Origin of the sequence: Caulobacter sp. LjRoot300 (assembly GCF_964253875.1) — a bacterium.
Classification (GTDB): Bacteria; Pseudomonadota; Alphaproteobacteria; order Caulobacterales; family Caulobacteraceae; genus Caulobacter.
Genome location: NZ_CAXUSA020000002.1, coordinates 613946 through 723779, shown reverse-complemented (window position 1 = coordinate 723779; position 109834 = coordinate 613946). Strand labels below are relative to the sequence as shown.

The following is a 109834-nucleotide window of genomic DNA, read 5'->3' as shown; positions in this document are numbered from 1 at the left end:
CGCACAAAGGTTGTCATCCCGGAAAGCGCGCGGCGCTTGTCCGGGACCCAGGACGGCCGCACCGCATCAGCCCAGTCCCCTGGGTCCCGGACAGCCCCTGCGGGGCTTCCGGGATGACAACGAATTGGTGATGCGGCGAGCCAAGGTCCCTACGCCTTGCCCCGCCTGAGCACGCCCTTCAGCTCCGACGGGGTCACCCCGCCGAACAGGAAGACCAGCGGCGGGTACAGCGCCGCGCCGACCAGCACGGTCAGCAGCAGGGCGAACTCCTTGGCCCCCAGGGTGTGGCCGCGCAGGCCCAGCTCGCGCAGCGGGGCCTCGATCAGCGGCCGCCAGTGCGAGGCCGCCGCCAGCACCCCGCCCATCACGACGCTCGCCGCCAGGATCCGGCTGACCCGCGACCAGGTCTGGAGCGAGGGGTTGTAGTGGCCCTGGCGCGACAGGCCGAAGGCCATCTGGCCGACATTGATCCACGAGGCCACCGCCGTGGCGGCGGCGATGCCCTTCACCCCGACCAGCTTGAACAGCAGGATGCCCAGGCCGATGTTCATGGCCACCGAGACCAGCGCGAAGCGCATCGGGCTCTTGGTGTCGCCCCGGGCGAAGAAGGCCCGTGAATACAGCTGCTGCAGCACGAAGGCCGGGGTGCCCAGGCCGTAGAACAGCAGGGCCGAGGCCGTCTGGCTGGCGTCGAAGCTGGTGAACTGGCCGCGGGTGTAGAGGGCGTCCGACAGGAAGCCGGGCATGGCCACCAGAGCCGCGGCGGCCGGAATGGTCAGGGCCATGGCCAGGGTGATGGCCTGGTCCATGGCGGTCTGGGCGTCGTGCCCGTCGCCGGTGTTGACGGCCCGCGACAGCCGCGGCAGCAGGGCCACGCCGATGGCCACGCCCACCAGGCCCAGGGGCAGCTGGTACAGCCGGTCGGCGGTGGCCAGCCACGAGCGGCCGCCGGGCACATGGCTGGCCAGGTTGCCGGAGATGAAGATGTTAACCTGGGTGGCGCTGGCCGCCAGGGCCCCGGGAATGGCCTTGCCGATCAGCGCGCGCACCTCCGGCGTCAGGCGCGGCAGCCGCCAGTGGACCTTGGCCCCCGACTTGTTGACGCCCCAGGTCAGCAGGGCCGCCTGGGCCACGCCGGCCACGATCACCCCGACCGAGCCCCAGGTCGCGGCGCCGACGGCGGTGGTCTGGGGCAGGATGAAGACCAGGGTGGCGATGTTCAGCAGGATCGGCGCGCCGGCCGACAGCACGAAGCGGTCGCGGGCGTTCAGCACCCCCGAAAGGTGGGCGACGATGGCCATGCACGGCAGATAGGGCATGGTGATCTGGGTCAGCAGCACCGCCAGCTTGTACTTCTCGGTGCCCCAGCCGAAGCCGGGGCTGATCAGCATCATCAGCCAGGGCATGGCCAGCTGGCAGACGAGGGTGATGACGATGGTCGAGGCCGCCAGGGTGGCCATGGCGTCGGCGGCCAGGATGTCGGCCGTCTCCTCGCCGTCGCGCTGCAGCGACTTGGCGTAGGCCGGCACGAAGGCGGCGGCGAAAGCCCCCTCGGCAAAGAACCGGCGGAACAGGTTGGGGAAGGCCAGGGCGGCGTTGTAGGCGTCGGCGGCCGGGGTGGCGCTGGCCCCCATGCGGTACGAGACCGCCAGGTCGCGGGCGAAGCCCATGAACCGGCTGACCAGGGTCAGGCCGGAATAGATCGCCGACGACTTCAGCAGGCCGCCGGCCTTCTTGGGCTGGTCGGGCGTCTGGGCGGGCTTTTCGGGGGGCGCGATGTCGGTCACGCATGGCTTCTGGGGGCTGGACGGGAGACCGTCAAGCGAGCGGCGCGGCAGGAGCCGAGGATTTTCGGTGCAGGGCCGTCCGATCAGACCCTCCCCCTGTGGGGGAGGCGATCGCGCAGCGATCGGTGGGGGGAGTTTTGGGGTCGTCGATCCAGAATCTGGCCATCGGCCGATCACTCCCCCCTCCGTCGCCCTTTGGGCGACACCTCCCCCACAGGGGGAGGATCTTAGGTGCACGATCTCTCGTCCTCACGCGGAACCCCGCTGAGCTGATGGGAAGGGTGCGAAGCGCCCGGGCCTCGCCCGGAGTAGCTTTGATGTTTGTTACCGTTTCGACGAAGTGCAGGCGCTTCGCGTGGAACCGTTATCCGGAAGCCTTCGGGTCGCGGATTTTTAACCCGCTCCGATGGAGGCCCCCGACGGGCAGGACGTTGGCTCCGTCCTGGACCGCACGGGCGATTTCAGCCCGTGCCTGCCGATCCTCCGCCGCCTGGGTTTCGTCCCGACTAAGGGGAACCTGCCCAGGACCGCCGCGAAAGGTTGTCACCGAAGACCACCGACAAACGCTTCCCGCTCGACCACCCCCGAAAGCCGCATCGGTCGCCGTACGTGCGCCCTTCCCGTGCTTTCAGGTGAGATCAGGATACGGGCGGTCGGAAGGGGTGGGGATCAAAAAGGGTCGAAAAAGTTCAGGGCGTTGAAATCGCTGGACTTTGCTTCCTGAGCGCCGAGCACAGAACCCTTCCCTCCCCCTTGCGGGGAGGGAAGATCGTTGGCCGGAAACGCCACTGGCGTCATCCGCCTCGGATGGGGGCTTGAGCAAGGCGGACATTCCGAGAGTCCGAAGAGTGAGAGGCCTCGCTGAAGCCGGGCTTCGCGTAGACCTTGAACGCCACGGCCATATGAGGTCCGCTACGGCCGATCCCCAGTCACGCCACGAAAGGGCCGGCGCATGATCACCGTTTGGGGCGGACAGACCTCGCGATCGATCCGGGTCGTCTGGGTGCTGGAGGAGATGGGCCTTCCCTACCGCGTGCGGCAGGTGGACATGCTGGCCGCCGAGCAGGATCCCGCGTTCCTGGCGGTCAATCCCGCCGACTACATCCCGGCGATCCAGGACGGCGAGGTCGTCATGGTCGAGTCGATCGCGATCATGGAATACCTGATGGCCCGCTACGGGCCGACGCCGCTGGCGCCCGCGCCGCGGGATCCGACCTTCCCCGCCTACCAGCAGTTTCTGCACCTAGGCGAAGCCGGCCTCGCGACCCTGATGATGCCCGTCGTCGTCAGCCGCTTCATCGCGCCCGACGCCGAGCGGGAGAACTGGGGCGCGACCTGGTGTCTGCGGTCGTTCCAGAAGCGGCTGAAGCTGGTCAGCCAACGACTTGCCGGCACGCCCTACCTCGCGGGCGAGGCTTTCACGGCCGCCGACATCTCGGTGACCTACGCCCTGAACCTGGGCCAACGAAACTGCGGGATCACTCTCGGCGACGCCGAACAGGCCTACCTCGCCCGCACCACTGGTCGCGACGCCTACAAGCGCGCCATGGAGCGTTCGCACGAAGGGGTGAACACCTGATCCCCGTCTCCCCCGGGGGATCTCGAAGCAGGCCTCCGCCCCTACCGCGCCACGCTCGCCCGCGCCCGCTTCAGACCCGGGCGCGTATTCGGGGCCCCGGCCTCGTTCTGCTCCAGGGCCGCCAGCAGGTCCGCCTTCAGCGCCGTGATCTTCCGCGCCTCCTCGACCTTCCCGCCTGCCGACGTCTGGACATAGAACGCGTCGACCGCCCGCTCGCCGTAGCCGTCGATGTGGGCCGACTGGATGGACAGGCCGTTGTCGGCCAGGGTGCGGGCCAGGGCCTGCAGCAGGCCGGGGCGGTCGCGGCCCGAGGCCTCGACCACCGTGGCCTCGTTGGAGGCCTCGTTGTCGACCACCACCGTGGGGGCGATGGAGAAGGCGGCGGTGCGCGACAGCTCCGTGCCGCGCCGGGGTTCGACGGCCAGGGGCTCGCCCCGGCCGGCCGCCTCCAGGGCGTCGGCCAGGCGGCGCAGGGCGCGGGGGTTTTCGCAGCCCAGGGCCGCGCCGGTCACGTCCTGCACATGGAACACGTCCAGGGCCTGGCCCTGGCGCGAGGTGAAGACCCGGGCCCCCACGACGTTGCCGCCCAAGGACGAGATGGCCAGGGCCAGGTCGGCGAACAGACCGCGGCGGTCCTTGGCGGCGACCACGATCTCGGCGGCGTTGGCGCCGGCCGGGACCCGGCCCTCGGCGGCGGCCCCGCCCTGGATCGCCGCGCGGCGGGCCAGCTCGGCGTGGGCCTTCAGGTCGTCCAGCGAGAACGCCCCGAAATAGGCCGCCTCCATGGCCTGGGCCCAGCCCTTGGCGGCCGGGTCGGCCTGGACCAGGGCCTCGCGCGCCGCCTCGGCGGCGGCCTCCTGGTGGCGCTGGACGTTGGCGGCGGCGTCGCTGCCGCGCCCGCCGCGGAACACCGCCTCGGTGGCGTTGTAGAGCTCGCGCAGCAGCTGGCCCTTCCAGCCGTTCCAGACGCCCGGACCGACGGCGCGGATGTCGGCGACGGTGATCACCAGCAGCAGGCGCAGGCGCTCGGGGTTTTCGACGATGCGGGCGAAGGCCGCGACCGTGCTGGGGTCGGCCACGTCGCGCTTCTGGGCGAAGTCGCTCATCACCAGATGGTTCTCGACCAGCCAGGCGACAAGCTCGACCTTGGTGCGCTCCACGCCCAGCCGCTCGCAGGCGCTGCGGGCGCTGCGGGCCCCGGCCTTCTCCTGGCCGCCGACCCCGCCCTTGCCGGTGTCGTGCAGCAGCATGGCCAGGAACAGGGCCTCGCGGTCCTCGATCAACGGCATGATCGAGACGGCCAGCGGGTGGTCCTCGGACAGCCGTCCGGCGGCCATGTCGCCGATCAGGCCCACGGCCCGCAGGGTGTGCTCGTCCACCGTGTAGGAGTGGTACATGTTGAACTGCATCTGGGCGACGATGCGGCCGAATTCCGGGATGAACCGCCCCAGCACGCCCGCGTCGTTCATCAAGGTCAAGGTGCGGTAGGACCGCTTGCCCCGGGCCAGCAGGTCCAGGAACGCCCGGGTCGCCTGCGGGTCGCGGCGGACCTTCGAGGTGATCAGGTTGAGGTTGCGGGTCACGGCCGTGAAGGCGTCGGGGTGCAGGTCCAGGTCGCGGTCGTCGGCGGTCTTGAACAGGCGGATCAGGTTGACCGGGTCGGCCTCGAACACCTGCGGGCCATCGATGTTCAGCCGCCCGCCGTCCTCGTAGAAGCCGGCCACGTCCAGGGCCTTGCGCTTGGGCCGGCCGCCGCCGGGCAGGAAGCGTGAGATGCCCTTGGGCTCGTGCTTGAAGTGCTCGGCTTCCAGCTTGGCCGAGAAGGCGCGGGTCAGGGCCCCGACCTCCTTGGCCACCAGGAAGTAGCGGCGCATGAAGCGCTCGACCGCCGGGGCGTCGCCGCGGTCGCCATAGCCCATGCGGCGGGCGATCTCGGGCTGCAGGTCGAAGGTCAGGCGCTCTTCGGGCCGGCCGGTGGCGAAGTGCAGGTGGGCGCGCACGGCGTGCAGGAAGTCGAAGGCGCGGATGAAGCCCTTGGCCTCACGACGGTCGAACACCTCCAGCAGGAAGACGTCCTCGGGCCGGTCGACCGGGTGCAGGTACTCGGCGATCCACATCAGGGTGTGCAGGTCGCGCAGGCCGCCCTTGCCCTCCTTGACGTTGGGCTCGACCATGTAGCGGCTGGCGCCGGCCCGGGCCTGGCGGTCGTCGCGCTCTTTCAGCTTGGCCGAGACGAAGGCCGCGCCGGTGCCCTTCATGACGTCGTCGCGGAAGCGCTTCTTCAGCTCCTCGCCCAGGCGTTCGTCGCCGGTCAGGCGGCGGGCCTCCAGGATCGAGGTGCGGATCGTGTAGTCTTCCTTGGAGAGCCGCACGCACTCCTCGATGGTCCGCGAGGCGTGGCCGACCTTGAAGCCCAGGTCCCACAGCGCATACAGCATGTACTCGATCACGCTCTCGGCGTGCGGCGTCTGCTTGTAGGGGCGCAGGAACAGCAGGTCGATGTCGCTGAAGGGCGCCAGGGTGCGCCGGCCGTAGCCGCCGACGGCCAGCAGGCACAGCCGCTCGCCCTCGGTCGGGTTGCGGGCCCGGAACACGTGGACGGTCGTGAAGTCATAGAGGGCGGTGATCACCTCGTCGGTGACGCCGCTGAGCAGGCGGGCCGTCTCCAGGCCGCCGGCCCCGTTCTCCAGCCGCTCCTTGGCGATCATCCGGCCGCGGAACAGCGCCTGTTTCAGGATCTCGATGGCCCGGGACCGCTGGCCGGCCTCGTCGCCGATCAGGTCCAGGGCGGCGGCCGACAGCCGGGCGCGCAGGGCGTGGCCGTCGACGACATGTTCCAGCGGGGTAGGGCGAAGGCGACGGGGCATGGCGGCTATATGGGGTTCCCGGGCGTGCGCGTCGAACCCGTCAAGCCGGTCCGCCGCGCCGCCGCCTTCACTATACGATGTCAGGTCTTGAGCAGAGCCTTAAGACGATAGAGGGCGTCCAGCGCCTCGCGCGGGCTCATGCCGTCGACGTCGAGGTCGGCCAGGGCCGCGTCGGTGCGGCTGGGCGCCGCCTGGACGGGCACGGCGACGGGGGCGCTGGCGGCGAACAGCGGCAGCTCGTCCAGCCTGGCCGGCGATTCGGTCTTGGACTCCAGCCGGTCCAGCACCTCCTTGGCGCGGGCCACGACCTGGGGCGGCACGCCGGCCAGCTTGGCCACCTGGACGCCGTACGAGCGGTCGGCGGGGCCGGCGGCGGCCTCGTGCAGGAAAACCAGGTCGCCGTTCCACTCCTTGGCCCGCAGGGACAGGTTGGAGACATGGGCCATCCGCGTCTCCAGCGTGGCCAGCTCGTGATAGTGGGTGGCGAACAGCGCCCGGCAGCGGTTGACGTCGTGCAGGGCCTCGGCGCAGGCCCAGGCGATGGCCAGGCCGTCATAGGTGGCCGTGCCCCGGCCGATCTCGTCCAGGATCACCAGGCTGCGCGGGCTGGCCTGGGTGAGGATGGCGGCGGTCTCGACCATCTCCATCATGAAGGTCGAGCGGCCGCGGGCCAGGTCGTCGCCGGCCCCGACGCGGCTGAACAGCCGGTCGACGACGCCCAGGCGCAGGGACTTGGCCGGCACGTAGCAGCCCGACTGGGCCAGGATGGCCAGCAGGGCGTTCTGGCGCAGGAAGGTCGACTTGCCGGCCATGTTGGGGCCGGTGACGATCGACAGCCGCGCCCCGGCCTCGCCGGCCGCGTCCAGGCGGCAGTCGTTGGGGGTGTAGGGATCGCCCGCCCGCTTGACCGCGGCCTCGACCACCGGGTGGCGGGCGGCGCGGGCCTCGAAGGCCAGGGACCTGTCGACGGTCGGGCGCACGGCGCCGGCGTCTTCCGCCCATTCGGCCAGGGCGGCGGCGACGTCCAGCCGGGCCAGGGCCTCGGCGGCCAGCTGGATCGGTTCGGCCTGGGCCACGGCCTCGGCGCGCCAGTCCTCGAAGGCCGCGACCTCCATGGCCAGGGCCCGCTCGGCCGCCTGGGCGATGCGGGCGTCGAGATCCGCCAGCTCGACGGTGGTGAACCGCACCTGGTTGGCCAGGGTCTGGCGGTGGATGAACGTGGCGTTCAGCGGCGGCTGGAACAGCGGGTCGGCCTTGCCGGCCGTGGCCTCGACGAAATAGCCGAGCACGCCGTTGTGGCGGATCTTCAGCGGCACGCCGCTTTCCTGGCACAGGCGGGTCTCGAGCGCGGCCACCACCCGGCGGCTGTCGTCGCGCAGGGCGCGGGCCTGGTCCAGTTCGGGCCGCACCCCGGGGGCCACGAAGCCGCCGTCGCGTGCCAGGGCCGGCAGGTCGGGGCCCAGGCCCACTTCCAGGGCGTCCAGCAGGCGCGACAGGCCGACCTGCAGCGACGGGGTCAGAGCCTTCAGCGCCGCTTCCAGCTCGGCGGGCGGCGGCGACAGCGGGTCGCTGGTCCCGCCGACCATGCCGGCCAGCTTCTCGCCGGTCTTCAGGCCGTCCTTCAGGCAGCCCAGATCGCGCGGGCCGCCGCGTCCCAAGGCCAGGCGCGACAGGGCGCGGGCCATGTCGCCGGCCCCCTTCAGCACCTCGCGCAGGCGCTCGCGCAGCGTCTGGTGGTCGACGAACCACTCCACCGCGTCCAGCCGGGCGTCGATCGCCGCCGGGTCGAGCAGCGGCCGGGCCAGGCGCGAGGCCAGCAGGCGGGCCCCGCCGGCGGTCACCGTGCGGTCGATGCAGGCCAGCAGCGAGCCGTTGCGGTCGCCGCCCTGGGTGCGGTCGATCTCCAGGCTGGAGCGGGTGGCCGGGTCGATGGCCATCACGTCGGCCTCGGCCGCGCGGCGCGGGGCGCGCAGGGCCGGCAGCTTGCCGGCCTGGGTCATCTCCAGGTGGGCGGCGATCAGGCCCAGGGCCCCGATCTCGGCCGACGACAGGCCGCCGAAGCCGTCCAGGGTGTCGACGCCATACAGCCGCTTGACCCGGGTCTCGGACGCCTGGGGTTCGGACAGGGCCGAGGGCATGGGCTGGATCAGCCCGCCGCAGATCTTCAGGGTCTGGGACAGGTGCTCGTCGGACAGCAGGCGGTCGGCGACCAGGGTCTCGGACGGGGCCAGGGCAGCCAGGATCGCCGCCACGGCGTCCTTGGCGACCAGGAAGCACTCGACCTCGCCGGTCGACAGCTCGACCGCCGCCACCGCCGCCTGGCCGGCCCGCACGGCGACGGCGGCCAGGCGGTTGGCGCCGCGGGCGTCCAGCAGGCCGTCCTCGGTCAGGGTGCCGGGGGTGACCACCCGGACGATGTCGCGGCGGACCACCGATTTGGAGCCGCGCTTCTTGGCCTCGGCCGGGTCTTCCATCTGCTCGCAGACCGCGACCTTGAAGCCCATGCGGATCAGCTTGGACAGATAGGCCTCGGCCGCGTGCTGCGGCACGCCGGCCATCGGGATCGGCTGGCCGTTGTGCGTGCCCCGGAAGGTCTGGCTGATGCCCAGGGCGGCGGCGGCCTTGTAGGCGTCGTCGAAGAACAGCTCGTAGAAGTCGCCCATCCGGAAGAAGATCAGGGCGTCGGGCTGCCGCGCCTTCATCTCGAAGAACTGCTGCATCACCGGCGTCGCGCCGGTGGCGTCATAGGTCTGGACGGCGGGGGAGGCGGGGGCGTTCATCCCGCCGGAAGGTACAGAGCGTCGGCCCATCCGTTAAGGGTTCGGCACGGGATATCCACAAGCCCTGGGGACTAATCCCGCGAAAACCCACCCGATATGCGCTCGACCGTGGCGCTCAGGCCGCGCGGGAGCCGTTCCGCGCGGCCGTCCGGGATCAGGCGATCTTGTGCTTCTCGAGCATCTTCACGATCGAGGCCTTGCTGGCCTTGGGAGCCTTCGGCGTCCTGATGCTGCACCAGGGAGAATAGATGCCGCAGGGGTCGGGGTCGCTGATCACGCAGTTGGCGATGTAGTCCTCGACGCAGGCTTGCCACTCGGGCGTGGTCCGGGCCCAGTACGGATCGCAGAAGACCCAGGCCTCGGCCCGGCAGCGGTCGGGTTGCGCCTGCACCGGCGTGACGGTCGCCGCGCTGAGCAATGCGCCGGCCGCGAAGGCGGCGCCCACCAATTTCAGTCCGAGAGAGCGATTCTTCATCGAGATACCTCCTGCGAAACGCGCAACACGCGCAGGCACACGTCCACGTAGAATCACGCGAACGTCAATCTCAAATTGCAGAGCTTGCGGGGCTTACCTTCTGGCGACCCGTAAACAGGCGGCCAAGGCCTAGCTCCCCGTCACTTCTTCCCAGAACCGTTTTGCCTTGCCGACGAAGTTGGCGGACTTGGGGTTCTGTTTCTCGCTGCACAGGCCAGCCAGCTCCTGCAGGAGCTCCTTCTGCCGGGCCGACAGGTGGGTCGGAGTCTCGACGAACAGCTCGACCACCAGGTCGCCGCGCTGGCGGCTGCGCAGGGACGGCATGCCCTTGCCCTTGAGGCGGACGGTCTTGCCGGTCTGGGCGCCTTCCGGAACCTTGACGGTCATGCGGCTGGAGCCGTCGCAGTTCTCGCCGCCCAGCAGGCAGGGGGCGTCGATGTCGCCGCCCAGGGCGGCCACGGTCATCGGCACCGGCACGGTGCACAGCAGGTCCAGGCCGTCGCGCTCGAACAGCTCGTGCGGGATCACCGACAGGAACAGGTAGAGGTCGCCGCGCGGGCCGCCGCGCACGCCCGCGTCGCCTTCGCCGGCCAGGCGGATCCGGGCGCCGTCGTCGACGCCGGCCGGGATGCGCACCGACAGCACGCGCTCGCGGCGCACCTGGCCATGGCCATGGCAGTTCTGGCAGGGGTCCAGCACCAGCCGGCCCGAACCGCCGCAGCGGGGGCAGGCGCGCTCGACCGCGAAGAACCCCTGGGTGGCCCGCACGCGACCGGCGCCGCCGCACGAGCCGCAGACGGTCGGGCTGGTGCCGGGCTTGGCGCCCGAGCCATCGCAGACCTCGCAGGTGATGGCGGCGGGAACCTTGATCTCGACCTCGGCGCCCGCATAGGCCTGCTCGAGGGAGATCTCCAGGTCGTAGCGCAGGTCCTGGCCGCGCTGGGGGCCATTGTTCGGCTGGCGACGGCCGCCGCCGAACATCTCGCCGAACACGTCGCCGAACACGTCGTTGAAGATGTCGCCGGCGTCGGCCCCGCCAAAGCCGCCGGGCCCGCCCTGCGAGCCGTTCACCCCGGCGTGGCCGAAGCGATCGTAGGCGGCGCGCTTCTGGGCGTCCGACAGCACCGAATAGGCTTCGTTGATTTCCTTGAACCGCGAGGACGCGTTCTCGCAACCGCCATTGCGGTCGGGATGGTGCTCCATCGCCATCTTGCGGAAGGCGGCCTTGAGGGCGGCGTCATCGCAGCCACGGGCCACGCCCAAGACTTCGTAATAGTCGCGCATCGTCAGGGTCGATCACTAGCCATGTTGGAATAGGAGGTGGGAGCGCCCCCGCCCGGCCGCAAGCGGCGGACAGGAGCCTTGTTCCCGAAACATAGGGCGGGCGAAACAGCGGTTAGGAGTTTCGCCCCGCGACCCATGGTCACGCCGACGGCTTGGAGTCGTCGACTTCTTCGAATTCGGCGTCGACGACGCCGTCATCGGCGGCGGCTTCCTCGCCGCCTTCAGCGCCCTGCTGGGCGCTGTACATCGCTTCGCCCAGCTTCATCGACGCCTGGATCAGGGCCTGGGTCTTGGCCTGGATGGCCTCGACGTCCTCGCCCTCCAGGGCCGACTTCAGCTCGGTCAGGCCGGTTTCGATCGCGGTCTTCTCGGGCGCGCCGACCTTGTCGCCGTGCTCGGCCAGGGCCTTCTCGGTCGAGTGCACGATGGCCTCGCCCTGGTTCTTGGCCTCGACCAGCGCCTTCTTCTTCTCGTCCGAAGCCTTGTTGGCCTCGGCTTCCTTGACCATGCGCTCGATGTCCGCGTCGGAGAGGCCGCCATTGGCCTGGATGCGGATCGAGTGCTCCTTGTTGGTCGCCTTGTCCTTGGCGTGGACGTTGACGATGCCGTTGGCGTCGATGTCGAAGGTGACCTCGATCTGCGGCACGCCGCGCGGGGCCGGCGGGATGCCCTGCAGGTCGAACTGACCCAGGAACTTGTTGTCGACCGCCATCGGCCGCTCGCCCTGGAAGGCGCGGATCGTCACGGCCGACTGGTTGTCGTCGGCGGTCGAGAAGGTCTGCGAGCGTTTGGTCGGGATGGTGGTGTTGCGCTCGATCAGCGGGGTGAACACCCCGCCCAGGGTCTCGATGCCCAGGGTCAGCGGCGTGACGTCCAGCAGCAGCACGTCCTTGACGTCGCCTTGCAGCACGCCGGCTTGCACCGCCGCGCCCAAGGCCACGACTTCATCGGGGTTCACGCCCTTGTGGGGCTCGCGGCCGAAGAAGTCCTGCACCGCCTGCTGGACCTTGGGCATGCGGCTCATGCCGCCCACCAGGATCACTTCGTCGATGTCGCTCTTCTTCAGGCCGGCGTCCTTCAGGGCCTGCTCGCACGGACCGATGGTGCGGGCGATCAGGTCTTCGACCAGGGCTTCGAGCTTGGAGCGCGACAGCTTGATGTTCAGGTGCAGCGGGCCCGACGCGTTCATCGAGATGAAGGGCAGGTTGACTTCGTACTGAGCGGTCGAGGACAGCTCCTTCTTGGCCTTTTCGGCCTCTTCGCGCAGGCGCTGCAGGGCCAGCTTGTCCTTGCGCAGGTCGACGCCCTGCTCCTTCTTGAACTCGTCGGCCAGGTAGTCGACGATCCGCAGGTCGAAGTCCTCGCCGCCCAGGAAGGTGTCGCCGTTGGTCGACTTCACCTCGAACACGCCGTCGCCGATCTCCAGGATCGAGACGTCGAAGGTGCCGCCGCCCAGGTCGTAGACGGCGATCTTCTTGCCGTCGTTCTTCTCAAGGCCATAGGCCAGGGCGGCCGCGGTCGGCTCGTTGATGATACGCAGGACTTCCAGGCCGGCGATCTTGCCGGCGTCCTTGGTGGCCTGACGCTGGGCGTCGTTGAAATAGGCCGGAACAGTGATGACCGCCTTGGTCACCGGTTCGCCCAGATGGGTCTCGGCGGCTTCCTTCATCTTCTGCAGGATGAAGGCCGAGACTTCCTGCGGCGAATAGTCCTTGCCGTGCGCCTTGACCCAGGCGTCACCGGTCGGGCCCTTGACGATCTCGTAGGGCACCATGGCCTTGTCCTTCTCGACCACCGGGTCGGAGGCGTTGCGGCCGATCAGGCGCTTGATCGCGAAAAGGGTGTTGGTCGGGTTGGTGACGGCCTGGCGCTTGGCGGGCTGGCCGACGAGGCGCTCGCCGTCCTCGAGGAAGGCGACGACCGAAGGGGTGGTGCGAGCGCCCTCGGCGTTCTCGATCACCTTCGGGGTCTTGCCGTCCATGATGGCTACGCACGAGTTCGTGGTGCCAAGGTCGATACCGATAATCTTGCTCATGTTGAGACCTGCAGCTCCTGATTGGCGGACGGCGGTGACAAGGGCCTTAAGGCAAGCGCCCCGGTTTTTCTCGAGCCGTCCCCGTCTGGTCGCGTTCTAACGGTTGATCCAAATCCTCGCCGCCCAAAAACGCGTTCTGGACGGCAAGCGTTCGTTCAATCGAAGTTGACGAGCCCGTCAACCCCGCTTCGCAGCCGGATATGGGGGATAGGTACCAGCCTGCAAGCCCAATCCCGCATGGAAAGAAGGGGAATCGCGACTCCGGGCGAAAATGGCCGCGCTCGAAAAAGCGCGGCCCTTCCGTCAGATAGGTCGCGAGCGCGGCCCGAAAGCCTCACCTCGCGTTCGCTGAATCCGCTCGCCAGGCGGGGCGAGCGAGCCCGCCTCAGCCTTTTTTCGCCGTCCAGGCGGTGATCTGCGGCAGGGCGGCCTTGCGGGTCTTGATGCGGTCGGTGATCGAGGCCACCGACTTGCCGGCCTCGCCGCGCGAGCCGGCCGGCAGGTTGGCGGCGGCGTAGGCGGTGACCTTGCCGACCATCGCCGGGTCGGCCGAGGCCTTGGCCAGGCCCGGGATGAACTTGGTGCGCGACGCCGCGTCGACCTTGCCGTTCACCGCGTCCTTGTGGGCGACGGCGAAGTCGAAGGCCATGTCCGGGTGCAGCTTGGCCACGGTCGAGATCATGTTGGCCGACAGGGTCTCGCTGGGCTCGTCGGTCAGGGCCAGGGCCAGGGCCTTGGCGGCCAGGGCCGGATCCGCCGCCGAGGCCAGCTGGGTGTAGAGCTGGTCGCGGATCAGCGGGGTCTTCTCGGCCTGGGCCTGGGCGCGCAGGGCGTCCCAGGCGGCCGCGTCGGCGTTGCGGCCGACCACGGCCAGGATGGGCTTGCGCAGCGGGCCGGGGACGGCGGCCGGGTCGGTCTTGTCGGCGGCGTAGCGGCGCTTGGCCTCGGCGATCACGTCGGCGTCGCCCAGCGTGCCGAGCGAGGTGATCAGGGTGGCGCGCAGCGTGGCGACCGGACCCGCCTCGCCGGCCTTGGCGGTCCAGCCGACCTGCTGGAACACCGGCGACAGGCGGCCGACGGCCAGTTTGCGGAAGGCCGCCCGTTCGGCCGGCGCGCCGTCGTACATGCCGTCGATGTCGGTCAGGATCGAGGCCACCTTGCCCCACACCTGGGGATCGGCGTCGGCCGGCGTAGCCATGACCAGGTCCATGGCGTCGGTGACGGCCTGCTGGCCGTTCAGGCCCAGGGCCCAGGCGTCGGAGATCACGCCCAGCTGGTCGATGGCCGGCAGCTTGGCGAAGCTGGCCGAGACGCCGGCGAAGGCCCTGGGCGTGTAGAGGGTGCGGAAATAGCCGGCCTGGCCGGCGTTGACGACGACCGGACCGCAACCCTCGACGCTGAGCGCGCCCTTGCCGCCCTCGACCAGGGTCTTGGACACGGTGCTGGAGCCGGCCACCTGGGCCGAGACCGGCACGCGCCAGGCCAGAGGGGTCTTGGCCGGCTTGTCGCGGCTGAACTCGCCCTGGGTCAGGGTGACCGGAGTCTTGCCGCCCCCGTCCTTATCTGGCGCGCAGGCGCCGGCGTCGACCGTGATCAGCGGCACGCCCGGCTGCAGGGTGAAGTCGTGGGCGATGGCGGTGATCGGCTTGCCGGCCGCCCTTTCGACCTCGACCCACAGGTCGTCGGTCGTGCTGCTGCCGTGGGCATGGGCCTTGATGTAAGCGCGCACGCCGTCGCGCCAGGCGTCGGGGCCGACATAGGCCTCGAGCATGCGGATGACCGCCTCGCCCTTCTGGTAGGTGATGCCGTCGAAGGCCTGGCTGGCCTGGTCGACGGTCTCCACGTGCTGGACGACGGGGTGGGTGGTCGCCAGGGAGTCCAGGCCCATGGCGTATTCCCGCCCGCCGATCGCGCCCAGCTGGCTGTTCCACTCGGGATGGAAGTGCTCGGTGGCCCGGCCCTCCATCCAGGACGCGAAGCCCTCGTTCAGCCACAGGTCGTCCCACCACGACATGGTCACCAGGTCGCCGAACCACTGGTGGGCCATTTCGTGGGCCACGGTGGTGTAGATGTTCTGGCGGTCGGTCTGGGTCGAGATGGCCGGGTCTTCCAGCAGGGCGTATTCGAAGTAGAAGATCGCACCCCAGTTCTCCATGGCGCTGAAGAACTGGCTCTGGCCGGGGGCGGCGATGTGGTCCAGTTTCGGCAGCGGGTAGGGGGCGCCGAAATAGTCGTTGTACCACTGCAGGATCGGGCCCGAGGACTTCAGGGCGAAGTCGGCCTTGGCCAGGTCGCCCTTCTTGGTGATCACCCCCATCTCGACGTCGCCGACCTTGGTCGTGGCGCGGTCGAACTCGCCCAGGCCGAAGAACAGCAGGTAGGTCGACATCCTAGGCGAGGTGGCGAAGGTGACCTCGGTCTTGCCGCCGCCGAGATCGCGGCTCTTGGCGATCGGCATGTTGCCGACGGCCATCTGGCCGGTCGGCACGGTGACCTGGACGTCGTAGGTGGCCTTGAAGAACGGCTCGTCCCACGAGGGGATGAAGCGGCGGGCGTCGGAGTTCTCGAACTGGGTGTAGAGCGCGCGCTTCTTGCCCTGGTCGGTGTCGTAGTCCAGGGCGAACAGGCCGGCGGCCTGCTTGTAGATCTTGCCGCTGTAGTCGATGGCCAGGACATGGGCGCCCTTGGCGACAGGCTTGTCGAAGGTGAAGGTGGCGGTCTGGGCCTGGGCGTCGACGCTGACCTTGGCCGCGCCCCCCTTGGCGCCACCTGGGCCGGCGATCTCGACCTTGGCGAAGGTCAGGTCGGCGGCCTGCAGGGTGATGGTCCGGGTCGGGGCGGCGACGTCGATGTCGATCTTCACCGAGGCGGTGAAGCTCAGCTTGTCGGCGTCGGGGGTAAAGGCCAGATCATAGTGGGTCGGGACCACGCCGCGCGGCAGCTGGGTCGTGACGGTGGCGGCGGCGGCGGCCGACCGGGCCGGTGCGACGGTTGCGGCCAGGGTCGATCCGGCGGCAAAAACGAGCACGGCGGCAGCCGCGGAGGAGAGAAGTCGACGCATGAACGGCCTTGGATTGCAAAATTTGTTCGGCCGGCCTGCCCGGCGGCGCAAACCAACACGGACGCGGCGCGTCTGGCCCATTAAATCTGCGTAATGTTCAGATCGATCAATGTTCTGCCTGGTTTCGACCTCTGGCCTGGGGAGCTGGACCCCAAGGCCCAGGCCGATCTCGTGCGCCTGGCGACGGCGGCGCTCGAGACCGCGCCGCCCACGCACTACGAGACCCCCTACGGCAAGGCCATGAGCGTGGCCATGAGCAGCTTCGGCCCGCTGGGCTGGACCAGCGACAAGGCCGGCTATCGCTACGCCGACCGCCATCCGGGGACGGGCCAGCCCTGGCCGGCCATGCCCCAGGCCCTGCTCGACCTCTGGACGGCGCTGGGCGATCCGGAGGTCCCGCCGGACTCCGCCCTGATCAACCTCTATCGCGGCGAGGCCCGCATGGGCTTGCACCAGGACCGCGACGAGGCCGATCCGCGCTTTCCGGTGCTGTCGATCTCTCTCGGCGACACGGCGGTGTTCCGGATAGGCGGCCCGGCGCGCAAGGACCCGACCCGGTCGCTGAAACTGTCGTCTGGCGACGTCTGCCGGCTGTCCGGCCCGGCGCGCCTGGCCTTCCACGGCGTGGACCGCATCCTGCCGGGCTCGTCGGGGCTGGTTCCGGGGGGAGGGCGGGTGAACATCACACTGAGACGGGCGGCGCCCGCCTAAGGTCCTCCCCCTGTGGGGGAGGCGATCGCGAAGCGATCGGTGGGGGGAGTCTTGGGGGTATCGATCCGGGTTGCGGCCACGTTCCGATCAATCCCCCCTCCGTCGGCTTCGCCGACGACTCCCCCACAGGGGGAGGATCAAGAAAAAGGGCCGCCCAACCGGACGGCCCCTTGTTCATCCCGAAAGACTGAAACCCTCAGCCTCGCAGCTTGCGGGTGATGGTCTCCAGGTCCTGGCTCAGGACCGGGTCCTCGGCGCGCAGGGCCTCGATGCGGCGCACGGCGTGCAGGACGGTCGTGTGGTCGCGGCCGCCGAACCGCCGGCCGATGTCGGGCAGCGAACGGGTGGTCAGCTGCTTGGCCAGCCACATGGCCGCCTGGCGCGGGCGAGCGATGGCGCGGTTGCGGCGTTCGCTGAGCAGGTCGGCCTGCTTCATGCCGTAGTGCTCGGAGGTGGCCTTCTGGATGTCGTCGATGGTGATGCGCTTCTCGCCGGCCCGCAGGTGCGGCCGCAGGATCGCCTGGACCTCGTCCAGGGTCAGGCGCGAGACGCCTTCGCCGGCCCGGGCCGACAGGGTGTTGAGCGCGCCTTCCAGCTCGCGGACGCTGTCGGTGAAACGGTCGGCCAGGAAGTTCAGCACCTCGGTCCGCATCGTCGGCTCGAAGCCGTGCTGGCGCGACAGGGCCTGCAGCTTGCGGTCCAGGATGCCCAGGCGCAGGGCGCGGTCGGCCGGCTCCAGGCCGCAGACCAGGCCTGCCGACAGGTGCGAGCGCAGGCGGGCGTCCATCTCGGTCATGGCCGCGGGGGCCCGGTCCGAGGAGAACACCACCCGGCGGCCGTCCTCGACCAGGGCGGTCAGGGTGTGGAACAGCTCTTCCTGGCTCGACTGCTTGCCGGCGATGAAGTGCACGTCGTCGATGATCAGCAGGTCGGCGCCGCGCAGCTCTTCCTTGAAGGCCGTGGTCTGTCGATCCATCACCGCCCGCACGAAGGTCGACAGGAAGCGTTCGGCGGTCAGATAGACCACCCGCTTGGTCGGAGCCTGGCGCATGGCCTCCCAGGCCAGGGCGTTGAGCAGGTGGGTCTTGCCGAAGCCGTAGGGGCCGTGGAACAGCACCGGGTTGAAGTGGCCGTCGGCCCAGCTGGCCACCCGCCGCGCCACGGCGTGGGCGAATTCGTTGGCCGGACCCGGCACGAAGGTGTCGAAGGTGAAGCGTTCCTGCAGGCCCTGGACGGGCGAGGCCTTGGCGCCATGGCCCGAAGCCATGGCGGGCGCCAGGCCCGGCACGTCGCTGGACACCGGCAGCACGATCTCGATCGGCTCGGCCTTGGCTTCATAGCCGGAGGAGTCGACGCCGCCCGAAGCGCCGTTGGCGGCTTCGAATTCCAGGCGCGACTTGAGGTCCAGCCGGCGCGCGGTGGGGTCGTTGGCGGCCCACAGCTCGCTGACGCGACGCCAGGCGCTGCGGCGAATCCAGTCGCGGGCGATGCCCGTCGGCGTCACCACCACCACGTCGCCGGCCGCGCTCTCGCGCAGGACGGCGGGCGCGATCCACGAGCCGAAGGCCGCATCGCCCAGCTCGCGCTTCAGCACCAAGCAGACCTTGTTCCAGACGACGCCCGCGGGCTCGCAGGCAACCGTCGAGAACGCCGCCGAGAACTCTTGGGTCACTACCCCGCCTTTGGTCGTCATCGTCACCGCCTCGGTATTTGTCGTGTCATCCCCGATCGCCGCCCCCCAATGGCGCACGACCGCGTCCCCCAAAACCTTCGCTGTCCAGAAGACACAGGGGCTTGATCGGCGAACGCAAGGGTTCGGCCGCCGCCAGTGATCTCCATGGACTGGAAGAGCGTTGAGACGCTTAAACTAGCCAGCGGCCCCCGCCGGTCAAACGGAAAACTTGCGTCCGTCGGCGGATATTTCTGTTGACTCGACAGACGTCCGCGCCCGCCAAGGGAATGCTATTTCGGAGCCCGATGCTCAACCGTCGGAATGTCTCGTGGACAATCTCAAGTTTGAAAAAACGCAATAGAAAAAGCCGACCGAGTTTCCTCGATCGGCTTTTCTAAGTCTTTGATTTCGCTAGCCGAACAGCGTTCGGCAAGAAACTGGATTAGGCAGCGGCCTGATCAAGCTTCTTCAGGCGAGCCGCCAGGCGCGAAACCTTGCGCGAGCCGGTGTTGGGGTGGACGACGCCCTTGGAGACGGCGCGCATCAGTTCCGACTGCGCTTCGATGAACGCGGCCTTGGCGACGACCTTGTCGCCGGCGGCCAGGGCGTCTTCGAACTTGCGCAGGAAGGTGCGCACGCGCGAACGGCGAGCGGTGTTCACTTCGGTGCGACGGGCGATCTTGCGGATCGCTTTCTTGGCGCCGGGATTATTGGCCATTAGTTCGGACCTTCAAACGGACAGCCGCGCGGGCGGCCGCGAAGCAGGAGAAATCAAGAGCGCGCGGATATACGGGAACGGCCGCCTTGGGTCAATCGCCGAGCGCCCAGAATCTCGCGCGCCGGCCCGGCGGCGGTTCACGACCCCTTGAACGCCGGTTTGCGCTTCTCGACGAAGGCGGCCATGCCTTCCTTCTGGTCATCGAAGGCGAACAGCGAGTGGAACAGCCGCCGCTCCAGCGCAACGCCCGTACTGAGCGTCGTCTCGTAGGCGGCGTTGACCAGCTCCTTGTTCATCGCCGTGGCCAGCGGCGACTGGGCGGCGATCCTGGCGGCCACGGCCAGGGCCTCGTCGACCAGGGTGTCGGCCGGGAAGATCCGCGACGCCAGGCCGGCCCGCTCGGCCTCCTCGGCGCCCATCATCCGGCCGGTCAGGATCATGTCCATGGCCTTGGACTTGCCGACCAGGCGCGTCAGGCGCTGGGTGCCGCCGATGCCGGGGGCGACGCCGAGATTGATCTCGGGCTGGCCGAACTTGGCCGTGTCGGCGGCCAGGATGAAGTCGCACATCATCGCCAGCTCGCAGCCGCCGCCCAGGGCGTAGCCGGCCACCGCGGCGATGATCGGCTTGCGGGTCCCCTCGATCGCCCGGGCCCCGGCGGCGAAGAAGTCGTCCTTGAACATCTGGGCGTAGGACTTGTCGGACATCTCCTTGATGTCGGCCCCGGCCGCGAAGGCCTTGGCCGAGCCGGTGATGACGACGCAGCCGATCGCGTCGTCGGCCTGGGCCGCCGCCAGGGCCTGGCCCAGCTCAGCCAGCAAGGCGGTGTTGAGGGCGTTCAGCGCCTCGGGCCGGTTCAGGCGGATCAGGGTCACGCCGGGCGCGGCCTCGGGGGTCTCGACGATCAGGGTCTGGTACGCGGCCATCGGCGGGTCTCCTGTTGCGCGCCGCCGTTATAGAGCGCCGGACGGCGTTGGGGAGCCCCTGGGGAAGCGGGGGCCGCCGACCGCCCCTTACACCGCGATGAACGCGGCCAGTTCGTGCGGCTCGCCGGTGGGGAAGGCGGCCTTGAGGTGGTCGAGAAACGCCGAGACCCGCGCGCTGAGCAGGCGGCGCGACGGATAGAGCGTCCACAGGTGGATTTCCGGCCCGTCGACGTCGCCCCAATGGGCCAGGCGGCCGGCCGCCAGGTCGTGGCTGACCAGCGACACCGGAAGCCGCGCGACGCCGACGCCGGTCCGGACCGCGTCGCGGACCATGATCATCGACGACAGGCCCAGGACGGGATCGACCATCAGGGTCGAGCGTCCGGTCGCGCTCGCCACCCTCCAGGCCTCGGTTCCGGACCCTGTCCCGCGCACGACGGCGGGCACGGCCGAGCCGTCCGCCGGCCGGACAAGGTCGGGGCTGGCCACCACCACCAGGCGATCGCGCATGAAGGCGCGCCCGACCAGGGTCTCGTCCGGATTCGGATTCACACGGATCACCAGGTCGTAGCCTTCCTCGACCATGTCGACGGCCCGGTCCTCCGTCGTCACCTCCAGGCGGACCTCCGGATGTTTCAGGGTGAACTCGGCGGCCAGCCTGCCCATGGCGATCTGCGAGAACAGCAAGGGCGCGCTGACCCGGAGCAAGCCGCGCGGGGTGCTGCCGCCGGACGCGATCCCGGCGGCGGTCTCGTCGAGTTCCGTGAGCAGGGCGGCCGTCCGCTCGTGGAGCGCCCGTCCCTCCTGGGTGAGCTTCAGCGTCCGCCCGCCGCGCTCGAACAGGCGCAGGCCGAGGCTGGCCTCGAGCTCCGCGACCCGGCGCGACAGGGTCGCCTTGGGCCGTCCGGCGGCGCGGGCGGCGCGGCCGACCCCGCCATGCCGGGCCACCAGGTTGAAATCGGCGAGGGCCAGCCAGTCCATATGTTCCACCAGTGAGACGGAGTGTCCAAATCTAGCGGCTATTGGGCAAGCTGTGGATCACTAATTTGCCGGGTGTCACTTGAACCCCCGGAGATTTTCCCATGACCATCCTCGTTACCGGCGCCACCGGCCGTGTCGGCGGCCAAGTCGTCCAGCAACTCGTCCAGCGCGGCGCCGACGTGCGCGTGCTCGTCCGCGATCCCGCCAAGGCCGACTTCCCGGCCGGCGTGGAGGTCGCGCAGGGCGACCTGCTCGACATCGACGCCGTGCGCGCCGCCTTCAGCGGCGTGCGCACGCTGTTCCTGCTGAACGCCGTCGCCGCCGACGAATTCACCCAGGCGCTGATCACCCTGAACATCGCCCGCGAGTCCGGCGTCGAGCGGGTCGTCTACCTGTCGGTGATCCACGCCGACCGCTTCGTGAACGTGCCGCACTTCGCGGTGAAGGCCGGCGCCGAGCAGATGATCCAGCAGATGGGCTTTTCGGCCACGATCCTGCGCCCGGCCTACTTCATCGACAACGAGCTGACGATCAAGGACGTGGTCCTGAACCACGGCCTCTATCCGATGCCGATCGGCGGCAAGGGCCTGGCCATGGTCGACGCCCGCGACATCGCCGAGGTCGCCGCGATCGAGCTGATCCGCCGCGACCAGGCGCCCGGCAAGCTGCCGACCGAGACCCTCAACCTGGTCGGCCCCGACACCCTGACCGGCTCGGACGTGGCGGCGATCTGGTCGGACGTCCTGGGCCGTCCGGTCGCCTATGGTGGCGACGATCCGACCAGGTTCGAGCAGAATCTGAGCGCCTTCATGCCCAAATGGATGGCCTATGAGATGCGCCTGATGGCCGAGCGCTTCGTCGGCGACGGCATGCTCCCCGAGACCGGCGACGTCGAGCGCCTGACCGCCATCCTGGGTCGCCCGCTGCATTCGTATCGCGAGTTCGCGGCCCAGATCGCCGCGACCGCCGGCAAGGATTAGGGCCATGATCTATTCGACCGCCACCATCCCGGTGAACCCGGAAGGCGAGCCCAGGCTGACCCGCGCGCAAGCCTGGGCTGGCCTGGAGCTCAAGGCTCGCGACGCCCGTCTGTTCCTGCCGCCGGGCCTCTGCACCCGCTGCGACGTCGTGGAGGAAAGCGCGTCCCACTTCGTCCGCGACGCCACGATCGGCGGCGTCGACCTGCGCGAGATCGTCGCCCTGGAACCCCAAAGCAAGGTCACCTTCTTCCAGGCCGCGGGACCACGCGAAGGCGCCATCGTCAACGAACTCTTCGAGGACGAGGCCGGCGCGCTGCAGCTGCGCTTCTACTGCTATCTCGGCCTGCGCGGCAAAAAGCCGAACGGTCCGGAGGAGCAGGCCGAGCAGGCGCAGTTCGACGGCGACACAGGCTACCGGGCCGCCCTGTTGTCGACGCTGAAGCGCACCCGCGAACTGGTCGCCGAGGGCCAGCTGCAAGCCTGACAGCCCAGGTGAGGGACCACCTTCCCGAAGGCGGTCCCGCCTAGAGCATCGCGCGGAAAAGTGGATGCCGGTTTTCCGCAAAAGCGATGGGAAAACAAAAAGCTAGAGCAAGCCGTGCGATCCTTATCGCGCGGCTTGCTCTAGACCTGGCAGACCGGGCAGAAGAAGGTCGAGCGGCCGGCCTGAACCTCGCGGGCGATCACGCCCTTGCAGCCCGGCGTGGGGCAGGGCTGGCCCTCGCGGTCATAGACCCGGAAGCGGTGCTGGAAATAGCCCAGGGCCCCGTCGGCCGCCGCGAAGTCCTTCAGGGACGAGCCGCCGACCTCGACGGCCTCGGCCAGCACGGCCTTGATCGCCGCGGCCAGCGGGCCCAGCCGCTTGCCGGCGATCATCCCGGCCGGCTTGAACGGCGAGATGTGGGCCCGGTGCAGGGCCTCGCAGACATAGATGTTGCCCAGGCCGGCGACAGTCTTCTGGTCCAGCAGCAGGGTCTTGGGGCCCTGCTTGCGGCCGTTGAAGGCGGCGACCAGGGTCCTGGCGTCGAAGGCCTCGCCCAGGGGCTCGGGACCCATGGTCGCGAACCAGGGGTGGCGGTCGAGCCGGTCGGTGGCGATCAGGTCCATGAAGCCGAACCGGCGGGGGTCGTAATAGGTGACCACCGCCCCCTGCTCTCCGTTAGTGGCCTCGGTCTCGAACACCACATGGGCGTGCTTGTCGTCGGGCGTGACGGCGCGGGCGAAGTCGCCAGGGCGGGTCGAGCCCTCTGGAACCGCGATCTCGAAACGCCCCGTCATGCCCAGGTGCATCACCAGGGTGTCGCCCCGGTCGAGCGGGGCCAGCAGATACTTGGCCCGGCGGTCCAGGCGCAGGATCTTCGCGCCCGTCAGCCGCTGGACGAAGCCCTCGGGCAGGGGAAAGCGCAGGTCGGGACGGTTGGCGCGCACGCGGGCCAGACGCGCGCCGGCCAGGGCGGGCTCCAGGCCGCGGCGCACGGTCTCGACTTCGGGCAGTTCGGGCAAGGCGGACCTCGGGCGGGAAAGGGCCGCCAGATATCGGTCATTCGCGGCGCGGTTCCTAGGCCTCCCGGCGGCGTCCCGCGCAAAACCGGTGACGGACGGACACGGGCGGCTATAAGAACCTGACGACGGGGCCGTGCGCCACGAACCGTCCCCACGACTATTTCGAGCGATCGCATGACCAAGCCCGCCGCCACCTTCGGATTCAAGGACGTCGATCCCTCGGCCAAGGCCGGCCTGGTGCGCGGGGTGTTCGACCGGGTCGCCAAGAACTACGACCTGATGAACGACGTGATGAGCGGCGGGGTGCACCGGCTGTGGAAGGACGCGGTCGCCGCGCGCCTGAACCCCCAGCCGGGCGAGATCATCATCGACTGCGCCGGCGGCACCGGCGACATGGCCCGCCGCTTCGCCAAGATGGCCCGCCAGGCCCAGGAGCGCCGGGGCGGCCCGGACGCCGCCGTCCACATCATCGACTACAACGCCGAGATGATCGCCGCCGGGATCGAGAAGGGCGGCGCGCCCGAGATCACCTGGACGGTGGGCGACGCCCAGCGCCTGCCGCTGCCCGACGCCTATGCCGACGCCTATGTGATCTCGTTCGGCATCCGCAACGTCACCGACATCGACGCGGCCCTGCGGGAGGCCCGCCGCGTGCTCAAGCCCGGCGGCCGCTTCCTGTGCCTGGAGTTCTCCAAGCCGGTGACCGAGGCGCTGGCGAAGGCCTATGACGCCTATTCCTTCAAGTTGATCCCCCAGTTCGGCGAATGGCTGGCCAAGGACCGCGACGCCTATCAGTACCTGGTCGAGAGCATCCGCCGCTTCCCCGACCAGAAGACCTTCGCCGGCATGATGGAGAACGCCGGCTTCAAGCGGGTGACCATCACCAACTTCACCGGCGGCGTCGCGGCGATGCACCAGGGCTGGGCGATGTAGGGTCCGGGCCGGCGGGGGGTTTGGGGGCTCGCGCGCTCCGCTTCCGCCTAGCTCGGGGCGTTCACGACGCGGTTCGACGCCACGATGTCGGCGTGGGTGGGACTGGGCCCAAGCTTCGCAAGGGTCTCCATCATCGCGTCGCGCTTCGCCGCGGCCTCGCCGGGCCGCGCCAGGGCCAGGGCGTCGCGGGTCTCCTCCGCGTTCCAGTCGCAGCAGTAGACCGGCGTCGAGGGCTGCTGGCGCCAGGACTCGGCCAGGGCCCCGGCGTCGACGGGATCGAAGCCGACGTCGTTCACCAGGCCGGCGACGAGGGCCTTGGCGTCCGGATCGTCACCGGCGATCGCGACGGCCAGGCGATCGCTCGCGCCCGGGGGACGGCCCAGCTCGGCGAGGGAATAGGCCAGGATGTTGTTGAACGCCTTGACGACCGGGCGGCCGATCTGGCGCGATACCCAGACGCTCTCCACCATCCCGCCGTCGATCTCGGCGATCTGGGGGTCGCGCAGGCCGGGATAGTAGTTGCCGGTGTCGATCACCGGCGCCGCCGGCCGCAAGCCGTCGAACAGGTCCTTCGGCAGGTCGGCCACGGCGGGAAACGGGATGGAGAGGACGACCGCGTCCACGCCTTCGACCGCGCGCCGTATGTCGACCGGCGTCGCGCCGACCTTTTCGGCGAAAGCGCGAACGCCTTCGACACCGCGCGAGTTGGCGACGCGAACCTCGTGACCCGCCGCGCTCAGCTTGCCGGCCAGGGCGCCGCCGATGTTGCCCGTCCCGATGACGCCGATTTTCATGTTGTCTCTTTCCGCTAGGTGGAGGGTGTCAGCCGGCGCATCAGGCGCCTGGTCGTGTCGAGCCTCGAGGCACGATCGCCAGGGCGTCGAGGGTGCGTCTAAGGTCATCGAGACCCGCGTCGGTCAGCTGGCACGCCGTCTTGATCTGTCCGGTGACGCCGCGGACCGCCGCCTCCAGGGAACGACCGGCCGGCGTCAGGTCGACCATGACCCGGCGCTCGTCCTGGGAGTCCCGGGTGCGACTCACCCGCCCCGCCGCCTCCAGGCGCTTGACCAGCGGCGTGATGGTCCCGGTGTCCATGTCCAAGGCGGAGCCGAGCGCGCCCACGGTGCGCGGCCCGCCGTCCAGCAGCTCGAGGACGACCAGGTACTGGGGGAAGGTCAGCCCCAAGGGCTCCAGGATCGGCTTGTGCAGGCGCACCATGCGGTTCGCAGCGCTGTGGAGCGAGAAGGAGAGCTGGGTCGCCATGTTACGCCGTGTCACGTCTGTTTTCCTAGCGTACAATTATCTAGTGCTCTAGATAATGACTCTGGCGCGCACTTCAACCCGCCCGCCGGCATTCACCTCGCGACCAGCGCCGCAACCGGCTGCTGGCGCGACGCTCAGACGATGTGGAAGCGGAGCGGCAGGCAGGCGCTACCCGCCGCCCCGGCGCTTCAGATCATGCTCGACATGCCCATGGCGTTGAGGAGGCCGTTCTGGATCGGAGCCACGGCCGCGTTCAGCCGTTCGACGCCGAAATCCAGGCCCTCGGGCATGACGACCGTCCGCAACGGCCGACGGTCCGTGGTCTCGACCAGCCGGGCGACGGCGTCGGCGACCAGCTGGGGTCGGGGCGGATTGGCCGGATCGTCGCCGTCGCCGGCGTGGGCCTTGATCTGGCCTGGGATCGTCGCGACCTCGCCATAGGCCGCCAGCACGCCCTGGTCGGAGGGTTCCGGGCTGGATGGGAGAAGGTTGCTGGGGAACGGCCCCGGCTCGACGATGACCGAGTCGACGCCAAAGCTCGACAGTTCGTAGCGATAGGCTTCGGCCAGCGCCTCGAGCGCGAACTTGCTCGCCGAGTAGACGCCGAAGAAGGGGCCGATCACGCGTCCCATCAGGGACGTGACGTGGACGAGAAGCCCGCCGCCCGCGGCGCGCATGTGCGGCAGGACGGCGCGGTCGGCGCGCACGGCGCCGAAGAAATTGACCGCGAACTGCCGCTCGATGTCAGCCACCGTGTAGGCTTCGGTGATCCCGACCGCCATGACGCCGGCGTTGTTGACCAGCACGTCGATCTTTCCGTGCCGCGCGATGACCTGGTCGATCGTCGAATTGACCGACGCCTCGTCGGCGACGTCCATTTCGAGGACCTGCAGCGTATGGCCCCCCGCCTTCGCCGCTTCGACGAGTTCGCGCCGGACCGGGTCGTTTCGCCCGCCGACGTCGCGCATGGTCGCCACCACGACGTGCCCTCGCCTGGCGAGTTCCAGGGCCGTCAGCTTCCCGAACCCGCTGCTGGCGCCGGTCACAACGACAATTTTTCCGCTCATCGATCCTGTCTTTCCATCCGAGGGGGTGTCACGGATCAGGTAGACAGATCTGTCTGTCTTTGCCAAGGGAAAATAGACAGACTAGTCTGTTTGCGAAACCGACGGTTCGGGGCGCGAGGGGTGGACATGGCCGAGGTGACGGGGTTCGCAGACCTGGAGACGCAACCGCTGGCCGCCCTCGCCCCGCGAGAGCGGATCCTGAAAACGGCGTCGGACCTGTTCTACCGGTTCAGCGTCCACTCCGTGGGGATCGACCGCATCATCGCCGAAAGCGGCGTGGCCAAGATGACGTTCTACAAGCACTTTCCGTCGAAGGCCGATCTCGTCGCGACCTATCTGCGCCACAAGAGCGCCCTCTGGTTCCAGATGCTCGAAACGGCGACGGAACAACCCGGGCTCTCTCCGTCCGAGCGCATCCTCGCCATTTTCGACGCGCTGGACGGGCCTTTCCGCTCGCCGGCCTTCCGCGGCTGTCCCTTCGTCAAGGGAATGGCCGAGTTCGGACCGGACGCCGACGTCCCGGACGTCCAGGCGACCATCACCGCCTATTTCAAGGGCCTGCACGACCTTGTCGCCGCGCTCGTCGAGCCCTTGGGCCTGAGCAGGCCTGAAAGGACCGTGATGCAGATCCTGTCGCTGATCCAGGGCGCGATCGTGATGGCGCAATCGACCCGCGATCCGCTGGTGGCGGAGGCGAACCGCGACGCGGCCAGGCTGTTGATCGAGGACGCGGCGGCTAGCGCTGAAGCCTGAAGCTTCGCACGCCGGCTGGTGTCAGGCCGCCGTGTAGTGGGCGGCTCCGAAGCCATTCCAGGATTTCCGGCGTGGAAAGCGTTGGGGCGCGGGATCGGTAGAGATGGATCACTGCGCCTACGCTATCGCCCTCCTAGGCTCTGTGGGCAGTTGGCGGTCTTGGGCCGAATTCCTCATCCTTCGACAAGCTCAGAATGAGGAATTCTACTGAACCGCCCTACCAGCAGCCCTCATCCTGAGCCTGTCGAAGGACGAGGGCGGCGACCACCACGCTAGACGCCTAACTGGCCATGGCTCCTAGAGCATCGCGCGGAAAAGCGGACGCCGGTTTTCCGCAAAAGCGACGCGAAAACAAAAGTCTAGAGCAAGGGGCGCGATTCCTATATCGCGCCCCTTGCTCTAGAGCGCGCCTTCCCGAGAGTCCGTCCTGGAGCAGACGTTTTGACCGGCTGCCGAGGGCCGAACACCGACTTGATCATGTCGTGGCAAGGGTCTCGCGCGCCGCTTTTCGCGAGGCCCAGCCGGTCGGGGACGAAAGCGGCCTTGACCGGAGCGCGCGGAGCGGGCTTTCAGGCCGGGACATGAGCCTTTTCCCGCCTGCCCGTCGCCCGCCGATCGAGACCTTCGCCGCATGAGCCGGGTCGCCGCTAGCCTGCGCCTGATCGCCACCGGCTGGGCCCTGGTCCGGGCCGACGCCCTGGTCCCGCGCGAGGTCGAACCGATCCTGCCGCCGTCGGCGCGGCTGGCGGGACGGGTCCTGCGCCTGTTCGCCGGCTCGGCCGCCCGCAAGGGCCGACCGGGCGAGCGGCTGGCCCGGGTGCTGGAGCGCGAGGGTCCGGCCGCCATCAAGATGGGCCAGTTCCTGTCGACCCGCGCCGACATCTTCGGCGCAGCGTTCGCCGAGGACCTGTCGCACCTGAAGGACCGCCTGCCGGCCTTCCCGCTGGAGGTGGCCAAGGCCGAGGTCGCGCGCGGCCTGGGCGCGCCGCTGGACACCCTCTACGCCCGCTTCGACGCCTCGATCGCCGCCGCCTCCCTGGCCCAGGCCCACCCGGCCACTCTGCTGGACGGCACGAAGGTGGCGGTGAAGGTGCTGCGCCCCGGGATCGAGCAGCGCGTCGCCCAGGACAGCGCCGCCCTGCGCCTGGCCGCGGGCCTGGCCGACCGCCTGGTCCCGGCCGCCCGCCGCCTGCGGCCGCGCGAGTTCGTCGAGGTGGTGATCCGGGCCCTGGACCTGGAGCTGGATCTGCGGTTCGAGGCGGCCGGCTGCGCCGAACTGGGCGAGGCGATGAAGCGCGACCCCTACATGCGCGCCCCCGACGTGGTGTGGGACGGGGTCGGCAAGCGATTCCTAACCCTGACCTGGGCCCCGGGTCTGGCCCTGTCGGACCCCGCCGCCCTGGAGCAGCCGGGCCTGGACCGCAAGGCCTTGGCCGAGGCGGTGACGCGCGGCTTCCTGACCCAGGCCCTGGATCATGGCCTGTTCCACGCCGACCTGCACGAGGGCAACCTGTTCGTCAGCGCCCCAGTTCAGGGAGGGGGCGCCGCGATCGTCGCGGTCGATTACGGCATCCTGGGCCGCCTGGGTCCGGCCGAGCGCAAGTACCTGGCCGAGATCCTGTACGGTTTCCTCAATCGCGACTATCCGCGCGTGGCGGCGATCCATTTCGACGCCGGCTACGTACCCGCCCACCAGGACCGCGACGCCTTCGCCCAGGCCCTGCGGGCGGTGGGCGAGCCGGTGTTCGGCCGCGACGCCAGCGACGTGTCGATGGGCAAACTGCTGGCCCAGCTGTTCGAGATCACCGCCCTGTTCGACATGGCCCTGCGGCCCGAACTGGTGCTGCTGCAGAAGACCATGGTCACGGTCGAGGGCGTGGCCCGGCGCATCGACCCGACCCACGACCTGTGGGCCGCCGCCGATCCGGTGGTGCGCCGCTGGATCGCCCGCGAGCTGTCGCCGGCCGCCAAGGTCCGAGCCTTCGCCGACGAGGCCGCCCAGGCGATCCGCGCCCTGGCCCGCCTGGCCGAGGCGCCGACGCCGCCCGCCGTCGCCGTGGTCGAGCCCCGCCCCGCCCGGCCGCTGCTGTGGTTCCTGGCCGGCGCAGCGGTGGCGGGCCTGGCCTTCGCGGCGGGGGCTTGGTTGGTCTAGGGGCCTGGAGCGTTCATTGATCGCGCGCTGACGGCGCACCCTCGCCGTCCCGCCGACAAAGATCGTCGTCGTCGTTCATCCCGCCATTCTCGGGGGGCCATCGCCTAGGTCTCGCGCAGAAAATTGTCATCCCGGACAAGCTTGGCCAAGTCGAGCGCCGATCCGGGACCGCCGCGAGCGCCGAGTTCACGCCCTGGTCCCGGATCTTCGCGCTGCGCGCTACGTCCGGGATGACAGCCGTGTTTGGCATAGGCGATGAATCCTCCCTCTTCCGTCTGTTCGCTTCTGTTCAGATCCAGGACATCCGTGGCCAGCATCTCCGACCTTCCTTGGGAGAGCGGAAAATGCGTCACGTATGTCCCCGAACACCTATGGCGGATGTCCCCGGTCTGAACACCTTCCGGGCGAGGGCTCGGCCAAGCCGATGCTCCTGACACCGACAAGCTCGCCCAGGGGCGTTGCGCACCGCCCCTGGGTCCCAGTCGCCGACAGGGCCGACCGGGGTGACGAGGCGGGGTCGGCGCGGCCGCCCTCGCCTCGGCGCCTTCCCCCAGGCGCGCTTGTAGGAACCTCTTAGCTGTCGGCGCTTGCCGCCCGATCCCGCGTCGAGGCCGTCCGTCGGGACTGGCCGGTCTTCTGCATCGCCCAATAGGCCCCGCCGTCGTCGGGCTTGAACATGGTGCGCGGCGCCCCGGCCTTGGTGACCACCGCGAAGACGTTGGCCGCGGGGTCGTAGATCAGGGTGTCGCCATTGGCCCGAGTCAGGGTCTGGGCCCCGGCCGGGGGATGGGCGACGAAGGCGTGGGTCTTGCGCACATAGTCGTCGACGTCGACGGCGGCGAAGGCCGCGCCATAGCGCTCGAACCCGCGCTGGGCGTTCTCCTCGGCCGTGCGCGTGCGGTTGGCCGCCCACATCGGCTTGCCCGCCACTTTGCGGACCGGCGCGTCGCGCGGGTCGGGCCGGGTGGGCGCGCTATCATAGGCCCCGCCGCCATAGGAAGGCGCGTCGCGGTCGGACGCCGGCTCGGCGGCGGTGGCTACGTCGCCGGCCTTGGGCGCCTTCACCGCCGACGCGCCGCCGTCACAGGCGGCCAGACCCAGGGCCAGGCCGGCGGCCGCCGCGGCCGGAAACCAGGATGCACGCCGTATCGTCATGATCGATCTCCGAATGTTTCCTCTACTTTGGAGAGTAAGAACGAAGACGGAACGGATGTCGAGTCCCCGTTAAGGTTTTTTGCGCGTGGGGGCTTACGCTCGACGCCGCGTCGCTCTATGCGCCTGGGGGAGACGCGCCGGAGGCCGACCCCATGACCGACTCCATGACCGACTCCACGACGACCAGGCGAGTTCTTCTGATCGTCGGCGGCGGCATCGCCGCCTACAAGGCGCTGGAGCTGACGCGCCTGCTGCGCAAGGCCGGAGTGGCCGTGCGCCCGATCGTGACCAAGGCCGGCGCCGAATTCGTCACCCCCCTCACCCTGTCGGCCCTGGCCGAGGACAAGGTCTATGGCGAGCTGTTCTCGCTGACCGACGAGGCCGAGATGGGCCATATCGAGCTGTCGCGCTCGGCCGACCTGGTGGTGGTGGTCCCGGCCACCGCCGACCTGATCGCCAAGGCCGCCCACGGCCTGGCGGGTGACCTGGCGTCCACCACCCTGCTGGCGACCGACAAACCCGTGCTGATGGCCCCGGCCATGAACGTGCGGATGTGGCTGCACCCGGCGACCCGACGCAACATCGAGACCCTGAAGGCCGACGGCGTGCTGTTCGTCGGGCCGGACGACGGGGCCATGGCCTGCGGCGAGTTCGGCCCCGGCCGCCTGGCCGAGCCGCCGGTGATCTTCGAGGCGATCATGGCGGCCCTTGAAGGGCCCGCTGCGCGACCTCTAGCCGGCAAGCACGCCCTGGTCACCGCCGGTCCGACCTTCGAGCCGATCGACCCGGTGCGCGGGATCACCAACCGCTCCAGCGGCCGCCAGGGCTACGCCATCGCCGCCGCCCTGGCCAGGCTGGGCGCGCGGGTCACCCTGGTCAGCGGCCCCGTGGCCCTGCCCACCCCGCTCGGCGTCGACCGGGTCGATGTCGAGACCGCCCGCGACATGCTGGCCGCTTGCCAGGCCGCCCTGCCCGCCGACGTCGGGGTGTTCGTGGCCGCCGTCGCCGACTGGCGCATCGACGAGGTGTTCGGCGTCAAGCTGAAGAAAGACAAAGGCGGGCCGCCGGCCCTGACCTTCGTCGAGAACCCGGACATCCTGGCCACCCTGTCGGCCTCCGGGCCGAGGCGTCCGAAACTGGTGATCGGCTTCGCGGCCGAGACCAACGACGTCGAGGCCCACGCCCGCGCCAAGCTGGCGCGCAAGGGCTGCGACTGGATCATCGCCAACGACGTCACCGAGCCCGGCGTGATGGGCGGCGACGAAAACGCCGTCCTGCTGATCTCCAAGCACAAGACCGAACGCTGGACCCGGGCCGCCAAGGACTCGGTGGCCCGCGACCTCGCCCAACGCATCGCCCAATACCTGACAACGAGCCTTTCATGACCACGCCGCACATCCCCGTCGTCCAGCTGCCCCACGCCCAGGGCCTGCCCCTGCCCGCCTACGAGACCAACGGCGCGGCCGGCATGGACCTGCGGGCGGCGGTGGCCGAGGACGCGCCGCTGGTGCTGAAGCCCGGCGCCCGGTTCATGGTCCCCACCGGCCTGGCCTTCGCCGTGCCGCTGGGCTTCGAGGCCCAGGTGCGGCCGCGCTCGGGCTTGGCGGCCAAGGCCGGCGTCACCTGCCTGAACACCCCCGGCACCATCGACAGCGACTATCGCGGCGAGGTGAAGGTGATCCTGATCAACCTGGGCGAGGAAGACTTCACCATCCGCCGCGGCGACCGCATCGCCCAGCTGGTGATCGCCCCGGTCGTCCAGGCCTCGTGGGGGCTGACGACCAGCCTGGACGAGACGGCGCGCGGCGCGGGCGGCTTCGGCTCGACCGGCGGGCGCTAGGCGCATGGCGGGGACCACGCGTCGGATCCAGAGCGCAAGGAAAATCTACCCAGGGCTGTGAAGAGCCACAGTTTCGCCCCAACGCCGCTTTCAAGTGACGCTTGGGGGGCGGAGCTAGGGACACACCCATGAACCGCCGGGAGATACTGACCGCCCTGCCGATCGCGCTGGTCGCGTCGCAGGCCGCCGCCGCGACCGAGGCGCCCCACGCGCTGTCGACGCGCGGCGAGGCCAACCTGACCGCCTTCGCGCGCCTGCTCGCCTATGTCCGCTTCTTCCACCCGACCGACGAGGCCGCCGCGACTGATTGGAACGCGCTGGCGGTCTCGAACGTCGAAGCCGTCGAGGCGGCGCGCTCGCCGGCCGGACTGGTCGGACGCCTCGACGCCGTGTTCCGGCCGATCGCCCCGACCTTGAAGCTATATGCGACCTCGACGCCGCCCGCCGCCCGGCCGAACGCACCGCCAGCGGCCGGAACGCTGGTCATGTGGAAGCATTGGGGCGTGGCCCTGACCTCGCCTTCCACCTACAATGCCGCCCGGGTGGCGGTCGCGGACGGCCAGTCCAAGGTGCTGCCGCTGGTCCTTGGCGGCGGCGTCAGCGCCCTGATGCCGACGACGGCCCACGCCGAGCCCGCCGCGTTCGAGGCTCCGACGATGGCGGCCGCCGCGACCGCGGCCCGCGCCTATTCGGCGGACGAGCGCCGGGTGCACCTCTCGGCCGTGATGCTGACCTGGGGCGTTCTGCACCACTTCTATCCGTACTTCGACACCGCGGGCGACTGGGATGCGGCGCTGTCCGAGGGCTTGCGGAGCGCCGCCAGGGATCCGGACGGACAGGCTTTCCGCCTGACGCTGGCGCGCATGGTCGCCACGCTCCGCGACGGCCACGGCAACGTCTATTATCGATCGGCCGAAAAGGGGCTGCCCATTGGCTGGTCGTGGATCGAGGACCAGCTGGTGATCACCGCCCTCCCCGACGACGCCAAGGACTTGTTGGTGGGCGCCGTGGTCACGCGGGTCGACGGCGTCGACGTGCGCCAGCGGCTCGCGGCGCTGGACCCGGAAATCTGCGCGGCCACACCGCAGTGGCTGCGGTTCAAGTCGCTGCGGCGCCTGCAGGAGCGTCCCGACGGGACGCCCGCCGTTCTCCAGGGCGAGACGCCGGACGGACGACCGTTCACGGCGAGCCTCGCGGCGGCGCCGTGGAAGACGGTATATGCCCTGGCGTCGAAGTCGGCCCGCGTCAACTTCTCGGAGCCGAGGCCGGGCGTCGTCTATGTGGACCTGGCCCGGGTCACCGACGACGATCTTCGGACGCGGATGCCTCAACTGACGGCCGCGCGAGGGATCGTCCTCGACGACCGGGGCTACCCGTCCGGGCCGGCGAGGATGCTGCTCTACCATCTCAGCGACCGGACCTTGCATTCGGCGCGGTTCGAGAAGCCGATCGTCACCGAACCGGACGGCCGGAACGTGGTCTTCGACGGCGAGGGCAGTTGGGTGATGGCGCCGCTCAAGCCACGTTTTCCGGGAGGCCTGGTGCTACTGACCTCAGGCGGCTCGATCAGCTACGCCGAAAGCTGGGCGGGCACGTTCGAGGGCGAAAGGCTGGGTCCGATCGTCGGCGGGCCGACGGCAGGTACAAACGGCAACATCAACCAGCTTTGGCTGCCGGGCGGCTATCTGGTGGTGTTCACCGGTATGCGGGTCCGCAAGCAGGACGGCTCGCGCCACCACGGCGTCGGGATCATTCCGACCGTTCCCGTCGCGCAGACGCTGGCGGGCCTTCGGGCCGGCCGCGACGACGTGCTCGAGCGCGGCGCCGCCCTGGCGGCCGGAGACGTCTAGTCATTCACGACGAGGATCGTCGCTTCCAAAAACGACGATCCTCGCAGCCGCCGCACAAGGCCGCTCGCGCGACCTGATGACGCGACCTTGAGTTTTCCTTCCGCACCCGGTTGATTTCTGGACGGATGCGTCCATTTATCCCTTGCCCGGGACGAAGGTCCGATATATCGCCCGGTCCATCGGGTTGAACTCGGGATCCCTCGTCCATGGCCGCCGCCCCCAACAAGAAGCTCGTTCCCCTGATCGTCGGCGGCGTCGCCGTCGTGGCGCTGGTCGTCGGCGGCGGGCTGTGGTTCGTCGACAAGCAGCGCTACGAGAGCACCGACAACGCCTTCGTCCAGGCCGACACCGTGCAGGTCAGCCCGCAGGTCTCCGGCTATGTCGCCGAGGTTCTGGTGGCCGACAACCAGCGCGTCGAGGCCGGCCAGGTCGTCGCCCGCATCGACCCCGCCCCGCTGCAGGCCAAGCTGGACCAGGCGATCGCCAACGCCCAGGCGCTGGAAGCCGCCGTCACGGGCGTCGACGACAAGGCCGTCCTGGAACAGGCGATGATCGCCCAGCGCGCCGCCGGGGTGGCCAGCGCCCAGGCCGACCAGGGCCGCGCCAAGGCCGACCTGGTCCGCTACGACGCCTTGGCCCAGCAGGGTTGGGTCTCGACCCAGAAGGTCCAGACCACCCAGGCTGCCGCCGCTCAGTCGGCCGCCGCCGTCCAGAGCGCCCAGGCGGCCTTGGAGGCCGAACGCCGCGCCGCCCAATCCCTGGGCTCGGCCCGCGCCCAGACCGTGGCCCAGGCCGCCGCCGCCAGGGCCGCCGTCGAGCAGGCCCGCATCGACCTGGACCGCACCGTGATCCGCGCCCCCGCCGCCGGCGTGGTCGGCGCTCGCGCCGTGCGGCCCGGCCAGCTGGTCCAGCCCGGCGTGGCCCTGATGTCGATCGTCCCGGTCGGCCAGGGCTATATCGTCGCCAACTTCAAGGAGACCCAAGTCGGCCGCCTGCGCGTCGGCCAGCCGGTCGAGATCCACGCCGACGCCTTCGGCAAGAGCGTGATCCACGGCAAGCTGGACAGCTTCGCCCCGGCCACCGGCCAGGAGTTCGCCCTGATCCCGGTCGAGAACGCCGTCGGCAACTTCACCAAGATCACCCAGCGCCTGCCGGTGAAGATCGTGGTCGACCGGTCGCCGCTGGGCTCGGCCCTGCGCCCCGGCCTGTCGGTCGACGTCAAGGTCGACGTCCGCGACCGCTCGGGTCCGACCTTCGCCGAGGCCGGCCTGCCCGGCGCGGCCCAGTATGCCCAGAAGAGCCCGGCGGGAGCCCAGGCGCGCTGACGCGCGCCGCTCGGATCGCCGCCATGACCGACGCCGCCCTCCCCGCCCGGTCCGCGCCCCCCGCCGCCAAGCCGGCGGCCGACATCGACTGGGGCAAGCTGCTCCTCGGCTTCGGGGCCATGGTCATCGGCCAGTTCATGGCCATCCTCGACATCCAGATCGTGGCGGCCTCGCTGCCGCAGATCCAGGCCGGGGTGGGCGCCAGCGCCGACCAGGTCAGCTGGATCCAGACCGCCTACCTGATCCCCGAGGTGGTGATGATCCCGCTGTCGGGATACCTGTCGCGGCTGTGGGGGACGCAGCGCGTCTACCTGATGTCGTGCACCGGCTTCATCGTCATGAGCGTGCTGACAGGCCTGTCCTCGTCGATCGACATGATGATCCTGACCCGGGCCCTGCAGGGCTTCATCGGCGGGGCGATGATCCCGACGGTGTTCGCCGTGGCCTTCACCGCCTTCCCGCCCGAGCGGCGGGTCACGGCCAGCGTGATCATGGGCCTGATCGTCACCCTGGCCCCGACGGTCGGCCCGACCCTGGGCGGCCACCTGACCGAGTGGCTCAGCTGGCGCTGGCTGTTCTTCATCAACGTGCCGACTGGTCTGGTCGTGCTGTTCGGCGTGGCCCGCTGGGGCCAGTTCGACAAGGGCGACCCCAGCCTGGCCAAGGGCTTCGACTGGTTCGGCCTGGCGGTCATGGCCACCTTCCTGATGAGCATGCAGTTCGTGCTGGAGGAGGGCTCCAAGGACGGCTGGTTCGAGGACAGCGGCATCCTGGGCCTGGCGGTGCTGGCCTGCGTCGCCGGCGTGGTCTTCGTCTGGCGGTCGCTGAGCTATCGCAACCCGATCGTCGAGCTGCGGGCCTTCGCCAACCGCAATTTCAGCGTCGGCGTGGCCATGACCGCGGTGTCGGGGGCCAGTCTGTTCGGCGGCACCTTCCTGCTGCCGCAGTTCCTGGGCCGGGTGCGGCACTATTCGGCCTCGGAGGTCGGCACCACCATGGTGGTCTCGGGCCTGTCGATGTTCGCCACCGGGCCGATCGCCGGCCGGCTGGTGCGCCAGATGGACCCGCGCATCCCGATGTGCATCGGCTTCATGCTGGCGGGTTTCGGCATGTACATGGCCCATGGCGTGACCAAGGACTGGGGCTTTTGGGAGTTCGCCGGGGTCCAGGCCTGCCGCGGCGTGGGGGTGATGATCGCGATGATCGCCACCCAGCAGGTGACGATGAGCACCCTGCCGCCGCACATGGTCAAGAACGCCTCGGGCCTGGTGAACCTGGCGCGCAACACCGGCGGCGCGGTCGGCCTGGCCCTGCTGGCCACGACGATCACCAACCAGACGGCGCTGTACTACATGGGCCTGTCGGACGAGCTGGGCCAGAGCGACGCCCGGATCGCCGGCATGATGACGGGCCTGGCCGCGCGCATGCAGCAGCTGGGCGTCGCCGATCCGGACGGCGCCACGCGCAAGGCCATCGGCGGCATGCTCAGCCAGCAGGCCACGGTGCTGGCCTTCGGCGACAGCTTCACCCTGCTGGCCTATGGCTGCTTCGTCGCCGCCGTCGTCTCGCTACTGGCCAAGCCGGCCAGGAACGCCCCTCCCCCACCTTCGGACGCCCACTGATGCCTAGAGTCGCCGGACAGATCGACGTCGCCAAGACCGAGGCCATTCTCGACGCCGCCGTCGAGGTGATCGGCCAGCGCGGCCTGGGCGCGCCGATGGAGGCCATCGCCAAGCGGGCGGGCGTCTCCAAGCAGACCGTCTACAACCACTACGGCTCCAAGGCCGAGCTGGTCCGCGCCCTGATGGGCCGCCGCGTGGCGGCGATCACCGCCCCGCTGCGCGAGCCCGGCGCCATCGACAATCCCGGCGAGGCCCTGGAGGCCTACGCCCGCTCGATGCTGGAGACGGTGATCACCTCCAAGAGCTATTCGGTGCTGCGGGTGATCATCCAGGGCGCGGGCGAGATGCCCGACGTCGCCCAGGAGGTGTTCGAGGCCGGGCCCCGCCAGGCCCGCCGCCAGCTGGCCGCGTTCCTGGAGATGGAAACCCAGCTCGGCCGCCTGAAGGTCGAGAACTTCGATCAGGCGGCCGAGTTCTTCTCGGGCATGGTCATGGGCCAAAGCCAGCTGCGGGCCCTGCTGCGCCTGCCGTCCGACAAGACGGCGGCGGAGTTCAACGACGTCGCGCGCGAGGCCGCCAGGCGCTTCATGCGCGCCTACGCCCCGTAGACGGCGGCTAGGCTAGCCCTCCGCCTCGTCGGGCATGCCCATCATGTGGAAGCCCGCATCGACGTGGACCACCTCGCCGGTGGTCGAGCGGCCCAGGTCCGAGACCAGCCACAGGGCCGCGCCAGCGACGCCTTCCATTGAGGTGTCTTCCTTCATGGCGCTGAACGCCCGGCCCTGGGCGATCATGCCGCGGCCGCCGGCGATGCCGGCCAGGGCCAGGGTGCGCATGGCGCCGGCCGAGATGGCGTTGCAGCGGATGCCCTTGGGACCCAGGTCGCGGGCGATGTAGCGGGTCGCCGCCTCCAGCGCGGCCTTGGCCACGCCCATGGTGTTGTAGTTCGGGATGGTCCGCTCCGACCCCAGATAGGTCATGGTGATCAGCGAGCCGCCGTTCGGCATCAGCTTGGCGGCGCGCTTGGCGACGTCCACGAAGCTGAAGGCCGAGATGTTCATGGCCAGCAGGAAGCCGTCGCGGGTGGTGTTGTCGACGAACGAGCCCTTCAGCTCGTCCTTGTTGGCGAAGGCCACCGAGTGGACGACGAAGTCGATCGTGCCGAACTTCTCTTCGATGGCGGCGAAGGCCGCGTCCATCGAGGCGTCGTCGGTGACGTCGGCCGGGACCAGGGTGGTGACGCCGATGCTCTCGGCCAGCGGCCGCACCCGGCGCTCCAGGGCCTCGCCCTGGTAGGTGAAGATCATCTCCGCGCCCTGGGCGGCGAGCTGGGAGGCGATGCCCCAGGCGATGGAGTTGTGATTGGCCACGCCCATGACGAGGCCCTTCTTGCCCCGCATCAGCTCGCCCTTGGGGAATGCGTATTCGTCGGCCATCGGTTGGCTCTCCTGGAATCCTTGAGCGCTAGCTAGCAGGAGGAGTCTTCCTGCGGAACCCTTCAGACCGCATCGATGTCGAGGCTGGCCGGCGGCAGGCCGGCCTGGGCCCGGGCGCGGAAGGCTCGAAAGCCGCCTCGGCGTTCCGTCCGGCCCGATGCAGGTCGAGCGCTCGTCGGGCGTTCAAAACGCCCGGGTCCGCCGCAGCAGCCGGTTGATCACCGCCGCGCCGAACGCCTTGATCGGCACGGGCGCACGACGGCCGTCCCGGCGCGGCCACACCCAGCCGCCACCGACCCGAGCCGGCAGCCGCGTGGCGGGTCTGTCGGTCTTGGAGTGCATCGGCGTGTAGTAGAGGCAGTCCTCGAAATAGAAGTGGATCACCAGGGAGCGTCGGGTGGAGTCCGGATCGACGATCGCCGATCCGCCGTGCGCGAGGTCCGCCGCCCACACCGCGATCTGGCCCTTGCGCAGCATCGCCGGCCGGGCCGCCAGCCCGTGTGTCTCCAGGTCGGCGGCCAGCGCCTCGCCGTGATGGTGGTGATAGGTGTCGATCGTTGCATCACCCGCGCTCCGCGCCCTCGGGGACAAGCGGTGGCTGCCCGGATAATAGATCAGGGGCCCGGCGCCGGGCTGGACATCCTCCAGGGCGACCCAGACGCCGCACATGAAGCCGGCCGGGCGGCTCTGGAAGTGCATGGAGTCGGCGTGCGGGTCCTGTTGGCTGCCACGCCTGAAATTGATCGTCTGGAAGGCGAAGGGCGCTCGGCCGTAGGCGAGGGCCAGCAAGGCCTTCAGGTCCGGCCTGCCGGCGATGGCGCGCACGGCGGGGGAGCGCCTCCAGGCCTCGTGCACCCGCCCGACCTTGTCGTCGCGGAACATCGACTCGGTCTCCGCGACCGCCTGGTCGCAGAGCGCGGCCATGTCTTCGCCCAGGTCGAGGATCGCCAGCCCGTCACGGGCCAGGTCGCGGGCGAACGCAGCCACGCCCGGCGAGGCCCGGCTTCGCGACAGATAGGTCTCGAGATCCGGACTGTGGACCCAGGGGACCGCCGGAGCGGCTGCGGAGGTCATGCTGCTGGCTCTACTCGTCCGGAAGGCGCACGGGGCCACTCTCATCCACGATACGCCACAGACTTTCAAGCACGGGCGCCTGGGTGGCGGCGAAATCCAGATGGTGATCGGCGCCGCGAGCCGCGCCCAGGAAGGCTGGGCGGACGGCGCCGTCGCCGCCGACGAAGGCCTGGAAAAGACCGGGGCTGGAAAAGCCTTCCGCGCTCGCCGCCCGGGTCAGCTGGGCGTTGAAGCGGTCGTGCAGGCCGGTGCGCTGGACCAGGTCCGGAATCTCCAGGCCCGCCAGGCCAGCCGCCATCGCCTCGCGCCCGCCCTCCCCGTGCAGCGCCACGAGATGGGCGTTGAGATAGCCGCGCCGCCACGCCGCGTCGGACAGGGCCGGCGGGAACACCGGGCAGACCCGCACACGCCCGCGAAGCGCGGGCTCCACGGCCTCGGCCAGGAACGCGACATAGGCGGCCACGGTCTCGTCGGCGAACGCGCCGAAGTGCTCGGGGGAGAAGTCTCTCTCGCCATTCGCCAGGCGCTTGAAGGTGTGGACGAACTCGATGTCGACCTGGCCGAACATGGTCAGCACCGGCAGCCCATCCACCGCCAGCAGGCGCCGCAGGAGGTCGCGCGTGCGGGCGCCCGCCCCGGACCTGGCCTCGGCCTTGGCCAGACCCCGCGCGGACGCGCCGGTCTCCAGGCTCCAGATCGGCAGCAGCCAGTCCGCGCCCCGTCGCCCGCGGCGCACCAGCATGCGGCTGTGGCTGTCGCCCACCACGCCGTAGGGCCGCGCCCCGCGCGTGGTCAGGAGTTGGAGGCGTTGCGTCAAGTCTTCCCCGGACGCCATCGATCCGGCCGCCCGCGCGTGCTCGGCCCAGGCGACGTCGCCAAGGCGGCCAAGCCATCGACCTCGCCTTCCAAGCGCCAGGCTGACCATTGGGGCAGGGGCAGGGGCCGTCCAAGGCCCGCGCGCGATCCGCCCGACCAGGTCGCGGGCGAGGGCGAGCGGTCCGGACAGCCTAGTCGGCCTTGCTGAAGATCAGCGTGCCGTTGGTGCCGCCGAACCCGAAGCTGTTGGACATCACCGTGGTCAGCGGCTTGTCCGAGCGTTCCAGCAGGATCGGCAGGTCGGCGAACTCGGGGTCGAGGTTCTCGATGTGGGCGCTCTGGGCGGCGAAGCCGTTGTCGAGCATCAGGATCGAATAGATCGCCTCCTGCGCCCCGGCCGCGCCCAGGCTGTGGCCGGTCAGCGACTTGGTCGAGGAGATCAGCGGGGCCTTGTCGCCGAACACGTCGCGGACCGCGCCCATCTCCTTGCTGTCGCCGACCGGCGTCGAGGTGCCGTGCGGGTTCAGATAGTCGATGGTCCGGCCGCCGGCTTCCGCCATGGCGATCTTCATGCAGCGCGCCGCGCCCTCGCCCGACGGGGCGACCATGTCGAAACCGTCGGAATTGGCGGCGTAGCCGACGACTTCGCCGTAGATCCTGGCCCCGCGCGCCTTGGCGTGCTCGTACTCTTCCAGCACGACCATTCCGGCGCCGCCGGCGATCACGAAGCCGTCGCGGTCCTTGTCATAGGCGCGGCTCGCCACGGCCGGGCGGTCGTTGAAGTTGCTGCTCATCGCGCCCATGGCGTCGAACAGGTTGGACAGGGTCCAGTCCAGCTCCTCGCAGCCGCCGGCGAAGACGATGTCCTGCTTGCCCATCTGGATCTGCTCGGCGCCCGCGCCGATGCAGTGGGCGCTGGTCGCGCAGGCCGAGCTGATCGAATAGTTGATCCCGCGGATCTTGAACCAGGTCGACAGCACCGCCGAGGGGCCCGAGCACATCGCCTTGGGCACCGCGAAAGGGCCGATGCGCTTGGGGCCCTTTTCCTTGGTGGTGGCGGCGGCCTGGACGATGATGCTGGTCGAGGGACCGCCCGAACCGACGATCAGGCCGGTGCGCTCGTTCGAGACCTCGGTCTCGCCGAGACCGGAGTCGGCGATCGCCTGTTCCATGGCGATGTGGGCGTAAGCCAGGCCGGGCGACAGGAAACGCGCCGCGCGGCGATCGACCAGCGGCTCCCACTCGATCTGGGGCGCGGCGTAGACCTGGCACCGAAAGCCCAGTTCCGCATAGTCCGGCGCGGAGACCACGCCGGACCTGGCTTCACGCAGTGAGGCGAGCACCTCATTGGCGTTGTTGCCGATGGACGAGACGATCCCCAGTCCGGTGACGACGACGCGACGCATGAACAATCCTCTTTTCTTCCCCATGACCCAGAAGGGGCGGCTCTAGGCGGCCACCCTACAGGTGGATCACGACGCCATTTGTTCCGCGGTGAACAGACCGACCTTCAGGTCCTTGGCCTCGTAGATGGGTTTGCCGTCGGCCTCCACCACGCCGTCGGCGATGCCCATGACCAGCTTGCGCATGATCACGCGCTTGAGATCGATCTTGTAGCTCACCCTTGTGATAGCCGGCGTGACCTGGCCGGTGAACTTCACTTCGCCCACGCCCAGGGCGCGGCCGCGGCCGGGACCGCCCGACCAGCCCAGGAAGAAGCCGACCAGCTGCCACATGGCGTCCAGGCCCAGGCAGCCCGGCATGACCGGGTCGCCGATGAAATGGCAGGCGAAGAACCAGAGGTCGGGATCGATGTCGAATTCGGCCTCGACATAGCCCTTGCCGTACTTGCCGCCCTCGGACTCGATGCGGACGATGCGATCGAACATCAGCATCGGCGGCGCCGGCAGCTGGGCGTTGCCGGGGCCAAACAGCTCGCCGCGGCCACAGGCCAGGAGCTCGTCGAAGGTGTAGGAACTTTGTTGCATGGCCTCGCCCTAGCACGGCGGCGGGCCGCGCCTCAATGTTACTTTCGGTAACGCCTGTGAACGGCGAGGGCTGCAAAGCGGCGAAAGCCGCCTATTCCTTGCACTGGACCTCAGGCGCCGCGCCCCAGATCTCGGCCTGCGGCGCCCAACCTGACTCGCCGCCCGCCTTCAGCTTGCACCAGCCCTTTTCGCAGCGGTCGAGATTGGCCGTCGAGCGGCCGGCCAGATAGGCCTCGACCCGGGCGCCGGCCTTGGGCTGGGCGCGCAGGGGCAGGGCCGTGGCCTGGACCCGCATGGCCGTGCGGCGGCCGTCGGTGGTGCGCTTGTGCACCCAGGCCAGGTTGCCCTCGGGATCGCAGATCCGGCGCCATTCGCGGGTTTCGGCCACCACCTGCACCGGCAGGCCCTTGACCTTGTAGATCCACAGCAGCCGATGGGCCTCGTCCGGACCGACGCGCGCGTTCACCTCGCCATATTTCAGCGACACGTAGCGCGGCACCTCCATGCCGGACGGCGTGGTCTTCGGGGCCTGGGCCCGAGCGCCGCCGCCCGCGACGACGGCCAGCCCCAAGGCGAGCCCGAACACGACGAAGGCCGAGGCGCCGAGCGAACGATGTTTGCAATTCGTCGGCATGTTGCTTGGCCGCATGGGGCCCCTTTGCTACAGATTTCGAACACCCGTCCGAGGCAGGCGCCCATCAGGGCCGAACACCCGTCAGGGAAGGCTTTTCGAACCGCTCATGTCAGCTCGCAAGCTCAAAGTCATCGTCACCCGCAAACTCCCCGATCCGGTGGAGACGCGGATGTGCGAGCTGTTCGACACCCAGCTGAACGTCACCGACAAACCCTTGACGGCCGATGAACTGGTCGAGGCCATGAACCAGGCCGACGTGCTGGTGCCGACCATCACCGACCGCATCGACGGCCGGCTGCTGTCGCGCTCGGGCGACCGGCTCAAGCTGATCGCCAATTTCGGGGCCGGGGTCGACAATATCGACGTCGCCACGGCCAACGCCCGGGGCATCATCGTCACCAACACGCCCGGCGTGCTGACCGAGGACACCGCCGACCTGACCATGACCCTGATCATGGCCGCCTCGCGCCGGGTGGTCGAAGGCGCCGAGGTGGTCAAGGCCGGCGGCTTCCACGGCTGGTCGCCAACCTGGATGCTGGGCCGCCGCCTGTGGGGCAAGCGCCTGGGGATCATCGGCATGGGCCGCATCGGCCAGGCCGTGGCCCGGCGCGCCAAGGCCTTCGGCATGCAGGTGCACTACCATAACCGCAAGCCCGTCAGCCCACGCATCGCCGAGGAGGTCGGGGCCACCTACTGGGAGAGCCTGGACCAGATGCTGGCCCGGATGGACATCATCTCGGTCAACTGCCCGCACACCCCGGCCACCTACCACCTGCTGTCGGCCCGCCGGCTCAAGCTGCTGCGGCCGCAGAGCATTATCGTCAACACCGCCCGCGGCGAGGTCATCGACGAAGGGGCCCTGGCCAACATGCTGGCCCGCGGCGAGATCGCCGGGGCCGGCCTGGACGTCTACGAGCACGAGCCGGCCATCAACCCCAAGCTCCTGAAGCTGCCCAACGTCGTGCTCCTGCCCCACATGGGCTCGGCCACCGTCGAGGGTCGCATCGACATGGGCGAGAAGGTCATCGTCAACGTGAAGACCTTCATGGACGGGCACCGGCCGCCGGACCGGGTGATCCCGTCGATGCTGTGACCTAAAGCTTGACCTTATAGGCTGATCGCGCTCCTGTCGTCGAAGTTGTGTTCGGGGGCTTGGATGATTTCGCGGCGTGGAATGTTGGCCGGCGGCGCCGTCGCGCCGACGTTGCTAGGCGTGGCCGGTGCGGCCTCGACCCCTCAGACCCCGCCAACCCTCGACGAGCTTCTGGCTCCATCCACGCTGCTGGGCGCGGCGCTTTCGCCGAACGGATCCCAGTTGGCCGTGCTGCGCGTCGAACACGAGCGCGAGCAGCTCAAGGCCTACGTCCTGCTACAGCATGCCGACCAGACCAAGGCGGCGCCGACGGTGGTGTTGATCGGCGACTACGACGTCCAGCGGATCGAATGGGCCAACGACGAGCGGCTGCTGATCTGGGTCGACGTGCACAAGGAGCTGGACGGCAAACCCACGCGCGTTCGTTACGGCGATCTCTATTTCGACGTGCCCAAGAAACGCATCCTGTCGATGAACCTGGACGGCTCGGAATCCGCCCTGTTGTTCGGCCAGGAAGAGCGGCTTCTGCGCGAGTTCGACCTCGCCACGGTCGTCGACACCCTGTCTGACGATCCGAACCAGGTCCTGATGCAGGCGTGGGACAGCCAAAAGCTATGCTACGGGCTCTACAAGGTCGATGTCCGGACCGGGGCGGCCACCTTCTTCGAGCGAGGGTCGCAGGCGACCTATGGTTGGTTCACGCAGGACGGCGTGCCCGTCGTGCGCTTCGATTCCAACCGCCGGGGCACGGTGGTGTCGATGTTCACCCGCGCACCGGGCGCACCGGAATGGACCCTGTACCGAAAGCTGCGCCGAGACGAGATGCGCCGGTTTTCCGATCTGGATATTGTTGGTTCGACCCCCGAGGCGGGCGTGCTGCTGGTCTCCTCGCAACGCGACGGTGACGACGGCAAGGCGCTGCGACGGTTCGACCTCAACAAACTCGAACTCAGCGACGCCGTCGTGGCCAAGCCCGGCCGCGACATCACCGGCGTGTTCATGGACGAACGCAGCCGCCTAATCGCCGCCTCGTTCACTGAGGACCGGGGCGACTACCTGTTCTTCGAGCCCAGCCTGAAGAGCCAGTTCGACCAATTGTCGACCGTGTTCCGCAACGACGCCAATCTCGGCTTCGTCGACGTCAGCCTCGATCACAAGCGCTTCGTCCTGAGCACCACCAACCCGACCGACCCAGGCTCGCTATGGTTCTACGACACGGCGGGGTCCCTGAACCTGTTGGGCCAAACCAAGCCCTGGCTGAACGGGCGGTTGGCCCCGATGAGCGTGCTGAAGTTGAAGAGCCGTGACGGTCTGGACCTGACCGCCTATCTGACCTTGCCCGTCGGCGAGGTGACCGGGCCGCGCCCTCTAGTCGTCGTGCCGCACGGCGGGCCGGAGCTGCGGGACGACTACAGCTTCGACATCTTCGTACAGGCCTTCGCGGCCCAGGGCTGGGCCGTCTTGCAGGTCAACTTCCGAGGTTCCGGCGGGTATGGCCGCGCCTTCGCCGACGCCGGCCGCAAGCGCTGGGGCGTCGAGATGCAGAACGACGTCGAGGACGCGCTGGCGGCGGCGCTGGCCACGGGCAAGGTCGACGCCCGGCGCGTGGCCATCTGCGGCGCCAGTTACGGCGGCTACTCGGCCCTAATGGGCGCGGTGAAGACGCCAGCCGCCTATCGCGCCGTGGTCTCGATCGCCGGCGTCAGCCATCTCGACGACTTCCTGGCCAATGCGCGAGAGGAGGACGGCGCGGACTCTCCGACCTACCAGTATTGGGTCAAGACGATCGGCGATCCCGTGGCCGACAAGGCTCTTCTGGCCGCCAGCTCGCCCGCCCTGCGCGCCCGCGAGATCAAGGCGCCGGTGCTGCTGATCCACGGAAACCTGGACTCCATCGTGCCTATCGAACAGTCCAAGACCATGAACCGGGCGCTGAAGGCCGCGGGAGCCTCGGTCAAGTACAACCAGATCGCCTGGGTCGGCCACCGGGGCTGGGATCGCTTCACGACCCGCAACATTCTCAACCAGGCGATCGAGCATATCGCCAAAGCGTTCGATCAGGCCTGACCGCCGCAGCTCGGACACGCCGGGTCGGCGCCGATCCGCACCGTGCGGGTCTCCGCCGCCAGGGCGTCGTAGATCAGCAGGCGGCCGGCGAGGCTCTGACCCGCACCGGTGATCACCTTCACGGCTTCCAGGGCCATCATCGAGCCGATCACCCCGGCCAGGGCCCCGACCACGCCGATCAAGGCGCAGGTCTCGGCGTCGGGCGGGATCTCGGGGACCAGGCAGCGGTAGCAGGGTTGGCCCTGGAACACCCCGACCTGACCAGTCCAGCGGCCCAGGGCCCCGCTGACCAGGGCCTTGCCCTCGGCCAGGCAGGCGTCACTGACCGCGAAGCGGGTGGCGAAGTCGTCGGTGCCGTCCAGCACCAGGTCATACCCGGATATGACCGCCCGCGCGTTGGCCTCACCCAGCCATACCGGGTGGGTTTCGATGGTGAGGTGCGGGTTGAGGGCGGTCAGATGCTCTGCCGCGGCCTCGACCTTGGGCCGGCCGGTGTCGGCGGTGGCGAACAGCACCTGGCGCTGCAGGTTGGACAGCGACACGGTGTCCGCGTCGACCAGGCCCAGGGTCCCGACCCCGGCGGCTGCGAGGTACAGGGCGGCCGGGGCGCCCAGCCCCCCGGCCCCAACCACCAGGACCCGCGCCGCCTTCAGCTTCTGCTGGCCCGGCCCGCCGATCTCGCGCAGCACCAGATGGCGGGCGTAGCGCTCGACCTCGGCCTCTGAAAAGCTCATCCCGCTTGACCCTCAGGCGCCGCCTCGCCACATGCGAAGCCATGCAAAGCTCCAATTCCTTCCCCGACTGGCACGGCACGACCATTCTGGCGGTGCGCAAGAACGGACAGACCGTGATCGCCGGCGACGGACAGGTCTCCATGGGCCCAACCGTCGTCAAGGGCAACGCCCGCAAGGTGCGCCGGCTGGCCGGCGGCAAGGTGGTGGCGGGTTTCGCCGGGGCCACGGCCGACGCCTTCACCCTGATCGAGCGGCTGGAAGCCAAGCTCGAGCAGTATCCCGACCAGCTGGCCCGGGCCTGTGTCGACCTGGCCAAGGACTGGCGCACCGACCGCTACCTGCGCCGGCTGGAGGCCATGCTGCTGGTGGCGGACGCGGGCTCGATCTACACGGTCACCGGGGTGGGCGACGTGCTGGAGCCCGGCGAGAGCCAGGGCGGCGGCTCGGTGGCGGCCATCGGCTCGGGCGGCAACTACGCCCTGGCGGCGGCCAAGGCCCTGATCGACCAGGACCTGACGGCCGAGGAGATCGCCCGGCGTGCGATGGCCATCGCCGCCGAGATCTGCGTCTATACCAACGGTAACCTGACCGTCGAAAGCCTGTAGCGCCGGTGCGCGAAATCCCCGCCCTTCGACAGGCTCAGGGTGAGGATTTCGGAGACTTCCAGAGCCTTTCGTCTTTCAGTAGCCCTCATCCTGAGCTTGTCGAAGGACGAGGGCGGATCAGCAGATCATGACCGAATTCTCCCCCCGCGAAATCGTCTCCGAACTCGACCGCTACATCGTCGGCCATACCGAGGCGAAGAAGGCCGTCGCCGTGGCCTTGCGCAACCGCTGGCGCCGCCGCCGGGTGCCGGCCGACCTGCGCGACGAGGTCACGCCCAAGAACATCCTGCTGATCGGTCCCACGGGGGTGGGCAAGACCGAGATCGCCCGCCGCCTGGCCAAGCTGGCCCAGGCGCCGTTCCTGAAGGTCGAGGCCACCAAGTTCACCGAGGTCGGCTATGTCGGCCGCGACGTCGACCAGATCGTCCGCGACCTGGTGGAAAGCGCCCTGGCCATGGTTCGCGACAAGCGCCGGGCCGGGGTCAAGGCCAAGGCCGAGGCGGCGGCCGAGGAGCGGATCCTCGACGCCCTGACCGGTCCGGGCGCCACCGCCGCCCGCGACAGCTTCCGCAAGAAGCTGCGGGCCGGCGAGCTGGACGACAAGGAGGTCGAGCTGCAGCTGGCCGACACCGGCGGCGGCGGCATGTTCGAGATCCCCGGCCAGCCGGGCGCCTCGGTGCTGAACCTGTCGGAGATGATGAAGTCGTTCGGCGGCGGCCGCACCAAGACCCACAAGACCACCGTCGCCGGGGCCTGGGCGCCGCTGATCGCCGAGGAGAGCGACAAGCTGCTCGACCAGGAGGCGCTGACCCAGGAAGCCCTGGAGCTGGCCGAGAACCATGGCATCGTCTTCCTGGACGAGATCGACAAGGTCGCCAGCTCAAGCCAGCGCGGCGGCGCCGACGTCAGCCGCGAAGGTGTGCAGCGCGACCTGCTGCCGCTGATCGAGGGCACGACAGTCTCGACCAAGTACGGGCCGGTGAAGACCGACCACATCCTGTTCATCGCCTCGGGCGCCTTCCACGTGGCCAAGCCCAGCGACCTGCTGCCCGAGCTGCAGGGTCGCCTGCCGATCCGCGTCGAGCTGAAGGGCCTGACCCGTGACGACCTGCGCCGCATCCTCACCGAGCCGGAAGCCAACCTGGTCCGCCAGCACCAGGCTCTGTTGCTGACCGAGGGCGTGACCCTGGTGTTCACCGAGGAAGCGATCGACGCCGTGGCCGACGCGGCGGTGGCGGTCAACGCCTCGGTCGAGAACATCGGGGCCCGGCGCCTGCAGACCATCCTGGAGAAAGTGGTCGAGGAGATCAGCTTCACCGCCGCCGACCGCTCCGGCGAGACGGTGACGGTGGACGCGGCCTATGTGCAGGAGCGGATCGGGGCTTTGGCGGCCAATGCGGATCTGAGCCGGTTCATTCTGTAGATCCCAGATCCTCCCCCTGTGGGGAGGCGATCGCGAAGCGCTCGGTGGGGGGAGGCTTAGGATCCCCGATCCGGGCCACGGCTATCTACCTATCACTCCCCCCACCGTCGGCTTCGCCGACACCTCCCCCACAGGGGGAGGATCTAATTCGACGTGCTTGCCGCCACCGCCTCCATGCCCAGCATCGCCGCCTTGCGGCCCAGGCCCCAGTGATAGCCGGTCAACCGGCCGTCCTTGGCGATCGCCCGGTGGCAGGGGATCAGCAGCGAGATCGGATTGGCCCCGATCGCCCCGCCGGTGGCCTGATAGGCGCGCGGGCTGCCGGCCCAGGCGGCGATCTCGCCATAACTAGAGGTCCGGCCCGGCGGAATGCGCAGCAGGGCCTTCCAGACCTGGACGTTGAACGGCGAACCGATCAGCACCACCGGCAGGGGCTGGTCGCCCCCGGCGAAGGCGTGGATGGCCGTGCGGGCCGCCGCCTCGTCGTCGCGACGCCAGTCGGCCGCGGGAAAGCGCCGGTGCATGTCCTCGAAGGTCGCCGCGTCGTCGCCGTCGGAAAAGGCCAGGCCGGCCAGGCCGCGCGGGGCCATCACGAACAGGCCCTTGCCGTACGGGGTCGGCGCCCAGCCCCAGCTGAGATTGATCCCCTCGCCGCGCCGGCGCACGTCGCCCGGGGTGACCGCCTCCTGGGCGATGAACAGGTCGTGCAGGCGCGAGGGCCCCGACAGGCCGGCGTCATAGGCCGCGTCGAGCACGCTGGCCCCCTCCTCCAGCGACTTGCGGGCCTCGGCGTGGGCGATGGCGGCGACGAAGGTCTTGGGGCTGACGCCGGCCCAACGGCTGAACACCCGCTGGAAGTGGAACGGCGACAGGCCGACGGCCTGGGCGGCCTCGTCCAGCGACGGCCGCTCCTGCCAGCGGTCGGCCAGCCAGGCCAGGGCCTTGGCCATGCGGTCGTAGTCGGCCGACCGCTCGGTCAGGTGGGCGAAGGCTTGCGAGGGGGAGATATCGAGGGCCATGGAAGGAAGATAATGCGGCGACCGGCGTTCGTCCGCCCGGTTCTTGCGGCTCTAGCCGTACCGCTCGGCCCGTGCGTCGAGGATCGCCCGCTCCAGCGCCCGGGCGAAATCCACCCGTTCGGGCGGGCTGAGCGCTCGGCCCAGGGTCAGGCGCTTGCGCGACATCATCAGCCGCACCCGCGTCTCGTGCTCGCCCGGCTGGTCGACGCCGACCCGGGTGAAGGCGGTCGGCGAGGTCCAGATCACCCGAGCGCCCTTCTCGTCCTCGCGGCTGACCGTCACCGCCTCGGCCGTGACCCGGATCCGTTCGGCCCGCTCGGCGGCCCGAAAACTGGCGCGTAGGGCCAGCCATACCGCCAGCACATCCAGTCCCAGGAACGGCAGGACCGGCGGCGCGCCCAGCACCAGCAGGAACACCGCGACCATCAGGTTGAAGGCGATCATCACGCCCAGCACGACGTGCAGGCCGCGCCGGCTCATCGAGCGGTTCGGCTTGATCACGGCGTCCATGTACAGCGGCGCGGCCATGGCGGTGATTTAGGCCTGGCGGAGCGGCTTGGCGAGGCCCGGCTTGGCGAACCGGGCGCATCACGGCATGGTCGCCGCCCATGGTCCTCCCCGCGCGCAAGCCCCCCAAGTCCCTCGCCAAGAAGCGTCCCGCCGCCGAGCGAGTCTCGCCGGCCGAGCGCGAGCGGGTCGAGGTGCTGTTCTCTCGGTTCGAGAGCCTGGAGCACCACCCCAAGACCGAGCTGCATTATTCCAACCCCTACACCCTGGTGACGGCGGTGGCCCTGTCGGCCCAGGCGACCGACGTCCAGGTCAACAAAGCCACCGGCCCCCTGTTCCAGGTCGCCGACAGCGCCGCCAAGATGCTGGAGCTGGGGGAGGAGGAATTGACGCGATATATCGCCTCGATCGGCCTCTACCGGACCAAGGCCAAGAACGTCATCGCCGCGGCCAGGATCCTGGTCGAGCGCCATGGCGGCGAGGTCCCGCTGAATCGCGCGGCGCTGGAAAGCCTGCCCGGCGTGGGCCGCAAGACCGCCAGCGTGGTGCTGAACGAGCTGGACATCGAGCCGGCCATCGCCGTCGACACCCACGTGTTCCGCGTCTCGCACCGCCTGAAGCTCTCGGCCGGCAAGACGCCCGACGCGGTCGAGGACGACCTGATGCGGATCGTGCCCGACCGCTACAAGACCCGGGCGCACCACTGGCTGATCCTGCACGGGCGATATGTCTGCGTGGCCCGCAAGCCCAAGTGTGAGATCTGCCGGATCGCGGATTTGTGTCCGTCGCGGGAGCTGTTCGTCGGAGGCTAGACCCTCCCCCCGTGGGGGAGGCGATCGCGAAGCGATCGGTGGGGGGAGTTTTGGGGTCGTCGATCCAGGATCTGGCGACCAGCCGATCACCTCCCCCCACCGTCGGCTTCGCCGACACCTCCCCCACGGGGGGAGGGTCTTAACTCAGAGCGCCCGCTCCACCGCCGCCGCGAACGCCGCGCCGTCGTCGTGGGCGTGCTCCAGGAACAGGTCCGGCTCGATGACCTCCAGCTCCATCAGCTGCGGCGTCCCGTCCAGGCCGCGGATCAGGTCGACGCGGGCGTAGGTCAGGGGCGGACCGGCCGCCTTCAGCACCATTTCGGCCGCGCGCAGAGCCTCGGGCTCGGGCGCGACGCCGCTGACCTGGCCGCCGAACTGCGGCTGGACCCGGAAGTCGCCGGCCACGGCCACCTTGGCCACCGCGTGGCTGAACTGGCCGTCGAAATAGAACAGCGACAGTTCGCCCTCCTCGCCGACGGCGGGCAGGAAGGGCTGGATCAGGGCCGGTCCCGTCGTGCAGCCGGCCAGGCCGTCGGCGTGGCGCAGCTTGACCGTGTCCTGCGAACCGCCGGAGATCTGCGGCTTGGTCACCAGCACGTCGACGCCGAACACGTCGCGGGCGTGGTCCAGCGCCGCCATCGTCAACCGGTCGACCGCGTGGGTCGGCACCACCGGCGCGCCCTTGGCGGCCAGTTCCGTCAGATAGGTCTTGGTGGTGTTCCAGCGCAGCACCGCGGCGGGATTGACCAGGCGGACACCAGCCGCCTCCAGGGCGTCGAGCCGCGCGAACCACGCCTGGGTCCGCAGATGGTAGCCCCAGGCGAGCAACGGCAGCACCACGCGGGCGCCAGGCGTTTCGGCGTCGACCCAGCTGGCGGGCTCGACGGTCAGCCCGCGAGCCCGCAGCGGCGCCGCGAGGCGTTCGAAAATTGGCGACCAGGTGCTGGCGAAGCGGGGCTCGTCCGGCGCGGGGGTCAGGATCAGGACGTCAGTCGAGGCTGGGGTCATGCCCTGGCGGTAGAACGCCGCGCGCCCGCGAGCAAGGCTCGCGTTGCCTTGCGGCCCTCGATCCGGTACTCCGCGCGCGTCGCGCTTTTCGGAATAAGGCCTTTCATGACCGCTCTCTACGACGTCGCCGCCATCGGCAACGCCATCGTCGACGTCATCGCCCAGTGCGACGACGCGTTCCTGGAGCGGGAGGGCCTGGTCAAGGGCTCAATGGCGTTGATCGACCCGGCGCGCGCCGCCAGCCTGTACGAAGTGATGGCCGCGGGCATCGAGGCCTCGGGCGGCTCGGCCGCCAACACCGCCGCCGGCGTCGCCAGCTTCGGTGGCAAGGTCGCCTTCATCGGCAAGGTCGCCGACGACCAGCTGGGCAACGTGTTCCGCCACGACATGAAGGCCATCGGCTGCGACTTCTCCACCCCGCCGCTGGCGGAAGGCCCGGCCACGGCCCAGAGCCTGATCAACGTCACAGCCGACGCTCAGCGCACCATGTCGACCTATCTGGGCGCGTGCGTCGAGCTGAACCCGGCCGACGTCGATCCGGCGATCATCGAGGCCGCGCAATTCTCCTATCTGGAGGGCTATCTGTTCGACCCGCCCGAAGCTCGCCGCGCCTTCGCCAAGGCCGCGGCCCTGAGCCACGGCGCGGGCCGCAAGATCTCCATGACCCTGAGCGACAGCTTCATGGTCGACCGCCACCGCGGCGCCCTGCTGGGCTTCATCGAGACCCAGTGCGACGTGGTGTTCGCCAACGAGAGCGAAATCTGCTCGCTGTTCGAGACGACCGACTTCGACGCCGCCGTCAAAGCCCTGGCCGGCCTGGTCGAGATCGCCGCGGTCACCCGTGGCGCCAAGGGCTCGATCGTCGCCTCGCACGCGGCCTTACACGAAATCTCGGCCTATCCGGTGGAAAAAGTCGTGGACACGACCGGCGCGGGCGACCAATACGCCGCAGGTTTCCTCTACGGCCTGGCCCAGGGCCGTCCGCTGCCGGTCTGCGGCCAGCTGGGCTCCCTAGCCGCCGCCGAGGTGATCGACCACTATGGTCCGCGTCCGCAGGTCTCCCTGCGCGCGCTGGCCGCCCGAAACGGCCTCTAGGACAAGAACGGACTGTAGACCAAGCCATGGCCCGCACCGCTGAAGTGGTCCGCGAGACGAAGGAGACCCAGATCCGGGTCTGGATCGATCTCGACGGGACCGGCGCCTCGACGATCTCCACCGGCATCGGGTTCTACGACCACATGCTGGAGAGCTTCTCGCGCCACGGCGGCTTCGACCTGAAGGTCGAGACCAAGGGCGACCTGCACATCGACATGCACCACACGGTGGAAGACACCGGCATCGTGCTGGGCCAGGCGATCCACAAGGCGCTGGACGGCTTCAAGGGCATTCGCCGGTTCGGCCACGCCTATATCCCGATGGACGAGACCCTGACGCGTTGCGCCATCGACCTGTCCAACCGGCCCTACCTGATCTGGAAGGTCGACTTCAAGCGGCCCAAGGTCGGCGAGATGGACACCGAGCTGTTCAAGGAGTTCCACCACGCGTTCGCCATGAACTGCGGGGCGTGCGTCCACCTGGAGACCCTGTACGGCGACAACACCCACCATGTCGCCGAGAGCGGGTTCAAGGCCCTGGCCCGGGCGCTGCGTCAGGCGGTCGAGATCGACCCCAAGACCGGCGGCCATGCCCCCTCCACCAAGGGCGTGCTGTAGGGAATTTGATTTCATGCAGACCGTCGCCCTGATCGATTACGGGTCGGGCAACCTGCGCTCGGCCGAGAAAGCCCTGCGCGAGGCGGCCCGCCGCCACGGCATCGACGCTGACATCGTTGTCACCGCCGAGCCCTCGATCGTGGCCGCCGCCGACCGCGTGGTGCTGCCCGGCGTGGGGGCCTTCGCCTCGTGCCGCGCGGGCCTGGACGCGTCCGGGGTCTACGAGGCGATGAACCAGGCCGTGCATGGCAAGGGCGCGCCGTTCCTGGGCATCTGCGTCGGCCACCAACTATTGGCGAGCGAAGGTCTGGAATTCGGCGTCACGCCGGGCCTCGACTGGATCGGCGGCCAGGTGAAGAAGCTGGAGCCGAACGATCCGGCCCTGACCATTCCGCACATGGGCTGGAACGCGATCGCCTTCACGCGCGCTCACCCCCTGTTCAAGGGCGTCGAAGACGGCGCCCACATGTACTTCGCCAACTCCTTCGCCCTGACCCCGGCCGACCCGGCCGACGTGCTGGCCACCACCGACCATGGCGGTCCGTTCACGGCCGCTGTGGCCAAGGGCAACGTGGCGGGCGTACAGTTCCACCCCGAAAAATCCCAAGCCGCGGGGCTCGCCCTGCTCGCCAACTTCCTGGAATGGCGCCCATGATCCTCTATCCCGCCATCGACCTGAAGGACGGCCAGTGCGTGCGCCTGCTGCACGGCGACATGGAGAAGGCCACGGTCTTCAACACCAGCCCGGCCGACCAGGCCGAACGTTTCGTGCGCGACGGCTTCTCCTGGCTGCACGTGGTCGACCTGAACGGCGCCATCCAGGGCAAGTCGGTCAACACCGCCGCGGTGCAGTCGATCCTGGAGTCGATCTCGATCCCGGTGCAGCTGGGTGGCGGCATCCGCACCCTGGAAGGCGTCGAGGCCTGGATCGAGGCCGGCGTCAGCCGCGTGATCCTGGGCACCGTGGCCGTGCATGACCCCGACCTGGTCCGCAAGGCCGCCCGCCTGTGGCCCGAACAGATCGCCGTCGCCGTCGACGTGCGCGACGGCAAGGTGGCGGTCGACGGCTGGACCGGCCTGTCGGACCTGGACGCCATCACCCTGGGCAAGCGCTTCGAGGACGTGGGCGTGGCCGCCCTGATCGTCACCGACATCAGCCGCGACGGCGCCCTGACCGGCGTCAATGTCGAGGGCGTGGGCGAACTGGCCGACGCGGTGTCGATCCCGGTGATCGCCTCGGGCGGCGTGGCCTCGGTGGCCGACATCGAGCGGCTGAAGGCCCGCCCGGGGGTCGAGATCGCCGGCGCCATCCTGGGCCGCTCGCTTTACGCCGGCACGATCAAGCCGGCCGAAGCCCTGACCATAGCGGCCGCCTGATGCTGAAGACCCGGATCATTCCTTGCCTGGACGTCAAGGACGGCCGGGTGGTCAAGGGGGTCAACTTCGTGGCCCTGCGCGACGCCGGCGACCCGGTGGAGCAGGCCCGCGCCTATGATGCGGCCGGGGCCGACGAGCTGATGTTCCTGGACATCACCGCCTCCAGCGAGGGCCGCGGCCTGATCCTGGACGTGATTTCCCGCACCGCCGAGGTCTGTTTCATGCCGGTCTCGGTCGGCGGCGGCGTGCGCCAGGTCGGCGACATGCGCCGCCTGCTGCTGGCCGGGGCCGACAAGGTCTCGGTCAACACCGCCGCGGTCGAGAACCCCGACCTGGTGGCGGCCGGGGCCGACGCCTTCGGCGCCCAGTGCGTGGTCGTCGCCATCGACGCCAAGGCCCGCGCGGACGGCTCGGGCTGGAACGTCTGGACCTATGGCGGCCGCAAGGACACCGGGATCGACGTGGTCGACTGGGCCGCCAAGGTCGTCGAGCGCGGGGCGGGCGAGATCCTGCTGACCTCGATGGACCGCGACGGGGCCAGGATCGGCTACGACATCCCCCTGCTGAAGGCCGTGACCGGCGCGGTGACCGTGCCGGTGATCGCCTCGGGCGGGGCCGGCAAGACCGACCACCTCGTCGAAGCCGCCCGCGATGGCCACGCCGCCGCCGTGCTGGCCGCCTCGATCTTCCACTTCGGCGAGATCAGCGTCGGCGAGGCCAAGCGGGCCATGGCGCAGGCCGGCATCCCCGTGCGCCTGGACGACCTGAAGGGGGCCGCGTGAGCACGCTGTTCGAAGTCCTGGAGCGCCTGGCCGCGACGATCGAAGCCCGCAAGGGCGGCGATCCGGCGACCTCCTACACCGCCAGGCTGCTGAACGACCCGGCCCTGGCCGCCAAGAAGCTGGGCGAGGAAGCCGTCGAGACGGTGATCGCCGCCGTCGCCCAAGGACCTGACGCCCTGGCCAGCGAGAGCGCCGACCTGCTGTACCACTGGCTGGCCCTGATGGCCGCCTCGGGCGTCTCGCTCGACGCGGTGGCCGAGAAACTGGCGGCGCGCGAGGGCACGTCGGGCGTGGCTGAGAAGGCGTCGCGGGGCGGTTCCTGAGCCGGGGACAGGCGCATGCGCCTGTCCCCACGGAGCTAACTCAGCAGCTTGCTGAGGAACGCCGAGTGCAGGCTCCAGCCCAGGAAGCCCGCCAGGCCCATGACGATCCCCAGGGCGCCGAACGCCCAGGACGCCCACAGCGCCGCCGGAATCTCGACCAGCGCCGCCACGGCCGCGATCGATACGGCGATGGAGTTCAGGGCGTCGGCGGCGTCGAACTGGTCGTCGTGGACGTTGAGCGCGTCATACTGGGCCTGGAAGCCATCGGCCCGGGATTTCAGCGCCGGGACCTCGGCCTTGTACTTGGCGATCTCGGCGCCGAGACGGGCGATCTCGGCCGCCTCGGGCGCCGCCGCCCGCGCATCGCCCGACAAGGCCAGGAAACGGGTCTGGGCCAGCGCCGTCTCGTCGATGTGCAGCTTGGTCTTGTTGGCCTGGTACTGGTCCCAGGCGTCGACGCCGCTCGACTGGGCCTGCTGCATGGCCTGGACGATGTTGCCGTCCTTGACCCCGCACAGGCCCATGAAGATCGACAGGGCGACGACGGTGATCGCCACCCGCCGGTTGAAGCTTTTGTCCTTGGCCTCGGCCCCGATCTCGATGTCCATCTCGCCTCTCCGAACGCGGCGAAGCTTGACGCCGAGATCATGGCGAGGGCGCGGCGAAGCTACAAAACTCCGCTCATCCCGGCGAATGCCGGGACCCAGATGGAATGGCTTTGAGGCTGACGCCAGGAGCGTTGAGCTTTTCCACCACACCGCTCTGGGATCTGGGTCCCGGCATTCGCCGGGATGAGCGGGCGCTAAACCTTCGGCGGACGCCGCTTCAGGGCCACGTACAGGGCCCCGTCGCCGCCGTGCCGCTTGTCGGCCGGCGACACGCCCGCCACGATGTCACGCAGGGCCGGGTCGGCCAGCCATTCGGGCGTGCGGGCCCGCAGGACGCCCACCCCCAGCTTGCCCTTGCCGGTGACCACCAGGGCCGCGCGGTGGCCGTCCGCCCAGGCGCGGCGCAGGAAGGCCTCCAGCACCGGTCGGGCGCGATCCTGGTCCAGGCCGTGAAGGTCTAGGCGAGCGTCGAGCGGCGCGTGCTCGCGGGCGATCTTGCGCTTGCGATTGGGTTCGATGCCCTCCAGGGGCCCGGGAGGGCGTTTGGCGCCGGCTGGCTTGATCGTCTTGGGATCGACCAGCAGCGGGGCCATCGGCTGCAGGCTGGTCGGCTGGACCAGGGACTTCTGGGCCTTCGGCGTCCAGCCGGCGGCCTTCTGGACCGTCTTGGCCTTCACCGTGGCCGTGACCATGCCCCACAGGCGCAGTTCGTCCTGGCGAGGGGGGCGCTTCATGATCAGCCCCGGGGGACGAGGCGGTAGAGGCGCAGGTCGTGGCGCACGCGCCCGGCCTCGGCTCCGGCCGCCGCCCCCGTGCCGGTGTAGAGGTCGGCCCGCACCTCGCCCTTGATCGCCCCGCCGACGTCCAGGGCCACCGCCAGGCGGCGATAGGTCGGAAAGCCGCCCGCCAGCTTGGGCGCGCTGGCGTCCAGCCAGAAGAGCTCGCCCATCGCGTGCCTGCCGGGATCGACGGCGATCGCCCGGCCGGGGGGCAGCGGCACCCCCGCCGCGCCCACCGCCTGCCTGCCGTCGTCCGGCAGGGTCTGGAAGAACACGTAGCGCGGGTTCAGCCGCATGATGGCGTCGGCTTCCGGACCGCGATGATTGGCCAGCCAGGCGCGGATGGCGTCGCCGGAGGTGTTGTTGTCGGCCAGCAGGCCGCGGTCGCGCATCGGGGTGGCGATGCCGACGAACGGCCGGCCGTTATGGGCCGCGAAGGCCGCGCGGACCCGGCGGCCGTCCGGCAGGACCAGCACGCCCGAGCCCTGGATCTGCAGGAAGAACAGGTCCTCCGGCCGCAGCCAGGCCAGCGGACGGGTCTCCGGCGTCGCCTCGATGGCGGCGCGGTCGGGATAGGGCAGCACCTGGCCGCCCTCGATCTCGCCGGCGACCTTCTTGCCCGTCAGGCCCGGATCGAACTGGGCGAGGTCCAGGGTGACCAGATCGGCCGGCTTGCCGCGCATGGGGGCGCTGAACTCGGCCGAGCGCGACATCCGCGCCTCGTATTCCGGGGCGAAATAGGCGGTCAGCAGGCCCTGGCCCGGAAGGGCCTCGGGGCGGAAATTGGCCTCGAGGAAGCGTCGGGCGTCGTCGTCATTTCCAACCCGCTCGGCCCGCGCCTTGCGGCAGACCTCGACCAGGGCCGGATCCTTGGCCGCGCCGCAGCCCTGGCGGAAGGCGTCCAGGGCGCCCAGGTGGTCTTCCTGCGACCAGCCGGCCAGGTCGTTGAACGACACGGGCGTCGAAGGGGCGGTGTGGGCGACCGGCGGCGGGGTTGTCCCCGGCGTGACGGGGCCCGCCGGCCGGACCGGCGCGGTCGTACAGGCCGCCAGCGCCAGCAGGGCGAAGGCGGCGACAAAACCCTGACGGAGCATCAGGCCTCCGCGACGTCGACGCGGACCAGGGTCCAGTTCGGGTTCCTGCTCTTCAGGTCGCGCTGGAAGGTCCACAGGTCGGCGGTGCGACGGTCGTCGACGGCCTCGCCCTCGGCGCTGGTCGAGCGGGTGCGGATCTCGGCCAGGATGCGGACCACCGCCTTGGCGACGTCGCCCTCGACGGAGACGGAGTCAAGGTCGGTGCGCGGCGGGACCAGGAATTCGGCCTTCTCGGTGCGGTTCTGGGCCTCGCGGGCCGCGATGGCGGTTTCGAAATTGGCCATCACGTCCGGCGACAGCAACGGCCGCAGCGTCTCGCGGTCACTGGCGGCGAAGGCCTTGACGATCATCTCGTAAGCTTGGCGGGCGCCGCTCAGGAAATGGCCGATGTCGAAGTCGGCCTGGCGGGCGCGCAGGGCGGCGATGCCCGACAGGGCTTCGGGCGGGGCCTCGACGGTCTTCAGGTCGCGCGCCGGGGCGTTGGCGGGAACGGGCTGCGGCGCGTCCTCGGGCTGACGCCCGACCCGGCGACCCAGGGTGGCGTAGAGCTGGTAGAGGACGACCGCGGCCAGGGCCGCGAGGATAATCCATTCAAACACGATATTTTCCGCTCGTTCGGCCGACGCGCCTTATCGGACCTATATAGGCCATAACGGGCTCGCGCGTCAGGCGCCTGGCGTTGCGCGCCAGCCGCCCCCGTGTTAGCAGCCCGGCTCTCTCCTAGCGGCCAATTTCGACGCCGAATACGGATTTATCGCACATGACCGACACCACCGCCGCTCCGCCCGCCGCTTCCGAAGACGGCGCGCCCGGCGAAACCGGCATCCGCATCATCGCCCAGTTCGTGCGCGACTTCTCGTTCGAGAGCCCGCACGCCCCCGACTCCCTACGCACCGGCGGCGCCCCGCCGGCCATCGACATGGGCGTCGAGATGAACGCCCGCGGCCGTCCCGACGGCCTGTTCGAGGTGGACCTGAAGCTGTCGGCCCGCGCCACCCGCGACGAGCAGCCGGTGTTCCACGTCGAGGTGATGTACGGCGGCCTGTTCCACATCTCCGGCGTGCCGGAAGACCAGCTGGAGCCGGTGCTGCTGATCGAGTGCCCGCGCTTCCTGTTCCCCTACGCCCGTCGCCTGGTCTCGGACGTCACCACCGAAGGCGGCTTTCCGCCCTTCCTGATCGACCCGATCGACTTCGCCGGCGTCTACGCCGCCCGCAAGGCCCAGGCCGAAGGCGTCGTGGTCGGCAACGCCTGATCACGAGCTGAGCGCTGAATGACAAAAGCCCCGGTCGCTCCAAGCGGCCGGGGCTTTTTGCTGGAATGGGGACAGGCGCATGCGCCTGTCCCCAACCGTGATCAAGGCTGCAGCCGATACCCGCCCATCTCGGTGATCAGGATCCGCGCCACGGCCGGGTCGGGCTCGATCTTCTGGCGCAGGCGGTAGACGTGGGTCTCCAGCGTGTGGGTGGTGACGCCGGCGTTGTAGCCCCAGACCTCGGTCAGCAGCTCCTCGCGCGACACCGGCTTGGACCCGGCTCGGTAGAGGTACTTGAGGATGTTGGTTTCCTTCTCGGTCAGCCGGACCTTCTTCTGCTTCTCGTCGATCAGCAGCTTGGCCGACGGCCGGAACTCGTAAGGGCCGATCCGGAACAGGGCGTCCTCGGAGGCCTCGTAGCTGCGCAGCTGGGCGCGGATGCGGGCCAACAGCACGCCGAAGCGGAAGGGCTTGGTCACATAGTCGTTGGCGCCGGATTCCAGGCCCAGGATGGTGTCGCTGTCGCTTGCCGCCGCCGTCAGCATGATCACCGGCGCGGTGACGCCGTTCTTGCGCATCAGGCGGCAGGCCTCGCGGCCGTCCATGTCGGGCAGGTCGACATCCAGCAGGACGAGGTCGGGCTTGAGCTCCCGGGCCATCCGCACGCCCTCGCCGGCCGTGGGCGCCTCGGCGACCGCGAACTCCTCGTGGAGGGCGAGCTGCTCGGCCAGGGCCCCGCGCAGATCATCGTCGTCGTCGACCAGAAGAAGGGTTTTGCGTTGCGCCATGGGCGGGAACATGCACCGCTGCGGCCCCCGGCGCCAAGGGCGGTTCTCGTTCCCGGCGCCGCAACGCCCTTGGAGACCGTGTCTTGACGATCTTTCGCGCCCGCCCCGACGGATCCAGCCCCTGGAACGGCCGGATCGAGTGGGATGGAGGGTCGGCGCGCGCGGCGCTCGGCAAGGTCGGCGTCATCGCCGCCGCCGACAAGCGCGAGGGCGACAACCGTAGCCCGGCCGGCGCCTGGCCGATCCGCTACGTCCTCTACAGGCCCGACGTCTATCCGCACGGCCCGGCGACGGCCCTGGCGACCCGGCCGATGGCGCCGGATGACGGCTGGTGCGACGCGCCCGGCGACCCGGCCTATAACCGGCCCGTCAAGCTGCCCTACCCCGCCAGCGCCGAGCGGCTGTGGCGCGACGATCCCGTCTATGACCTGGTGGTGGTGCTGGGCCACAACGACGACCCGCCCGTCCCCGGCCTGGGCTCGGCGATCTTCCTGCACCTGGCCCGCGACGGCTATCCGGGCACCGAAGGCTGCGTGGCCCTGGCGCGCGAGGACGTCGAGGCGCTCCTGGCGGCGGCCAAGCCAGGGGATGCGGTGGAAATTCTGGCCTGATCCTTCTCCCCCTGCGGGCAGGGTTGTCGCCTATGACCAAAGGCCGTTGTCATCCCGGACGAGCGCGCAGCGCGAAGATCCGGGACCGGGGCGTGGACGCGGCGCTTGTGGCGGTCCCGGATCGGCGCTTGGCTTCGCCAGGCTTGTCCGGGATGACAATTTTCTGCGCGAAGCGATAGGCGATAGCCCTCTCTCGACGGAAGCGAGGGTCAGGCGCGGCTTCCGAACAGGGCCGACCCCACCCGCACCGACGTCGCCCCGCAGGCGATGGCGGTCTCGAAGTCGTCGCTCATGCCCATGGACAGCTTGGTCAGCCCGTTCCGGGCCGCGATCTGGCCCAGCAACCGGAAATGCGGGGTGGGATCACCTTCGGCCGGCGGGATGCACATCAGGCCGTCCACCGGTAGGTCCAGGCCCCGGCACAGGGCGATGAAGCCGTCGGCCTCGTCGGGCGCGATCCCGGCCTTCTGCGGCTCCTCGCCGGTGTTGACCTGGACGAACAGGCGAGGGGCCCGGCCCTGGGCCTGGATCTCGGCGGCCAGCACATGGGCCAGTTTTTCGCGGTCGAGGCTTTCGATCACGTCGAAGAAGGCCACCGCGTCGCGGGCCTTGTTGCTCTGCAGGGGCCCGATCAGGCGCAGTTCGACCTGGTCCCGTCGTTCGCTCCAGCGGCCCATGGCCTCCTGGACACGATTTTCCCCGAACACCCGCTGGCCCGCGTCGAGAATGGGCGCGATATGGTCCCACGGCTGCAGCTTGGACACCGCCACCAGGGTGACCGCGTCGGCCGGCCGGCCGGCGGCCACGGCGGCGGCCCGGATGCGGTTTTGGATCGAGGCGTAGACTTCAGACATGGCTTCAAGCACGTGAGCGACCAGATGGAAGCCCTGTCTAGAACGGCGGCGCGCCTTCGCCCATGGCTGGTGCGCGGAAAGCCGCTGCCGAACCTGCTGTTCTTCACCGATCCCGAGCGGACGCCCGATCCCGAAAGTGTCGCCGAGCGCCTGCCGGCCGGGGCGGCGGTGGTGTTCCGGGCGTTCGGCGCGCCGGACGCGGCGGCGCGGGGAGCGCGGCTGCGCGAGATCACGCGGCGGCGGGGCCTGCTGCTGCTGGTCGGGGCCGACGCGGCGCTGGCGCGGGCGGTCGAGGCCGACGGCCTTCACCTGCCCGAACGCCTGGCCTCCACCCTGCCCCACCTGCGCGAGGCCCATCCGGACTGGCTGGTCACGGTCGCCGCCCACGGCCTGGAGGCGGCCCACGCTGGCGTCATGGCGGGCGCGGACGCCCTGGTGGTGTCGCCGGTCTTCCCCAGCCGCAGCCTCTCGGCGGGCGCGCCGCTGGGCGTGGAAGGCCTGAAACGGATCGTCGAGGCGGTGGAGACGCCGGTCTACGCCCTGGGCGGCGTGCGCGCCGACACGGTCGCGCGGCTGCTGGGCACGGGGATTGTCGGGATCGCGGCGGTGGAGGCGCTGAGCGCCCCTCTGGGCGCCTGATCGCGTTCTAGAACTTGAACGCGGTTTCCAGCTTCACCCGCGGCGCGGGCTCCTGGATCTCGTTGCGGCGAGCGGCCAGGGCCGGGTTCTGGTCGCCCAGGGCCACGGCGCCGCCGACACGGATCGACGGGGTGACGCTGTAATAGGCGCCGGCCTGGACGTCCTTGGCTTCCATCTCGCGGCCCACGGGCTGGTCGAGATCGAGCTTGAGACCCCACTTGCCCTTCTTGTCGTCCCATTTCAGGGACTTCTTCGGGCCTTGCTGCGGGTTGAACGGCGCGATCGGGGTCGGATTGCTGAAGTCGTTCTTGACGGCGAAATCAGGCGTGGTCGTGCGCGGCTTGCTCTGGGCATAGGCGCCCGAAGCCGATCCCAGAAGGATCAGCGTGGCGGCCCCTGCCATGAAATACCGTGCGGCGAACATGTTACTCGAACCCAATCCCCAACCCGCGCCTCAATAACCCTATATAGGAGCGGGCTCCCTGATTATCGATTAAAGGCCTGAGTACAACGCGGTCAACCACGGTTGGATTAGGCAAGAGGTCGCAGGAGTCGATTCAAGCGGCGCCTGTGGCGGTCCTGCCACGCGATTCCTGTTTTGACGCAGCGCGACCATGCTATAGACCGGCTTCCGGCTGCGGGGGCGCGCCCGAGATGCGCGCCAGCGATGCGCGAACGCGTCGGCGAGACATTGGAGCGAGGTACTATGGCGTTTGAGCGTGGGTCGGTGTTGCGCGGCGTCGCCGCTGGCGTTCTGGCGTTGACCGTCCTGACCGGGGTTTCGGCCTGCGGCGGGAACAAGGGCGGGGGTACTTTCACGACCCAGAACGACGAGCCGGGCTTCAAGCTGTTCGGGGGTCGCGGCGGCGGCAAGTCCACGTCCCAGGCCGGCGTGATCGGCGTCAACGGCTTCCTGTGGCGCGCCAGCCTCGACACCCTGGCCTTCATGCCCCTGGCCTCGGCCGATCCCTACGGCGGCGTGATCGTCACCGACTGGTACACCAATCCGGAAAAGCCGGACGAGCGCTTCAAGGCGACCGTCTACATCCTGGACACCCGCCTGCGCGCCGACGGCCTGAACGTCACGATCTTCAAGCAGGTCAAGGACGCCAGCGGCGCCTGGACGGACACCGCCGCCACCGAGCAGACGGCGACCGACATCGAGAACGCCATCCTGACCCGCGCCCGTCAGCTTCGACTTTCCAACATCAAGAACTAGGGCTTTCCCGAAGTTCTTCGCGGGAGCCGTCTGTCGGCGCGACAAACGGCTCCCGTCCGCACTTTATAGAAGCGCGCCCAGGCCGAAACCGCTTATGACTTCCGCGGAGCGCGTCCTGGACGCCCCGTACCAACGATCTGGTTTCATGGCCCGCTACAACCCCAAAGACACCGAGCCCAAGTGGCGCGCCGCCTGGGCGAACGCCGACACCTTCCTGACGCCGATCCAGCCGGACGGTCGCCCGAAGTACTATGTGCTCGAGATGTTCCCCTATCCGTCGGGCCGCATCCACATGGGCCATGTGCGCAACTACGCCATGGGCGACGTCGTCGCCCGCTACAAGCGCGCCCAGGGCTTCAACGTGCTGCACCCGATGGGCTGGGACGCCTTCGGCATGCCGGCCGAGAACGCCGCCATGGAGCGCGGCGTCCACCCCAAGGGCTGGACCTACGACAACATCGCCGCCATGCGCGAGCAGCTGAAGGCCCTGGGCCTGTCGGTCGACTGGTCGCGCGAGTTCGCCACCTGCGACCCGGCCTATTACGGCCAACAGCAGGCCTGGTTCCTGCGTCTGCTGAAGCGCGGCCTGGTCTATCGCAAGGAGGCTTCGGTCAACTGGGACCCGGTCGACATGACCGTGCTGGCCAACGAGCAGGTGATCGATGGCAAGGGCTGGCGCTCGGGCGCGACCGTGGAGAAGCGAAAGCTGACCCAGTGGTTCCTGCGCATCACCGACTATGCTGACGCCCTGATCGATGGCCTGAAGACCCTGGACCGCTGGCCCGAGAAGGTCCGGATCATGCAGGAGAACTGGATCGGCCGGTCCAAGGGCCTGCGCTTCACGTTCAAGTTCGACGGTGACGCCCCCGCCGGCCATGAGGACGGCCTGGAAGTCTACACCACCCGCCCCGACACCCTGTTCGGCGCCAGTTTCGTCGGCATCGCCCCCGAGCACCCCCTGGCCGAGCAACTGGCGGCGGCCGACCCCGCCGTGGCCGCCTTCGTCGCCGAATGCCGCAAGGGCGGCACCTCCGAGGCCGACATCGAGGGCGCCGAGAAGCTGGGCCGCGACACGGGCCTGCGCGTCGTCCACCCGTTGGACCCGACCCAGACCCTGCCGGTGTGGATCGCCAACTTCATCCTGATGGACTACGGCACGGGCGCGATCTTCGCCTGCCCGGCCCACGACCAGCGCGACCTGGACTTCGCCCGCAAGTACGACCTGCCCGTCCTGCCGGTGGTGCTGCCGCCGGGCGAGGACCCGGCGACCTTCCAGGTCGGCAAGGAGGCCTATGTCGGCCCCGGGTCGATCTTCAACTCGCAATTCCTGGACGGCCTGGACATCGAGGCGGCCAAGACCGAGGCGGTGAACCGCATCGAGGCCATGAACCAGGGCCAGGGCGCCACCGTCTATCGCCTGCGCGACTGGGGCGTCAGCCGCCAGCGCTACTGGGGCTGCCCGATCCCGGTGATCCACTGCGAGGCCTGCGGCCCGATCGGCGTGCCCGAAGACCAGCTGCCCGTGGTGCTGCCCGACGACGTCAGCTTCGACAAGCCGGGCAACCCGCTGCTGCGCCATCCGACCTGGCGCCACACCACCTGCCCCAGCTGCGGCGGCAAGGCCGAGCGTGAGACCGACACGCTGGACACCTTCGTCGACAGCTCCTGGTACTTCGCCCGCTTCACCGACCCGACCGCCGCCGAGCCGATCAGCAAGGCCGCCGCCGACCACTGGATGCCGGTCGACCAGTATATCGGCGGCGTCGAGCACGCGGTGCTGCACCTGCTGTACGCCCGCTTCATCACCCGCGCCCTGAAGGACGAGGGCCTGGTCTCGGTGGAGGAGCCGTTCGCCGGCCTGTTCACCCAGGGCATGGTCACCCACGAGGCCTACAAGAACGTCGCCGGCGAGTGGGTCGAACCGTCGGACATCCGCATCACGGTCGAGGGCAATACCCGCAGCGCCAGCCATGCGGCGACCGGCGAGCCGATCGTCATCGGCGACATCGAGAAGATGTCGAAGTCCAAGAAGAACGTCGTCGCTCCCGAGGACATCTTCGAGGCCTATGGCGTCGACGCCGCCCGCCTGTTCGTGATGAGCGACAGCCCGCCCGAGCGCGACGTGCAGTGGACCAACAGCGGCGTCGAAGGCTCCTGGCGCTTCACCCACCGGGTCTGGAACGAGTTCGACAGCCAGCCCGCCGGCGACTTCGCCCATGACGACGCCGACGCCGCGGCGCTGGCCCTGCGCAAGGGCGCCCATCGCCTGATCGGCTTCGTCACCGACTCGATCGAGGGCTTCCGCTTCAACAGCGGCGTGGCGCGCCTGTACGAATTCCTGAACATGCTGAAGGCCGCGCCGGCCGAGAACGCCTCCCAGGGCGTCCTGGCCGCCCGCGCCGAGGCGCTGGAGATCCTGGCCCGCCTGATCTCGCCCTTCACCCCCCACCTGGCCGAGGAGGCCTGGGCGCGGCTGGGCAAGACCGGCATGGTCGTCGACGCTCCCTGGCCCAAGGCCGACCCGCTGCTGGCGGCCGACGAGGAGCGGGTGCTGCCGATCCAGATCAACGGCAAGCGGCGCGGCGAGATCAAGGTCAAGGCCGGCACTGCCGAGGTCGATGTCGAGAAAATCGCACTGGCGGACGCCGCCGTCCTGGCCCACCTTGAGGGCTTGACCGTTCGCAAGGTGATCGTGGTGAAAGACCGTATCGTCAACATCGTGGCCGGCTGATCCATGAAGCGCTTTCCGCTCTCCAAGACCCTTCCCGCCGTCCTCCTGGCCGTGGCGGCCCTGGCCCTGTCGTCCTGCGGCTTCACGCCCCTGTACGGCGACCAGTCGGTCACCAAGGGGCTCAGCACCATCGAGGTGGTGGCGGCCGACGGTCGCGCCGGCTACCTGCTGCGCGAGAAGCTCGACGACGCCTTCGCGCGCGACGTCAACCGGCTGCCGTCCCACCGGCTGGTCTACACGATCGAGGAGCGCCGCTATGCGCGCGGCGTTCGCGTCGACAACGTCGCCAACCGCTACGAGCTGAACCTGACGGCCAAATGGCGACTCCTGGACATCAAGAGCGGCCAGCAGGTGCGGGCAGGATCCACCAGCGCTGCGGTGACCTATGACTCGGCCGACCAGCCCTACGCCTCGATCGCCGCCCAGCAGGACAGCCAGGAACGCGCCGCCACCGAGCTGGCCCGCCGCATCCAGCTCGAGTTGGCCGCCTGGCTGGCCGGTAAGGCCAAGGCGTAGGGGCCCGGCCTTGTTCTCGCGCGTCCTTCTCACGCGCATTGGCGTCCACGTCGCTCGAATAGGCTGGCCATGATCCTGTCGAAACGACCGGATATCGAACGTTTCCTGCGGGACCCGGCCGCCGACATCCGCGCCGTGGTCATCTATGGCCGCGACCGCGGCGTGGTGCGCGACCGGGCCGACCAGCTGGCCAACAAGCTGTTCGCGCGCCCCGACGATCCGTTCGACACCGCCCAGCTGACCGAAAGCGACCTGGACAGCCAGGCCGGCAAGCTCGAGGACGAGCTCTCGGCCCTGTCGATGATGGGCGGCCGACGCCTGGTGCGCCTGCGCCTGACCGGTGAGAAGGGCGGCCCCGACAAGCAGGCCGCCGAGGCCCTGGTCCGGCACGTCGAGGGCCAACTGAACCCCGACGCCTTCTTCCTGATCGAGGCCGGCGCCCTGGGCCGCGACTCCGCCCTGCGCAAGGCGGCCGAGAAGGCCGCCGGCGCGGCGGTCATCCCCTGCTACGAGGACGAGGCCGGCGACCTGGCCCGCCTGGCCCGCGAAACCCTGGCCAAGGACAAGGTCAGCCTGAACGGCGAGGCCCTGGACCTGTTCGTCTCGCGCCTGCCCAAGGAGCGCGGCGTGGCCCGGGCGGAGGTCGAGCGCCTGGCCCTCTTTCTGGGCCCCGGCAGCGGCGTGGTGGCGACGCCGGCCGACCTGACGGACTTCCTGGGGGTCGAACCGGAGGCTTCCCTGGGCGACGCCGCGATCGACGCGTTCGGAGGCCGTGTGGGCCCCGCCCAGGCCGGCCTGCGCCGCGCCGCCGCCGAGGGCGAAGGCGGCCCGGCGGCCGTGCGGGCCATGGGCTATCACCTGGGCCGCCTGCGCCGCACCCTGACCCTGCACAAGAACGGCGTCGACCTGGCGGCGGCGGCCAAGGCCTCGGGCGTGTTCTGGAAGAGCGAGCGCGAGTTCCTGCGCCAGGCCCGGGCCTGGACCCTCGACCAGCTGCTCCTGGTCCAGGCCGAGGTGCTGGCGGCTGACAAGGCCTGCAAGACCTCCGGCTCGCCGGACCAACTGATCTCCGAGCGCCTGGCGCTGCAGATCGCCGGCAAGGCGCGGCGGCTGGGACTCTAACGCAAGGCCAAGCTTTGGAATTGACGCGCTTCGTCTATCTTAGGCGTTGAAGAGCCAGTACGAGGCGTCATGGACCTTAACGTGCCCTACGCGGAGAGGGACCAAGCCGAGGCGCTGGGCGCGCTCTGGGAGCCCTCGCGGCGCTGCTGGTATGTTCCGGACGGCCTTGATCTCCAGCCTTTTCGGCGCTGGCTTCCCGAGCAGACCTCCAGCCTTCCTGGATCGAACCTGCGGTCGGCGGAAACCTATGTGGTCACCGCGCCTCGGCGGTGCTGGAGCTGCGAGCAGACCACCACCGTCGCCGGCTTCCTGATGGCCCCCGGCTTCGAGGACTTCAGCGTCTGGGAAGACGACCTCGACGGCCAGGGCCGATGGGGCGGCGGCGAGAGCTGGTGCTTCGCCTTCCACATCGACGCCCTGCCCTCCCCGATCGCCGCTCAGGCGATCATGCGGGCGCCGCGCTATCGGCGAGCGTTCAACCAGGCGACTCGCGACTCCTACTGGGCGAACCATTGCTCGGAGTGCGGCGCGCTGCAGGGCGACGTCCATCTGTTCGAGGACCTGGGCGCCCCCTTTCTGCCGCGTGACGCTCACGACCTCGCCGACCTGAAGGCCTTCCGGGTGAAGGGCGTGTTCGAGGCGGCGGGATCGTTCGGTCACGCCCTCGACATCGCCCCGGAGATCCCGGGCGTCAGGGCCGGAACGACGGTCCGGCCGCCGGCGGTGGCGGCAAGCCGACCCGCTCCCCCGAAGACCATCGGCGCTGTGATCCTGGGAACGGTTCGACGATGGCTGGGTTCGAGCGATTAGATCGGCTAAGGGTTCGCGATCGTGAGTCGCGAACCCTGTCAAAGCGCGTAGCGGCCGGCTCCGATATTTCCTGTGGAAATCGCGATCTTCGAAGTCATTCGAATCCGAGCTCGGAAACGCGATTTCTACCTAGATATCAAGAACTTGAGGTAAAATCGTCGATCCGCGGCGGCGCTCTGTCGAACATCGGACGGACAGCGCCACGGCCAGGCCGGATTCTATGCGCCACAGAGGACCCCGTTTCGGCGCCTCAGCCGCCCCGCGTCAGGCGGTTGCACAGGTCGTCGAGTTGCTCGAGCGTGGCGTAGCGGATGGTCAGGGCGCCGGCCCCGCCGCGATCGTCGATCTCGACGTCCAGGCCGAGCAGCGACGACAGGTCGGCTTCCAGCGACTGGGTGTCGGTGTCCTTGGACTTCGGCGGCCGACCGCCGCTCGACCGGGCTCGCACCTCGCCGGCCGCGTTCGGCGTCCGGCGAGCCAGGGCTTCGGTGTCGCGCACCGACAGGCCCTTGGCGATGACTTCGCGCGCCAGGACCGCCGGATCAGGCGCCGTGGCGATCGCCCGGGCGTGGCCGGCCGTCATCTCGCCCGAGGCCACGTAGCCCTGCACCGAGTCCGGCAGCGACAGCAGCCGCAGGGTGTTGGCCACGTGGCTGCGGCTCTTGCCCACGGTCTGGGCGATCACTTCCTGGGTCTGGCCGAACTTCTCGATCAGCACCTTGTAGCTGAACGCTTCTTCGATCGCGTTCAGGTCGGCGCGCTGGACGTTCTCGATGATGCCGATTTCCAGCACCGCCAGGTCGTCCAGCTCGCGGACCATGATCGGCAGGGTCTTGAGGCCGGCGCGCTGGGCCGCCCGCCACCGGCGCTCGCCGGCGACGATCTGGTACTCGCCCGCCGCGCCCGGCGCGGGGCGGACCAGGATCGGCTGCAGCACGCCTTTCTCGCGGATCGAGTCCGAAAGTTCTACCAGGTCTTCCTCGCGGAAGGTCCGGCGCGGCTGATCGGGATTACGGCGGATCAGCTCAATCGGGGCTTCCCGCGAGCCGCCGGTGGCGTCACCGGGCGCCTGGGCGGGGGCGGATTCGACCTCGCCAAGCAAGGCGGAAAGGCCGCGACCCAAACCACGACGACCTTCAGACATCCCCGGCTCTCCTGCCACGACCGACTCCTTCACGCACTCAACACTCAACTTCGACAATGACTTGTAGGGTTTTCCTCAGGCGGCGATCAGGCCGCCTGGGACAGCCGCGACTTCTCGCGGCTGATGACCTCGCGCGCCAGCCGCAGATAGGCCTGGCTGCCGGCGCATTTGAGGTCGTAGAGCAGCACGGGCTTACCGAAGGACGGGGCCTCCGACACCCGGACGTTGCGGGGTATGACCGCGTCGTACACCTTGTCGCCGAAGTGTTGCCGGACATCCCGCGCCACCTGGTCCGACAGGCTGTTGCGACGATCGTACATGGTCAGCACCACGCCCTGGATCTCCAGCTTGGGATTGAGGCTGCCGCGTACCCGCTCGATGGTCCGCATCAGCTGGGTCAGGCCTTCCAGGGCGAAGAACTCGCACTGCAGCGGCACGAACACCGCGTCGGCGGCGGTCATGGCGTTGACGGTCAAGACGTTCAGCGACGGCGGGCAGTCGATCAGCACATAACTATATTCCCCGCTCGTGCGCAGCGGCTCCAGGGCGTCGCGCAGGCGGTAGGACCGCCGCGCCTGCTGGCCCAGCTCGATCTCCACGCCCGACAGGTCGGCGTCGGCGGGGATCACGTCCAGGCCGGGAAGCTCTGTGCGAACCGCGGCGTCGACCACCGGCTTCTCGCCCATCAGCACGTCATAGAGCGTGGTCTTGCGCTGCATCCGGGTGATGCCCAGACCGGTCGAGCAGTTGCCTTGCGGGTCGGCGTCGATCAGCAGCACACGTTCGCCGCAGGCCGCCAGGGCCGTGCCCAGGTTGATCGCCGTCGTGGTCTTACCGACCCCGCCCTTCTGGTTGGCGATGGCCAGGACGCGCAGCGGTTGGTCAGACTTTACGGACACTCTTAAGCCCCTTCACTTGCACGATCTGGCCTCGCGGGTCGCTCAGGGATGGCCGCAGGTCGGACTCGAATTTCCAATGGGTAGCGGCCTCGGCCAGTTCAGAAGCGACATCTTGTCCCTTCAGGAACCAGGCGACCGCGCCGCGCTTCAGGTAGGGCTGGGCGTAACCCAGCAGTCTGACCATCGGCGCGCAGGCCCGGGCGGTGACCACGTCGACCTTCAGGTCCAGGTCCTCGGCGCGGGCGTTGTGGATCTCGACGGGCAGGCCCAGCTCGTCCGCCGCGGCCCGAAGGAAGCGACAGCGCTTGGCCATGCTCTCGACCAGATGGACCTTGGCTCCGGGCGTGTCCTTCAGCAGGATGGCCAGCACCACGCCCGGCAGGCCGGCGCCGGCCCCCAGGTCGGCCCAGGTCCTGGCGTCGGGCGCCAGCCGAAGCAGCTGGGCGCTGTCCCAGGCGTGGCGGTTCCAGTAGGGCGCGATCGTCGCCGGGCCCACCAGGTTCATCACCGCGTTCCACTCGGCCAGCAGGGCCTGGAACCGCGTCAGGTCGGCCAGCTGCGCGTCCGAACAGCCGGTCAGCCGCTGGAAGGCGGCGGCGTCGACCGGGTCGAGCGCCTCGACGACCAGGGGCGCGGCGCTGGTCGACATCAGGCGGCCTTCGCGCGGCGGACGTGGGCCAGCAGCGCCGTCAGGGCGCCGGGCGTGACGCCCTCGATCCGCGCCGCCTGGCCCAGGGTCAGCGGCTTCACCCGCGCCAGCTTCTCGCGCACCTCGTTGGACAGGCTGCCGACCAGGCCGTAGTCCAAGTCGGCCGGCAGGCGCAGGTCTTCTTCCTTGCGGAAGGCTTCGGCGTCGTTGCGCTGGCGGTCGAGATAGCCGGCATAGGCCGCCTCGATCTCGATCTGCTCGCGGGCCATGGCGCTCCACGTGGAGATCTCTGGCCATACCGCGGCCAGCCGGTCGAGGCTGACGTCCGGCAGGGCCAGCATGGCCAGGACGTCACGCCGCTGGCCGTCGTGATTGACCTTGAACCCGGCCCGATTGGCCTCGGCCGGGGTCAGGGTGACCGAGCGGGCGAAGGCGCGGACGGCCTTCAGCTCGGCCTTCTTGGCGGCCCAGGCTTGCGCGCGCACCGCGCCGACCACGCCCAGGGCAAGGCCCTTGTCGGTCAGGCGCTGGTCGGCGTTGTCGGCCCGCAGGATCAGGCGGAACTCGGCCCGGCTGGTGAACATCCGATAGGGCTCGGTGACGCCCCGGGTGACCAGGTCGTCGATCATCACCCCGATATAGGCCTCGTCGCGGGCCAGGACGGCGGGCTCCCTGCCCTGCGCCGCCAGCGCGGCGTTGAGCCCCGCCATCAGCCCCTGGGCCCCGGCCTCCTCATAGCCCGTCGTGCCGTTGATCTGGCCGGCCAGGTAGAGCCCGGGCAGACGCTTGGTCTCCAGCGTTGGGTAGAGCTCGCGCGGGTCGACATAGTCATACTCGATCGCATAGCCGTACCGGATGACCTCGACGGCCTCCAGGCCCGGCATGGTGCGCAGGAACAGCAGCTGGGTCTCGGCCGAGACCGAGGTCGAGACGCCGTTCGGATAGACCGTGTCGTCGTCCAGGCCCTCGGGCTCCAGGAACACCTGGTGGCTGGTCTTGTCGGCGAAGCGGACGACCTTGTCCTCGATCGACGGGCAGTAGCGCGGGCCGATCCCGGTGGCGCGGCCGCCATAGACCGCCGACTCGTCCAGGCGCTCGGCGATGATCCTGTGGGTCTCGGCCGTCGTATAGGTGATGCCGCACTGGATCTGCGGCACGTCCACGTGCGAGGTCAGGAACGAGAACGGCTCGGGTTGGGCGTCAGCGGCCTGCATTTCCAGGCGCTCCCAGGCGATGGTCCGGCCGTCCAGTCGCGCGGGGGTGCCGGTCTTCAGGCGGCCCATGTCGAAGCCCAGGGCGTAGAGGCGGTCCGACAGGCCGATCGACGGCGCGTCGCCGACCCGGCCGGCCGGAATCCGGGTCTCGCCCTGGTGGATCACGCCCTTCAGGAAGGTTCCGGTGGTCAGCACCACACGTGAAGCGCGGTAGACGCCGCCCTCCCCGTCGACCACGCCGGCCACGGCGCCGTCCTCGACGACCAGGTCTTCGGCCGCGGCGGCGATCACGTCGAGGTTCGGATAGGCGAACAGCTCGGCCTGCATGGCCTGACGATAGAGCTTGCGGTCGATCTGCGAGCGCGGACCGCGCACGGCCGGGCCCTTCGAGCGGTTCAGCAGCCGATACTGAATGCCGGCCTTGTCGCCGATCCGGCCCATCAGGCCGTCCAGGGCGTCGATCTCGCGGACCAGATGGCCCTTGCCCAGGCCGCCGATAGCCGGGTTGCACGACATCTCGCCCACGGTTTCGCGCTTGTGGGTCAGCAGCAGGGTGCGCGCGCCCGTGCGCGCCGACGCGGCCGCCGCCTCGCAGCCGGCGTGACCGCCGCCGATGACAATGACATCCCAGGTGTTGGACAAGACGCGCCTCAATGCGAACGCCCCCGTCGCGGCGGGGGCGTGATCGACCTTATACGTGGAACCCCACCGATCGGCGAGTCGGTCTGGCGTGTTTCACGTGAAACAGCGACCAGACATCTGTGGTCAGCCTGTGGATGTTTCAAGCCGGTGTTTCACGTGAAACATCACTTGCCGATACAGAAGCTTGAAAACACGCGATCCAACACATCCTCTGGGTCGATCCGCCCGGTGATCCGCGACAAGGTCCGGGCGGCGAGCCGAACGTCCTCGGCGGCCAGCTCGACCTCCAGTCCGACGTCCGAAAGGGTCCGCTGAATATAGGACCGGGCCTCCACGAGGCTTTCCGCGTGGCGAATCCGCGTCGCCGCCGGGAATTCGGCCCCGGACAGGGCCTCCTCCACGTGGGACGTCAAAGCCGCCCTCGCCTCTTCCGCCCCGCCCGGCTTGCGGGCGGCCAGTTCGACCACCTTCAGGCCCTGGGCCGCAAGAACCTCGCGCAATTCCTCCAGCCGATAGGCATCGACCAGGTCGATCTTGTTGACCACCGCCCAGTCGCCGGATTGCAGCGCCGACAGTTCGTTGTCTTGTTTCACGTGGAACATCGCCGCGTCGATCACCCACAGCCGCAGGTCCGCCTCCGCCGCCCAGGCGCGCGCCCGGCGGACGCCCTCGGCCTCGATGGCGTCCTCGGTCTCGCGCAAGCCCGCCGTATCGGCGAGCAGGACCTTGTAGCCGCCAAGGGTCAGAGGAACCTCGATGACGTCGCGGGTGGTGCCGGGTGTCGACGTGACGATCGCCGCGTCGCGCTCGGCCAGGGCGTTCAGTAACGTGCTCTTGCCGGCGTTGGGGGCTCCGACCAGGGCGACGCGGAAGCCATCCCGCACGCGGCGGCCGCGCGAGGCGTCGACCAGGGCGGCGGCGATCTCGGCCTCCAGGACCGCCAGTCCCGGCCGCGCCCGCGCCGCGACGTCTTCCGGCAGTTCCTCGTCCGGAAAGTCGACCGCCGCCTCCAGCATGGCCAAGGCCTGAACCAGAAGCTCGCGCCAGGCGTCGTAGCGCTGGCTCAGCGCCCCGCCCAGCTGGCCCAGGGCCTGGCGGCGCTGGGCCTCTGTCTCGGCGTCAATCAGGTCGGCCACGCCCTCGGCCTGGGTCAGGTCAAGCTTGCCGTTCTCGAAGGCGCGCCGCGTGAACTCGCCGGGCTCGGCCAGGCGCAGGCCCTCGGCGGCTAGCGCTTCGAGCAGCGCCTCGACCACGGCCCTGCCACCGTGCACGTGAAACTCCGCGGCGTCCTCGCCGGTATAGCTGGCCGGCCCCTCGAACCACAGCACCAGTGCGTCGTCCAGGGCGACCCCGCCTTGAACAAGTTGGCGCAGCGCGGCGCGGCGCGGCTTGGGCAAGTCGCCGGCCAGAGCCCTTACGGCGTCGGCCGAGCGCGGCCCGGAGATGCGGACCACCGCCACCGCCGCCCTGCCCGCACCCGTGGCCGGCGCGTAGATCGTGTCGTTCATTCGGTCTTGCCGCCCATGCCGCCGACCGCCGCCCCGGCGGCGGCTGTCATCAGCTTGCGAAACTGGTCCTGGGCCCCGGCCCCGAACGCCATCCAGTTCTTCATCAGCTCCTCGGGCGCCAGCATGGCCATGTTCGAGGTCATGCGATCCTGCATTTCCTTGACCAAATGCTCGTTCAGGGCGCTCACATCGGGCAGGCCCAGGAAGGCGCGAGCCTCCACCGGCGTGCAGTCGATCTCAATGGTCATCTTCATGATCTAGGGTTCCCTGCCGCGGAGGCACGATATTGTTATGCCCTGACCGCGTCGGCGCAGGTTAGAGCGCTTCGGTCGAAAGTCCCATCGACGCCAAAAGATCCGCCAGCGATACGGAGAGCCCCATGTCCGAGACCCTCACGATCACCACGCCCGATGGGGCCTTCTCCGCCTACGTGGCGCGGCCCTCGGCGACCTCCGCCCCGGCCATCGTCGTCATCCAGGAGATCTTCGGCGTCAACAAGGTGATGCGCGACATCTGCGACGACCTGGCCGCCCAGGGCTTCGTCGCGGTCTGCCCCGACCTGTTCTGGCGCATCGAGCCGGGCATCGACATCACCGACCAGAGCGACGCCGAATGGAAGCGGGCGTTCGAGCTCTATAACGCCTTCGACGTCGACGCCGGCGTTTCGGACATCGCCGCGACCATCGCCGCCGTTCGCGAGCTGCCCGGCGTCAACGGCAAGGTCGGGGCGGTCGGCTATTGCCTGGGCGGCCTACTGGCTTTCCTGACCGCCACCCGCACGGACGCCGACGCCACCGTCTCCTACTATGGCGTTGGGACCGAGAAACACCTGGCCGAGGCCGAGAAGCTGGCCCGTCCCCTGCTGATGCACATCGCCGAGGAGGACCAGTTCGTGCCCAAGGAGGCCCAGAAGCTGATCCTCGACGCGCTGAAGGATCATCCGCAGATCGAGATCCACACCTATCCCGGTCGCGACCATGCCTTCGCCCGGATCGGCGGGGCGCACTACGACGCGGCGGACGCCGGTACGGCCAACGCCCGCAGCCTGGCCTTCTTCAAGTCCAACCTGGGCTGACCGTCATGCTGGCCATACAAGCCGTCCGCGCCGGCGGCCCCGAGGTGCTGGAGACCATCGACATCCCCGTGCCCACGCCAGGCCCGGGCCAGGTCCTGGTCCGCCACCAGGCCGTGGGCCTGAACTTCATCGACACCTACCACCGCAGCGGCCTCTATCCGATGAAGATGCCGGCGGTCCTTGGCCTGGAAGCCGCCGGTGTCGTCGAGGCGCTGGGCGACGGCGTCACCCGCTTCAAGGCCGGGGACCGCATCGCCTATAACGGCACGCTTGGCGCCTATGCCCAGGCCGCCGTGGTTCCGGCCGACCGGGCGGTCAGGGTTCCCGACGGGGTCAGCCTGGAGACCGCAGCGGCCGTCCTGCTCAAGGGCATGACCGCCGAGTTCCTGGTCCGCCGCTGCCACAGGGTCGAACCCGGTCAGACCGTCCTGGTTCACGCGGCGGCCGGCGGCGTCGGGTCGATCCTGGTCCAGTGGGCCAAGGCCCTGAGCGCGACCGTGATCGCCACGGTCGGCTCGGAGGCGAAAGCCGCCCTCGCCCGCGGCCATGGCGCCGACCATGTCATCCTCTATGGCCAGGAGGACGTCGCGGCCAAGGTCGCGGAGATCACCGGCGGTCAGGGCGTGGCCGTGGTCTATGACGGGGTCGGCAAGGACACCTTCGAGGCCAGCCTCAAGAGCCTGGGCCGGCGCGGCGTACTGGCGACCTTCGGCAACGCCTCGGGCCCGGCGCCGGCGATCGCGCCGCTGGAGCTGGGCGCCAAGTCGCTGTTCCTGACCCGGCCGCGCCTGTTCGACTACATCGCCACGACAGCCGAACTGGACGACAGCGCCGCGGCCCTGTTCGCGGTGCTGGCGTCGGGCGCGGTGAAAATCGAGGTTGGACAGACCTTCCCCCTGTCCCAGGCCCGAGCGGCGCACGAGGCGCTGGAGGGACGGCGGACCACCGGGGCGACGCTGTTGGTTCCGTAGGTCCGGAGGTACGGCGCTCCTAAACTTCGCCCTCTCCCAGAGGGAGAGGGAGGGGCCCGCGCCGTAGGCGTGGGAGGGTGAGGGGTTACACCCTCGCAGATTCACACCAACGCCCTGCCGGCGCGCCGGCCAGCAGTGAAACCTCTCACCCTCCCACCGCTTCGCGGCGGGCCCCTCCCTCTCTCAAAGAGAGAGGGGTTCCAGGGCGCAGAGGCGAACGTCCGATAGCGACGCGTTTCACGAGGATAGACGGCGCTCTATCCCCGCCGGCGACGCAAAGAACCCCAGTCTTTCCAATGCTCTGAAAAATAATCAGCGTCACAAGTCCTCGGACCTCAAACCCGTTCCATACTGATCTCGTCTCCATCGGGGGGGAGGGCTCTTGGTACCGGCCCAAGCAGGCGATGGGGATGGAACCGAGCGGGGCCGCCTGGGCCTGGCGATCGGATCGCGGCGGGCGGCGGGGCTCAGAAGGCTCCAAGGCCCGGCGGGGGCGATGGCGGGACAGGCGGGTCGACGGGGCCGGGAGTTCAAACCGGCCTGTTCGAGGATCAGTCGGAGTCGCCGACGGCCCCTTCCGGGCGACTTTGATCCTGCCCGCCCGAGGGGAAACGTCGATCGGGATGAAATAGGCCCTCAGTCGCCGTCCCTCGAGACAAACGGTTTCGCGGAGCGGTCAGGTCTAGCCGAAACGCACACTCCAAACCCACGGTCATCCGGGCCAGGCCCGGACCGCTCCGTGCCTCCCCACTCCCTCCTTTCGGGCGATCCCGAAAGGCGACAAAGCCCTGTGTCCAGATCCTCCCCCTGTGGGGGAGGTGTCGGAGAAGCCGACGGAGGGGGGAGTGATAGGACGACGGCCAAGCCTACGATCCACGACCCCAAACCTCCCCCCACCGGCCTTCGGCCGCCTCCCCCACAGGGGGAGGAGCCAAAAAAACAAAGGGCGGCTGGATCGCTCCAGCCGCCCCTCGTGTTTCACGTGAAACACCAAGCTTAAGTGTTCATGCTCTGGAAGAAATCGCCATTGGTCTTCGACTGGCGCATCTTCTCCAGCAGGAACTCGATGGCGTCCGAAGCGCCCATCGGGTTGAGGATGCGTCGCAGGACGTAGGTCTTCTGCAGCTGGTCGCGCGGGGTGATCAGCTCTTCCTTGCGAGTGCCGGACTTCAGCACGTCGATGGCCGGGAAGATGCGCTTGTCGGCGACCTTGCGGTCCAGCACGATTTCCGAGTTGCCGGTGCCCTTGAACTCTTCGAAGATCACTTCGTCCATGCGGCTGCCGGTGTCGATCAGGGCGGTGGCGATGATCGACAGCGAACCGCCCTCCTCCACGTTGCGCGCCGCGCCGAAGAAGCGCTTGGGGCGCTGCAGGGCGTTGGCGTCGACGCCGCCGGTCAGCACCTTGCCCGACGACGGGACGGTGGTGTTGTAGGCGCGGCCCAGGCGGGTGACCGAGTCCAGCAGGATGACCACGTCGCGCTTGTGCTCGACCAGGCGCTTGGCCTTCTCGATGACCATCTCGGCCACTTGCACGTGGCGGGTCGCCGGCTCGTCGAAGGTCGAGGCGATGACCTCGCCCTTCACCGTGCGCTGCATGTCGGTGACTTCTTCCGGACGCTCGTCGATCAGCAGGACGATCAGGTAGCATTCGGGGTGGTTGGTCTCGATCGACTTGGCGATGTTCTGCAGCATCACCGTCTTGCCGACGCGCGGCGGGGCGACGATCAGGCAGCGCTGGCCCTTGCCCAGCGGCGCGACGATGTCGATGACCCGGCCCGAGCGGTCCTTGATGGTCGGATCGGGCAGTTCCATGTGCAGGCGCTCTTCAGGATAGAGCGGCGTCAGGTTGTCGAAGTGGACCTTGTGCTTGACGTTGTCCGGGCTTTCGAAATTGATCTTCGAGACGCCGGTCAGGGCGAAGTAGCGTTCACCCTCGCGCGGCGAGCGGATGGCGCCCTCGATGGTGTCGCCGGTGCGCAGGCCGAACTTGCGGATCTGCGAGGGCGACACGTAGATATCGTCCGGGCCCGGAAGATAGTTGGCCTCCGGCGAGCGCAGGAAGCCGAAGCCGTCCTGCACCACTTCCATGGTGCCCGAGCCCGAGATCTCCACGCCTTCTTCGGCGAGGGTCTTCAGGATCGCGAACATCATGTCCTGCTTGCGCATGGAGTTGGCGTTCTCGACCTCGAAGGTCTCGGCGAAGGCCAGCAGGTCGGCCGGGGACTTCTCCTTCAGCTCCTGCAGGGACATGGTCTTCAGGCCCATGGCCGCGACGGCGGCGCTGATCTCGGAGTCGTCGTCGCCGTCATCACCATTGGCGGACGGGGTCTCGGCGGCCTCGACCGTCGTGTCGACGACGGGTTCCAGCTCGAGGCCAGGTTGGTTTTCGGTTTGGTCGGTCATAGTGACACTCAACGTCGCTCGGCCCGCGAAGATGCGAGCCGGGCCTTGGTTCTAGAACGGACTCGTCGCGGTGAGGCGGCGAGCGGGTCGCGCCATGACGACGGCGCGTATCGATCGGGGGACAGACCTTCGAAGCGACAGCTCCGGGGGCGCGTCAGGACGAGCGCCGGTCCGTAGAGGCGGGAACAGGCCGCGAGGCGACATGTCTCCCGGATGGGAACCACAAGCGGCCCCGCCGGTCAAGCGAAGCCGCTGGCGACGAGGCCGGCCTAATGGCCCAGGAACTTGGTCGTCACCGACAGCACGATGACGATGGCCGCCAGGAACGGCAGCTCGTTGGTCATCCGCCAGAACTTCTCCGACCGGGTGTTGGTCCCGGCGGCGAACTGGCGGCGGGCCTTGGAGACGAAGCCGTGCCAGGCGAACAAGAAGACCAGGGCGGCGATCTTGGTCAGGGCCCAGGGCTTCAGATAGAAGTCGTGACCCAGGCGCTGGGTGTCGATCATCGCCAGCAGCAGCCCCATCAGCAGGGCCAGGATCATCGCCGGATTGATGATGATCCGCAGCGTCCGCAGCTCGGCCAGCTTGAGCACCGCGTCCATCTCCGAGCCGGGCTCGGTCTTCATGTGATAGACGAACAGTCGCGGCAGGATCAGCATGCCGGCGATCCAGGCCATGACGAAGATGATGTGCAGGCCGCGGATCAGGTCGAAGTGACCGGCCAGGAAATCCATCATGCGCAAGCTCCCTGCGTGTTCGGACATTGCGTGCGGTCAGTGTCGCAGCGCCAGGCGCAGGTCGTGACCAGCCGATCCCGGGCGCCGACCGCCGCCTGAACGGCGCGGCCCAGGCCCCGGATGAAATCGGGCGCGACGCCCAGGGCCGGGACACGGACATAGGCCGGGCAGCCCGCCTTGGCCGCGACCTCGCGATACTCGTGGTCCAGCTCGACCAGGGTCTCGATGTGCTCGGAGACGAAGGCGATCGGGGTCACGACCAGGGCCAGACCCTGCTGGCTGGCGGCGCGGATCTCGTCCTCCGTCGAGGGACCGATCCATTTCATCGGCCCGACGCGGCTCTGGTAGGTCACCCGCCAGTCCCAGCCCTCTCCGAGCCGAGCGGCCACCGCCGCGGCCGTGGCCTCGACCTGCTCCTGGTAGGGATCGCCGGCCATGATCACCTTTTCCGGCAGGCCGTGGGCCGAGAACAGCAGGCGCGCCGGACCGGGTCGTCCGGCCTTCCCGTAGGCCGCCTTGATCAGGTCGGCATGAGCCTGAACCAGATCCTCGTCCACCGGATAGCAGCAGACCGTCGAGACCCGGCCCGGACCGTCGCGGTAGGCCTGCCGCCAGGCCTTCAGCGAAGACCCCGTCGTGGTCGTCGAATATTGCGGATAGAGCGGCAGCAGCACCACCTCGTCCGGCGCGAAGGCCTTCACGGCCCTGGCGGTCTGGTCGGTCAGCGGCTTCCAGTAGCGCATGGCGATAAAGCAGCGGGCCTCGGCGTCGGGGAAACGCGCGACCAGGTCCGCCTCCAGCACCTTGGCCTGCTTCTCCGTCTCGGGCAGCAAGGGCGAGCCGCCGCCCATCAGGGCGTAGTTTTCCTTGGCCAGCTTGGCGCGGGTCCCGGCGATCAGGGCGGCGAGCGGGTAGCGCAGTAAGGCCGGCAGGCCGATGATCGCCGGATCGCGGAACAGGTTGAACAGGAACGGGCGCACCGCGCCCGGACCGTCCGGGCCGCCCAGATTGAACAGGACGACGGCGATCTTGCGCCTCTTTCCCGTCAGGCTGGTCACTTGCCGGTGACCCGCGCCAGCACCGCCTCGACATGGGCGATCGGCGTGTCGGGCAGGATGCCGTGACCCAGGTTGAAGATGTAGGGTCCCTGCCCCCACTGTTCCAGCAGTTGGTCGACCCGCGCCAGCAGGGCGTCGCCGCCGGCCCGCAGCAGCAGCGGGTCGAGCGCGCCCTGGATGGCCTTGGTCTTCTGGATCGCCTGGCCCAGCGCGGCCGAGGCCTGGGTGTCCAGCGCCACGCCCTGAACGGGCGCGACCCTGGCATAGGTCTCGACCAGGGTTCCGGCCCCGCGGGGGAAGCCGATCACGGGCGTCGTCACGCCCCGGGCCCGCAGGCCCTCGACGATGGCGGTATGCGGCCGAGTCACCAGGCGCTCGAACAGCGGCTCGGACAAGCCCTCGGCCCAGCTCTCGAACAGCTTCAACACCTGGGCGCCGGACGCCGCCTGCATGGCCAGGTAGTCGATCGTCGCGTCGACCAGCACCTGGATCAAGGCGTCCAGCTTGTCGGCGTTCTGGTAGGCGAAGGTGCGCGCGCCGGAGCGGTCGCTGGAGCCGCCCTCGATCATGTAGGTCGCCACGGTCCACGGCGCGCCGGCGAAACCGATCAGGGTCCGCTCGGGTTCCAGGGCCGAGCGAACGCGGCTCAGCGTCTCGCCCACCGCGCCCAGCGCCTGGCCGGCCTGGCCGGTCAGCTCGCGCATCGACTCGATCGACGGCAACTCGCCCAGCTTGGGGCCCTCGCCCGCCTCGAACCACACCTTCTGGCCCAGGGCCTGGGGGATCAGCAGGATGTCGGCGAAGACGATGGCCGCGTCGTAGGAGAACCGCCGCATCGGCTGCAGGGTCACCTCGGCGGCCTTTTCCGGGTTCAGGCAGAAATCGATGAAGGTCGGCTCGGTCGCCCGGACCGCCCGATACTCCGGCAGGTACCGACCGGCCTGGCGCATGAACCAGACGGGCGGGTGTTCGGCCGTATGGCCGTCCAGGACGGAAAGGAGCTTGGGCTTTTCGAGCAAGGTCATGCTGGCCTTAAATCCCGTCAGGGCCGTGGGCTCAAGCCCGTATCGCCCCGGAGGCCTTCTTCCCTTCTTCCTTCATTCTTTAAGAAGATTTTAAGGAAGATTGTAGGAGATGGTGAGCAAGTGCCTAACGGGGAAAACCCGTTTGCGACGCTGCCTGTCACCTGCCCGTCACAGAACCATCCAAGCTCGGTCCACATGTGGGCGCGAGCCTGTGAACTTTGGGGATAGCCCGCTAGAGCTTCGAAATTCCTAATGAAACGTTAAGATGGTGAACCGCGCCGTAACCATGAGCGTTCGCTCATCCCCGGTCTGGGGGAATCGAATTCGCACGGGCTGTGAAGACGATCCGAGACTGGGGATTGTCCGCGATCAACGCGACCGTTTAACACAGGGGCAGTTCGACGCACCGTAACGAGCCGGGATTCACCCCCGCTCATCCCCAGGGGCCAGGCCAGTGGTTAAGCAACCGTTAACGGATGATCCACAGGAAGCTGGCGCCCTCGAGGGTGAAAGGACCGCGCCGCGCTTCGCGACCTACTTCCACATCCATCTGGTGTCGGACTCCACGGGTGAGACCCTGAACGCCATGGCCCGGGCGGTTTGCGCCCGGTTCACCGACATCCTGCCGATCGAACACATCTACGCCCTGGTGCGGTCCACGCGCCAGCTGGACCGAGCTCTGGAGGAGATCGCCGGGGCGCCGGGCGTGGTCATGCACACGATCATCGACCCCAACCTGCGCACGGCGCTGGAGGAAGGTTGTCGGCGGCTGGAGATGCCCTGCATCGCCGCCCTCGACCCGGTGGTCAGCGCCATGTCGCGCTATCTGGGCGCGCGGATCTCGACCCGGGTCGGGGCTCAGCACGCCCTGAACAACGACTATTTCGACCGCATCGAGGCGCTGGACTACGCCATCGCCCATGACGACGGCCAGGGCGGCCAGGACCTGACCCAGGCCGACGTCATCCTGGTGGGGGTGTCGCGCACCTCCAAGACCCCGACCTGCATCTATCTGGCCCACCGCGGCGTTCGGGCCGCCAACGTGCCGCTGGTGCCGGGCCGCCCGCCGCCCGACGAGCTGTTCACCCTGAAGAACACCCTGATCGTCGGCCTGATGACCTCGCCCGAGCGGCTGATCCAGATCCGCCGCAACCGCCTGCTGTCGCTGAAGGAAAGCCGAGAGAGCGACTATATCGACACTGACGCCGTGCGGCAGGAGATCATCGCCGCCCGCCGGCTGTTCGAGCGCCAGGGCTGGCCGATCATCGACGTCACCCGCCGGTCGGTCGAGGAGACGGCGGCGGCGATCATCAACCTGCTGTCGGGCGGCCGCGGCCAGGTCGAGGTGCTGGGATGACCGCCTCACTCCGCACCCCCGTCACCCTGGCGTCCAGGAGCGCGGCCCGCCAGGCGATCCTGCGCCACGCCGGCGTGACTTTCGAGGCGGTCGGCTCGGGCGTTGACGAGGACGCCGCCAAGGCCGGCCTGCTGGCCGAGGGCGCCTCGCCGCGCGAGGTCGCCGACGCCCTGGCCGAGCTGAAGGCGTTCAAGGTCTCGACCAAGCGTCCGGGCCTGGTGATCGGCTCGGACCAGACCCTGGACCTGGACGGCGTGCTGTTCGACAAGGTCGATACGGTCGAGGCCGCCCGCGAGCGGCTGCTCCAGCTGCGCGGCAAGGTCCACAAGCTGCACTCGGCCGTGGTCGTGGCCCGCGACGGCCAACCGATCTGGCGGGTGGTCGAGACCACGAAACTGTCGGTCCGCAACTTCAGCGACGCCTGGCTGGACGGTTATCTGGCGCGCAACGCCCCCGACGTCCTGTCCTCGGTCGGCTGCTACTTCCTCGAGGGCGAGGGCGTGCAGATGTTCGACCGCATCGACGGCGACTATTTCGCCATCCTGGGCCTGCCGGTCGTCGGCCTGTTCGATTTCCTGCGTCTGCATGGAGCCCTCGAGACATGAGCGTGACGGGTGCGGCCATTGTGGCGGGCGTGTGCGGCCAGCCGATCCGCCATTCGATGAGCCCGGTGATCCACAACGCCTGGATCGCCGCGGCCGGGCTGAACGCCGCGTACGTGCCGTTCGCCCCGGGCGAGGACAATTTCGAGACCTTCGTCGAGGGCCTGCGCGGCGGGGCGATCCGCGGCCTCAACGTCACCATTCCTTTCAAGGAGCAGGCCCTGGCCTGCGCCGACCGCTGCAGCGACCTGGCCAAGCTGGCCGGCGCCGCCAACCTGCTGGTGTTCGAGGCCGACGGGACGATCACCGCCGACAATACCGACGGCCCGGGCCTGCTGGACGCCGTCGCCGTCCAGGCGCCGGGCTTCGACCTGGCCGCCTCGCCGGCGGTGATCCTGGGAGCCGGCGGCGCGGCCCGGGGCGCGGCCGCCGCCCTGGCCCTGGCCGGCGCGCCCCGCGTCAGCCTCGTCAACCGCACCTTCGCGCGGGCCGAGGCTATCGCCCGCTCGATCGGCGGCGTGGTCGAGGCCGCGTCGGACAATGAGCTCGACGCCCTGCTGACCCAGGCCGGCCTGGTGATCAACGCCACCTCGCTAGGGCTGGGCGGCGGCGCCGGTCCCGCCGCCCGCCTGGAGCTGACGCCGCAAACCGCCGTGGTGGTCGACATGGTGTACAAGCCGCTGCGTACCGAGTTCCTGCGCCGGGCCGAGGCGGCCGGTCGCCGCACCGTGGACGGGCTGGAGATGCTGCTGCGCCAGGCGGTTCCCAGTTTCGAGGCCTTCTTCGGCGTCGCGCCGCCGGCCGGGGTCGACGTTCGGGCCTTGGCCCTGGCCCAACTGAGCGAGGCGGCCCGATGATCGTCGTCGGCCTGACCGGTTCGATCGGCATGGGCAAGTCGACGACGGCCCAGATGTTCGTCGACGAGGGCGTGCCGGTCTATGATTCCGACGCGGCGGTGCATGCGCTCTACGCCAGCGGCGGAGCGGCGGTCGCCCCGGTAGAGGCGGCCTTTCCCGGCGTGGTGGTCGACGGGGCCATCGACCGCGCCCGGCTCAGCGCGGCGGTGATGGGAAATTCCGAAGCCTTGGCGGTGCTGGAATCGATCGTCCACCCGCTGGTCGGCGCCCACCGGATCGGCTTCTTCGAGGACGCCCGGGCCCAGGGGGCCGACATCGTCGTGCTCGACATCCCCCTGCTCTATGAGACCGGCGGCGAGAGGAAGGTGGACGAGGTGGTCGTCGTCTCCGCCCCCGCCGACCTGCAGCGCCAGCGGGTGCTGGCGCGGCCAGGCATGGATCCGGCCAAGTTCGAGGCCATCCTGGCCCGCCAGACGCCGGACGCCGAGAAGCGCGCCCGGGCCGACTTCGTCATCGACACCGGCCAGGGTCTGGACGCCGCTCGCGACCAGGTCCGCGACATCCTGACTCGCCTGCGAGCCCCGGCCGCGCTTGAAGGCGGCGACGAACAGGGTCATTGAAAGCCGATGGCGCGGGAAATCATCCTCGATACCGAAACCACCGGTTTCGACCCCAAGACCGGCGACCGCCTGGTCGAAATCGGCTGCATCGAGGTGGTCGACTTCATGCCCACGGGCCGGTCGTTCCACGAATATTGCGATCCCCTGCGCGACATGCCGGCCGAGGCCCAGAAGGTGCACGGCCTGTCGTCGGAGTTCCTGACCGGCAAGCCCAAGTTCCACGAGATCGCCGACCGCTTCCTGGAGTTCGTCGGCGACAGCCCGGTGATCGCCCACAACGCCGCCTTCGACCGCAGCTTCGTCAATTTCGAGCTGGAGAAGTGCAATCGCGGCCCGCTGCCGGAAAGCCGCTGGGTCGACACCCTGGCCATGGCCAAGAAGCGCTTTCCGGGTATGTACAACTCGCTCGACGCGCTGTGCAAACGCTTCAAGATCAGCCTCGACAGCCGCGACAAGCACGGGGCCCTGATCGACGCCCACCTGCTGGCCGAGGTCTATCTGGAGCTGCAGGGCGGCAAGGAGCGGGCGCTGGAGCTGACGGCGGTGGTCGCCGTCAACGCCATCTCCGCCGCCCGCCAAGGTTCGTACGGCGCCCGCCCCCGGCCCTTGGCCCCGCGCTCGACCGAGGAAGAACGCCAGATCCACACCGCGTTCGTGCGCAAGAACCTCAAGGACAAGGCCGTCTGGATCCAGTTCGGCGTGGGCGTGGTGGTCGCGGAAGGCTGAGTTCGGTCGCGTTTGCGCCTCCATCACTTGCCCCCCACGGATCGCTTCGCGGTCGTCTTCCCCCGGAGGGGAAGAGCGCTCCGGTGCGAAGGCTCCGCCCCCCCCCCCCCGCCGCGACAGACCGCGAAGCGGTCAGGTGGGGGCAAGTGTTCACCGGCACGATCTCTCGTCCTCACGCGATCTCTCGCTGAGCTATCGGAAAGGGACGCGGAGCGCCGGACATCGTCCGGAGTGCTTTGATAAATACCGTTTCGACGAAGCCGCTCGCTCCGCGCGGTCGTTTTCCGCCAGCGTCCGGTGGGCAGCCCTGTTGAGGCTTAGCCGGACCCGGTCTCGATCCCTTTCGGGAGAAACCGGACGCCGGGGGCGCGGGCCTATGGGCATACTCGCGCTTTGTCCCCGGTCGACGCCGACGGCGGGCGGGGCCTGCAACGCCAGGCTCCCCGGACACGCTGGAGTAACCCCCTCCAGCCCAGTCCCGCTCGATCGCCCCCCCGCCGCCGCATCGGTCGCTGGCCATGCGCCCTTTCCACGCGACGAGGTGGGGTCAGGATAAGGGCGGTCTGGGAGGGTGAGGATCAAAACGGGTCGAGAAAGTTCAGAGCGTTGATTTTTCTGGGGTTCGCTTGCTCAACGCCGAGCATAACCGCCTGGGGACACGCTCTTGCGTGTGCTCACCTTCAGCATTCGACTTTGGGAACACGCGCTCACCCGGCGCTCGGTGCGAAACCACCAGCCGTTGCCGAGAGTGCGCGCCCCCGCATCCCCATAACGAACGTACGTCTGTTCGACCAAATTCACGGGGTGCGTGCGATTCCACTTCCACAATCTCAAATGGAGCCGGTACCTTGCACGTATAAATTGCGGGAGTGAAACATGTCTGACGAAGTCGAAGAGATCGTTGTCATCGGTAATCCCCCCTACCAGCCGTCGCCGGAAGTGCCCGGCTATACGCCGTCCCCGGGCGGCGGCCCGCCGCCTCCCGGTTCGCCCGGCGGTCCTCCGCCGGTGACCCTAGAGCCGGCGGCGACCACCTACGCCGCCGCTCGCGTCAAGACCGGCTCGGGCCTGAACCTCGACGATCCCAAGCAGAAGGCCTGGTACGACCAGGGGCAGCAGGCGCTGAAGGGCCTGTTTTTCAACACGCAGTTCGGCAGCAAGACGACGATCGACGGCGCCGGAACCAAGGACGTGGCGGAGACCAAGCTGCTGGACGTCCTGAACAAGACCACCTTCGTCTTCCAGACCGATCCCGTCGTGTTCCAGGGTCAGGAGGTCTCGGCGAAGACCACGAAATACACGGACTCGAGCGGGGGCGTGCAGTATGTGGTCTATATCGATGTCGACCATGCCAGCGCCGCGGCCATGCAGAATCTGGGGGCGTCGGGGATGAACTTCCTGCTGTTCCACGAGATCGGCCACGCTGTCGCCGCCGACAGCGGCTGGGCGGGTTCGGCCACGGCCGAGGCCGACGCCAACACCTTCGCGATGGGCTTGGCCGACTACGCCTATTTCGCGGTACCTAATCAGACCACGCTTTCGGGAATGGGCTATGACTTCACGCCGTTCTAGGCGGCCGGGCTGGGCGCCGCTTCTTTTCGTCCTGACCTTGAGCGGCTTCCCCGCCGGGGCGGCGCCCTTGCCCGATTTCCGGGCCTCGCCCAACGTCGTCAGCGAGGTCGCCGCCGACTTCGACGGCGACGGCCGCGTCGACAGAGCGCAACTCGTCGCCGATCTAGGGCAGGAGTCGCTGGTGCTGAGGGTAGACCTGGGCGGCGGCCGGCTCTTGACGCCGATGGCCGTGCACCTGGACGAATCCACGAAAGGAATGCGTCTGGAAAGCCGGCGCGGCGACGACGTGCGGTGTCCGGATTACCGGGTGAAGCCGACCTGCGGCCGGCCGTTCGATGTCGCGGCGGGAAATCCGGCGCTGGTGGTCACCGCCCCGAAGCAGCGGGCCTTGATCTTCTACTTCGGCAAGGAGGATCGCACGTCGCTGAGCCTCGGCTATCTGGACTGAAGCGTCCGTCCCGAGTCGGCCTAGACCAACAGATCGGCCGTCACCGGCGCATGGTCGCTTGGCCGTTCCCATTCGCGCACCGTGTCGTGGACCTTGGACGAGACCTTGCCGTCGACGATCGCCGCGTCGCGCAGGCCGGGGCTGGCCAGGATGTGGTCCAGGCGCAGGCCGCGGTTGGACTTGCGGAAGTCGGCGGCGCGGTAGCTCCACCAGCTGAACAGCTTCTCCGGCTCCGGGGTCGCCAGGCGCGGCAGGTCCAGCAGGTCCATCGACTTGATCATCGCGTCGAAGGCTTCGAGCTCGGCCGGCGTGTGGCTGACAACCTTCAGCATCTGGCGGTGACTCCAGACGTCGTTTTCGCCGGGCGCGATGTTCAGGTCGCCGGTGACGATCAGCGGCGCCTTGGGATCACGCTTCTTCAGGGCGGCGGTGAGGGTCTCATAGAAGTCGAGCTTGTGGTCGAACTTCGGGTTGCCGATGCGGTCGGGCGTGTCGCCGCCCGCCGGGATGTAGAAGTTCTGGATGTCGACGCCGGCCACCTTGACCGCGACGCAGCGGGCATGGCCCTCGCGGCAGTTCATCAGCGTGGGCACGTCCTCGAACGGCAGGCGCGAGGCGATGGCCACCCCGTGCCAGCCCTTCTGGCCCATGATCTTGATGTGCGGCAGGCCCATGGCGACGAAGGCCTCGCGGGGGAACTCGCCCTCCTGGCACTTGATCTCCTGCAGGCAGAGCACGTCGGGGGCCTGCTCGTCGACGAAGCGGGCGGCCTGCTCGGCGCGCAGGCGGACGGAATTGACGTTCCAGGTGGCGATACGGAGGCGCATGACCTTCCTCTAGGGCCGGGGACCGCCGGACCACAACGAAAAACGCCCAGACGCTGAGCGCCTGGGCGAAAGTCGGGTCTCTCATGCCGCCGCCGGGAGGGGATAGGTCCGGCACGGTTGCGAAGAGCGGGTCGGGCGCTCATCGCCATGCGTGTCAAATCTGCCACGGCGAGAATCTAAGTCAAGAACAATCGCGTTAACATCTTGCATGTTGTGAAATTGTCGCATTTCGACTGCGTCGGCGGCGCTTTATGCAACTACGGCTTGCCGACCCGGCGGCGCGAATCGGTAAGGACGAACAGTTTCGGGTCCAGGCCGGCGGTGTTCTCGAAATCGACCAGCCGCACGCGCGTCTCCCCGCCTTTCGTGTCGGTGACGGTCCAGCCGGTCAGGGCCGGCGTGTTGCTGAAGTTCAGGGCGATGCGGCCCAGGGTCTGGCGCTTGGCGTCGACGGCGGTGATCGTGAAGCCGTCGGCCAGCTTGCGCACGCCGGTGATGACCACGCCGCGGTCCAGCCGCACCTCGCGGGCCAGCAGCAGGTTCAGCGGCGTGCGGCTGAGCGGATAGCTCTCGAAGGTCTTCAGCCGGCTGTTGAAGATGTTGACGGCGCTACCGTTGCTGACCACCAGCAGGCCGCCCGGACCGTCATAGGCGAACCGGGCCTTGCCGGGGCGCTGCAGGTAGAAGGTCCCCTGGGTCTGGGCGCCGCGGGCGTCGGTCTGGACGAAGCGGCCCTTGGCCGAGCCCAGGGTCTGGATATAGGCGGCAGCCTTGTCGACCTGGGCCTGCTCCTCGGGCGTCAGCGGCGCGGCGGCGGGCCGGGACGCGGCCAGGGCCTGGCCCGACAGGGCGGCGGCCAGGCCGAAGCCAGCGGTGGCGAGGATCAGGCGGCGGGTCGGCGTCGTGGTGGTCATGCGATCTCCTAGGCCTCAACCTTTGCCCTGCCCTTGCGACGAGCGAAAGGCCGCGGCGCGACCATTTTCCGGCGCTGTGATGAAGCGGCGTTCATCGACGGCTGGGGACAGGCGCATGCGCCTGTCCCCGACATCGTCCGCGGCGGCCGCTACATCGGCGGGGGCGGCGGGGCCAGGATCTCGCGCTTGCCGGCGTGGTTGGCGGCGCCGACCACGCCCTCCTTCTCCATCCGTTCCATCAGCGAGGCGGCGCGGTTGTAGCCGATCTGCAGGCGGCGCTGGATGTAGCTGGTCGAGGCCTTGCGGTCGCGGGTGACCACCGCCACGGCGTGGTCGTAGAGGTCGTTGGCCCCGCCTTCGCCGGCGAAGGCGCCCTCGATGGCCTCTTCCTGCTCCTCGTCGCCGCCGGCCGTGACCTCCTCCAGATAGTTGGGAATGCCCTGGTCGCGCAGGAACTTGGCCACCGCCTCGACCTCGCCGTCGCTGACGAACGGCCCGTGCAGGCGGGTGATCCGCCCGCCGCCGGCCATGTACAGCATGTCGCCCTGGCCCAGCAGCTGCTCGGCCCCCTGCTCGCCCAGGATGGTGCGGGCGTCGATCTTGCTGGTGACCTGGAAGCTGATCCGGGTCGGGAAGTTGGCCTTGATGGTGCCGGTGATGACGTCGACCGACGGGCGCTGGGTGGCCATGATCAGGTGGATGCCGGCGGCGCGGGCCATCTGGGCCAGGCGCTGCACGGCGCCCTCGATGTCCTTTCCGGCCACCATCATCAGGTCGGCGACCTCGTCGATGACCACCACCAGGTAGGGCATCGGCTCGGGGCGGATCTTCTCGGTCTCGTAGATCGGCCGGCCGGCGTCGTCGAAGCCGGTCTGGACTGTCCGCTCGAAGTGCTCGCCCTTCTCCAGGGCCTCTACGGCCTTCTCGTTGAAGCCGCCGATGTTGCGCACGCCGATCTTCGACATCCGCCGATAGCGGTCCTCCATCTCGCGCACCGTCCACTTCAGGGCGACGACCGCCTTCTTGGGATCGGTGACGACCGGGGCCAGCAGGTGTGGGATGCCGTCATAGACGCTGAGCTCCAGCATCTTCGGGTCGATCATGATGAAGCGGCACTTCTCGGGTGGCAGCTTGTAGAGGATCGACAGGATCATGGCGTTGACGCCGACCGACTTGCCCGAGCCGGTGGTGCCGGCGATCAGCAGGTGGGGCATCTTGGCCAGGTCGGCGATGTAGGTCTCGCCGCCGATCGTCTCGCCCAGGGCCATGGGCAAGATGTGGGTGGCCTTGTCGTAGTCGGACGATGACAAGAGGTCGCGCAGATAGACCGTCTCGCGCCGCGAATTGGGCATCTCGATGCCGATGGCGTTGCGGCCCTGGGCCACGGCGACGCGGCACGAGATCACGCTCATCGAGCGGGCGATGTCGTCGGCCAGGGCCACGACCCGGGCGGTCTTGGTGCCGGCGGCCGGCACCAGCTCGTACATGGTGACCACGGGACCTGGGCGGATCTGGTCGATCTGGCCGCGCACGCCGAACTCGGCCAGCACGCTTTCCAGCAACCGGGCGTTCTGGCGCAGGGCCTCCTCGTCGAACTCGGCCGAGCGCGGCTTGGGCTTGGCCAGCATGGCCAGCTCGGGCAGCTGGAAGCCGCCCTCGTCCTCGAAGTCGAAGGCCTTCTGCTGCTCGCGCAGTTCTCGGGTGTTGGACTTGCCCGGGACCTTGGGCTGGGCGATGGCCAGGGGGCGGACCTCGAAGCTGGGCTCGAAGGCGTCGTCGTCCTCGACTGGCGGCGGCGGGGCCTTGGCCGACTTGGCGGGCTTGCGGGGCGCGGCTTCAGGTTCGATCTCGATGACCGGCGCGGCGGCCTTGCGCGGGGCCTTCGGACGGGCGGCGGGTTCAGGTTGGGGGGCCGGGACCGGCGCGGCCGGGCGCTCGCGCGGCTGCATCAGGCCATGGACCAGGTCGCCGATCGCCTCGGGATCGATGCGGCGCACGCCGATGGCGTAGCCCAGGGCCACGGCAGCGCCGATCGCCAGCAGCACGGCGGCGATCAGGTGGGCGCCGGGCAGGCGGGCGAAGCCGAGCAGCCCGGCCAGCAGGTTCAGCAGGCCGTCGCCCCAGAACCCGCCCAGGCCCTTGGCCAGCGGCCAGGCGGCGGGACGCGGCGGGGCGGCCAGCAGTCCGGCCAGGGCCAGCAGGCCCAGGCCGCCGACGGCGGCGCGGACCCGCAGGTCGCGGCGGTGGGCGGCGGGGTCGGGCTGGGTGACGCGCGACAGGCCGAACACCAGCATCAGGGCCGCGGCCATCCAGCCGGCCAGGCCCATCGACTGCATGACGACGTCGGCCAGGGCCGCGCCGGCTCCGCCGAGCGCATTGGTGGCCGGCAGGCCGGTGGCGGCGTTCAGGCTGGGATCGGCGGCGTTGTAGGTGGCCACCGACAGCAGCAGCCCCGCGCCGACCACGCAGATCACCCCGCCCCGGAACCGGGCCGACCAGGGCTGGGCCCAGCCGTAGCGCACCGCGTCCCAGACCAGTTCAACGCTCGATCGTCGCGCCGCTCGCGCCATCAGAAGTCACCTTGCACTCGTAGACCCCGCTGTTTTGCCCCAAGAGGGTTAAGGGGCGTTTACTCTGATGGGGTCGGGGCGTGGTTTGAGGTCGCGGGCCGGTGACCAAAAATGGCTGTCATCCCGGACGAGCGCGCAAAGATCCGGGACCGGGGCGTGAACTCAGAGTTTGCGGCGATCCCGGATCGGCGCTCGGCTCCGCCGAGCTTGTCCGGGATGACAGGTTTTTAGAGCTGATCCGCAGGCGAGGCTGACCCAGGGAGAGCATCCTGAAACAGGAACAAAAAGCGAACATACGTCCGGACTCGACGTGGCCGGGAGTCATTCTGCCGCGTAGCCCGCCGCTGTTGGCGGGTCAGTGGGTGCGGTCATGGACAAGGAGCTTTTGAGTCAGTTGCCGATCATTCTGTCGGCGGTCGCGGGGGTGTTCACCGCCCTGGCGACCTTGGTCTGGGCGTTCCGGCGGCGGCCCTGAGGGTCGCCGCCGCGAGGCCTCAGGCCGTGCCCAGATAGTCCTTCTTGCCGATCTCGACGCCGTTCTTGCGCAGGATCGCGTAGGCGGTGGTCAGGTGGAAGAAGAAGTTCGGCTGGGCCTGCCCCTGCAGATAGGCCAGGCCCTTGACCACGCTGGTCTCGCCGCGGCGGGTCAGGGTGATGTCGCGGTCCTCGGCGTTCTCGAAACTGGCCGGGTCCAGGCCCTCGACATAGGCGACGGCGCGGTCGATCCGGGCGATCAGCGCTTCGAACGTGGTCTCGGCGTCGTCCCAGGCCGGAACCTCCTCGCCGGCCAGGCGCGCGCAGCAGCCCTTGGCGAAGTCGGTGGCGATCTGCACCTGGCGCAGCAGCGGGAACATGTCGGGGAACAATCGCGCCTTGAGCAGGGCGTCGGGGTCCAGCTTGCGGGTCTCGACATGGGCGGCGGCCTTGGTCAGCACGCCCTTCAGGCCCTTCAGCCCCTGGACGAAGACGGGGACGCTGGCCTGGTGGATGGTGAGGGTCATGAAGGCTCCGGGAGAGATGTCGGGTGGTCTTAGGCTGCGTCGCGACGGGGTGGAAGCGCCGCGCGACCCTCGCCCCGAACACGTCGGGGCGGATGACGCCGACAAATCGATGCGATCAGGCCGCCGCGTCCTCGGCGTCGTAGCGCGCCCGGGCTTCGCGGATGTCGGCGTGGTTGCGTTCGGCCCAGGCCACCAGGGCGGCCAGGGGCTCCAGCAGCGAGGTCCCCAGCGGCGACAGGCTGTATTCGACGCTGGGGGGCTTGGTCGGAAACACCTGGCGGCCGATCAGCCCGTCGCGCTGCAGGTCGCGCAGGGTCTGGGTCAGCATGCGCTGGGAGATGTCGGGCACCGTGCGGCGCAGGACGCCAAATCGACGCGGCCCATCGGCCAGGGCGATCAGCAGCAGGGTGCTCCATTTGTCGCCCAGGTGATCGAGCACGTCGCGCACCGGACAGCCGGTCGGACTGAGGTCGTTCGACGACATCCAGCCCTGGAAGCCCTCGACCAGGCTGGCCGCCGCGGCGGTGGGCGGGTTCGTTGCGGGCGGTTCCCTCAAGCTGCCTATCTCCCGTTAAACTGCCGTCTTTACGGCGGCGATCCAGTCTCACATTTACACGTGGTCTCATTTCGAGACCACTGAAAAGGACGAAACCCATGAGCGCCTCCTCTCTCCGCCTCCTGGTCACCGGCGCCGGCGGCCAGCTGGGTCGTCGCGTCGTCGAGCTGCTGCTCGAAGCCGGCGTTCCCGGCCTCGTCGCCGCCAGTCGCGATCCTTCCAAGCTGGCCGACCTGGCGGCGCGCGGCGTCGAGACCCGCCGCGTCGATTTCGACGACCCGGCCTCGCTGGCCGAAGCCTTCGCCGGCGTCGAGCGCCTGCTGCTGATCAGCACCGACAGCATGGGCGAGCCCGGCCATCGCATCGGCCAGCACCGCGCCGCGATCGCCGCGGCCGAAGCGGCCAAGGTCAAGCACGTGGTCTACACCTCCGCGCCGGGCGCGCGGCCCCAGGTCGGCGGCGGGGTGATCGACGACCACTTCTGGACCGAGCAGGCCCTGGCCGCCAGCGCCATCCCCGGCTGGACCATCCTGCGCCACAACATCTATGCCGAAGTCCTGCTGATGGGCGCGTCCCAGGCCGTGGCCAGCGGCGCGCTCTATTCGGCCACCGCCGGCGCCGGCCGCGCCTATGTCGGCCGCGAGGACTGCGCCCGCGCCGACGCCGCGGCCCTGGTCAAGGGCGAAGGCCGCCAGATCCTCGACGTCTCCGGCCCCGCCGCCGTGACCCAGGACGAGGTCGCCGCCCTCCTGTCCCGGCTCTCGGGCAAGTCGGTCAAGCACCAGGACTTGCCGCTGGCGGCCTATCGCGAAGGCCTGGTGGCCGCCGGCCTGCCGCCGTTCTACGCGGATATCCTGGCCAGCTTCGACCACGCCGCCGGCGAGGGCCAGCAGGCCATCGTCACCGACGTGGTCGAGACCCTGACGGGCAAGCCGCCGGTCTCGGTCGCGGCGTTCCTGGAGGCGAACCGGGCGGCCTTCAGCTAGGCCGCAACGGAACGGGCGCGTCAGCGCGGGGTTTCTCGGGGGTTCAATTCACTCCCTCAAGGAGCTTCCCGATGAAAGTCAGCGACGCGATGACCAGCCAGGTCTCCACCGCCGCCCCCACCGACACCGTGCGCAAGGTCGCCCAGGTGATGGCCCACGTCGAAACCGGCGCCGTGCCGATCGTCGAGAACGGCAAGGTGGTGGGCCTGGTCACCGACCGCGACATCGTCCTGCGCGTGGTCGCCGAGGGCCGCAGCTTCGACAGCCCCATCTCCGAGGCGATGAGCGAGGGCGAAGTCCAGAGCGTCAAGGAGGACGACGTCCTGGCCGACGCAACCGCCAAGATGGCCAGCCACCAGATCCGCCGCCTGATCGTGCTCAACGAGGCCGGAAACCTGACCGGCATCCTGTCGCTGGGCGACGTGGCCAAGGACTACGGCGCCAAGCAGGTGGGCAAGACGCTGGAGGAGATCTCGGCTGAAGGCGGCGAGGCGGCCCACTAGCGCCCGGACTTGCCCCCACCTGGCGACTTCGTCGCCTGTCCGCCCCCATAGGGGGCGGAGCCTTCGCGCATAAGGCTCTTCCCCCTCCGGGGGAAGACGATCGCGAAGCGATCCGTAGGGGGCAAGTGTTCACCGCACAAAGAAAAGGGCGGCCCCTTTCGGAGCCGCCCTTTCCGTATCCGAAGCTCGAAGCCCGCCTAGACCAGCGTGCTGTCGATGCCCTTGCAGGCCTCCATCAGGCCCTTCACCGACTCGACGGACTTGGCGAACATCGCCTTTTCCGCGTCGTTGGTTTCGAACTCGATGACCTTTTCCGCGCCGCCGTCGCCGATCACGACCGGCACGCCGACATAGAGACCGTCCAGGCCGTACTGGCCGGTCAGGAAGGTGGCGCACGGCAGGACGCGCTTCTTGTCCTTCAGGTACGAGGTCGCCATGGCGATCGCCGATTCCGCCGGGGCGTAGAAGGCCGAGCCGGTCTTCAGCAGGGCGACGATCTCGCCGCCGCCCTTGCGGGTGCGGTCGACGATGGCGTCCAGCTTTTCCTGGGTCAGCCAGCCCTGCTTGACCAGTTCCGGCAGCGGCAGGCCGCCGACCGTCGAGTGACGGACCATCGGCACCATGTCGTCGCCGTGGCCGCCCAGGGTCCAGGCGTGGATGTCTTCCACCGACACGCCGGTGGCCTCGGCCAGGAAGTAGGCGAAGCGGGCAGAGTCCAGGACGCCGGCCATGCCGATGACCTTTTCCTTGGGCAGGCCCGAGAACTGCTGCAGCGCCCAGACCATGGCGTCCAGCGGGTTGGTGATGCAGATGACGAAGGCGTCGGGGGCGTGGGCCTTGATGCCCTCGCCGACGGCCTTCATGACCTTCAGGTTGATGCCCAGCAGGTCGTCGCGGCTCATGCCCGGCTTGCGTGGCACACCGGCGGTGACGATGCAGACGTCGGCGCCGGCGATGTCGGCATAGTCGTTGACGCCCTTCAGCGCGACGTCCTTGCCGAACACGGCCGAGGCTTCGGCGATGTCCAGGGCCTTGCCCTGCGGTGTGCCTTCGGCGATGTCGAACAGCAGGATGTCGCCCAGCTCCTCGCGCGCGGCGATGTGGGCCAGGGTGCCGCCGATCATGCCGGCGCCGATGAGGGCGATCTTCGCGCGAGCCATGGGGTCTCCGTCAAGGCTGTGGACGAGAATGTCGGGCGCGGTCTACGCCCGCAATCGCTCGGCCTCAAGCCCCCTTTCCCGTTTCGCCGCGGTGCGGCAAGACTGCATGAACAACGGCTCGCGCCGCCATTGGGAGAAGCGGGGATGAGCAAGACCGATCCGGGGAACTTCTTCGAGGATTTCAAGCTCGGCCAGGTGATCGTCCACGCCACCCCGCGCACGATCACCGCCGGCGACGTGGCGCTGTACACGGCGCTTTACGGCCCGCGCTTCGCGCTGTTCTCGTCCGACGTCTTAGCGCGCGACTGCGGGCTGGAGACTGCGCCGGTGGATCCGTTGGTCGCCTTCCACGTGGTGTTCGGCAAGACCGTGCCGGACATCAGCCTGAACGCGGTGGCCAATCTCGGCTACGCCGAGGGCCGATTCCTGGCGCCCGTGCATCCGGGCGACACCCTGTCGGCCCGGTCCGAGGTGATCGGGCTGAAGGAGAACTCCAACGGCAAGACGGGCGTGGTCTATGTGCGCACCACCGGCGTGAACCAGCGCGGCGTGGCGGTGCTGAGCTATGTGCGCTGGGTGATGGTGCGAAAGCGCGACCCGGCCGCACGGGTCGAGGCGTCGTCGGTTCCGCAACTGGCCGAGGCCGTGGCGGCCGGCGACCTGACCCCGCCGCCGGGCCTGGATTTCAGGCGCTACGACTTCGCCCACGCCGGCGCGCCGCACAGCTATGAGGACTACGAAATCGGCGAGAAGATCGACCATGTCGACGGCATGGTGGTCGAGGAGGCCGAGGCGCAAATGGCCACGCGGCTGTGGCAGAACACCGCCAAGGTCCATTTCAACCAGTTCGAGCGCGGCAAGGACCCCTCGGGCCGGCGGCTGGTCTATGGCGGGGTGGTGATCTCGACCGCCAAGGCCCTGTCGTTCAACGGCCTGCAGAACACCGGCCTGATCCTGGCCATCAATGGCGGCCGCCATGTCAGTCCCTATTTCGCCGGCGGCACGGTGTTCGCCTGGTCGCAGGTGCTGGACAAGGCCGAGCTGTCGCCAAGCGTCGGGGCCCTGCGACTGCGGCTCGTGGCGACGGTGGACCGGCTTTGCGCGGACTTCCCCGACAAGGACGAGACCGGGGCCCACGCGCCCGGCGTCATCCTCGATTTCGACCATTGGGCGGCGGTTCCCAGGCGTGGCTGAGTTTGTCCTCGATCCGGCCTTCGTGGCCACCTCGGCGTTGCTCGGCGACCTGCCGCTGTGCCAGGTCCGCCTGCAGCTGGACGCCCGTTATCCGTGGGTGGTGCTGATCCCACGCCTCGCCGGGCTGCGCGAACTGGAGGACCTGTCCCCCGCCGACCGCGCCCGGCTGGTGGAGGAGACGGTGCTGGCCGGCGCCGCCGTCCGCGCCGTGGGGCGCGCGCTGGGCCTGGCGGTCGACAAGCTCAATGTCGGCGCCCTTGGCAATGTCACGCCGCAGCTGCACGTCCATGTCGTGGGCCGCCGGGCCGGCGATCCGGCCTGGCCGGGGCCGGTCTGGGGTCATTCGCCGGGCGAGGCCTATGGGCCTGAAGCGCTGGAGCGGGCGATCGCGGCGGCGAAGGCGGCGCTGTCCGTCTAGAACTATCGGCGCTTCTTCCGGCTCGACCCCTTGACCGCCTTGCCCTTGGCGCCCTTGCGCGACGTGACGGCCTTACCCTTGCCGCCCTTCTTGCCCTTGGCCGCCGTGGCCTTGCCCTTGCCGGCCTTGCGGGCGGCGGCGGCGCACTTGGCCTTGGCGGCCTTCAGCGCCTTGCCCTTCTTGCCCCGGGTCGAGCAGGCCGGCGCCTTGGCGGGGGCGGCGGCCACGATGCGCGGCGGGGCCGGACGCGCGCCCCAGACGACGGGGCCGCGGCCTGTCGGGACATAGCCGGCCGGCACCGTCGCCTGGGCCAGGCGGCGGGCGGTGACCAGGATCTGCGTCCCGTTCTCGTTCAGCTTGCCGGTCCACGACCCGTCGCCGCGCGGCGTCAGGTCCAGGGTCGCCAGTTGACCGGCGCGCGGCGAGAACCGGGCCAGGAAGCCGCTGTCGGAGCGGTCGACGAGGTCGATCAGGCCGGTGGAGCCCACCGCCCCGGCGCGGCGCGGGTCGCGCCAGGCGCCTTCCACGGGACCGCCGCCGCCGACCCTGTCGACCAGCTGCAGCACGTACAGCCCCGCCCCGCCCGGGCCCTCGATCGACCAGCCGCCGTCGAGCGGACCCTGCAGGCCCTGGGCGGCGAGGATCGAGCCCTTGACCCGCAGGTCGTAGGCTTCGGCGACCGGCACATAGCCGCCTTGCGGGATGGCGTGGCCGGGCAGTTCGTCGGGATCGGGCGCGGGGATGGGCAGGATGGTCGGCTTGTGCGGCGGGGCCGGCGCCTGGGGCGCGTCCTCTTCCTCGTCGGTCGTCTGCGGGCCGCTCTGGGAAATCAGGTCGGCCAGGGGATCGACGGCCTGGTCGGCCGAGACCGCGGTATCCGGGGCCGGCGGCGCGGCCACGACGGGGATGGCGTCCGGGCTGGCGGCCGGGGCGGTTGGGGCGGCTTGGGCTGGCGGGCTGGAGGCCGGCGCCGGCGGAACGGGCGCGCTCGCCGCCGGCGCGGTGACGACCGGCGCCTCCTGGGCCCAGGACAGGACGGGAGCGGCGGAAAGGGCCAGCAGGGAGATCAGGAGCGCGCGCATGAGGGGCTGGGTCGGTCTTTCGGGTCTAGGCGGCGGAGCGTTCGGCGATGGCGGCGGCCACCGCCACCAGCCGTTCGGCCTGAACCAGGTGCAGCCGCTCGGCCATCCGGCCCTCGACCCGCAGGGCGCCCTTGCCGGCGTTCTCGGAGGCGGCGAAGGCGGCGATCACCGCCCGGCTCCAGGCGATCTCGTCGGCGGTGGGCGAGAAGGCGCGGTTGCAGATCGGAAGATGCTTGGGATGGATCAGGGTCTTGCCGTCGAAGCCGAAGTCGACCGCCTGACGGCAGACCGCGTCCAGGGCGTCCAGGTCGTCGATGTCGTTGTGCACCCCGTCCAGGATAGTCAGGCCGTGGGCCCGTGCGGCGGCGACCGACAGCGACAGGATCGGCAGGAAGGCCTCGCGGCCGGGCGTCTGGCGGGCCCGCATCTCCTTGGCCAGGTCGTTGACTCCCATCACCCAGCCGGAAAGCCGGGTGGCGCGCGCGGCGGCGGCGATCTCCCACAGGTGGAAGGCGGCCTTGGCGGTTTCGATCATCGTCCACAGCCGGGTGTGGGCCGGGGCGGCATGCAGGGCGGCCTGGTAGGCGTGGACGTCGGCGGCGTCGTTGACCTTGGGCACGAGCACCGCGTCGGGGCCGGCCTCGGCGAGCGCCTTCAGGTCGGCCTCGCCCCAGGGGGTGTCCAGGCCGTTGGTCCGCACGACCACTTCGCGCGGGCCGAAGCCCCCGGCCTTGACCGCCGCCACGGCGGCCTCGCGGGCGGCGTCCTTCATCTCCGGGGCGACGGCGTCCTCGAGGTCCAGGATGATCACGTCGGCGTCCAGCGTGCGCGCCTTCTCCACCGCCTTGGCGTTGGAGGCGGGCATGTACAGGGCGCTGCGGCGCGGCCGGGCGAGGTCGGACATGAGGCTCCCGCGAGACGTCTTGCTGTCGTCCTTCCTCTTAAGCACCGGAACGCCGCCGCCGGAAGCCGTCACGCGTTGTAAGCCAGATTCCCCGGCCACATTCCCCGGAATGGGGTTAAGCTCGGCGCCATGACCACGCGCTACGACGACACCGCCAAGAACGTCCTGGGCCAGGAGCTGCAGCCCTGCTCGCTGAACCCGGTGACCGGCTTCTACCGCAACGGCTGCTGCGAGACCGGGCCGCACGACCTGGGCCTGCACACCGTCTGCGCGGTGATGACGGCGGAGTTCCTGGCCTTCTCGGCCGCCACCGGCAACGACCTGTCGACCCCGCGCCCGGAATTCGCCTTCCGCGGCCTGCTGCCCGGCGATCGCTGGTGCCTGTGCGCCGGCCGCTGGAAGGAAGCCCTCGACGCCGGCGTCGCCCCGCAGGTGGTGCTGGAGGCAACGCACGAGGAAATGCTGGCGGTGGTGCCGCTGGGCGTGCTGAAGGACCACGCGGTGGCGTGAGCCGCCGGGGACATGCACTTGTGCGTGTCCCCATCGATGTACGAACGGTTCGCTCCGACGGTTTTCATGGCGAACTTGGGGACACGCACGAGTGCATGTCCCCGGAGGGATCAGGCCAGCGGCTTCAGCTCGCCCAGCATCGTCGGGATCAGCTCCGACACGGTCGGGTGGATGTGCACCGCGCGCTGGATCACCGTATAGGGCGCCTTGGCGTACATCAGGTCGATCAGGCCGTGGACCGCCTCGTCGCCGTTCAGGCCCAGGATCGCCGCGCCGAGGATCTGTTTGCTCTCGGCGTCGACCACCACCTTCATGAAGCCCTGGGTCTCGCCCTTCTCGACCGCGCGGCCGACGCGGGTCATCGGGCGCTGGCCGACCAGCAGCGGCCGACCGGCGGCGCGGGCCTGGGCCTCGGTCAGGCCGACACGGCCCAGGGGCGGGTCGATGAACAGGCCGTAGCAGGGGATACGGTCGCTGACCTTCCTGGGATCGTCGTCCAGCAGGTTGGCGGCGATGATCTCGAAGTCGTTGTAGGCGGTGTGGGTGAAGGCGCCCTTGCCGTTGCAGTCGCCCATCGCCCAGACGCCGGGGTTGCTGGTCTTCAGCTGGTCATCGACGACCACGTAGCCGCGCGGGTCGAGGTCGACGCCGGCCTTGTCCAAGCCCAGGTCGTCGGTGTTGGGCTTGCGGCCGATGGCCAGCAGCACGTGCGAGCCCATCACCTGCGGCGCGCCGTCCTCGCAGGTGACGTGGACGCAGACGCCTTCCTCGCCTCCTTTTTTCTTGCCGGGCGCGAAGGCGATGCATTCGGCGTTGAGGCGCATGTTCACGCCCTCGGCCTGCAGGATCTCGCGCACGGCGTCGGAGATTTCCGGGTCCTCGCGGCCGATCAGGCGCGGGCCCATCTCGACCACGGTGACCTCGGCCCCGAACCGCCGGTACATCTGGGCGAACTCCAGGCCGATATAGCTGCCGCCGACGATGACCAGGTGCCTGGGCAGGGTCTCGACCTCCATCATGCCGACATTGGTCAGGTACGCGATGTCGGCCAACCCGGGCATGTCCGGCGCATTGGCGCGGCCGCCGACATTGAGGAAGATCTTCGGGGCGGTCAGCAGCGCGTCGCCGACCCGCACGATGTCGGGGCTCTCGAAGCGGGCGTGGCCTCGGAAGACCGTGCAGCCCTTCATGCCGCCCAGCCACTTTTCCAGGTTGCCGCGGGCGTTGAGGGTGACCGCCCGGGCCCGGTCGTGGACCCGCTTCATGTCCACCGCGACCTCGCCCTGGAGGACGACGCCGTACTCGGCCGACCGCCGCGCCAGGTGGGCGGCGTAGGCGCTGGCCACCAGGGTCTTGGTCGGCATGCAGCCGGTGTTGACGCAGGTGCCGCCGAAGTCCTTGCGCTCGACCAGGGCGACGGTCCAGCCGGCGCCGGTCAGGCGGCCGGCCAGCGACGGCCCCGCCTGACCGGCTCCGATGATGATGGCGTCGAAGCGTTGAGCCGCCATGGTCAGAGGGCCGAGACGACCAGGGCCGCGCCGCCCACGGCGACCACGTCCTCCAGCAGGCCGGCCGGCAGGTCGCGGCCGAACGCCTTGGCCAGGCGGCCGCGGACGTCCGCCCCGCCCAGGGTCCCGACTACGGCGCCGATCGCCCCGAGCACCGCGCCCGCGATCCAGGCGTCCGACGCGATGCAGACCGCCGCCCCGCAAAACGCGCCGCCGAGGAGCCGCGTGCCGAACTGCACCGGGACCTTGCGGCTGGGGGTCTTGGGCAGCTGGTCGCCGACCAGTTCCAGGACGGCCAGGGCGGTGAACGTCCAGGTCGCGATCGTCCCGCTCAGCCAGGCCAACGGCGTGCCTTCGAGCGGGACCAGGCCAAGATGCGCGCCCCAGGCGACGGCGGCGGGAGCGGTCATGGCGCGAAGGCCCGCGACCACCCCGATCAGCAAGGCGAACAGATAGAGCGACATGCGGGTCTCCGGACGTTCAAGCGCCGCCGTCATCTGCCGCGCCGCGGGATCAAACCGCAAGAGCGAACGGCGTTCTTGGACGTTTCGGCCCTGACCGACGCCTTGCGTCCTTCGAGGCTCGGCTACGCCTCGCACCTCAGGATGAGGATTTCAGCAAGACGCTCCTCATCCTGAGGCGCCGCGAAGCGGCCTCGAAGGACGCACGGCCTCAGCCCAGCGGATACTCGGCCTCCAGCCGATAGGCCGAGCCCTCGCTGGTCCGCCAGCTGGAATAGAGGCCGAAGCGGTCGACGCGAAACGGCGGCGAATGCAGCAGGTTGTTGGCCTGGATCCAGGCAGCGACCTCGGGGACGGCCGGACGCTTCAGATAGGCCAGGGTGACGTGCGGGGTGTAGACCCGGGTTTCCGGCTTGAGGCCCGCCCGGCGGGCGGCGCTCTCGTTGGCCTTGGCCAGGTGGCGCAGGTCGGGGTTCTCGGCGAGCCCGGCCCAGACGGCGTGGATCTCGACGCCCTCGCCGAAATGGCCGACGCCCTGCAGTTCGAGGTCCAGGGCCGGGGCCTGGATCCCCCGCAGTTCCTCGTCCAGGTCGGCGGCGGTGGTTTCCTGCACGTCGCCGATGAACTTCAGCGTGACGTGGAACGCCTCGCGCGGCCGCCAGCGCGCGCCCTCGATCCCGTGCTGACGCGGCAGGAGGTGCTCGCCGAGCTCGGCGGGGATGGCGATGGCGGTGAACAGGCGGATCATGGGAGAGGTTTTAGCCGATCCTCCCCCTGTGGGGGAGGTGTCGGCGAAGCCGACGGAGGGGGATGGTCGGAAGGCGACCACAACTCGGATTGACGACCCTACAACTCCCCCCACCGGCCTTCGGCCGCCTCCCCCACAGGGGGAGGATTTAGGGACACGGATTCGGCTGCAGGGCGTGCAACGCGTTGACGGCCTTTTCCATCTCCTCGGTCCAGGCCAGGTCGAAGGCGGCGATATTGGTCTTCAGCTGCACCATTGAGGTGGCGCCGATGATGGTGGCGGTGACGAACTCGCGGGTGTCGCAGAACTTCAGGGCCAGCTGGGCCGGGTCGACGCCGAAATGGCCGGCCAGCTCGACATAGCCGCGGATCGCCTCCTCGGCGCCGGGACCTTCGTAGCGCTGCATGCGGTTGTAGAGCGCCTTGCGCGAGCCGGCCGGCAGCTTGCCGTCCAGGTACTTGCCGGTCAGGGCGCCCTGGGCCAGGGGCGAATAGGCCAGCAGGCCGACCTGCTCGCGCATGGCGATCTCGGCCAGGCCGTATTCGAAGGTGCGGTTGGCCAGGTGGTAGGCGTTCTGGATCGAGGCGATGCGCGGCAGGCCGCGCTGTTCGGACTCCGCCAGGAAGCGCATCACGCCCCACGGAAACTCGTTGGAGACGCCGACCGAGCGGATCGTCCCCTTCTTCACATGGGCGTCCAGCGCCTCGAGGATGTCGCCGAACGCCTCGAAGTCCTGTTCGTAGTCCTTGAAAGTCTGGCCGCCGAACACCCGCACCGGGCGGTCGGGCCAGTGCAGCTGGTAGAGGTCCAGATAGTCGGTCTGCAGGCGTTTCAGCGACTGCTCGACAGCGTAGTCGATCTGGGCCTTGGTCTGGCGGGTCGAGCCGCCGTCCGGCCGCATCCACGACAGGCCGCCGAACGCCGCGCCGCGGCCGGCCACCTTGGAGGCCAGGACGATCTCCTGACGCTTGCCGGTCTTCTTCAGCCACGAGCCGATATGGCGCTCGGTCGATCCTTGCGTCTCGGGATTGGGCGGGCTGGCGTACATCTCGGCGGTGTCCCAGAAGGTCACGCCCTGAGCGAGCGCGTAGTCCATCTGTTCGTGGGCTTCCGCCTCGCTGTTCTGCGAGCCCCAGGTCATGGTGCCCAGGCAGCAGCGCGAGACCTGGATGCCGGTCCGGCCGAGTTCGACGTAGTCCATGTCGCCCCTTTCAAGGATGTGCCGGATCCATCTTAAGGGCGGCGCGCGCCACGGAAAGCGCAACATCTTGCATGATACTCGCCGGGCCCCGATATTCGGGAGGCGCCCAAGATGGGCGCGCTGCTTTTTCGAAGGGCCTTAACCCGATGAACGACTTCAACCGCGGCTACGCGCGCTCGATCCCGGCGGATCGCGCCGACATGTCGGTTGACGCCGGCCTGCGTAGTTTCATGCTCGGCGTCTACAACAAGGTGGCGCTGGGTCTTCTGCTTTCCGCCGCCCTGGCCTTCCTGACGACCGCCTACGCGCCGGTCGCCAGCCTGCTCTACGTCCAGACCCCTGAGGGCCGCCTTGTCGGCTTCACGGTGCTGGGCATGGTGCTGCGCTTCGCGCCGCTAGCCATGATCCTGGTGTCGATCTTCGCCATGCGCAACCCGACCGCCCGCTCTTCCGGCGCGCTGTACTGGGCGCTGGTGGCCTCGATCGGCGCGGGCCTGGGCTTGTGGCTGCTGGTCTACCAGATCCAGTCGGTGTTCACGACGTTCCTGATCACCGCCATCGCCTTCGGCGGCCTCAGCCTGTTCGGCTACACGACCAAGAAGGACCTGACCGGCTTCGGCAGCTTCCTGATCATGGGCCTGATCGGCCTGGTGCTGGCCTCGCTGGTCCAGATGTTCCTGCACCTGCCGGGCCTGAGCTTCATCATCAGCATCCTGGGCGTGTTCATCTTCGCGGGCCTGATCGCCTACGACACCCAGAACCTGAAGATGAGCTACTACCAGATGGGCGGCGACCAGAACTCGATGGCCGTGGCCACCAACTACGGCGCGCTGAACCTCTATCTGAACTTCATCAACCTGTTCCAATTCCTGCTCAGCATCTTCGGCTCGCGCCGCTAGATCCGGGTTCGAACCCGAAACGCGAAAGCCCCGGCGGAAAACCGCAGGGGCTTTTGTTTTGGGCGGCCCTGCGTCCTTCGAGGCTTCGCTTCGCTACGCACCTCAGGATGAGGAATTCAGCAACAACAGAGGCCCTCATCCTGAGGCGCCCGCGCAGCGGGCCTCGAAGGACGCAGGGCAATCCTCAATCCACCACCTTGAACCGGCCCTTGTCGAACATCCGCAGCACTTGGCTGAGGTCGTGGCCGCGCTTCAGGGTCAGGCCGCCCTGGCCGATCACCGCCCATTCGCCTTGCTTGCGCGCCAAGGCGGGACGCTTCTCGATGCGATAGAGCGGGGACTCGGCCGCGTGGCGGAACACCGAGAACACCGCGTGGTCGATCGTCCCGGCCATGCCGTAGTCGCGCCATTCGCCGGCGGCGACCATCCGGCCATACAGCCGCAGGAGCTGGTCGATCTCGCGACGCTCGAAGAAAACGACGCCGGCGGCGGGGCGGGAATCCAGGGCCATCGGACGAATCCTAAACCCAAATCGGGCCCGGACGCGAGCGGCGCCGTGCACGCTCCTTGCCGGCGTTGCGGCGACGCTACAGTCGCGCTTGATAATGTCCGGCCCGCCGCCGCCGGTCACGAAATGACCTTAATTTGGACCCGCCGCCGCCCGCTTGCCCCGCCATCTTGAGGGTGTCGGCTGATCGGACATCCTGCGGTTCAGGATCCTGAACAGCCCCCCCAGCCCCCTTGATCGTGGGCCGGTCGGCCGACAGACGACCCCTCTATTCGATACCCGCTCGAGACCCCGCGTGGCGCCCCTCTCCACGCGGGGTTTTCGCGTGCGCGCTGTACCTGCCGCGGAAGTGCGGACACATCCCCGACACGAACGGCCGTGAAACGACCTTGTTCGCGCCCTTCCAGCGCCGGCTTGGCCCGTCATAAGAGCAGTGTCGGCTGATCGGACGTCCTGGCTCGGACCCTGATTGCCCCCCAGCCCTCCGACCCGGGCTTCGGTTGGCCGACGGTCTAACATTCCCCTCCCCTAAGAGGCCCGCGCGGTGTCCCCTCCCCGCGCGGGCTTTTCTTTTTTGGGCGCGGGTCCTCCCCCTGTGGGGGAGGCGATCGCGAAGCGATCGGTGGGGGGAGTGCTACGAGGGCGGCTTTACGGATCGACGATCCGACAACTCCCCCCTCCGTCGGCTGCGCCGACACCTCCCCCACAGGGGGAGGATCTTCTATTTCTCCGGGGCTTCCTGCAGCACGCCGATCACCCGGCCGCCTTTGGCGCCCTGGACGATGATCACGGTCTTCAGCGTCTCGTCGACGGGGGGCGGCAGGCGGTACAGCCTGGGCCGGCCGGTCCAGGGGCCCAGGCGGACCAGTTCGCGCACGACGTTGCGGTGGACCAGGGTCTGGCCGCGGTTGTCGCCGCGCTTGACGGCTATGTCCTGCTCGCGCGCGTCGTAGCGCACCAGCCAGACCTCGCCGCCGCCGCGCGGCGCGGGGCCCGAACCGACCGCGACGCGGCGGCCGTCGCCGACGAACTCCATGTCCGGCGAGTCGGACGGGGCCTTGGCGGCCTCCTTGACCAGGGTCTCGACCGCCTCGGCCTTGGCCCCCGAGGCCTGCTGGTGGCCGGCGACCACCACCTGCGGGGTCGGCACGTCGCGCAGCGAGAACCGGGTGGCGTAGGCGCGCTGGCGGGCGGCGAAGGCCGGCTTGGCGAAGGTGTCGGTCCAGCCCAGATAGTCCCAGTAGTCGACCGAATAGGTCAGGGCCAGAACGCCCTTCTCGTCGGCCATGTCGGCGACGACCTGGTTGGCCTTGCCGCAGGACGAGCACCCTTGGGCGGTGAACAACTCGACGACCACCGGCGGTTTCGCGGCGAGCGCCGGCGCGGCCGAAAGGCTCGCGAGAGTCGTGACGAGGAGAGTGAGAAAGGCCTGACGCATGTGCGGGGCACTTAAGCCAAGATCGCGGACGATGACCGTTCACGAGGCCGTGAAGGCGAGCTTTCCACGCAAAAACCGTCAACTGCAGGGTGCGCGACGGCCCCGGGCAAAGAAAAAGCCGGGCCCTTTCGGGCCCGGCTCGATCTCGTCCGGCGCTGAAGGCGCCCTGACCGGGGCCTTAGTCGGCCTTGGCCAGGTTGCGCAGCACGTAGTTCAGCACGCCGCCGTTCTTGAAATATTCAAGCTCGGTGGGCGTGTCGATGCGGCAGCGGACCGGGAAGCGGGCGATGCGGCCGTCGGTCGGGCGATAAAGCTCGACGATCAGCTGCTTGCGCGGCGACAGGTCCTGCAGGCCGCGGATCGAGACGATCTCTTCGCCGGTCAGTTCCAGCTTCTGCCAGCCTTCCTGCACGAACTGCAGGGGCAGCACGCCCATGCCGACCAGGTTCGAGCGGTGGATGCGTTCGAAGCTTTCGCAGATCACCGCACGGACGCCCAACAGCTTGGTGCCCTTAGCGGCCCAGTCGCGCGAGCTGCCGGTGCCGTATTCCTTGCCGCCGAACACCACGGCCGGGCGGCCCTCGGCCTGGTACTTCATGGCCGCGTCATAGATCGACATCACCTCGCCCGAGGGGAAGTGCTTGGTCACGCCGCCTTCGATGTCCGGGGTGATCCTGTTGCGGATGCGGATGTTGGCGAAGGTGCCGCGCATCATTACCTGGTGGTTGCCGCGACGAGCGCCGTAGCCGTTGAAGTCCAGCGGGTCGACGCCGTGGTCGATCAGGTACTGGCCGGCGGGGCTGGTCTTCTTGATCGAACCGGCCGGGCTGATGTGGTCGGTGGTGATCGAGTCGCCGAACACCGCCAGCACGCGGGCCTCGACGATGTCGGTGACCGGAGTCGGGGTCATCGACATGTTGGGGAAGTAGGGCGGGTTCTGCACGTAGGTGCTGTCGCCTTCCCAGGCGTAGGTCTGGCCGCCGGTGATCTTGATCCCCTGCCAGTTCTTGTCGCCCTTGAAGACGTCGCCGTAGCGGCTGGCGAACATCTTCTCGGTGACCGACTTGCGCTGCAGGGCGGCGATGTCCTCGTTCGAGGGCCAGATGTCCTTCAGGAAGACGTCATTGCCCTTCTTGTCCTGGCCCAGCGGCTGGGTGGTCAGGTCGATCTTCATCGAGCCG

General features: G+C 69.3%; 106 protein-coding genes (1 of these 106 only partly in view). 47 read left to right on the top strand and 59 right to left on the bottom strand.

Annotated features, from left to right (window positions below; all coding sequences use genetic code 11):
* Positions 1-149 precede the first annotated feature (149 nt).
* Complete coding sequence (gene murJ / locus ACSQ2G_RS08720) at positions 150-1787, bottom strand: murein biosynthesis integral membrane protein MurJ (RefSeq protein ID WP_436030019.1); 1638 nt, start codon at positions 1785-1787, stop codon at positions 150-152.
* Between the two features lie 952 nt (positions 1788-2739).
* Here murJ and ACSQ2G_RS08715 point away from each other — a divergent pair.
* On the top strand, positions 2740-3366 hold the full coding sequence (locus ACSQ2G_RS08715; protein ID WP_436030017.1) for a glutathione S-transferase family protein: 627 nt from the start codon (positions 2740-2742) through the stop codon (positions 3364-3366).
* A gap of 41 nt (positions 3367-3407) precedes the next feature.
* Here ACSQ2G_RS08715 and ACSQ2G_RS08710 read toward each other — a convergent pair whose 3' ends face one another.
* The 6 genes from ACSQ2G_RS08710 to ACSQ2G_RS08685 form a co-directional block, all read right to left on the bottom strand.
* Entirely contained in the window at positions 3408-6233 is a 2826-nt protein-coding gene (locus tag ACSQ2G_RS08710; protein WP_436030016.1) for a [protein-PII] uridylyltransferase, read from the bottom strand.
* An 80-nt stretch (positions 6234-6313) separates the two neighbouring features.
* Positions 6314-9013, bottom strand: coding sequence for a DNA mismatch repair protein MutS (mutS, locus tag ACSQ2G_RS08705; protein ID WP_436030014.1), 2700 nt, complete (start codon positions 9011-9013; stop codon positions 6314-6316).
* A gap of 154 nt (positions 9014-9167) precedes the next feature.
* Positions 9168-9488: a hypothetical protein gene (locus ACSQ2G_RS08700; RefSeq protein WP_436030012.1), complete on the bottom strand. Its 321-nt coding sequence runs from the start codon at positions 9486-9488 to the stop codon at positions 9168-9170.
* 129 nt (positions 9489-9617) lie between these two features.
* Entirely contained in the window at positions 9618-10772 is a 1155-nt protein-coding gene (gene dnaJ / locus ACSQ2G_RS08695; RefSeq protein WP_436030010.1) for a molecular chaperone DnaJ, read from the bottom strand.
* Between the two features lie 139 nt (positions 10773-10911).
* The gene (gene dnaK, locus ACSQ2G_RS08690) at positions 10912-12807 is read right to left on the bottom strand and encodes a molecular chaperone DnaK (RefSeq protein WP_310080417.1); all 1896 of its coding nucleotides are present in this window, start codon (positions 12805-12807) and stop codon (positions 10912-10914) included.
* Between the two features lie 385 nt (positions 12808-13192).
* A complete protein-coding gene (locus ACSQ2G_RS08685; RefSeq protein WP_436030007.1) occupies positions 13193-15835 on the bottom strand; it encodes a M1 family metallopeptidase in 2643 nt (880 codons plus the stop codon).
* A 126-nt stretch (positions 15836-15961) separates the two neighbouring features.
* Between ACSQ2G_RS08685 and ACSQ2G_RS08680 the strand changes: the two genes are divergently transcribed.
* Entirely contained in the window at positions 15962-16579 is a 618-nt protein-coding gene (locus tag ACSQ2G_RS08680; protein ID WP_436030006.1) for an alpha-ketoglutarate-dependent dioxygenase AlkB, read from the top strand.
* Positions 16580-16775: 196 nt separating this feature from the next.
* On the opposite strand, the gene dnaA is transcribed toward ACSQ2G_RS08680, so the two are convergent.
* From dnaA to ACSQ2G_RS08660, 4 genes are all read right to left on the bottom strand, one after another.
* The gene (dnaA, locus tag ACSQ2G_RS08675) at positions 16776-18272 is read right to left on the bottom strand and encodes a chromosomal replication initiator protein DnaA (protein WP_436030004.1); all 1497 of its coding nucleotides are present in this window, start codon (positions 18270-18272) and stop codon (positions 16776-16778) included.
* A 421-nt stretch (positions 18273-18693) separates the two neighbouring features.
* On the bottom strand, positions 18694-18969 hold the full coding sequence (gene rpsT / locus ACSQ2G_RS08670; protein ID WP_028039687.1) for a 30S ribosomal protein S20: 276 nt from the start codon (positions 18967-18969) through the stop codon (positions 18694-18696).
* A gap of 137 nt (positions 18970-19106) precedes the next feature.
* Entirely contained in the window at positions 19107-19895 is a 789-nt protein-coding gene (locus ACSQ2G_RS08665) for an enoyl-CoA hydratase (protein WP_436030002.1), read from the bottom strand.
* A gap of 87 nt (positions 19896-19982) precedes the next feature.
* Complete coding sequence (locus ACSQ2G_RS08660) at positions 19983-20876, bottom strand: LysR family transcriptional regulator (RefSeq protein ID WP_436030000.1); 894 nt, start codon at positions 20874-20876, stop codon at positions 19983-19985.
* Positions 20877-20977: 101 nt separating this feature from the next.
* Here ACSQ2G_RS08660 and ACSQ2G_RS08655 point away from each other — a divergent pair, with 101 nt between their 5' ends.
* Both ACSQ2G_RS08655 and ACSQ2G_RS08650 read left to right on the top strand, forming a co-directional pair.
* Positions 20978-21856, top strand: coding sequence for an SDR family oxidoreductase (locus ACSQ2G_RS08655; RefSeq protein WP_436029998.1), 879 nt, complete (start codon positions 20978-20980; stop codon positions 21854-21856).
* A 4-nt stretch (positions 21857-21860) separates the two neighbouring features.
* A complete protein-coding gene (locus tag ACSQ2G_RS08650) occupies positions 21861-22340 on the top strand; it encodes an AtaL-like protein (protein WP_436029996.1) in 480 nt (159 codons plus the stop codon).
* A gap of 140 nt (positions 22341-22480) precedes the next feature.
* Here ACSQ2G_RS08650 and mutM read toward each other — a convergent pair whose 3' ends face one another.
* A complete protein-coding gene (gene mutM / locus ACSQ2G_RS08645; protein ID WP_436029994.1) occupies positions 22481-23359 on the bottom strand; it encodes a bifunctional DNA-formamidopyrimidine glycosylase/DNA-(apurinic or apyrimidinic site) lyase in 879 nt (292 codons plus the stop codon).
* 174 nt (positions 23360-23533) lie between these two features.
* Between mutM and ACSQ2G_RS08640 the strand changes: the two genes are divergently transcribed.
* Positions 23534-24292 (top strand): class I SAM-dependent methyltransferase, encoded by a 759-nt coding sequence (locus tag ACSQ2G_RS08640; RefSeq protein ID WP_436029993.1) that lies wholly within the window; start codon positions 23534-23536, stop codon positions 24290-24292.
* Positions 24293-24339: 47 nt separating this feature from the next.
* Here ACSQ2G_RS08640 and ACSQ2G_RS08635 read toward each other — a convergent pair whose 3' ends face one another.
* From ACSQ2G_RS08635 to ACSQ2G_RS08625, 3 genes are all read right to left on the bottom strand, one after another.
* Entirely contained in the window at positions 24340-25194 is an 855-nt protein-coding gene (locus ACSQ2G_RS08635) for an NADPH-dependent F420 reductase (RefSeq protein ID WP_436029991.1), read from the bottom strand.
* Entirely contained in the window at positions 25127-25555 is a 429-nt protein-coding gene (locus tag ACSQ2G_RS08630; RefSeq protein WP_436029989.1) for a MarR family winged helix-turn-helix transcriptional regulator, read from the bottom strand. The genes ACSQ2G_RS08635 and ACSQ2G_RS08630 overlap by 68 nt, the downstream gene beginning before the upstream one ends.
* A 188-nt stretch (positions 25556-25743) precedes the next feature.
* Positions 25744-26622, bottom strand: coding sequence for an SDR family oxidoreductase (locus ACSQ2G_RS08625; protein ID WP_436029987.1), 879 nt, complete (start codon positions 26620-26622; stop codon positions 25744-25746).
* Positions 26623-26748: 126 nt separating this feature from the next.
* Between ACSQ2G_RS08625 and ACSQ2G_RS08620 the strand changes: the two genes are divergently transcribed.
* Together ACSQ2G_RS08620 and ubiB are read left to right on the top strand one after the other, a co-directional pair.
* Positions 26749-27375 (top strand): TetR/AcrR family transcriptional regulator, encoded by a 627-nt coding sequence (locus ACSQ2G_RS08620; protein WP_436029985.1) that lies wholly within the window; start codon positions 26749-26751, stop codon positions 27373-27375.
* Positions 27376-28006: 631 nt separating this feature from the next.
* Positions 28007-29527, top strand: coding sequence for a 2-polyprenylphenol 6-hydroxylase (gene ubiB / locus ACSQ2G_RS08615; RefSeq protein WP_436029983.1), 1521 nt, complete (start codon positions 28007-28009; stop codon positions 29525-29527).
* Between the two features lie 104 nt (positions 29528-29631).
* Here the strand turns inward: ubiB and ACSQ2G_RS08610 are convergent, their stop codons facing one another.
* Both ACSQ2G_RS08610 and ACSQ2G_RS08605 read right to left on the bottom strand, forming a co-directional pair.
* Positions 29632-29844, bottom strand: a complete 213-nt coding sequence (locus ACSQ2G_RS08610; protein WP_436029981.1) for a hypothetical protein — start codon at positions 29842-29844, stop codon at positions 29632-29634.
* A gap of 256 nt (positions 29845-30100) precedes the next feature.
* Complete coding sequence (locus ACSQ2G_RS08605) at positions 30101-30682, bottom strand: hypothetical protein (RefSeq protein ID WP_436029979.1); 582 nt, start codon at positions 30680-30682, stop codon at positions 30101-30103.
* Positions 30683-30846: 164 nt separating this feature from the next.
* On the opposite strand from ACSQ2G_RS08605, the gene coaBC reads away from it, so the two are divergent.
* The 6 genes from coaBC (at position 30847) to ACSQ2G_RS08575 (ending at position 37927) form a co-directional block, all read left to right on the top strand.
* On the top strand, positions 30847-32067 hold the full coding sequence (coaBC, locus tag ACSQ2G_RS08600; RefSeq protein WP_436030555.1) for a bifunctional phosphopantothenoylcysteine decarboxylase/phosphopantothenate--cysteine ligase CoaBC: 1221 nt from the start codon (positions 30847-30849) through the stop codon (positions 32065-32067).
* A complete protein-coding gene (gene dut, locus ACSQ2G_RS08595; protein ID WP_436029977.1) occupies positions 32064-32522 on the top strand; it encodes a dUTP diphosphatase in 459 nt (152 codons plus the stop codon). Before coaBC ends, dut begins: the two co-directional genes overlap by 4 nt.
* Positions 32523-32650: 128 nt before the next feature.
* On the top strand, positions 32651-34372 hold the full coding sequence (locus tag ACSQ2G_RS08590) for a S41 family peptidase (protein ID WP_436029975.1): 1722 nt from the start codon (positions 32651-32653) through the stop codon (positions 34370-34372).
* 206 nt (positions 34373-34578) lie between these two features.
* Positions 34579-35697 (top strand): HlyD family secretion protein, encoded by a 1119-nt coding sequence (locus ACSQ2G_RS08585; protein ID WP_436029973.1) that lies wholly within the window; start codon positions 34579-34581, stop codon positions 35695-35697.
* Positions 35698-35720: 23 nt separating this feature from the next.
* Positions 35721-37319 carry a DHA2 family efflux MFS transporter permease subunit gene (locus ACSQ2G_RS08580; RefSeq protein WP_436029971.1) on the top strand — a complete coding sequence of 533 codons (1599 nt, stop codon included), beginning with the start codon at positions 35721-35723 and terminating at the stop codon, positions 37317-37319.
* Positions 37319-37927, top strand: coding sequence for a TetR/AcrR family transcriptional regulator (locus tag ACSQ2G_RS08575; protein WP_436029969.1), 609 nt, complete (start codon positions 37319-37321; stop codon positions 37925-37927). Before ACSQ2G_RS08580 ends, ACSQ2G_RS08575 begins: the two co-directional genes overlap by 1 nt.
* A gap of 12 nt (positions 37928-37939) precedes the next feature.
* Here ACSQ2G_RS08575 and ACSQ2G_RS08570 read toward each other — a convergent pair whose 3' ends face one another.
* From ACSQ2G_RS08570 to ACSQ2G_RS08545, 6 genes are all read right to left on the bottom strand, one after another.
* Positions 37940-38755, bottom strand: coding sequence for an enoyl-ACP reductase FabI (locus tag ACSQ2G_RS08570; RefSeq protein ID WP_310080453.1), 816 nt, complete (start codon positions 38753-38755; stop codon positions 37940-37942).
* A 183-nt stretch (positions 38756-38938) separates the two neighbouring features.
* Positions 38939-39829 carry a phytanoyl-CoA dioxygenase family protein gene (locus tag ACSQ2G_RS08565; RefSeq protein ID WP_436029968.1) on the bottom strand — a complete coding sequence of 297 codons (891 nt, stop codon included), beginning with the start codon at positions 39827-39829 and terminating at the stop codon, positions 38939-38941.
* Positions 39830-39839: 10 nt separating this feature from the next.
* Positions 39840-40646, bottom strand: coding sequence for a hypothetical protein (locus ACSQ2G_RS08560; RefSeq protein WP_436029967.1), 807 nt, complete (start codon positions 40644-40646; stop codon positions 39840-39842).
* Positions 40647-40836: 190 nt separating this feature from the next.
* Positions 40837-42051 carry a beta-ketoacyl-ACP synthase I gene (gene fabB / locus ACSQ2G_RS08555; protein WP_436029965.1) on the bottom strand — a complete coding sequence of 405 codons (1215 nt, stop codon included), beginning with the start codon at positions 42049-42051 and terminating at the stop codon, positions 40837-40839.
* Positions 42052-42117: 66 nt separating this feature from the next.
* Complete coding sequence (fabA, locus tag ACSQ2G_RS08550; protein WP_436029963.1) at positions 42118-42633, bottom strand: 3-hydroxyacyl-[acyl-carrier-protein] dehydratase FabA; 516 nt, start codon at positions 42631-42633, stop codon at positions 42118-42120.
* A 91-nt stretch (positions 42634-42724) separates the two neighbouring features.
* The gene (locus ACSQ2G_RS08545; protein WP_436029961.1) at positions 42725-43267 is read right to left on the bottom strand and encodes an SH3 domain-containing protein; all 543 of its coding nucleotides are present in this window, start codon (positions 43265-43267) and stop codon (positions 42725-42727) included.
* Between the two features lie 106 nt (positions 43268-43373).
* Here ACSQ2G_RS08545 and ACSQ2G_RS08540 point away from each other — a divergent pair, with 106 nt between their 5' ends.
* Together ACSQ2G_RS08540 and ACSQ2G_RS08535 are read left to right on the top strand one after the other, a co-directional pair.
* Complete coding sequence (locus tag ACSQ2G_RS08540) at positions 43374-44360, top strand: 2-hydroxyacid dehydrogenase (RefSeq protein ID WP_029589390.1); 987 nt, start codon at positions 43374-43376, stop codon at positions 44358-44360.
* Positions 44361-44441: 81 nt separating this feature from the next.
* Positions 44442-46427 carry an alpha/beta hydrolase family protein gene (locus tag ACSQ2G_RS08535; protein WP_436029959.1) on the top strand — a complete coding sequence of 662 codons (1986 nt, stop codon included), beginning with the start codon at positions 44442-44444 and terminating at the stop codon, positions 46425-46427.
* Here ACSQ2G_RS08535 and ACSQ2G_RS08530 read toward each other — a convergent pair.
* Positions 46418-47161: a HesA/MoeB/ThiF family protein gene (locus ACSQ2G_RS08530; RefSeq protein ID WP_436029957.1), complete on the bottom strand. Its 744-nt coding sequence runs from the start codon at positions 47159-47161 to the stop codon at positions 46418-46420. The genes ACSQ2G_RS08535 and ACSQ2G_RS08530 overlap by 10 nt on opposite strands.
* Positions 47162-47166: 5 nt before the next feature.
* Between ACSQ2G_RS08530 and hslV the strand changes: the two genes are divergently transcribed.
* Both hslV and hslU read left to right on the top strand, forming a co-directional pair.
* Positions 47167-47766: an ATP-dependent protease subunit HslV gene (gene hslV, locus ACSQ2G_RS08525; protein WP_436029955.1), complete on the top strand. Its 600-nt coding sequence runs from the start codon at positions 47167-47169 to the stop codon at positions 47764-47766.
* 127 nt (positions 47767-47893) lie between these two features.
* Positions 47894-49189, top strand: coding sequence for an ATP-dependent protease ATPase subunit HslU (hslU, locus tag ACSQ2G_RS08520; protein ID WP_436029954.1), 1296 nt, complete (start codon positions 47894-47896; stop codon positions 49187-49189).
* Positions 49190-49332: 143 nt separating this feature from the next.
* Here hslU and ACSQ2G_RS08515 read toward each other — a convergent pair whose 3' ends face one another.
* Positions 49333-50208, bottom strand: coding sequence for a methylated-DNA--[protein]-cysteine S-methyltransferase (locus ACSQ2G_RS08515; protein ID WP_436029952.1), 876 nt, complete (start codon positions 50206-50208; stop codon positions 49333-49335).
* A 51-nt stretch (positions 50209-50259) separates the two neighbouring features.
* The gene (locus ACSQ2G_RS08510) at positions 50260-50736 is read right to left on the bottom strand and encodes a DUF2244 domain-containing protein (RefSeq protein WP_436029950.1); all 477 of its coding nucleotides are present in this window, start codon (positions 50734-50736) and stop codon (positions 50260-50262) included.
* Positions 50737-50816: 80 nt separating this feature from the next.
* Here ACSQ2G_RS08510 and nth point away from each other — a divergent pair, with 80 nt between their 5' ends.
* Positions 50817-51527 carry an endonuclease III gene (gene nth, locus ACSQ2G_RS08505; RefSeq protein WP_436029948.1) on the top strand — a complete coding sequence of 237 codons (711 nt, stop codon included), beginning with the start codon at positions 50817-50819 and terminating at the stop codon, positions 51525-51527.
* A gap of 144 nt (positions 51528-51671) precedes the next feature.
* On the opposite strand, the gene ACSQ2G_RS08500 is transcribed toward nth, so the two are convergent.
* A complete protein-coding gene (locus tag ACSQ2G_RS08500; RefSeq protein WP_436029946.1) occupies positions 51672-52535 on the bottom strand; it encodes an ATP-grasp domain-containing protein in 864 nt (287 codons plus the stop codon).
* A gap of 105 nt (positions 52536-52640) precedes the next feature.
* On the opposite strand from ACSQ2G_RS08500, the gene ACSQ2G_RS08495 reads away from it, so the two are divergent.
* The 6 genes from ACSQ2G_RS08495 to ACSQ2G_RS08470 are packed head-to-tail and all read left to right on the top strand — an operon-like array spanning position 52641 to position 56729.
* Positions 52641-53630, top strand: a complete 990-nt coding sequence (locus ACSQ2G_RS08495; RefSeq protein ID WP_436029944.1) for an adenosine kinase — start codon at positions 52641-52643, stop codon at positions 53628-53630.
* A gap of 26 nt (positions 53631-53656) precedes the next feature.
* Positions 53657-54247 (top strand): imidazoleglycerol-phosphate dehydratase HisB, encoded by a 591-nt coding sequence (gene hisB / locus ACSQ2G_RS08490; RefSeq protein ID WP_436029942.1) that lies wholly within the window; start codon positions 53657-53659, stop codon positions 54245-54247.
* 13 nt (positions 54248-54260) lie between these two features.
* Positions 54261-54902 carry an imidazole glycerol phosphate synthase subunit HisH gene (gene hisH, locus ACSQ2G_RS08485; RefSeq protein ID WP_436029940.1) on the top strand — a complete coding sequence of 214 codons (642 nt, stop codon included), beginning with the start codon at positions 54261-54263 and terminating at the stop codon, positions 54900-54902.
* Entirely contained in the window at positions 54890-55624 is a 735-nt protein-coding gene (gene hisA, locus ACSQ2G_RS08480) for a 1-(5-phosphoribosyl)-5-[(5-phosphoribosylamino)methylideneamino]imidazole-4-carboxamide isomerase (RefSeq protein ID WP_436029938.1), read from the top strand. Before hisH ends, hisA begins: the two co-directional genes overlap by 13 nt.
* Complete coding sequence (gene hisF, locus ACSQ2G_RS08475) at positions 55624-56406, top strand: imidazole glycerol phosphate synthase subunit HisF (RefSeq protein ID WP_436029936.1); 783 nt, start codon at positions 55624-55626, stop codon at positions 56404-56406. Before hisA ends, hisF begins: the two co-directional genes overlap by 1 nt.
* Entirely contained in the window at positions 56403-56729 is a 327-nt protein-coding gene (locus ACSQ2G_RS08470; protein WP_436029935.1) for a phosphoribosyl-ATP diphosphatase, read from the top strand. Before hisF ends, ACSQ2G_RS08470 begins: the two co-directional genes overlap by 4 nt.
* Before the next feature lie 35 nt (positions 56730-56764).
* Here ACSQ2G_RS08470 and ACSQ2G_RS08465 read toward each other — a convergent pair whose 3' ends face one another.
* From ACSQ2G_RS08465 to timA, 4 genes are all read right to left on the bottom strand, one after another.
* Positions 56765-57337 (bottom strand): DUF4337 domain-containing protein, encoded by a 573-nt coding sequence (locus tag ACSQ2G_RS08465; protein ID WP_436029933.1) that lies wholly within the window; start codon positions 57335-57337, stop codon positions 56765-56767.
* A gap of 194 nt (positions 57338-57531) precedes the next feature.
* Positions 57532-58071: a Smr/MutS family protein gene (locus tag ACSQ2G_RS08460; protein WP_436029932.1), complete on the bottom strand. Its 540-nt coding sequence runs from the start codon at positions 58069-58071 to the stop codon at positions 57532-57534.
* 2 nt (positions 58072-58073) lie between these two features.
* Positions 58074-59210 (bottom strand): murein transglycosylase A, encoded by a 1137-nt coding sequence (gene mltA / locus ACSQ2G_RS08455; protein WP_436029930.1) that lies wholly within the window; start codon positions 59208-59210, stop codon positions 58074-58076.
* The gene (gene timA, locus ACSQ2G_RS08450) at positions 59210-59809 is read right to left on the bottom strand and encodes a TIM44-related membrane protein TimA (protein ID WP_436029928.1); all 600 of its coding nucleotides are present in this window, start codon (positions 59807-59809) and stop codon (positions 59210-59212) included. The genes mltA and timA overlap by 1 nt, the downstream gene beginning before the upstream one ends.
* Positions 59810-59970: 161 nt before the next feature.
* On the opposite strand from timA, the gene secB reads away from it, so the two are divergent.
* Positions 59971-60465, top strand: a complete 495-nt coding sequence (secB, locus tag ACSQ2G_RS08445; protein WP_436029926.1) for a protein-export chaperone SecB — start codon at positions 59971-59973, stop codon at positions 60463-60465.
* A gap of 101 nt (positions 60466-60566) precedes the next feature.
* Here secB and ACSQ2G_RS08440 read toward each other — a convergent pair whose 3' ends face one another.
* Positions 60567-61253 carry a response regulator transcription factor gene (locus ACSQ2G_RS08440; RefSeq protein WP_029589393.1) on the bottom strand — a complete coding sequence of 229 codons (687 nt, stop codon included), beginning with the start codon at positions 61251-61253 and terminating at the stop codon, positions 60567-60569.
* 83 nt (positions 61254-61336) lie between these two features.
* Between ACSQ2G_RS08440 and ACSQ2G_RS08435 the strand changes: the two genes are divergently transcribed.
* The gene (locus ACSQ2G_RS08435; protein WP_436029924.1) at positions 61337-61864 is read left to right on the top strand and encodes a L,D-transpeptidase family protein; all 528 of its coding nucleotides are present in this window, start codon (positions 61337-61339) and stop codon (positions 61862-61864) included.
* Between the two features lie 209 nt (positions 61865-62073).
* Here the strand turns inward: ACSQ2G_RS08435 and ACSQ2G_RS08430 are convergent, their stop codons facing one another.
* On the bottom strand, positions 62074-62718 hold the full coding sequence (locus ACSQ2G_RS08430; protein WP_436029922.1) for a YggS family pyridoxal phosphate-dependent enzyme: 645 nt from the start codon (positions 62716-62718) through the stop codon (positions 62074-62076).
* A gap of 24 nt (positions 62719-62742) precedes the next feature.
* Between ACSQ2G_RS08430 and ACSQ2G_RS08425 the strand changes: the two genes are divergently transcribed.
* Positions 62743-63357: a thiamine phosphate synthase gene (locus tag ACSQ2G_RS08425; RefSeq protein ID WP_436029920.1), complete on the top strand. Its 615-nt coding sequence runs from the start codon at positions 62743-62745 to the stop codon at positions 63355-63357.
* Positions 63358-63364: 7 nt separating this feature from the next.
* Here ACSQ2G_RS08425 and ACSQ2G_RS08420 read toward each other — a convergent pair whose 3' ends face one another.
* Positions 63365-63781: an NtrZ family periplasmic regulatory protein gene (locus ACSQ2G_RS08420; protein ID WP_436029918.1), complete on the bottom strand. Its 417-nt coding sequence runs from the start codon at positions 63779-63781 to the stop codon at positions 63365-63367.
* A 267-nt stretch (positions 63782-64048) separates the two neighbouring features.
* Between ACSQ2G_RS08420 and ACSQ2G_RS08415 the strand changes: the two genes are divergently transcribed.
* The 5 genes from ACSQ2G_RS08415 (at position 64049) to ACSQ2G_RS08395 (ending at position 69755) form a co-directional block, all read left to right on the top strand.
* Positions 64049-64576 carry a DUF3576 domain-containing protein gene (locus tag ACSQ2G_RS08415; RefSeq protein WP_436030553.1) on the top strand — a complete coding sequence of 176 codons (528 nt, stop codon included), beginning with the start codon at positions 64049-64051 and terminating at the stop codon, positions 64574-64576.
* A gap of 145 nt (positions 64577-64721) precedes the next feature.
* Positions 64722-67307 carry a leucine--tRNA ligase gene (gene leuS, locus ACSQ2G_RS08410; protein WP_436029916.1) on the top strand — a complete coding sequence of 862 codons (2586 nt, stop codon included), beginning with the start codon at positions 64722-64724 and terminating at the stop codon, positions 67305-67307.
* A 3-nt stretch (positions 67308-67310) separates the two neighbouring features.
* Positions 67311-67823: an LPS assembly lipoprotein LptE gene (lptE, locus tag ACSQ2G_RS08405; protein WP_436029914.1), complete on the top strand. Its 513-nt coding sequence runs from the start codon at positions 67311-67313 to the stop codon at positions 67821-67823.
* 69 nt (positions 67824-67892) lie between these two features.
* Positions 67893-68945, top strand: coding sequence for a DNA polymerase III subunit delta (gene holA, locus ACSQ2G_RS08400; protein WP_436029913.1), 1053 nt, complete (start codon positions 67893-67895; stop codon positions 68943-68945).
* A gap of 69 nt (positions 68946-69014) precedes the next feature.
* A complete protein-coding gene (locus tag ACSQ2G_RS08395) occupies positions 69015-69755 on the top strand; it encodes a DUF5710 domain-containing protein (RefSeq protein ID WP_436029911.1) in 741 nt (246 codons plus the stop codon).
* 250 nt (positions 69756-70005) lie between these two features.
* Here the strand turns inward: ACSQ2G_RS08395 and ACSQ2G_RS08390 are convergent, their stop codons facing one another.
* The 6 genes from ACSQ2G_RS08390 to ACSQ2G_RS08365 form a co-directional block, all read right to left on the bottom strand.
* A complete protein-coding gene (locus ACSQ2G_RS08390) occupies positions 70006-70899 on the bottom strand; it encodes a ParB/RepB/Spo0J family partition protein (RefSeq protein ID WP_436029909.1) in 894 nt (297 codons plus the stop codon).
* Positions 70900-70985: 86 nt separating this feature from the next.
* Positions 70986-71798 carry a ParA family protein gene (locus tag ACSQ2G_RS08385; protein ID WP_310080491.1) on the bottom strand — a complete coding sequence of 271 codons (813 nt, stop codon included), beginning with the start codon at positions 71796-71798 and terminating at the stop codon, positions 70986-70988.
* Complete coding sequence (gene rsmG / locus ACSQ2G_RS08380; protein ID WP_436029906.1) at positions 71782-72447, bottom strand: 16S rRNA (guanine(527)-N(7))-methyltransferase RsmG; 666 nt, start codon at positions 72445-72447, stop codon at positions 71782-71784. The genes ACSQ2G_RS08385 and rsmG overlap by 17 nt, the downstream gene beginning before the upstream one ends.
* Positions 72447-74303 (bottom strand): tRNA uridine-5-carboxymethylaminomethyl(34) synthesis enzyme MnmG, encoded by a 1857-nt coding sequence (gene mnmG, locus ACSQ2G_RS08375; protein WP_436029904.1) that lies wholly within the window; start codon positions 74301-74303, stop codon positions 72447-72449. The genes rsmG and mnmG overlap by 1 nt, the downstream gene beginning before the upstream one ends.
* A gap of 164 nt (positions 74304-74467) precedes the next feature.
* Positions 74468-75811: a tRNA uridine-5-carboxymethylaminomethyl(34) synthesis GTPase MnmE gene (gene mnmE / locus ACSQ2G_RS08370; RefSeq protein WP_436029902.1), complete on the bottom strand. Its 1344-nt coding sequence runs from the start codon at positions 75809-75811 to the stop codon at positions 74468-74470.
* Positions 75808-76065, bottom strand: coding sequence for a DUF6489 family protein (locus ACSQ2G_RS08365; protein ID WP_310080496.1), 258 nt, complete (start codon positions 76063-76065; stop codon positions 75808-75810). The genes mnmE and ACSQ2G_RS08365 overlap by 4 nt, the downstream gene beginning before the upstream one ends.
* Before the next feature lie 125 nt (positions 76066-76190).
* On the opposite strand from ACSQ2G_RS08365, the gene ACSQ2G_RS08360 reads away from it, so the two are divergent.
* Together ACSQ2G_RS08360 and ACSQ2G_RS08355 are read left to right on the top strand one after the other, a co-directional pair.
* Positions 76191-76886 carry a dienelactone hydrolase family protein gene (locus ACSQ2G_RS08360; protein ID WP_436029900.1) on the top strand — a complete coding sequence of 232 codons (696 nt, stop codon included), beginning with the start codon at positions 76191-76193 and terminating at the stop codon, positions 76884-76886.
* 5 nt (positions 76887-76891) lie between these two features.
* The gene (locus ACSQ2G_RS08355; protein ID WP_436029899.1) at positions 76892-77857 is read left to right on the top strand and encodes a quinone oxidoreductase family protein; all 966 of its coding nucleotides are present in this window, start codon (positions 76892-76894) and stop codon (positions 77855-77857) included.
* Positions 77858-78853: 996 nt separating this feature from the next.
* Here ACSQ2G_RS08355 and rho read toward each other — a convergent pair.
* The 4 genes from rho to hemE all read right to left on the bottom strand — a co-directional run bounded on the left by rho (position 78854) and on the right by hemE (position 83083).
* Positions 78854-80263, bottom strand: coding sequence for a transcription termination factor Rho (rho, locus tag ACSQ2G_RS08350; RefSeq protein ID WP_436029897.1), 1410 nt, complete (start codon positions 80261-80263; stop codon positions 78854-78856).
* Between the two features lie 269 nt (positions 80264-80532).
* Positions 80533-81000 (bottom strand): CopD family protein, encoded by a 468-nt coding sequence (locus ACSQ2G_RS08345; protein ID WP_436029896.1) that lies wholly within the window; start codon positions 80998-81000, stop codon positions 80533-80535.
* Complete coding sequence (hemH, locus tag ACSQ2G_RS08340; RefSeq protein ID WP_436030551.1) at positions 80997-82049, bottom strand: ferrochelatase; 1053 nt, start codon at positions 82047-82049, stop codon at positions 80997-80999. Before hemH ends, ACSQ2G_RS08345 begins: the two co-directional genes overlap by 4 nt.
* Before the next feature lie 5 nt (positions 82050-82054).
* Positions 82055-83083 carry a uroporphyrinogen decarboxylase gene (gene hemE / locus ACSQ2G_RS08335; protein ID WP_436029894.1) on the bottom strand — a complete coding sequence of 343 codons (1029 nt, stop codon included), beginning with the start codon at positions 83081-83083 and terminating at the stop codon, positions 82055-82057.
* Positions 83084-83537: 454 nt separating this feature from the next.
* On the opposite strand from hemE, the gene ACSQ2G_RS08330 reads away from it, so the two are divergent.
* From ACSQ2G_RS08330 to ACSQ2G_RS08300, 7 genes are all read left to right on the top strand, one after another.
* A complete protein-coding gene (locus tag ACSQ2G_RS08330) occupies positions 83538-84440 on the top strand; it encodes a pyruvate, water dikinase regulatory protein (RefSeq protein ID WP_436029892.1) in 903 nt (300 codons plus the stop codon).
* Positions 84437-85045 (top strand): Maf family protein, encoded by a 609-nt coding sequence (locus ACSQ2G_RS08325; protein WP_436029890.1) that lies wholly within the window; start codon positions 84437-84439, stop codon positions 85043-85045. The genes ACSQ2G_RS08330 and ACSQ2G_RS08325 overlap by 4 nt, the downstream gene beginning before the upstream one ends.
* Entirely contained in the window at positions 85042-85899 is an 858-nt protein-coding gene (gene aroE, locus ACSQ2G_RS08320; RefSeq protein WP_436029888.1) for a shikimate dehydrogenase, read from the top strand. The genes ACSQ2G_RS08325 and aroE overlap by 4 nt, the downstream gene beginning before the upstream one ends.
* A complete protein-coding gene (gene coaE / locus ACSQ2G_RS08315; protein WP_436029886.1) occupies positions 85896-86519 on the top strand; it encodes a dephospho-CoA kinase in 624 nt (207 codons plus the stop codon). The genes aroE and coaE overlap by 4 nt, the downstream gene beginning before the upstream one ends.
* A gap of 6 nt (positions 86520-86525) precedes the next feature.
* Positions 86526-87245 (top strand): DNA polymerase III subunit epsilon, encoded by a 720-nt coding sequence (gene dnaQ / locus ACSQ2G_RS08310; protein WP_436029884.1) that lies wholly within the window; start codon positions 86526-86528, stop codon positions 87243-87245.
* A gap of 876 nt (positions 87246-88121) precedes the next feature.
* Entirely contained in the window at positions 88122-88817 is a 696-nt protein-coding gene (locus tag ACSQ2G_RS08305) for a hypothetical protein (protein WP_436029882.1), read from the top strand.
* 67 nt (positions 88818-88884) lie between these two features.
* Complete coding sequence (locus tag ACSQ2G_RS08300; RefSeq protein ID WP_436029880.1) at positions 88885-89265, top strand: hypothetical protein; 381 nt, start codon at positions 88885-88887, stop codon at positions 89263-89265.
* A 20-nt stretch (positions 89266-89285) separates the two neighbouring features.
* On the opposite strand, the gene ACSQ2G_RS08295 is transcribed toward ACSQ2G_RS08300, so the two are convergent.
* From ACSQ2G_RS08295 to ACSQ2G_RS08275, 5 genes are all read right to left on the bottom strand, one after another.
* Positions 89286-90092, bottom strand: a complete 807-nt coding sequence (locus ACSQ2G_RS08295) for an exodeoxyribonuclease III (protein WP_436029878.1) — start codon at positions 90090-90092, stop codon at positions 89286-89288.
* A gap of 257 nt (positions 90093-90349) precedes the next feature.
* On the bottom strand, positions 90350-91006 hold the full coding sequence (locus ACSQ2G_RS08290) for an outer-membrane lipoprotein carrier protein LolA (RefSeq protein WP_436029876.1): 657 nt from the start codon (positions 91004-91006) through the stop codon (positions 90350-90352).
* Positions 91007-91155: 149 nt separating this feature from the next.
* Complete coding sequence (locus ACSQ2G_RS08285) at positions 91156-93576, bottom strand: DNA translocase FtsK 4TM domain-containing protein (RefSeq protein WP_436029875.1); 2421 nt, start codon at positions 93574-93576, stop codon at positions 91156-91158.
* 494 nt (positions 93577-94070) lie between these two features.
* Positions 94071-94577, bottom strand: coding sequence for a DUF1993 domain-containing protein (locus ACSQ2G_RS08280; protein ID WP_436029873.1), 507 nt, complete (start codon positions 94575-94577; stop codon positions 94071-94073).
* Between the two features lie 115 nt (positions 94578-94692).
* Positions 94693-95133 (bottom strand): winged helix-turn-helix transcriptional regulator, encoded by a 441-nt coding sequence (locus ACSQ2G_RS08275; RefSeq protein ID WP_436029871.1) that lies wholly within the window; start codon positions 95131-95133, stop codon positions 94693-94695.
* A gap of 98 nt (positions 95134-95231) precedes the next feature.
* On the opposite strand from ACSQ2G_RS08275, the gene ACSQ2G_RS08270 reads away from it, so the two are divergent.
* Positions 95232-96119: an SDR family oxidoreductase gene (locus ACSQ2G_RS08270; protein ID WP_436029869.1), complete on the top strand. Its 888-nt coding sequence runs from the start codon at positions 95232-95234 to the stop codon at positions 96117-96119.
* Positions 96120-96190: 71 nt separating this feature from the next.
* A complete protein-coding gene (locus ACSQ2G_RS08265) occupies positions 96191-96622 on the top strand; it encodes a CBS domain-containing protein (protein WP_436029868.1) in 432 nt (143 codons plus the stop codon).
* A gap of 197 nt (positions 96623-96819) precedes the next feature.
* On the opposite strand, the gene mdh is transcribed toward ACSQ2G_RS08265, so the two are convergent.
* Positions 96820-97782 (bottom strand): malate dehydrogenase, encoded by a 963-nt coding sequence (gene mdh, locus ACSQ2G_RS08260; protein ID WP_436029867.1) that lies wholly within the window; start codon positions 97780-97782, stop codon positions 96820-96822.
* A 144-nt stretch (positions 97783-97926) separates the two neighbouring features.
* On the opposite strand from mdh, the gene ACSQ2G_RS08255 reads away from it, so the two are divergent.
* Both ACSQ2G_RS08255 and ACSQ2G_RS08250 read left to right on the top strand, forming a co-directional pair.
* Entirely contained in the window at positions 97927-98976 is a 1050-nt protein-coding gene (locus ACSQ2G_RS08255) for a MaoC family dehydratase (RefSeq protein ID WP_436029865.1), read from the top strand.
* Positions 98969-99394 carry an HIT family protein gene (locus ACSQ2G_RS08250; protein WP_436029863.1) on the top strand — a complete coding sequence of 142 codons (426 nt, stop codon included), beginning with the start codon at positions 98969-98971 and terminating at the stop codon, positions 99392-99394. The genes ACSQ2G_RS08255 and ACSQ2G_RS08250 overlap by 8 nt, the downstream gene beginning before the upstream one ends.
* 2 nt (positions 99395-99396) lie before the next feature.
* Here the strand turns inward: ACSQ2G_RS08250 and ACSQ2G_RS08245 are convergent, their stop codons facing one another.
* A complete protein-coding gene (locus ACSQ2G_RS08245; RefSeq protein ID WP_436029861.1) occupies positions 99397-100476 on the bottom strand; it encodes a hypothetical protein in 1080 nt (359 codons plus the stop codon).
* A gap of 25 nt (positions 100477-100501) precedes the next feature.
* Positions 100502-101380 (bottom strand): HpcH/HpaI aldolase/citrate lyase family protein, encoded by an 879-nt coding sequence (locus ACSQ2G_RS08240; protein ID WP_436029859.1) that lies wholly within the window; start codon positions 101378-101380, stop codon positions 100502-100504.
* A 129-nt stretch (positions 101381-101509) separates the two neighbouring features.
* On the opposite strand from ACSQ2G_RS08240, the gene ACSQ2G_RS08235 reads away from it, so the two are divergent.
* A complete protein-coding gene (locus ACSQ2G_RS08235; protein ID WP_028041287.1) occupies positions 101510-101890 on the top strand; it encodes a DUF2237 domain-containing protein in 381 nt (126 codons plus the stop codon).
* A 110-nt stretch (positions 101891-102000) separates the two neighbouring features.
* On the opposite strand, the gene ACSQ2G_RS08230 is transcribed toward ACSQ2G_RS08235, so the two are convergent.
* From ACSQ2G_RS08230 to ACSQ2G_RS08215, 4 genes are all read right to left on the bottom strand, one after another.
* Positions 102001-103398, bottom strand: a complete 1398-nt coding sequence (locus ACSQ2G_RS08230; protein WP_436029857.1) for an FAD-containing oxidoreductase — start codon at positions 103396-103398, stop codon at positions 102001-102003.
* 2 nt (positions 103399-103400) lie between these two features.
* Entirely contained in the window at positions 103401-103862 is a 462-nt protein-coding gene (locus tag ACSQ2G_RS08225; RefSeq protein ID WP_436029855.1) for a DUF4126 family protein, read from the bottom strand.
* A gap of 208 nt (positions 103863-104070) precedes the next feature.
* Complete coding sequence (gene thpR, locus ACSQ2G_RS08220; protein ID WP_436029853.1) at positions 104071-104607, bottom strand: RNA 2',3'-cyclic phosphodiesterase; 537 nt, start codon at positions 104605-104607, stop codon at positions 104071-104073.
* Positions 104608-104755: 148 nt separating this feature from the next.
* Positions 104756-105808 (bottom strand): aldo/keto reductase, encoded by a 1053-nt coding sequence (locus ACSQ2G_RS08215; RefSeq protein ID WP_436029851.1) that lies wholly within the window; start codon positions 105806-105808, stop codon positions 104756-104758.
* A gap of 146 nt (positions 105809-105954) precedes the next feature.
* On the opposite strand from ACSQ2G_RS08215, the gene ACSQ2G_RS08210 reads away from it, so the two are divergent.
* Complete coding sequence (locus tag ACSQ2G_RS08210; RefSeq protein WP_436029849.1) at positions 105955-106707, top strand: Bax inhibitor-1/YccA family protein; 753 nt, start codon at positions 105955-105957, stop codon at positions 106705-106707.
* Between the two features lie 184 nt (positions 106708-106891).
* Here the strand turns inward: ACSQ2G_RS08210 and ACSQ2G_RS08205 are convergent, their stop codons facing one another.
* The 3 genes from ACSQ2G_RS08205 to acnA all read right to left on the bottom strand — a co-directional run.
* Complete coding sequence (locus ACSQ2G_RS08205; RefSeq protein ID WP_436029847.1) at positions 106892-107218, bottom strand: DUF2794 domain-containing protein; 327 nt, start codon at positions 107216-107218, stop codon at positions 106892-106894.
* A 718-nt stretch (positions 107219-107936) separates the two neighbouring features.
* On the bottom strand, positions 107937-108653 hold the full coding sequence (locus ACSQ2G_RS08200; protein WP_436029845.1) for a DUF1223 domain-containing protein: 717 nt from the start codon (positions 108651-108653) through the stop codon (positions 107937-107939).
* Positions 108654-108831: 178 nt separating this feature from the next.
* On the bottom strand, positions 108832-109834 hold the 3' portion of the coding sequence (acnA, locus tag ACSQ2G_RS08195) for an aconitate hydratase AcnA (protein WP_436029843.1). It continues 1685 nt past the right edge of the window; 1003 of the gene's 2688 nt are visible here — the last part of the coding sequence; the start codon falls outside the window, past its right edge; the stop codon is at positions 108832-108834.

Excerpts from the sequence above, each read along its gene's own strand:
- ACSQ2G_RS08620 (WP_436029985.1), top strand. The coding sequence starts at position 26,749 with ATGGCCGAGGTGACGGGGTTCGCAGACCTGGAGACGCAACCGCTGGCC.
- ACSQ2G_RS08570 (WP_310080453.1), bottom strand. The coding sequence starts at position 38,755 with ATGGCCGACGAATACGCATTCCCCAAGGGCGAGCTGATGCGGGGCAAG.
- ACSQ2G_RS08280 (WP_436029873.1), bottom strand. The coding sequence starts at position 94,577 with ATGACCCTCACCATCCACCAGGCCAGCGTCCCCGTCTTCGTCCAGGGG.
- ACSQ2G_RS08700 (WP_436030012.1), bottom strand. The coding sequence starts at position 9,488 with ATGAAGAATCGCTCTCTCGGACTGAAATTGGTGGGCGCCGCCTTCGCG.
- dnaK (WP_310080417.1), bottom strand. The coding sequence starts at position 12,807 with ATGAGCAAGATTATCGGTATCGACCTTGGCACCACGAACTCGTGCGTA.
- ACSQ2G_RS08635 (WP_436029991.1), bottom strand. The coding sequence starts at position 25,194 with ATGACCTTAGACGCACCCTCGACGCCCTGGCGATCGTGCCTCGAGGCT.
- ACSQ2G_RS08355 (WP_436029899.1), top strand. The coding sequence starts at position 76,892 with ATGCTGGCCATACAAGCCGTCCGCGCCGGCGGCCCCGAGGTGCTGGAG.
- rsmG (WP_436029906.1), bottom strand. The coding sequence starts at position 72,447 with ATGTCGACCAGCGCCGCGCCCCTGGTCGTCGAGGCGCTCGACCCGGTC.
- ACSQ2G_RS08710 (WP_436030016.1), bottom strand. The coding sequence starts at position 6,233 with ATGCCCCGTCGCCTTCGCCCTACCCCGCTGGAACATGTCGTCGACGGC.
- hisA (WP_436029938.1), top strand. The coding sequence starts at position 54,890 with ATGGCGCCCATGATCCTCTATCCCGCCATCGACCTGAAGGACGGCCAG.
- ACSQ2G_RS08460 (WP_436029932.1), bottom strand. The coding sequence starts at position 58,071 with ATGAAGCGCCCCCCTCGCCAGGACGAACTGCGCCTGTGGGGCATGGTC.
- aroE (WP_436029888.1), top strand. The coding sequence starts at position 85,042 with ATGAGCGTGACGGGTGCGGCCATTGTGGCGGGCGTGTGCGGCCAGCCG.
- rho (WP_436029897.1), bottom strand. The coding sequence starts at position 80,263 with ATGACCGACCAAACCGAAAACCAACCTGGCCTCGAGCTGGAACCCGTC.
- ACSQ2G_RS08575 (WP_436029969.1), top strand. The coding sequence starts at position 37,319 with ATGCCTAGAGTCGCCGGACAGATCGACGTCGCCAAGACCGAGGCCATT.
- ACSQ2G_RS08290 (WP_436029876.1), bottom strand. The coding sequence starts at position 91,006 with ATGACCACCACGACGCCGACCCGCCGCCTGATCCTCGCCACCGCTGGC.
- ACSQ2G_RS08255 (WP_436029865.1), top strand. The coding sequence starts at position 97,927 with ATGAGCAAGACCGATCCGGGGAACTTCTTCGAGGATTTCAAGCTCGGC.
- leuS (WP_436029916.1), top strand. The coding sequence starts at position 64,722 with ATGGCCCGCTACAACCCCAAAGACACCGAGCCCAAGTGGCGCGCCGCC.
- ACSQ2G_RS08630 (WP_436029989.1), bottom strand. The coding sequence starts at position 25,555 with ATGGCGACCCAGCTCTCCTTCTCGCTCCACAGCGCTGCGAACCGCATG.
- ACSQ2G_RS08640 (WP_436029993.1), top strand. The coding sequence starts at position 23,534 with ATGACCAAGCCCGCCGCCACCTTCGGATTCAAGGACGTCGATCCCTCG.
- secB (WP_436029926.1), top strand. The coding sequence starts at position 59,971 with ATGACCGACACCACCGCCGCTCCGCCCGCCGCTTCCGAAGACGGCGCG.
- ACSQ2G_RS08245 (WP_436029861.1), bottom strand. The coding sequence starts at position 100,476 with ATGCGCGCGCTCCTGATCTCCCTGCTGGCCCTTTCCGCCGCTCCCGTC.
- ACSQ2G_RS08295 (WP_436029878.1), bottom strand. The coding sequence starts at position 90,092 with ATGCGCCTCCGTATCGCCACCTGGAACGTCAATTCCGTCCGCCTGCGC.
- ACSQ2G_RS08325 (WP_436029890.1), top strand. The coding sequence starts at position 84,437 with ATGACCGCCTCACTCCGCACCCCCGTCACCCTGGCGTCCAGGAGCGCG.
- ACSQ2G_RS08285 (WP_436029875.1), bottom strand. The coding sequence starts at position 93,576 with ATGGCGCGAGCGGCGCGACGATCGAGCGTTGAACTGGTCTGGGACGCG.
- holA (WP_436029913.1), top strand. The coding sequence starts at position 67,893 with ATGATCCTGTCGAAACGACCGGATATCGAACGTTTCCTGCGGGACCCG.
- ACSQ2G_RS08240 (WP_436029859.1), bottom strand. The coding sequence starts at position 101,380 with ATGTCCGACCTCGCCCGGCCGCGCCGCAGCGCCCTGTACATGCCCGCC.
- ACSQ2G_RS08465 (WP_436029933.1), bottom strand. The coding sequence starts at position 57,337 with ATGGACATCGAGATCGGGGCCGAGGCCAAGGACAAAAGCTTCAACCGG.
- ACSQ2G_RS08210 (WP_436029849.1), top strand. The coding sequence starts at position 105,955 with ATGAACGACTTCAACCGCGGCTACGCGCGCTCGATCCCGGCGGATCGC.
- ACSQ2G_RS08425 (WP_436029920.1), top strand. The coding sequence starts at position 62,743 with ATGGAAGCCCTGTCTAGAACGGCGGCGCGCCTTCGCCCATGGCTGGTG.
- ACSQ2G_RS08305 (WP_436029882.1), top strand. The coding sequence starts at position 88,122 with ATGTCTGACGAAGTCGAAGAGATCGTTGTCATCGGTAATCCCCCCTAC.
- ACSQ2G_RS08200 (WP_436029845.1), bottom strand. The coding sequence starts at position 108,653 with ATGCGTCAGGCCTTTCTCACTCTCCTCGTCACGACTCTCGCGAGCCTT.
- ACSQ2G_RS08420 (WP_436029918.1), bottom strand. The coding sequence starts at position 63,781 with ATGTTCGCCGCACGGTATTTCATGGCAGGGGCCGCCACGCTGATCCTT.
- hemE (WP_436029894.1), bottom strand. The coding sequence starts at position 83,083 with ATGACCTTGCTCGAAAAGCCCAAGCTCCTTTCCGTCCTGGACGGCCAT.
- ACSQ2G_RS08270 (WP_436029869.1), top strand. The coding sequence starts at position 95,232 with ATGAGCGCCTCCTCTCTCCGCCTCCTGGTCACCGGCGCCGGCGGCCAG.
- ACSQ2G_RS08430 (WP_436029922.1), bottom strand. The coding sequence starts at position 62,718 with ATGTCTGAAGTCTACGCCTCGATCCAAAACCGCATCCGGGCCGCCGCC.
- ACSQ2G_RS08345 (WP_436029896.1), bottom strand. The coding sequence starts at position 81,000 with ATGATGGATTTCCTGGCCGGTCACTTCGACCTGATCCGCGGCCTGCAC.
- ACSQ2G_RS08565 (WP_436029968.1), bottom strand. The coding sequence starts at position 39,829 with ATGACCTCCGCAGCCGCTCCGGCGGTCCCCTGGGTCCACAGTCCGGAT.
- ACSQ2G_RS08580 (WP_436029971.1), top strand. The coding sequence starts at position 35,721 with ATGACCGACGCCGCCCTCCCCGCCCGGTCCGCGCCCCCCGCCGCCAAG.
- dnaJ (WP_436030010.1), bottom strand. The coding sequence starts at position 10,772 with ATGCGCGACTATTACGAAGTCTTGGGCGTGGCCCGTGGCTGCGATGAC.
- ACSQ2G_RS08715 (WP_436030017.1), top strand. The coding sequence starts at position 2,740 with ATGATCACCGTTTGGGGCGGACAGACCTCGCGATCGATCCGGGTCGTC.
- dut (WP_436029977.1), top strand. The coding sequence starts at position 32,064 with ATGACCACGCCGCACATCCCCGTCGTCCAGCTGCCCCACGCCCAGGGC.
- hslU (WP_436029954.1), top strand. The coding sequence starts at position 47,894 with ATGACCGAATTCTCCCCCCGCGAAATCGTCTCCGAACTCGACCGCTAC.
- ACSQ2G_RS08365 (WP_310080496.1), bottom strand. The coding sequence starts at position 76,065 with ATGAAGATGACCATTGAGATCGACTGCACGCCGGTGGAGGCTCGCGCC.
- mutS (WP_436030014.1), bottom strand. The coding sequence starts at position 9,013 with ATGAACGCCCCCGCCTCCCCCGCCGTCCAGACCTATGACGCCACCGGC.
- ACSQ2G_RS08510 (WP_436029950.1), bottom strand. The coding sequence starts at position 50,736 with ATGGCCGCGCCGCTGTACATGGACGCCGTGATCAAGCCGAACCGCTCG.
- ACSQ2G_RS08495 (WP_436029944.1), top strand. The coding sequence starts at position 52,641 with ATGACCGCTCTCTACGACGTCGCCGCCATCGGCAACGCCATCGTCGAC.
- hisH (WP_436029940.1), top strand. The coding sequence starts at position 54,261 with ATGCAGACCGTCGCCCTGATCGATTACGGGTCGGGCAACCTGCGCTCG.
- ACSQ2G_RS08650 (WP_436029996.1), top strand. The coding sequence starts at position 21,861 with ATGATCTATTCGACCGCCACCATCCCGGTGAACCCGGAAGGCGAGCCC.
- nth (WP_436029948.1), top strand. The coding sequence starts at position 50,817 with ATGGTCCTCCCCGCGCGCAAGCCCCCCAAGTCCCTCGCCAAGAAGCGT.
- ACSQ2G_RS08590 (WP_436029975.1), top strand. The coding sequence starts at position 32,651 with ATGAACCGCCGGGAGATACTGACCGCCCTGCCGATCGCGCTGGTCGCG.
- rpsT (WP_028039687.1), bottom strand. The coding sequence starts at position 18,969 with ATGGCCAATAATCCCGGCGCCAAGAAAGCGATCCGCAAGATCGCCCGT.
- ACSQ2G_RS08215 (WP_436029851.1), bottom strand. The coding sequence starts at position 105,808 with ATGGACTACGTCGAACTCGGCCGGACCGGCATCCAGGTCTCGCGCTGC.
- ACSQ2G_RS08680 (WP_436030006.1), top strand. The coding sequence starts at position 15,962 with ATGTTCAGATCGATCAATGTTCTGCCTGGTTTCGACCTCTGGCCTGGG.
- ubiB (WP_436029983.1), top strand. The coding sequence starts at position 28,007 with ATGAGCCGGGTCGCCGCTAGCCTGCGCCTGATCGCCACCGGCTGGGCC.
- ACSQ2G_RS08605 (WP_436029979.1), bottom strand. The coding sequence starts at position 30,682 with ATGACGATACGGCGTGCATCCTGGTTTCCGGCCGCGGCGGCCGCCGGC.
- ACSQ2G_RS08235 (WP_028041287.1), top strand. The coding sequence starts at position 101,510 with ATGACCACGCGCTACGACGACACCGCCAAGAACGTCCTGGGCCAGGAG.
- mdh (WP_436029867.1), bottom strand. The coding sequence starts at position 97,782 with ATGGCTCGCGCGAAGATCGCCCTCATCGGCGCCGGCATGATCGGCGGC.
- ACSQ2G_RS08660 (WP_436030000.1), bottom strand. The coding sequence starts at position 20,876 with ATGGACTGGCTGGCCCTCGCCGATTTCAACCTGGTGGCCCGGCATGGC.
- ACSQ2G_RS08515 (WP_436029952.1), bottom strand. The coding sequence starts at position 50,208 with ATGGCCCTCGATATCTCCCCCTCGCAAGCCTTCGCCCACCTGACCGAG.
- ACSQ2G_RS08585 (WP_436029973.1), top strand. The coding sequence starts at position 34,579 with ATGGCCGCCGCCCCCAACAAGAAGCTCGTTCCCCTGATCGTCGGCGGC.
- thpR (WP_436029853.1), bottom strand. The coding sequence starts at position 104,607 with ATGATCCGCCTGTTCACCGCCATCGCCATCCCCGCCGAGCTCGGCGAG.
- ACSQ2G_RS08395 (WP_436029911.1), top strand. The coding sequence starts at position 69,015 with ATGGACCTTAACGTGCCCTACGCGGAGAGGGACCAAGCCGAGGCGCTG.
- ACSQ2G_RS08655 (WP_436029998.1), top strand. The coding sequence starts at position 20,978 with ATGACCATCCTCGTTACCGGCGCCACCGGCCGTGTCGGCGGCCAAGTC.
- ACSQ2G_RS08225 (WP_436029855.1), bottom strand. The coding sequence starts at position 103,862 with ATGTCGCTCTATCTGTTCGCCTTGCTGATCGGGGTGGTCGCGGGCCTT.
- ACSQ2G_RS08625 (WP_436029987.1), bottom strand. The coding sequence starts at position 26,622 with ATGAGCGGAAAAATTGTCGTTGTGACCGGCGCCAGCAGCGGGTTCGGG.
- dnaQ (WP_436029884.1), top strand. The coding sequence starts at position 86,526 with ATGGCGCGGGAAATCATCCTCGATACCGAAACCACCGGTTTCGACCCC.
- ACSQ2G_RS08265 (WP_436029868.1), top strand. The coding sequence starts at position 96,191 with ATGAAAGTCAGCGACGCGATGACCAGCCAGGTCTCCACCGCCGCCCCC.
- fabB (WP_436029965.1), bottom strand. The coding sequence starts at position 42,051 with ATGCGTCGCGTCGTCGTCACCGGACTGGGGATCGTCTCGTCCATCGGC.
- ACSQ2G_RS08545 (WP_436029961.1), bottom strand. The coding sequence starts at position 43,267 with ATGCCGACGAATTGCAAACATCGTTCGCTCGGCGCCTCGGCCTTCGTC.
- coaBC (WP_436030555.1), top strand. The coding sequence starts at position 30,847 with ATGACCGACTCCACGACGACCAGGCGAGTTCTTCTGATCGTCGGCGGC.
- coaE (WP_436029886.1), top strand. The coding sequence starts at position 85,896 with ATGATCGTCGTCGGCCTGACCGGTTCGATCGGCATGGGCAAGTCGACG.
- ACSQ2G_RS08500 (WP_436029946.1), bottom strand. The coding sequence starts at position 52,535 with ATGACCCCAGCCTCGACTGACGTCCTGATCCTGACCCCCGCGCCGGAC.
- ACSQ2G_RS08665 (WP_436030002.1), bottom strand. The coding sequence starts at position 19,895 with ATGGCCGCGTACCAGACCCTGATCGTCGAGACCCCCGAGGCCGCGCCC.
- ACSQ2G_RS08535 (WP_436029959.1), top strand. The coding sequence starts at position 44,442 with ATGTTGGCCGGCGGCGCCGTCGCGCCGACGTTGCTAGGCGTGGCCGGT.
- lptE (WP_436029914.1), top strand. The coding sequence starts at position 67,311 with ATGAAGCGCTTTCCGCTCTCCAAGACCCTTCCCGCCGTCCTCCTGGCC.
- ACSQ2G_RS08530 (WP_436029957.1), bottom strand. The coding sequence starts at position 47,161 with ATGAGCTTTTCAGAGGCCGAGGTCGAGCGCTACGCCCGCCATCTGGTG.
- mnmE (WP_436029902.1), bottom strand. The coding sequence starts at position 75,811 with ATGAACGACACGATCTACGCGCCGGCCACGGGTGCGGGCAGGGCGGCG.
- hisF (WP_436029936.1), top strand. The coding sequence starts at position 55,624 with ATGCTGAAGACCCGGATCATTCCTTGCCTGGACGTCAAGGACGGCCGG.
- ACSQ2G_RS08440 (WP_029589393.1), bottom strand. The coding sequence starts at position 61,253 with ATGGCGCAACGCAAAACCCTTCTTCTGGTCGACGACGACGATGATCTG.
- fabA (WP_436029963.1), bottom strand. The coding sequence starts at position 42,633 with ATGCAACAAAGTTCCTACACCTTCGACGAGCTCCTGGCCTGTGGCCGC.
- ACSQ2G_RS08205 (WP_436029847.1), bottom strand. The coding sequence starts at position 107,218 with ATGGCCCTGGATTCCCGCCCCGCCGCCGGCGTCGTTTTCTTCGAGCGT.
- hisB (WP_436029942.1), top strand. The coding sequence starts at position 53,657 with ATGGCCCGCACCGCTGAAGTGGTCCGCGAGACGAAGGAGACCCAGATC.
- ACSQ2G_RS08390 (WP_436029909.1), bottom strand. The coding sequence starts at position 70,899 with ATGTCTGAAGGTCGTCGTGGTTTGGGTCGCGGCCTTTCCGCCTTGCTT.
- ACSQ2G_RS08610 (WP_436029981.1), bottom strand. The coding sequence starts at position 29,844 with ATGCTGGCCACGGATGTCCTGGATCTGAACAGAAGCGAACAGACGGAA.
- mltA (WP_436029930.1), bottom strand. The coding sequence starts at position 59,210 with ATGCTCCGTCAGGGTTTTGTCGCCGCCTTCGCCCTGCTGGCGCTGGCG.
- ACSQ2G_RS08360 (WP_436029900.1), top strand. The coding sequence starts at position 76,191 with ATGTCCGAGACCCTCACGATCACCACGCCCGATGGGGCCTTCTCCGCC.
- dnaA (WP_436030004.1), bottom strand. The coding sequence starts at position 18,272 with ATGACGACCAAAGGCGGGGTAGTGACCCAAGAGTTCTCGGCGGCGTTC.
- ACSQ2G_RS08230 (WP_436029857.1), bottom strand. The coding sequence starts at position 103,398 with ATGGCGGCTCAACGCTTCGACGCCATCATCATCGGAGCCGGTCAGGCG.
- ACSQ2G_RS08540 (WP_029589390.1), top strand. The coding sequence starts at position 43,374 with ATGTCAGCTCGCAAGCTCAAAGTCATCGTCACCCGCAAACTCCCCGAT.